102 protein-coding genes, 2 tRNA genes, 1 riboswitch and 1 other annotated feature (1 of these 106 only partly in view) are annotated in these 115,343 nt (G+C 38.0%); of the genes, 58 read left to right on the plus strand and 46 right to left on the minus strand.

The window, feature by feature from the left end:
• Positions 1 to 146 precede the first annotated feature (146 nt).
• The 9 genes from ybgC (at position 147) to JEP71_RS09185 (ending at position 5,864) form a co-directional block, all read left to right on the plus strand.
• The gene (gene ybgC, locus JEP71_RS09145; protein WP_109373956.1) at positions 147 to 542 is read left to right on the plus strand and encodes a tol-pal system-associated acyl-CoA thioesterase; all 396 of its coding nucleotides are present in this window, start codon (positions 147 to 149) and stop codon (positions 540 to 542) included.
• Positions 542 to 1,228: a Tol-Pal system protein TolQ gene (gene tolQ / locus JEP71_RS09150; protein ID WP_198626126.1), complete on the plus strand. Its 687-nt coding sequence runs from the start codon at positions 542 to 544 to the stop codon at positions 1,226 to 1,228. Before ybgC ends, tolQ begins: the two co-directional genes overlap by 1 nt.
• A 22-nt stretch (positions 1,229 to 1,250) precedes the next feature.
• Positions 1,251 to 1,676, plus strand: a complete 426-nt coding sequence (tolR, locus tag JEP71_RS09155) for a colicin uptake protein TolR (protein ID WP_109373958.1) — start codon at positions 1,251 to 1,253, stop codon at positions 1,674 to 1,676.
• A gap of 28 nt (positions 1,677 to 1,704) precedes the next feature.
• Complete coding sequence (gene tolA, locus JEP71_RS09160) at positions 1,705 to 2,772, plus strand: cell envelope integrity protein TolA (RefSeq protein ID WP_198620417.1); 1,068 nt, start codon at positions 1,705 to 1,707, stop codon at positions 2,770 to 2,772.
• Between the two features lie 142 nt (positions 2,773 to 2,914).
• Positions 2,915 to 4,210, plus strand: coding sequence for a Tol-Pal system beta propeller repeat protein TolB (tolB, locus tag JEP71_RS09165; RefSeq protein WP_109373960.1), 1,296 nt, complete (start codon positions 2,915 to 2,917; stop codon positions 4,208 to 4,210).
• 45 nt (positions 4,211 to 4,255) lie between these two features.
• Positions 4,256 to 4,750, plus strand: a complete 495-nt coding sequence (gene pal / locus JEP71_RS09170) for a peptidoglycan-associated lipoprotein Pal (protein ID WP_100159459.1) — start codon at positions 4,256 to 4,258, stop codon at positions 4,748 to 4,750.
• Positions 4,751 to 4,759: 9 nt separating this feature from the next.
• Entirely contained in the window at positions 4,760 to 5,527 is a 768-nt protein-coding gene (gene ybgF / locus JEP71_RS09175; protein WP_100159460.1) for a tol-pal system protein YbgF, read from the plus strand.
• Positions 5,528 to 5,681: 154 nt separating this feature from the next.
• A tRNA-Lys gene (locus tag JEP71_RS09180) sits at positions 5,682 to 5,757 on the plus strand.
• Between the two features lie 31 nt (positions 5,758 to 5,788).
• Positions 5,789 to 5,864: transfer RNA gene (locus JEP71_RS09185), tRNA-Lys, on the plus strand.
• 168 nt (positions 5,865 to 6,032) lie between these two features.
• On the opposite strand, the gene JEP71_RS09190 is transcribed toward JEP71_RS09185, so the two are convergent.
• On the minus strand, positions 6,033 to 6,917 hold the full coding sequence (locus JEP71_RS09190) for an aminoglycoside 6-adenylyltransferase (RefSeq protein ID WP_198620418.1): 885 nt from the start codon (positions 6,915 to 6,917) through the stop codon (positions 6,033 to 6,035).
• A 251-nt stretch (positions 6,918 to 7,168) separates the two neighbouring features.
• On the opposite strand from JEP71_RS09190, the gene pnuC reads away from it, so the two are divergent.
• Positions 7,169 to 7,897: a nicotinamide riboside transporter PnuC gene (gene pnuC / locus JEP71_RS09195; RefSeq protein ID WP_269812636.1), complete on the plus strand. Its 729-nt coding sequence runs from the start codon at positions 7,169 to 7,171 to the stop codon at positions 7,895 to 7,897.
• Positions 7,898 to 8,140: 243 nt separating this feature from the next.
• On the plus strand, positions 8,141 to 9,199 hold the full coding sequence (aroG, locus tag JEP71_RS09200) for a 3-deoxy-7-phosphoheptulonate synthase AroG (protein ID WP_198620419.1): 1,059 nt from the start codon (positions 8,141 to 8,143) through the stop codon (positions 9,197 to 9,199).
• A 67-nt stretch (positions 9,200 to 9,266) separates the two neighbouring features.
• On the opposite strand, the gene gpmA is transcribed toward aroG, so the two are convergent.
• The gene (gene gpmA / locus JEP71_RS09205) at positions 9,267 to 10,019 is read right to left on the minus strand and encodes a 2,3-diphosphoglycerate-dependent phosphoglycerate mutase (protein ID WP_099075932.1); all 753 of its coding nucleotides are present in this window, start codon (positions 10,017 to 10,019) and stop codon (positions 9,267 to 9,269) included.
• A 389-nt stretch (positions 10,020 to 10,408) separates the two neighbouring features.
• A complete protein-coding gene (gene modF / locus JEP71_RS09210) occupies positions 10,409 to 11,875 on the minus strand; it encodes a molybdate ABC transporter ATP-binding protein ModF (RefSeq protein WP_198626127.1) in 1,467 nt (488 codons plus the stop codon).
• 184 nt (positions 11,876 to 12,059) lie between these two features.
• On the opposite strand from modF, the gene JEP71_RS09215 reads away from it, so the two are divergent.
• The 7 genes from JEP71_RS09215 (at position 12,060) to JEP71_RS09245 (ending at position 22,157) form a co-directional block, all read left to right on the plus strand.
• Positions 12,060 to 13,619, plus strand: coding sequence for a ShlB/FhaC/HecB family hemolysin secretion/activation protein (locus JEP71_RS09215; protein ID WP_198626128.1), 1,560 nt, complete (start codon positions 12,060 to 12,062; stop codon positions 13,617 to 13,619).
• Between the two features lie 14 nt (positions 13,620 to 13,633).
• Positions 13,634 to 18,859: a DUF637 domain-containing protein gene (locus JEP71_RS09220; RefSeq protein ID WP_198626129.1), complete on the plus strand. Its 5,226-nt coding sequence runs from the start codon at positions 13,634 to 13,636 to the stop codon at positions 18,857 to 18,859.
• Between the two features lie 6 nt (positions 18,860 to 18,865).
• Positions 18,866 to 19,198: a zinc ABC transporter substrate-binding protein gene (locus tag JEP71_RS09225; RefSeq protein WP_099075108.1), complete on the plus strand. Its 333-nt coding sequence runs from the start codon at positions 18,866 to 18,868 to the stop codon at positions 19,196 to 19,198.
• Positions 19,199 to 19,209: 11 nt separating this feature from the next.
• A complete protein-coding gene (locus JEP71_RS09230; protein ID WP_198620423.1) occupies positions 19,210 to 19,554 on the plus strand; it encodes a hypothetical protein in 345 nt (114 codons plus the stop codon).
• 8 nt (positions 19,555 to 19,562) lie between these two features.
• The gene (locus tag JEP71_RS09235) at positions 19,563 to 19,814 is read left to right on the plus strand and encodes a hypothetical protein (RefSeq protein WP_129040093.1); all 252 of its coding nucleotides are present in this window, start codon (positions 19,563 to 19,565) and stop codon (positions 19,812 to 19,814) included.
• A gap of 306 nt (positions 19,815 to 20,120) precedes the next feature.
• Positions 20,121 to 20,618, plus strand: coding sequence for a contact-dependent growth inhibition system immunity protein (locus tag JEP71_RS09240; protein WP_198620454.1), 498 nt, complete (start codon positions 20,121 to 20,123; stop codon positions 20,616 to 20,618).
• Between the two features lie 273 nt (positions 20,619 to 20,891).
• Positions 20,892 to 22,157 (plus strand): hypothetical protein, encoded by a 1,266-nt coding sequence (locus JEP71_RS09245; RefSeq protein ID WP_141650230.1) that lies wholly within the window; start codon positions 20,892 to 20,894, stop codon positions 22,155 to 22,157.
• Between the two features lie 133 nt (positions 22,158 to 22,290).
• Here JEP71_RS09245 and modE read toward each other — a convergent pair whose 3' ends face one another.
• Positions 22,291 to 23,082, minus strand: coding sequence for a molybdenum-dependent transcriptional regulator (gene modE, locus JEP71_RS09250; RefSeq protein ID WP_100159468.1), 792 nt, complete (start codon positions 23,080 to 23,082; stop codon positions 22,291 to 22,293).
• 158 nt (positions 23,083 to 23,240) lie between these two features.
• On the opposite strand from modE, the gene JEP71_RS09255 reads away from it, so the two are divergent.
• The 4 genes from JEP71_RS09255 to modC all read left to right on the plus strand — a co-directional run bounded on the left by JEP71_RS09255 (position 23,241) and on the right by modC (position 26,259).
• Positions 23,241 to 23,384, plus strand: coding sequence for an AcrZ family multidrug efflux pump-associated protein (locus tag JEP71_RS09255; protein WP_071788544.1), 144 nt, complete (start codon positions 23,241 to 23,243; stop codon positions 23,382 to 23,384).
• A 336-nt stretch (positions 23,385 to 23,720) separates the two neighbouring features.
• Entirely contained in the window at positions 23,721 to 24,491 is a 771-nt protein-coding gene (modA, locus tag JEP71_RS09260; protein WP_198620429.1) for a molybdate ABC transporter substrate-binding protein, read from the plus strand.
• Between the two features lie 17 nt (positions 24,492 to 24,508).
• Entirely contained in the window at positions 24,509 to 25,201 is a 693-nt protein-coding gene (gene modB, locus JEP71_RS09265; RefSeq protein WP_160230862.1) for a molybdate ABC transporter permease subunit, read from the plus strand.
• Positions 25,195 to 26,259, plus strand: coding sequence for a molybdenum ABC transporter ATP-binding protein ModC (modC, locus tag JEP71_RS09270; protein WP_198620430.1), 1,065 nt, complete (start codon positions 25,195 to 25,197; stop codon positions 26,257 to 26,259). Before modB ends, modC begins: the two co-directional genes overlap by 7 nt.
• 69 nt (positions 26,260 to 26,328) lie before the next feature.
• Here modC and JEP71_RS09275 read toward each other — a convergent pair whose 3' ends face one another.
• Positions 26,329 to 27,150: a pyridoxal phosphatase gene (locus JEP71_RS09275; protein WP_109373973.1), complete on the minus strand. Its 822-nt coding sequence runs from the start codon at positions 27,148 to 27,150 to the stop codon at positions 26,329 to 26,331.
• A 149-nt stretch (positions 27,151 to 27,299) separates the two neighbouring features.
• Between JEP71_RS09275 and pgl the strand changes: the two genes are divergently transcribed.
• On the plus strand, positions 27,300 to 28,289 hold the full coding sequence (gene pgl, locus JEP71_RS09280) for a 6-phosphogluconolactonase (RefSeq protein WP_198620432.1): 990 nt from the start codon (positions 27,300 to 27,302) through the stop codon (positions 28,287 to 28,289).
• A gap of 60 nt (positions 28,290 to 28,349) precedes the next feature.
• Here the strand turns inward: pgl and bioA are convergent, their stop codons facing one another.
• Positions 28,350 to 29,624, minus strand: a complete 1,275-nt coding sequence (gene bioA / locus JEP71_RS09285) for an adenosylmethionine--8-amino-7-oxononanoate transaminase (protein WP_198626130.1) — start codon at positions 29,622 to 29,624, stop codon at positions 28,350 to 28,352.
• A 103-nt stretch (positions 29,625 to 29,727) separates the two neighbouring features.
• Here bioA and bioB point away from each other — a divergent pair, with 103 nt between their 5' ends.
• The 6 genes from bioB (at position 29,728) to JEP71_RS09315 (ending at position 36,962) form a co-directional block, all read left to right on the plus strand.
• Positions 29,728 to 30,765: a biotin synthase BioB gene (gene bioB, locus JEP71_RS09290; RefSeq protein WP_160230084.1), complete on the plus strand. Its 1,038-nt coding sequence runs from the start codon at positions 29,728 to 29,730 to the stop codon at positions 30,763 to 30,765.
• A complete protein-coding gene (gene bioF, locus JEP71_RS09295) occupies positions 30,765 to 31,928 on the plus strand; it encodes an 8-amino-7-oxononanoate synthase (protein WP_198626131.1) in 1,164 nt (387 codons plus the stop codon). Before bioB ends, bioF begins: the two co-directional genes overlap by 1 nt.
• Positions 31,903 to 32,667 (plus strand): malonyl-ACP O-methyltransferase BioC, encoded by a 765-nt coding sequence (gene bioC / locus JEP71_RS09300; RefSeq protein ID WP_198620435.1) that lies wholly within the window; start codon positions 31,903 to 31,905, stop codon positions 32,665 to 32,667. The genes bioF and bioC overlap by 26 nt, the downstream gene beginning before the upstream one ends.
• Entirely contained in the window at positions 32,660 to 33,343 is a 684-nt protein-coding gene (gene bioD, locus JEP71_RS09305) for a dethiobiotin synthase (protein WP_198626132.1), read from the plus strand. The genes bioC and bioD overlap by 8 nt, the downstream gene beginning before the upstream one ends.
• A gap of 470 nt (positions 33,344 to 33,813) precedes the next feature.
• Positions 33,814 to 35,823, plus strand: coding sequence for an excinuclease ABC subunit UvrB (gene uvrB, locus JEP71_RS09310; RefSeq protein WP_198626133.1), 2,010 nt, complete (start codon positions 33,814 to 33,816; stop codon positions 35,821 to 35,823).
• Between the two features lie 188 nt (positions 35,824 to 36,011).
• Positions 36,012 to 36,962: a DUF1266 domain-containing protein gene (locus tag JEP71_RS09315; RefSeq protein ID WP_198626134.1), complete on the plus strand. Its 951-nt coding sequence runs from the start codon at positions 36,012 to 36,014 to the stop codon at positions 36,960 to 36,962.
• A gap of 104 nt (positions 36,963 to 37,066) precedes the next feature.
• Here the strand turns inward: JEP71_RS09315 and yvcK are convergent, their stop codons facing one another.
• Entirely contained in the window at positions 37,067 to 38,005 is a 939-nt protein-coding gene (gene yvcK, locus JEP71_RS09320) for a uridine diphosphate-N-acetylglucosamine-binding protein YvcK (protein WP_151434613.1), read from the minus strand.
• Positions 38,006 to 38,284: 279 nt separating this feature from the next.
• Positions 38,285 to 38,427: riboswitch (molybdenum cofactor riboswitch) on the plus strand.
• On the opposite strand from yvcK, the gene moaA reads away from it, so the two are divergent.
• The 5 genes from moaA (at position 38,417) to JEP71_RS09345 (ending at position 41,526) form a co-directional block, all read left to right on the plus strand.
• The gene (gene moaA / locus JEP71_RS09325) at positions 38,417 to 39,397 is read left to right on the plus strand and encodes a GTP 3',8-cyclase MoaA (RefSeq protein ID WP_088493379.1); all 981 of its coding nucleotides are present in this window, start codon (positions 38,417 to 38,419) and stop codon (positions 39,395 to 39,397) included. It overlaps the preceding riboswitch by 11 nt.
• A 39-nt stretch (positions 39,398 to 39,436) precedes the next feature.
• Complete coding sequence (moaC, locus tag JEP71_RS09330) at positions 39,437 to 39,916, plus strand: cyclic pyranopterin monophosphate synthase MoaC (protein WP_023581221.1); 480 nt, start codon at positions 39,437 to 39,439, stop codon at positions 39,914 to 39,916.
• On the plus strand, positions 39,913 to 40,158 hold the full coding sequence (gene moaD, locus JEP71_RS09335) for a molybdopterin synthase sulfur carrier subunit (protein WP_109373984.1): 246 nt from the start codon (positions 39,913 to 39,915) through the stop codon (positions 40,156 to 40,158). Before moaC ends, moaD begins: the two co-directional genes overlap by 4 nt.
• 1 nt (position 40,159) lies before the next feature.
• Positions 40,160 to 40,621, plus strand: coding sequence for a molybdopterin synthase catalytic subunit MoaE (moaE, locus tag JEP71_RS09340; RefSeq protein ID WP_098943826.1), 462 nt, complete (start codon positions 40,160 to 40,162; stop codon positions 40,619 to 40,621).
• A 194-nt stretch (positions 40,622 to 40,815) separates the two neighbouring features.
• A complete protein-coding gene (locus JEP71_RS09345; protein ID WP_109373985.1) occupies positions 40,816 to 41,526 on the plus strand; it encodes a Bax inhibitor-1/YccA family protein in 711 nt (236 codons plus the stop codon).
• A 138-nt stretch (positions 41,527 to 41,664) separates the two neighbouring features.
• Here JEP71_RS09345 and JEP71_RS09350 read toward each other — a convergent pair whose 3' ends face one another.
• From JEP71_RS09350 to cecR, 8 genes are all read right to left on the minus strand, one after another.
• Positions 41,665 to 42,105 carry a glyoxalase gene (locus JEP71_RS09350; RefSeq protein WP_198626135.1) on the minus strand — a complete coding sequence of 147 codons (441 nt, stop codon included), beginning with the start codon at positions 42,103 to 42,105 and terminating at the stop codon, positions 41,665 to 41,667.
• 16 nt (positions 42,106 to 42,121) lie between these two features.
• Positions 42,122 to 42,757, minus strand: coding sequence for a retron system putative HNH endonuclease (locus tag JEP71_RS09355; protein ID WP_198626136.1), 636 nt, complete (start codon positions 42,755 to 42,757; stop codon positions 42,122 to 42,124).
• Complete coding sequence (locus JEP71_RS09360) at positions 42,732 to 44,162, minus strand: AAA family ATPase (protein WP_198626137.1); 1,431 nt, start codon at positions 44,160 to 44,162, stop codon at positions 42,732 to 42,734. Before JEP71_RS09360 ends, JEP71_RS09355 begins: the two co-directional genes overlap by 26 nt.
• Positions 44,163 to 44,227: 65 nt before the next feature.
• Positions 44,228 to 45,337, minus strand: a complete 1,110-nt coding sequence (locus JEP71_RS09365) for an ABC transporter permease (protein WP_198620442.1) — start codon at positions 45,335 to 45,337, stop codon at positions 44,228 to 44,230.
• Positions 45,338 to 45,350: 13 nt separating this feature from the next.
• Entirely contained in the window at positions 45,351 to 46,502 is a 1,152-nt protein-coding gene (locus tag JEP71_RS09370) for an ABC transporter permease (protein ID WP_109373988.1), read from the minus strand.
• Positions 46,495 to 48,264 (minus strand): ATP-binding cassette domain-containing protein, encoded by a 1,770-nt coding sequence (locus tag JEP71_RS09375; RefSeq protein WP_196564399.1) that lies wholly within the window; start codon positions 48,262 to 48,264, stop codon positions 46,495 to 46,497. The genes JEP71_RS09370 and JEP71_RS09375 overlap by 8 nt, the downstream gene beginning before the upstream one ends.
• Before the next feature lie 13 nt (positions 48,265 to 48,277).
• On the minus strand, positions 48,278 to 49,264 hold the full coding sequence (gene hlyD / locus JEP71_RS09380) for a secretion protein HlyD (RefSeq protein ID WP_198626138.1): 987 nt from the start codon (positions 49,262 to 49,264) through the stop codon (positions 48,278 to 48,280).
• 11 nt (positions 49,265 to 49,275) lie between these two features.
• Positions 49,276 to 49,974 (minus strand): transcriptional regulator CecR, encoded by a 699-nt coding sequence (gene cecR / locus JEP71_RS09385; protein ID WP_198620444.1) that lies wholly within the window; start codon positions 49,972 to 49,974, stop codon positions 49,276 to 49,278.
• A gap of 373 nt (positions 49,975 to 50,347) precedes the next feature.
• Between cecR and rhlE the strand changes: the two genes are divergently transcribed.
• From rhlE to JEP71_RS09400, 3 genes are all read left to right on the plus strand, one after another.
• Complete coding sequence (gene rhlE / locus JEP71_RS09390; RefSeq protein WP_196534301.1) at positions 50,348 to 51,763, plus strand: ATP-dependent RNA helicase RhlE; 1,416 nt, start codon at positions 50,348 to 50,350, stop codon at positions 51,761 to 51,763.
• Positions 51,764 to 51,772: 9 nt separating this feature from the next.
• Positions 51,773 to 52,705 (plus strand): tRNA dihydrouridine(16) synthase DusC, encoded by a 933-nt coding sequence (gene dusC, locus JEP71_RS09395; protein WP_198626139.1) that lies wholly within the window; start codon positions 51,773 to 51,775, stop codon positions 52,703 to 52,705.
• A gap of 204 nt (positions 52,706 to 52,909) precedes the next feature.
• Complete coding sequence (locus tag JEP71_RS09400) at positions 52,910 to 53,158, plus strand: GlsB/YeaQ/YmgE family stress response membrane protein (RefSeq protein ID WP_075672760.1); 249 nt, start codon at positions 52,910 to 52,912, stop codon at positions 53,156 to 53,158.
• Positions 53,159 to 53,235: 77 nt separating this feature from the next.
• Here the strand turns inward: JEP71_RS09400 and sseA are convergent, their stop codons facing one another.
• The 4 genes from sseA to metC all read right to left on the minus strand — a co-directional run bounded on the left by sseA (position 53,236) and on the right by metC (position 57,169).
• Positions 53,236 to 54,078 (minus strand): 3-mercaptopyruvate sulfurtransferase, encoded by an 843-nt coding sequence (sseA, locus tag JEP71_RS09405; protein ID WP_198626140.1) that lies wholly within the window; start codon positions 54,076 to 54,078, stop codon positions 53,236 to 53,238.
• Positions 54,079 to 54,091: 13 nt separating this feature from the next.
• A complete protein-coding gene (locus tag JEP71_RS09410) occupies positions 54,092 to 54,277 on the minus strand; it encodes a hypothetical protein (RefSeq protein ID WP_100159496.1) in 186 nt (61 codons plus the stop codon).
• A gap of 312 nt (positions 54,278 to 54,589) precedes the next feature.
• The gene (dcuC, locus tag JEP71_RS09415; protein WP_109373446.1) at positions 54,590 to 55,957 is read right to left on the minus strand and encodes a C4-dicarboxylate transporter DcuC; all 1,368 of its coding nucleotides are present in this window, start codon (positions 55,955 to 55,957) and stop codon (positions 54,590 to 54,592) included.
• 36 nt (positions 55,958 to 55,993) lie between these two features.
• Positions 55,994 to 57,169, minus strand: coding sequence for a cystathionine beta-lyase (metC, locus tag JEP71_RS09420; protein ID WP_198620447.1), 1,176 nt, complete (start codon positions 57,167 to 57,169; stop codon positions 55,994 to 55,996).
• A 408-nt stretch (positions 57,170 to 57,577) separates the two neighbouring features.
• On the opposite strand from metC, the gene purB reads away from it, so the two are divergent.
• Positions 57,578 to 58,945, plus strand: coding sequence for an adenylosuccinate lyase (gene purB / locus JEP71_RS09425; protein WP_160230094.1), 1,368 nt, complete (start codon positions 57,578 to 57,580; stop codon positions 58,943 to 58,945).
• A gap of 81 nt (positions 58,946 to 59,026) precedes the next feature.
• On the plus strand, positions 59,027 to 60,406 hold the full coding sequence (locus JEP71_RS09430; RefSeq protein ID WP_198626141.1) for an MmgE/PrpD family protein: 1,380 nt from the start codon (positions 59,027 to 59,029) through the stop codon (positions 60,404 to 60,406).
• Positions 60,407 to 60,475: 69 nt separating this feature from the next.
• Here the strand turns inward: JEP71_RS09430 and fabZ are convergent, their stop codons facing one another.
• Both fabZ and JEP71_RS09440 read right to left on the minus strand, forming a co-directional pair.
• The gene (fabZ, locus tag JEP71_RS09435; protein ID WP_198620449.1) at positions 60,476 to 60,901 is read right to left on the minus strand and encodes a 3-hydroxyacyl-ACP dehydratase FabZ; all 426 of its coding nucleotides are present in this window, start codon (positions 60,899 to 60,901) and stop codon (positions 60,476 to 60,478) included.
• A 210-nt stretch (positions 60,902 to 61,111) separates the two neighbouring features.
• Complete coding sequence (locus tag JEP71_RS09440; protein ID WP_109373451.1) at positions 61,112 to 62,020, minus strand: LysR family transcriptional regulator; 909 nt, start codon at positions 62,018 to 62,020, stop codon at positions 61,112 to 61,114.
• 242 nt (positions 62,021 to 62,262) lie between these two features.
• Here JEP71_RS09440 and dinG point away from each other — a divergent pair, with 242 nt between their 5' ends.
• The 5 genes from dinG (at position 62,263) to JEP71_RS09465 (ending at position 70,980) form a co-directional block, all read left to right on the plus strand.
• On the plus strand, positions 62,263 to 64,371 hold the full coding sequence (gene dinG, locus JEP71_RS09445; RefSeq protein WP_198626142.1) for an ATP-dependent DNA helicase DinG: 2,109 nt from the start codon (positions 62,263 to 62,265) through the stop codon (positions 64,369 to 64,371).
• A gap of 930 nt (positions 64,372 to 65,301) precedes the next feature.
• The gene (locus JEP71_RS09450) at positions 65,302 to 66,858 is read left to right on the plus strand and encodes a [FeFe] hydrogenase, group A (protein ID WP_109373453.1); all 1,557 of its coding nucleotides are present in this window, start codon (positions 65,302 to 65,304) and stop codon (positions 66,856 to 66,858) included.
• An 18-nt stretch (positions 66,859 to 66,876) separates the two neighbouring features.
• Complete coding sequence (locus tag JEP71_RS09455) at positions 66,877 to 67,707, plus strand: 4Fe-4S dicluster domain-containing protein (RefSeq protein WP_198620457.1); 831 nt, start codon at positions 66,877 to 66,879, stop codon at positions 67,705 to 67,707.
• A complete protein-coding gene (gene nrfD / locus JEP71_RS09460) occupies positions 67,704 to 68,849 on the plus strand; it encodes an NrfD/PsrC family molybdoenzyme membrane anchor subunit (protein WP_109373455.1) in 1,146 nt (381 codons plus the stop codon). Before JEP71_RS09455 ends, nrfD begins: the two co-directional genes overlap by 4 nt.
• Before the next feature lie 97 nt (positions 68,850 to 68,946).
• On the plus strand, positions 68,947 to 70,980 hold the full coding sequence (locus JEP71_RS09465) for a TonB-dependent receptor domain-containing protein (protein ID WP_198626143.1): 2,034 nt from the start codon (positions 68,947 to 68,949) through the stop codon (positions 70,978 to 70,980).
• Positions 70,981 to 71,055: 75 nt separating this feature from the next.
• Here the strand turns inward: JEP71_RS09465 and dps are convergent, their stop codons facing one another.
• Entirely contained in the window at positions 71,056 to 71,562 is a 507-nt protein-coding gene (dps, locus tag JEP71_RS09470; protein ID WP_100159508.1) for a DNA starvation/stationary phase protection protein Dps, read from the minus strand.
• A 274-nt stretch (positions 71,563 to 71,836) separates the two neighbouring features.
• Positions 71,837 to 72,727, minus strand: coding sequence for a threonine/homoserine exporter RhtA (rhtA, locus tag JEP71_RS09475; RefSeq protein WP_100159509.1), 891 nt, complete (start codon positions 72,725 to 72,727; stop codon positions 71,837 to 71,839).
• A gap of 332 nt (positions 72,728 to 73,059) precedes the next feature.
• Here rhtA and JEP71_RS09480 point away from each other — a divergent pair, with 332 nt between their 5' ends.
• Entirely contained in the window at positions 73,060 to 73,638 is a 579-nt protein-coding gene (locus JEP71_RS09480; RefSeq protein WP_196573867.1) for a TIGR00730 family Rossman fold protein, read from the plus strand.
• Positions 73,639 to 73,647: 9 nt separating this feature from the next.
• On the plus strand, positions 73,648 to 74,112 hold the full coding sequence (locus tag JEP71_RS09485) for a GNAT family N-acetyltransferase (RefSeq protein ID WP_198620459.1): 465 nt from the start codon (positions 73,648 to 73,650) through the stop codon (positions 74,110 to 74,112).
• A 92-nt stretch (positions 74,113 to 74,204) separates the two neighbouring features.
• Here JEP71_RS09485 and JEP71_RS09490 read toward each other — a convergent pair whose 3' ends face one another.
• The 3 genes from JEP71_RS09490 to moeA form a co-directional block, all read right to left on the minus strand.
• The gene (locus JEP71_RS09490; RefSeq protein ID WP_198626144.1) at positions 74,205 to 75,905 is read right to left on the minus strand and encodes an amidohydrolase; all 1,701 of its coding nucleotides are present in this window, start codon (positions 75,903 to 75,905) and stop codon (positions 74,205 to 74,207) included.
• Positions 75,906 to 76,138: 233 nt separating this feature from the next.
• Entirely contained in the window at positions 76,139 to 76,906 is a 768-nt protein-coding gene (gene moeB, locus JEP71_RS09495; protein WP_198626145.1) for a molybdopterin-synthase adenylyltransferase MoeB, read from the minus strand.
• A gap of 5 nt (positions 76,907 to 76,911) precedes the next feature.
• Positions 76,912 to 78,153: a molybdopterin molybdotransferase MoeA gene (moeA, locus tag JEP71_RS09500; RefSeq protein WP_196533001.1), complete on the minus strand. Its 1,242-nt coding sequence runs from the start codon at positions 78,151 to 78,153 to the stop codon at positions 76,912 to 76,914.
• A gap of 210 nt (positions 78,154 to 78,363) precedes the next feature.
• Here moeA and JEP71_RS09505 point away from each other — a divergent pair, with 210 nt between their 5' ends.
• The 3 genes from JEP71_RS09505 (at position 78,364) to yeiB (ending at position 81,506) form a co-directional block, all read left to right on the plus strand.
• The gene (locus JEP71_RS09505; RefSeq protein WP_198620462.1) at positions 78,364 to 79,533 is read left to right on the plus strand and encodes a YbfB/YjiJ family MFS transporter; all 1,170 of its coding nucleotides are present in this window, start codon (positions 78,364 to 78,366) and stop codon (positions 79,531 to 79,533) included.
• Between the two features lie 148 nt (positions 79,534 to 79,681).
• Positions 79,682 to 80,341, plus strand: coding sequence for a GTP cyclohydrolase I FolE (gene folE, locus JEP71_RS09510; RefSeq protein WP_023581251.1), 660 nt, complete (start codon positions 79,682 to 79,684; stop codon positions 80,339 to 80,341).
• 13 nt (positions 80,342 to 80,354) lie between these two features.
• Positions 80,355 to 81,506, plus strand: coding sequence for a DUF418 domain-containing protein YeiB (gene yeiB / locus JEP71_RS09515; RefSeq protein WP_198620463.1), 1,152 nt, complete (start codon positions 80,355 to 80,357; stop codon positions 81,504 to 81,506).
• On the opposite strand, the gene sanA is transcribed toward yeiB, so the two are convergent.
• The 6 genes from sanA to metG all read right to left on the minus strand — a co-directional run bounded on the left by sanA (position 81,503) and on the right by metG (position 88,702).
• Positions 81,503 to 82,234 (minus strand): outer membrane permeability protein SanA, encoded by a 732-nt coding sequence (gene sanA, locus JEP71_RS09520; protein WP_198620464.1) that lies wholly within the window; start codon positions 82,232 to 82,234, stop codon positions 81,503 to 81,505. The genes yeiB and sanA overlap by 4 nt on opposite strands.
• A 141-nt stretch (positions 82,235 to 82,375) precedes the next feature.
• A complete protein-coding gene (locus tag JEP71_RS09525) occupies positions 82,376 to 84,073 on the minus strand; it encodes an NAD-dependent malic enzyme (protein WP_196533004.1) in 1,698 nt (565 codons plus the stop codon).
• Between the two features lie 213 nt (positions 84,074 to 84,286).
• Positions 84,287 to 85,171 carry a cytidine deaminase gene (gene cdd, locus JEP71_RS09530; RefSeq protein WP_198626146.1) on the minus strand — a complete coding sequence of 295 codons (885 nt, stop codon included), beginning with the start codon at positions 85,169 to 85,171 and terminating at the stop codon, positions 84,287 to 84,289.
• 200 nt (positions 85,172 to 85,371) lie between these two features.
• The gene (locus JEP71_RS09535; protein ID WP_100159648.1) at positions 85,372 to 86,067 is read right to left on the minus strand and encodes a CidB/LrgB family autolysis modulator; all 696 of its coding nucleotides are present in this window, start codon (positions 86,065 to 86,067) and stop codon (positions 85,372 to 85,374) included.
• Complete coding sequence (locus JEP71_RS09540; RefSeq protein WP_198626147.1) at positions 86,067 to 86,540, minus strand: CidA/LrgA family protein; 474 nt, start codon at positions 86,538 to 86,540, stop codon at positions 86,067 to 86,069. Before JEP71_RS09540 ends, JEP71_RS09535 begins: the two co-directional genes overlap by 1 nt.
• A 134-nt stretch (positions 86,541 to 86,674) precedes the next feature.
• Positions 86,675 to 88,702 (minus strand): methionine--tRNA ligase, encoded by a 2,028-nt coding sequence (gene metG / locus JEP71_RS09545; RefSeq protein WP_198626148.1) that lies wholly within the window; start codon positions 88,700 to 88,702, stop codon positions 86,675 to 86,677.
• 204 nt (positions 88,703 to 88,906) lie between these two features.
• Between metG and apbC the strand changes: the two genes are divergently transcribed.
• From apbC to dcuC (JEP71_RS09570), 5 genes are all read left to right on the plus strand, one after another.
• Positions 88,907 to 90,019, plus strand: a complete 1,113-nt coding sequence (gene apbC, locus JEP71_RS09550; protein WP_036912151.1) for an iron-sulfur cluster carrier protein ApbC — start codon at positions 88,907 to 88,909, stop codon at positions 90,017 to 90,019.
• A gap of 220 nt (positions 90,020 to 90,239) precedes the next feature.
• Positions 90,240 to 90,881 carry a uridine kinase gene (udk, locus tag JEP71_RS09555; protein WP_109373469.1) on the plus strand — a complete coding sequence of 214 codons (642 nt, stop codon included), beginning with the start codon at positions 90,240 to 90,242 and terminating at the stop codon, positions 90,879 to 90,881.
• Between the two features lie 67 nt (positions 90,882 to 90,948).
• On the plus strand, positions 90,949 to 91,530 hold the full coding sequence (dcd, locus tag JEP71_RS09560) for a dCTP deaminase (RefSeq protein WP_006537532.1): 582 nt from the start codon (positions 90,949 to 90,951) through the stop codon (positions 91,528 to 91,530).
• Between the two features lie 46 nt (positions 91,531 to 91,576).
• Positions 91,577 to 93,514, plus strand: coding sequence for an outer membrane assembly protein AsmA (asmA, locus tag JEP71_RS09565; RefSeq protein ID WP_198626149.1), 1,938 nt, complete (start codon positions 91,577 to 91,579; stop codon positions 93,512 to 93,514).
• Between the two features lie 275 nt (positions 93,515 to 93,789).
• The gene (gene dcuC, locus JEP71_RS09570; protein ID WP_198620469.1) at positions 93,790 to 95,151 is read left to right on the plus strand and encodes an anaerobic C4-dicarboxylate transporter DcuC; all 1,362 of its coding nucleotides are present in this window, start codon (positions 93,790 to 93,792) and stop codon (positions 95,149 to 95,151) included.
• A 148-nt stretch (positions 95,152 to 95,299) separates the two neighbouring features.
• Here the strand turns inward: dcuC (JEP71_RS09570) and JEP71_RS09575 are convergent, their stop codons facing one another.
• The gene (locus JEP71_RS09575) at positions 95,300 to 96,880 is read right to left on the minus strand and encodes a TerC family protein (RefSeq protein WP_109373472.1); all 1,581 of its coding nucleotides are present in this window, start codon (positions 96,878 to 96,880) and stop codon (positions 95,300 to 95,302) included.
• 244 nt (positions 96,881 to 97,124) lie between these two features.
• On the opposite strand from JEP71_RS09575, the gene gndA reads away from it, so the two are divergent.
• On the plus strand, positions 97,125 to 98,531 hold the full coding sequence (gene gndA / locus JEP71_RS09580; protein WP_023581264.1) for an NADP-dependent phosphogluconate dehydrogenase: 1,407 nt from the start codon (positions 97,125 to 97,127) through the stop codon (positions 98,529 to 98,531).
• A gap of 114 nt (positions 98,532 to 98,645) precedes the next feature.
• On the opposite strand, the gene JEP71_RS09585 is transcribed toward gndA, so the two are convergent.
• From JEP71_RS09585 to JEP71_RS09595, 3 genes are all read right to left on the minus strand, one after another.
• On the minus strand, positions 98,646 to 99,998 hold the full coding sequence (locus JEP71_RS09585) for a dicarboxylate/amino acid:cation symporter (protein ID WP_198620470.1): 1,353 nt from the start codon (positions 99,996 to 99,998) through the stop codon (positions 98,646 to 98,648).
• Between the two features lie 437 nt (positions 99,999 to 100,435).
• On the minus strand, positions 100,436 to 101,785 hold the full coding sequence (locus tag JEP71_RS09590) for a dicarboxylate/amino acid:cation symporter (protein ID WP_198620471.1): 1,350 nt from the start codon (positions 101,783 to 101,785) through the stop codon (positions 100,436 to 100,438).
• Positions 101,786 to 102,217: 432 nt separating this feature from the next.
• Positions 102,218 to 102,715, minus strand: a complete 498-nt coding sequence (locus JEP71_RS09595) for a YbaK/prolyl-tRNA synthetase associated domain-containing protein (protein ID WP_100159528.1) — start codon at positions 102,713 to 102,715, stop codon at positions 102,218 to 102,220.
• A 314-nt stretch (positions 102,716 to 103,029) separates the two neighbouring features.
• Between JEP71_RS09595 and yiaY the strand changes: the two genes are divergently transcribed.
• The gene (gene yiaY, locus JEP71_RS09600) at positions 103,030 to 104,181 is read left to right on the plus strand and encodes an L-threonine dehydrogenase (protein WP_198620472.1); all 1,152 of its coding nucleotides are present in this window, start codon (positions 103,030 to 103,032) and stop codon (positions 104,179 to 104,181) included.
• A gap of 110 nt (positions 104,182 to 104,291) precedes the next feature.
• Here yiaY and hisIE read toward each other — a convergent pair whose 3' ends face one another.
• From hisIE to hisG, 8 genes are read right to left on the minus strand one after another with little or no spacing between them, the layout of a single operon-like run.
• Positions 104,292 to 104,909 (minus strand): bifunctional phosphoribosyl-AMP cyclohydrolase/phosphoribosyl-ATP diphosphatase HisIE, encoded by a 618-nt coding sequence (gene hisIE / locus JEP71_RS09605; protein ID WP_198620473.1) that lies wholly within the window; start codon positions 104,907 to 104,909, stop codon positions 104,292 to 104,294.
• Positions 104,909 to 105,682 (minus strand): imidazole glycerol phosphate synthase subunit HisF, encoded by a 774-nt coding sequence (gene hisF / locus JEP71_RS09610; RefSeq protein WP_109373478.1) that lies wholly within the window; start codon positions 105,680 to 105,682, stop codon positions 104,909 to 104,911. The genes hisIE and hisF overlap by 1 nt, the downstream gene beginning before the upstream one ends.
• Positions 105,664 to 106,401 (minus strand): 1-(5-phosphoribosyl)-5-[(5-phosphoribosylamino)methylideneamino]imidazole-4-carboxamide isomerase, encoded by a 738-nt coding sequence (hisA, locus tag JEP71_RS09615; RefSeq protein WP_198620474.1) that lies wholly within the window; start codon positions 106,399 to 106,401, stop codon positions 105,664 to 105,666. Before hisA ends, hisF begins: the two co-directional genes overlap by 19 nt.
• Before the next feature lie 6 nt (positions 106,402 to 106,407).
• The gene (gene hisH / locus JEP71_RS09620; protein WP_109373480.1) at positions 106,408 to 106,998 is read right to left on the minus strand and encodes an imidazole glycerol phosphate synthase subunit HisH; all 591 of its coding nucleotides are present in this window, start codon (positions 106,996 to 106,998) and stop codon (positions 106,408 to 106,410) included.
• Entirely contained in the window at positions 106,998 to 108,065 is a 1,068-nt protein-coding gene (gene hisB, locus JEP71_RS09625) for a bifunctional histidinol-phosphatase/imidazoleglycerol-phosphate dehydratase HisB (RefSeq protein ID WP_198620475.1), read from the minus strand. Before hisB ends, hisH begins: the two co-directional genes overlap by 1 nt.
• 49 nt (positions 108,066 to 108,114) lie before the next feature.
• The gene (gene hisC, locus JEP71_RS09630; protein WP_198626150.1) at positions 108,115 to 109,197 is read right to left on the minus strand and encodes a histidinol-phosphate transaminase; all 1,083 of its coding nucleotides are present in this window, start codon (positions 109,195 to 109,197) and stop codon (positions 108,115 to 108,117) included.
• A complete protein-coding gene (hisD, locus tag JEP71_RS09635; RefSeq protein ID WP_109373483.1) occupies positions 109,187 to 110,515 on the minus strand; it encodes a histidinol dehydrogenase in 1,329 nt (442 codons plus the stop codon). Before hisD ends, hisC begins: the two co-directional genes overlap by 11 nt.
• Positions 110,516 to 110,521: 6 nt before the next feature.
• Positions 110,522 to 111,421, minus strand: a complete 900-nt coding sequence (gene hisG / locus JEP71_RS09640) for an ATP phosphoribosyltransferase (protein WP_109373484.1) — start codon at positions 111,419 to 111,421, stop codon at positions 110,522 to 110,524.
• Positions 111,422 to 111,465: 44 nt separating this feature from the next.
• Positions 111,466 to 111,595: a sequence feature (His leader region), on the minus strand.
• Positions 111,596 to 111,966: 371 nt separating this feature from the next.
• On the opposite strand from hisG, the gene JEP71_RS09645 reads away from it, so the two are divergent.
• Complete coding sequence (locus tag JEP71_RS09645; RefSeq protein WP_109373485.1) at positions 111,967 to 112,788, plus strand: SDR family oxidoreductase; 822 nt, start codon at positions 111,967 to 111,969, stop codon at positions 112,786 to 112,788.
• A 1-nt stretch (position 112,789) separates the two neighbouring features.
• Here the strand turns inward: JEP71_RS09645 and JEP71_RS09650 are convergent, their stop codons facing one another.
• Positions 112,790 to 113,410 (minus strand): glutathione S-transferase family protein, encoded by a 621-nt coding sequence (locus JEP71_RS09650; protein ID WP_198620478.1) that lies wholly within the window; start codon positions 113,408 to 113,410, stop codon positions 112,790 to 112,792.
• A 157-nt stretch (positions 113,411 to 113,567) separates the two neighbouring features.
• Here JEP71_RS09650 and JEP71_RS09655 point away from each other — a divergent pair, with 157 nt between their 5' ends.
• Positions 113,568 to 114,770, plus strand: a complete 1,203-nt coding sequence (locus tag JEP71_RS09655) for a serine hydrolase (RefSeq protein WP_109373487.1) — start codon at positions 113,568 to 113,570, stop codon at positions 114,768 to 114,770.
• A 150-nt stretch (positions 114,771 to 114,920) separates the two neighbouring features.
• On the opposite strand, the gene JEP71_RS09660 is transcribed toward JEP71_RS09655, so the two are convergent.
• Positions 114,921 to 115,343: the final stretch of a formate--tetrahydrofolate ligase gene (locus JEP71_RS09660; RefSeq protein ID WP_198626151.1), read on the minus strand. 1,248 nt of this gene lie beyond the right edge of the window; only the last 423 of its 1,671 coding nucleotides appear in the window; the start codon falls outside the window, past its right edge; it ends in the stop codon at positions 114,921 to 114,923.

A 115,343-nucleotide genomic window follows, 5' to 3' on the forward strand; every position in this document is an offset into this window, starting at 1 on the left:
AGAAGAGTTTATGATTGGCGCCTGAAAACTGCGTTTTCTATTCTTTACGTTACTACGATTCCCTTAGAGCGACCGCTTAAGTATAGTTAGGTAACCTATAGCTACATTATTTATGGGCTTAACTCGGGAAATGTAAGGAAGGTACTATGCAGTTTCTTTGGCCTGTTCGTGTTTATTATGAAGATACTGATGCTGGTGGTGTTGTTTATCACGCCAGTTATCTGAAATATTTTGAACGCGCTAGAACTGAACTACTCAGAGAAAAAGGTTTTCATCAACATGATTTACGGGAGTATAATCATGTTGTATTTGTTGTACGTAAATTATCAATAGAATATATTGCGCCAGCTCGACTTGATAATCTTTTGCAAGTAGAAAGTGAAATTACCACATTGCGTGGTGCTTCGATGACATTTTCTCAAAAAATTATTAATGAAGATGGTTGTGTATTGTGCAGCGCAGAAGTGCTCGTTGTCTGCGTAGATTCATCAAAAATGAAGCCAGTAGCGCTTCCTAAGTCCATTATCGCGGAGTTTAAGTAGTGGCTGACATGAATGTTATCGATCTCTTCCTAAAAGCAGGGCTTTTAGTCAAGTTGATCATGTTGCTTTTAATCGGATTTTCTATTGCATCTTGGGCGATTATTATTCAGCGAACTAAAGTTCTGAATGCCGCCGATCGTGAAGTTGCAGATTTTGAAGATAAATTCTGGTCAGGTACTGATTTGGCACGTTTATATAAAGATAGCCAAGCTCGTCGTGATGAATTATCTGGCTCAGAGCAAATTTTTCATTCTGGCTTTAAAGAATTTGCCCGTTTGCATCAAGCAAACGTTCATGCTCCTGATGCGGTTGTTAATGGTGCATCAAGGGCTATGCGTGTTTCTTTCAATCGTGAATTAGAATCTTTAGAGAATAATATTCCTTTCCTTGGTACTGTCGGTTCTATCAGCCCATATATTGGTCTGTTCGGTACAGTCTGGGGGATTATGCACGCATTTATTGCATTAGGTAGTGTTAAACAAGCAACATTACAAATGGTCGCACCCGGCATTGCTGAAGCTCTGATTGCAACAGCTATCGGTTTATTTGCGGCAATCCCCGCAGTTATGGCTTATAACCGGTTTACGCAGCGTGTAAATAAACTGGAACAAAGTTACGATAACTTTATGGAAGAGTTCCTGACGATTTTACATCGCCAAGCTTTTACCTCCGCAGAAAAGAAATAGTTAACGCAGAAGGAGAGAGCTGATGGCACGGGGTCGCAGTAGCCGCCGAGGCGTAAAATCAGAGATTAACATTGTTCCTTTGCTCGACGTATTATTAGTGCTGTTACTTATTTTTATGGCAACAGCACCTATTATCTCGCAAAGTGTTGAGGTTGATCTTCCTGAAGCAACAGAGACACAAACTGTTTCAAGTAACGATAACCCTCCTGTAATTGTTGAAGTTGCAGGTGTTGGGCAATACAACATTCGTGTTGATCAGGAAGTGTTAGAATTATTACCACAAGAACAGATTATGGCTGAAGCTAAACGACAACTGGAAAAAAATCCGAAAGTTGTCTTTCTTATTGGCGGTGCTAAAGATGTTCCTTATGATGAGATAATTAAAGCGCTCAACATGTTACGTCAAGCAGGTGTTAAGTCTGTAGGTTTAATGACTCAGCCTATGTAATTAGGTTGAAATAAGTTTGGATGATAGCGTGGGAAAGAAGACGAAACCAACCCGAAGTAAATTGAGCGGTTCAGTTATCTTGTCTACCGCCTTGCATTTACTCGTTGTCGCATTGCTTATCTGGGGGTCATTAACTCAGAAATGGGATTTAGGTGGTGGCGGTGGATCTGATGGACAAGTTATTGATGCTATTATGGTTGATCCTAATGCGGTGGTACAACAGTATAACCAGCAAAAAGCGCAACAAGCTAACGTCCAAAAAGCCGAGCAAGAGCGAAAAGAGCGTGCTGAGCAACAAGAAGAAGAGTTGCGTCAGCAGCAAATGAAAGAACAAGAACGTTTGAAAACGTTAGAAGTTGAACGTTTACAAGCGAAAGAAGCGGCAGAAGCTCAAAAACGTGAATCTGCATTAGCTGCCGCTAAAGCAAAAGAAGAACAAAAAGTTGCAGAAGAAGCGGCTGCACAAGCGAAAGCAGAGCGCGATCGCATCTTAAAAGAACAAGCTGATGCTAAAAAACAAGCTGAGGCAGAAGCCAAGAAACAAGCAGAATTAGCCGCGAAACAAAAAGCGGAAGAAGCGAAGGCTAAAGCAGAAGCTGATGCTAAAGCCAAAGCTGAAGCGGATGCAAAAGCCAAAGCAGAAGCCGATGCTAAAGCAAAGGCTGCCGCAGAAGCGAAAGCTAAAGCAGCGGCAGAAGCCAAAGCAAAAGCGGCAGCTCAACAGCAAAGTAAAACAGTAAATAATTTACTTGATGGTTTAGTGGCTGATGGTAGCAAACAAAGCGGTGCATCAGCAGCAGGCCAAGGCGGTGGAAATCGTACTGGCGCAAATGGTGAAGGTGTAGATCGCTATAAAGGCCAACTGAAAATTGCAATAGAACAGAAGTTTATTGATCCTGAATTATACAAAGGTAAAACTTGTGAGCTAAGAATTAGCATTGCACCTGATGGGATGCTAATTAATGCGAAGATTGCAGGTGGCGATCCTGCATTATGCCAAGTGGCATTAAGAGCGGCGAATACAGCTACACTACCGAAGCCACCGAAAGATGTTTATGAACAAGTAAAATCATCAGTAATTGAGTTTAAACCATAAAACTGTCTGATTGTAGGAAAACATACACTAATTTATAGCTATTTTAGAATGTTATTGATGCGTTGTATGGTGTTGTTGAAAAGCGTTTGTTACTATTCTGTGCGTTATTGCGTAATAACCGCAATAATAAAAGGGAGACATGATGAAGCAGGCATTAAATGTTATTTTCGGGCTTTTGATTTTATGCGTAACCACTCTGGCTAACGCTGAAGTTCGAATTGAAATTACACAAGGGGTAAATACTGCACGCCCTATTGGTGTTGTTCCTTTTAAATGGGAAGGCACAGGTCAAATGCCAGAAGATGTTGCTGGTATAATTGCGGCTGATTTACGAAATAGCGGAAAATTTAATCCGATTGATGTGTCTCGTATACCTCAACAACCAGTTACTGCTTCTGAAGTCCAACCTGCACTTTGGACGGCATTAGGTATTGACTCTGTTGTCGTAGGACGTGTGCAACCATCAGCGGATGGCCAATATTTAGTGAGCTATCAGTTAGTTGATGTTGCTGGCTCTCCAGGTGCGGTTTTATCTCAAAGCGAGTTTAAAGTTCCATCTAAATGGTTACGTTACTCTGCACATACCGCTAGTGATGAAGTTTTTGAAAAACTGACGGGTATTCGTGGTGCATTCCGTACACGTATTGCTTATGTTGTTGTGACAAATGGTGGCGCATATCCTTATGAATTGCGCGTTTCAGATTATGATGGATTTAACCAAGATCGTGTTTATCGTTCATCACAGCCATTAATGTCACCAGCATGGTCACCAGATGGTGCTAAACTTGCATATGTAACCTTTGAAAGTGGTCAATCTGCTTTAGTGGTACAAACATTAGCAACAGGTGAGATTCGCCAAATTGCATCATTCCCAAGACATAATGGTGCACCTTCGTTTTCACCTGATGGCTCTAAACTTGCATTTGCTCTTTCTAAAAGCGGTAGTTTAAATCTGTATGTTATGGATTTAGCAAGTGGGAATATGACACAGGTAACCAATGGTAGAAGTAATAATACTGAGCCATCTTGGATGCCAGATGGGCAGACTTTGGTCTATACTTCAGATCAAGGTGGAAACCCTCAAATTTATAAGGTTAATATTAACGGAGGAACACCAGAGCGTATTACTTGGGAAGGTAGACAAAACCAAAACCCAGCAGTAAGCCCAGACGGTAGTTTCTTAGTTATGGTAAGTTCTGCAAGCGGTAGGCAACATATCGCTAAGCAGGATCTAGAAACTAATTCTGTACAATATCTAACAGATACGTTTCTGGATGAAACGCCAAGCATCGCTCCTAATGGCACAATGGTTATTTATAGCTCTACACAAGGCTTAGGCACCATTTTGCAGCTAGTATCGACAGATGGACGTTTCAAAGCGCGTCTTCCGGCGACTGACGGTCAGGTTAAATCACCTGCCTGGTCACCGTTTATGTGATGCATAAAAATTATGTATGGCAAACAAATAAAGGAACAAATAGAGATGCAATTAAACAAAGTGTTTAAAGGGTTGATGTTAGCATTACCACTCGTTGCTGTTGCAGCATGTAGCTCAAACAAAAACGACGATCAAACTGATACAAACAATGTACCAGTTGTTGAACAAGGTCCTACTGCTGAAGAATTAGCACGTCAGCAATTAGAACAACTGAAACAACAAAACATCGTTTACTTCGGTTTTGACAAATATGACATTAGCTCAGACTACGCTAACCTGTTAGATGCACACGCAGCATTCCTGCGTTCAAATCCATCAGTACGTATCACTGTAGAAGGTCATGCTGACGAACGCGGTACTCCAGAATACAACATCGCTCTGGGCGAACGTCGTGCAAACGCTGTGAAAATGTACCTGCAAGGTAAAGGCGTATCTGCTGATCAACTGTCAATCGTTTCTTACGGTAAAGAAAAACCAGCTGTACTGGGTCATGACGAAGCCGCTTATGCGAAAAACCGTCGTGCAGTACTGGATTACTAAGAGAACGGCATGAACAACAGTAACTTCAGACCTTTCTTGATGAGTCTGTTGTTACTGGTTGGCGTAGCGGCTCCTGTAGCCGCTATTGCCCAAGCGCCAATCAGTAATATCGGTTCAGGTTCGACCGATGAACGACTCGCCCAACTTGAGCGTTTTTCAAATGCTCACAGCCAGCTTTTGACCCAATTACAGCAACAACTCGCTGATTCTCAGCGTGATATTGATATGTTACGTGGTCAAATTCAGGAAAATCAATATCAGTTAAATCAAGTTGTTGAACGCCAACGCAACATCTATCAACAATTAGATAGCCTTGGTGGCGGAGCTTCAACATCAACAGAAGCCACTCAACCTGATAATACTGCTTCTTCAACACCTCCTGCGGCAACTAATTCAGGACAAGGTGATGAGAAGGCCGATTATAATGCAGCAATTGATATCGTATTGAATTCTAAAGATTACGATAAGGCAATTGTTGAATTAAACAACTTTATCAATAACTATCCGAAGTCTAGCTATCAATCAAATGCACAATTTTGGTTGGGTCAGATGTATTATCTAAAAGGTAATAAGGATCAGGCTGCAAGCACATTTGCTATTGTTGTTAAAAACTATCCAAAATCTCAAAAAGCAAGTGAAGCCTTTTATAAAATAGGTTTGATCATGCAAGAGAAAGGGCAAAAGGATAATGCTAAAGCTGTTTACCAACAAGTGATTAAGCAATATCCAAATAGCGCTGGCGCTAAATTAGCGCAAAAGCAGCTAGGAACACTCTAATTATTGACCCCGTAATGTAAAATGTTGCATTTTCGGGGTTAAATGATTGTTTTTTCAGCGGTTGAATGTTTTTTTGAAAAAAAACATTGCACAAAAACATTAAATCAGTATTATTACCCGCCGTTGCCACAGAGAATGTGGCGAGTTCGAAAAAGGGTCGTTAGCTCAGTCGGTAGAGCAGTTGACTTTTAATCAATTGGTCGGGCGTTCGAATCGCCCACGACCCACCATTTTCGAACATCAATCCGTTTTTATTGAAATGGGTCGTTAGCTCAGTCGGTAGAGCAGTTGACTTTTAATCAATTGGTCGGGCGTTCGAATCGCCCACGACCCACCATTTCAATCCCTTCTCCGTATATCTATCATTCCCTAAACAGAACAGTAAACAAACTCTTAGCTATTTTTCTATTTTTTGATAATGCAGTGCATTGTTTTATTAAACAATGAAGATAGTTTTCTCAAAATTGAAAAAACTACCTCGCTTTAATTAACAATCACATTGAAATCAGTAATGACAAACAATCGATGATGTAATCTGGGTGTATTCATTTTCAGTCAAAAATTCATTGTCAATTAGCCAATTACTGACAAGTTCTTGCGTTTTTATCGCAGTATCAATTGGGTGATTTAGCTGTTTTGAAGCATCAAGAAAAAATGCCATCATCACAGAAAGGGCGGCAGCGGCTTCATAAGGGGTACTCATTGCAAGTGTACTTTCTAATGAACGTAATGAATAAAACTTAGGTAGCCACTCTTTTAGGTTTTTTCCTTGATACCACACATCTTGTGTTGATGTTTGTAATGCAACTTGTTCAAGTAAGGCTATCAACCATTCACGCATATCATTCATGCGATAATTAGCAAACCAAAACTCATGGCGTAGAATGGCTACAGCGACTTGTGTGGCTTCAAACCAGAATTCTTGAGCATTACTGTAAGCTTCCTCTTTTGAAAGCATAGGAGGCGTTATAACGCTAATTTCAGGAAGCCCGTCACATAAACCTGTTTTATCAAGTAGGATTTGATATCCACGCTGGTAAACTGGGCTGAGCCCTTCACTTTTCATGTTAAAAATACGTTCAGGCTCTGCCATCATGATATCCATTTTGCGACCTTGAGCTAAAACATGTAAATAAATAGGCCAAAGCTTACCTTTAGGATCTTCACACTCTAATTGTAAGTTAACAAGGTCATCACCAAATTGTGATAACCAATGTCGGTTTTTTGCGAGTTCAGTCGCACCATGACCGATAAGCTCTATATCAATATCAGAATAACTGTCTATCTTTTTATTGCGGCCTAATGATCCTGTTAGTACTACAGCTTCAATTCTAGGATCAAGGAGGGCAAAAGATAGTATGTGATCGATTAAACGTGTTGTTGGCTCCATATTTCTCTCTAGTAAGTAAAACGTATAAAGTTATTTGTCGTTTTTATTGTTTAAAAAGTGAATCAGAATAATTTGTTTAGTATATAAAACATTTATTTGTTATTTTTATTAACTAGCAACATAATATTTAGTATCAAAAACACAGTACTATTATAAATATGAATTTATAATATATCTTTACTACTTTGCAAAGATGTCGCAATAACCCATATTTTCTTTGTTTTTTTCTATGATTAAGTCGGGGTTGTAAAATGGATGTCATGAGTTGGTTTAGTATTAATAATCTTTTAGTCAATATTCCGTTAGGAGAGGGAGGATATCCACTTTCATGGATTGAAGCTGTCGGTACTATTGCTGGACTATTGTGTATTTGGCTTGCCAGTCAGGAAAAAATTATTAACTATTTATTTGGACTGATTAATGTCACCTTATTTGCCATTATATTTTTCCAAATTCAGCTGTATGCAAGCTTATTACTTCAAATTTTCTTCTTCGCAGCCAATATTTATGGATGGTATGCATGGAGCAGAGTGAATGACTTTGAGCAAGCGGAGTTAAGAATACGTTGGTTAAAATCAAGTCATCGTCTCTTTTTAATTGTTGTTTCAATAGCTGCCATTGCCGCTCTTACTTTCAATATTGATACTGTATTTGGCTATTTAGCCGTTGTTGCTGTTGATATATTAAATGTCTTTGGTGCAAATTTAGCTACGCCAGTTCTTGAACCTGATGCATACCCATTCTGGGACTCAGCAATGACAGTGCTTTCTATTGTCGCGATGATCTTAATGACACGAAAACTAGTTGAAAATTGGCTAGTTTGGTCTGTTATTAACGTGATTAGTATTGTTATATTCTACAAACAAGGTGTTTATGCAATGTCTGTTGAATATATCATCTTACTGGCTATCGCGATTAATGGTTCTCGCTTGTGGATCAAAACAGCAAAACGCTCTAGCAGAAATAATTATCTCTCCTAATAAAAAAGGCTGGTAGAGTTATCTTTCTCTCCAGCCTTACTATTCATTGTTTTTATTCTTATTATTAACGCAATTTTGAATCATTATTTTGCTTAAATGCGCTATTTCCCTTTATGTTGAAATTTTTAGAAAGGTGACTATAGGTGCTTTAGATTGAAAGGGTGTTTACAGATAGAAAACGAATGGTTAGATTGGAAAAGCAATAATAACATTGACTAGATAACATAGAGTGGATACACGGGAATGAATTATCAAAATGATGACCTTAAAATAACACAAATTAATGAACTCTTACCGCCAGTGGCTTTATTGGAAAAGTTTCCAGCGACTGATAATGCGGCTTTTACAGTTCGTCATGCCCGTGAAGCTATTCATCAAATCCTAGCTGGAAAAGATGATCGTCTATTAGTAGTAATTGGACCTTGTTCTATTCATGATCCGAAAGCTGCGCTGGAGTATGCACAACGTTTAAGTCTTATTAGAGAAGAGCTTAAAGACAAACTTGAAATTGTAATGCGTGTTTATTTTGAAAAACCACGCACAACTGTAGGTTGGAAAGGTTTAATCAACGATCCTCATATGGATCATACTTTTGATATTAATGAAGGCTTACGCATTGCTCGTAATCTTTTATTAACGATTAATGATAGTGGCTTGCCAACGGCTGGCGAGTTCTTAGATATGATAACGCCGCAATACGTTGCTGATTTAATGAGTTGGGGCGCAATTGGCGCTCGTACTACAGAATCACAAGTTCATCGTGAGCTTTCATCTGGCTTATCTTGCCCTGTTGGTTTTAAAAATGGTACAGATGGCACCATTAAAGTGGCGATTGATGCGATTAATGCTGCGGGATCGCCACACTGTTTTCTTTCTGTAACCAAATGGGGACATTCTGCCATTGTGCGCACAGCAGGTAATGGTGATTGCCATATTATTTTACGTGGTGGCAAAGAGCCGAATTACAGTGCTGAACATGTTGCCGCTGTAAAAGAAGGGCTTAAAAAAGCCGGTTTACCACAAAACGTCATGGTAGATTTCAGTCACGCAAATAGTTGCAAGAAATTTGAGAAACAAATGGAAGTTGGTGCTGATATTTGCCAACAAATTAGCGCGGGTGAAAAAGCATTAATTGGCGTTATGATCGAAAGTCATTTAGTGGAAGGTAGCCAATCATTAGAAAGCGGTGAGCCTTTAGTTTATGGCAAAAGCATCACGGATGCATGTATTGGTTGGGATGACACCGAAACGCTATTACGCCAATTAGCAGATGCGGTTGTGGCTCGTCGTAATAAAGCGTAATAATTAAATTTAGAGTATAAAAAATGCCACTTTTACGTGGCATTTTTTTATGTAACTCAAAATAAAATTATTTTGCTTTACCTTGGTTAGCAACAGCGGCTGCTTTTGCTGCGATTTCGTCAGCATTACCTAAGTAGTAACGTTTGATTGGTTTCATGTTTTCATCAAATTCGTAAACTAAAGGTACAGCTGTTGGGATATTCAGCTCAAGAATTTCATCTTCGCTCATGTTGTCTAGGTATTTAACCAGAGCACGCAGTGAGTTACCGTGAGCTGCGATGATAACTTTCTCACCAGAAGCAACACGCGGTTTGATAACTTCTTCCCAGTATGGTGTTACACGGTCGATAGTTAATGCTAGGCTTTCAGTTAATGGCAGTTCTGCCGCAGTTAAAGATGCATAACGTGGATCTTTACCTGGGAAACGTTCATCATCTTTAGTTAATTCTGGTGGAGTGATAGCAAAACCACGACGCCATTGTTTAACTTGCTCGTCACCGTATTTTTCAGCGGTTTCAGCTTTGTTTAAGCCTTGCAGAGCGCCGTAATGACGTTCGTTTAATTTCCAGCTTTTTTCAACTGGCAGCCATTGTTGATCAACTTGATCAAGAATGTTCCACAGGGTGTGAATTGCGCGTTTCAGAACAGAAGTATATGCATAGTCAAAAGCAAAACCTTCAGCTTTCAGCAGTTTACCTGCTTCTTGCGCTTCATTACGGCCTTTTTCGGACAACTCAACGTCAGTCCAGCCTGTAAAACGGTTTTCTTTGTTCCATACACTTTCACCGTGTCGAACTAGCACAAGCTTAGTTACTGCCATAGTTTAGACTCCTATAATTACTTTCTTAATATAAGTTTAAAATTAGCACTTCAATCATTATATGGATCATCGACAAGAACGCCAAACATAAGTGACAAAACAAGGGGGATTAAGTCAAAAATGTCGTTTGTTCGATGAATTATTGCACAGTTGTCACACCTTTTGCTTAATCGTTCAAGCTATTAATCTAGCGGGATCGGAGTAAAAAAACAAAATATCCGTTTTGTATAAAAAATAGACGAAGATTGCGTCCATAAAACCGACACATTTTTTATTTATTATTGTTCAAATAATATGCAAAAAATGTCGATTTAAATAAAAAATTCAGACCTAATTTTAGCGTTAATTTCTAAAATCATTGCCCTGATTATGACAGTAAAAATCCATATTTAACAAATTTCTTGCTGATAGCGATAAATTTCGCCGTCTTTAATAAAAGTCAATCGATGAGTAATACATAATGGTGCGTCTTCTTGATGGTGACTCACAAATAAAAGCTGTGTATTACTATGGCTTATCATGATATCAATAAAACGCTGTACTAAGAGTCGATTCGTTGTATCTAATCCTTGCAGTGGTTCATCTAGAATAAGCAAAGTAGGGTGCTTAACTAACGCTCTAACAATTAACACTAAACGTTGTTGTCCCCAAGATAAGGAATGAAATGGATTATTGGCATGGGCTGTTAAACCAATCAATGCTAACCATTCATCAGCGAGTTTAAGCTGTTTATCTGTCATAGCCTGATAAATACCAATGGAGTCATGAAAACCTGAAATAATGACATTTTTTACACTTGAAGAGACGCGATAGCTTTGGTGTAAGGCATTACTGACATAACCGATATGGCGTTTAATTTCCCATACTGTTTCGCCACTTCCTCTTTTACGGCCAAATAACGTTAAGTCATTACTGTAACCTTGAGGGTGATCGCCTGTAATCAAACTTAGCAATGTCGATTTGCCTGCGCCATTAGGGCCTAAGATTTGCCAATGTTGTTGCGGTTTTACTTCCCAAGTTAAATGATAAAGTACAGGTTTGTCGTTATAACTCACTACACCATTTTTTAAAATGATTGGGGAAAGTGTGGGAGATAATTGTGGGATTGCATCTGGCGAGTCTTGTTCAGGTAATGTGAAGCTTTTAAGTGTTTCACTGTGAGATAATTGTGCGATCACTGAATCAGATAAAATCGACTCCTTTTCACCTTTAGCCACTAATTCGCAATGAATAAGTAAACCTGCATGTTGAATAAAATCAGGAATATCATTAAAACGATTTAAAATGAGTACAATCGTCAGATTTTGTTGATGTAATAGTATGAGTAATTCATTTAGTGCACGACGAGAATCAATATCTAGACCATCAAAAGGCTCATCTAAGATTAATAGATCAGGTTCATTCATTAACAGTTGAATAAGCAGTATTTTGCGAGATTCACCAGTAGAAAGATATTTAAAACGTCTTGATAATAAGTATTCAACACCAAATTGTTTTGCTAATAAAAGACACTTATCATTATCTTTTACCTGCATTTGGATAACTTGAGCAACCGTTAAACCTGTGTCGTCTTCACCTTCACTAAGTAAATCTGTGTTATTGCGACGCCACTCTTCTTCGATTATTTTTTGTAATTTTTCAAAAGAGAGGCTTATCGGACGAGTAAAGGTATTAATGAACTCACCTGATAGCAAGACACTTTCTTGACATAATGCGTTTGCTAATGTGCTTTTCCCACTTCCATTACTGCCTACAAATGCCCAACTATCACCTTCATTAATTGTTAAATCATTAATTTGCAAACAGAGTGTATCGCTTAATCGAAATTGTGTTTTTTTGAGTTGCAAGTATTTCATTATTTTTATCCGTCGCTTTTTAGAGCAAGTAGAGTACTTACCAATATCGGGTTAACTAATAATTGTCAATATTTGCTGAATTATTCTTAGGCAAAAAAAGCTTAAGTGTCTTTTAAAAAATGATAACTATTTAGTCAGAAATTTTATGCAATCATATAAAAAATAACTCAAGGATGATTTTTATATGCATAAGTTTAAAAATAAAAAGATTAAACTATTATTATTTCTATTGCTAATATTAGTAAGTAAAATGAGTTTTCCCAATATTAATAATAATGGTGTTGATAAAAATAATTGTTTTTTGATTAATGAAATAAAAATAGAAAATGCTGAGTTATTAAGTGGCAAAAAGCAGAATAAACTAACATCAAAATATCTACATCGATGTTTAACAGTAAATGATATACAGAGTATTGTTAGTGTTATAACAAATGAATATATTAAAAAAGGTTATATCACTTCACAAGCATTTATTTCTCATCAAGATCTCACTAATAGTAAACTTACAATTAAAGTGATAGAGGGAAAAATAAAAGATATTTTTATTGATAATATTTCTTCTCGATTAGTCAATATTATCTTTCCATCGTACAAAGAAAAAAGACTTAATTTACGTGATTTAGAGCATGGGCTTGAACAGCTTAATCGATTAGCAACAGCACAATATACACTAGATATTAAACCTAGCGATAGTGTGGGAGATTCTTCTATTTTTATTGTTCAAAACAATAAAAAATTGCCTTTTAAAAATCAATTAACCTTTGATAATTCAGGTACTAAAACAACAGGTAAAACTCTATTAGCCAATACCACAACAATAGATTCGTTATTTGGATTAGGCGAACAATGGAGTTTCTCACTGAGTACAAATACAGATTTATCTCGTTCGCACTATTCTCGCTCTTATTCTGCAAGTGTGAATATTCCTTATGGATACTGGTTTTATCAGTATCAATTATCTCATAGTCAATCCTCTTATCCTTTCCTCAGTCATAATGTTCAACACGCTTATAAAAACAAAAATAGAGATCAGCAATTTGATATTAGTCGTTTAGTCTATCGTGATAATAAGCAGCGAATAATATTAAAGAGTTCGCTGAAATATAAAAAAGTAAGGACACAATTAGCACAACAAAAACTACGAATAAATAGCCCCACATTAACCTCTTTATCATTTAGTCCTCAATATAGTTTAACTCTCAAACGAGGATATTTAACGATTAATCCAATGGTAGAAATGGGGCTTTCTTTTTTTGGTGCATCACCTGATTATATTGCTGAAAACTCACCTCGTAGTCATTACCGAAAACTAAGCATAAATTTAAGCTATCAACATTTATTTCTTAACAAATTTTCTTATATTACGTCATTTTATGGGCAATATACGCCAGATAATCTTTATAGTATAGAACGAGTAACAATTGATGGAATAAAAGCAGTCCGTGGATATAAAGAAACAAACCTGAATGCAAATAATGGTTTTTATTGGCGTAATGAAATAAACACACCACAGATAAATTATTTTTTAGGTGATGTTAATTTTATTTTTGCACTTGATTATGGTGTTGCTTATTCAGATAAATATGAAACAAAGAAGAATAAAATAATAGGAAGCGCAATAGGTGTTTCTTTTTATCATTCCATTTTCTTTTCTCAGATATTAATGAATAAACCGTTAATTTACCCAAAATCACTAAAACCAGAACACTGGTCATTATTTTGGTCTATTTCTTTGGCTATTTAAAATTTGGAGTTTTTATGGACGAAAAGGATATCTCTCGAAAACAGTGTTTAATTAGTTATAGCATTATTTATTTAACCGCTATTTACCCATTACATCCCGCTTGGAGTTCTATAATTACTCCATCCGATAAAATAATAAAAATAAGTCAGCAAAATACAGTTCCTATTATTAATATTGCAACACCTAATGATATTGGTGTTTCTCATAATCAATTTCATTCTTTTAATGTTGGTAAACAAGGTGTTGTACTTAATAATGCAACAATTCCTGTTAATACACAATTAGCTAAACAAGTAAATCCCAATGCTAATTTAAAAAGTAATGCAGCGCATTTAATTATTAATGAAGTAGTAGGAAATGGATATTCACAGTTATTAGGTAAATTAGAAGTTGCAGGTGAACAGGCGAAAGTGGTTATTGCAAATCCGAATGGTATTACGTGTGATGGTTGTTCGTTTATTAATACCCCTGCAATTACGCTTACGACAGGAAAACCTCAATTTAGCCCTCAAGGTGCCTATTCAGCAATAGAAGTAAAAAAAGGCAGTGTTGTTATTGGTAAACAAGGTATGAATACCGAGCTGCAAAATTATGCTGATATTATTAGTCGTAGTATTGAATTAAATGGAAAAATAAACGCTAAAAATCTTTCTTTAATGCAAGGAAATAACCGTATTGATTTTGAAAAAGGAACGGTAAATAGCCTTAATGAAGAAGGTATAAAACCAACAATATCTATTGATACAAAAGCACTGGGGGGAATGTATGCCAATCAAATACGCCTAGTCAGCACAGAAAAGGGCGTTGGTGTTAATTTAAGTGATATTCAGACAACTCAAAACAGTATGAATTTAACTGTTGATGGAAAAATTACCTTTAATGGCAATATTCAATCTGAACAAGATATTAATGTTAGCAGTAAAGAACTACAAATTAACAGTAATGCAAAGTTAAAAGCAAAAAGGGATATAACTTTAGCAACTCATGCGCTAACTAATCATAGTGAAATTATCTCAGAAAAAGATATGCGTTTATTTGCAGATAAACTCACTAATAAAGGCGAAAAAGCACTTATTCAAGCAAAAGATAATTTATGGATACAAAAAAATGCACAGGGTGATCCTAGTAGTTTAATTGAAAATCAATCCGCCACGATAAAAACAGAAAAGGGTGATTTGATTATTCGGACAAAGAAGTTGGTTAATGAATCTATTACACCTTTATTTAAAGAGATAAAACAAGAGCCTGATTCTAAAAAATTTTACAGTGTTAGAAATCAATTTATTCCACCTTATCCTAGTAGCGGTTTTTTTCAGGGTAATTATGAAGCATATATTATTGCTTACATACCCGAGTTAATAGATGAAAGAAACAAGAAATGGTTTGGTATGGTAAATTTAAATGATGATTATGGTATAAATAGTGAGAGGAAAAAAATAGATTTAATTTCAAGTTATATTGCTTCTAAAATTATCTCTGGTAATAATTTATATATTCAATCCAATAGTATCTCAAATCATCAATCATATATTTTTGAAAATAATAATTCAATTTTAACTGGGAGAGATGCTTATTTTTTAGATTATTCAATAGGGCAATTAGATAAATGGGTGATATATAAAAATAGAGGCGTTTTTCCGGAAATAAATCCACTTTTTGAAATCCCCAATAATCAGGTTGAAAAATCGAAATATAGAAAAGAATATGAATATATACCATATGTTTCCACTGATATTTGTAGTTATGATTTTAAATTTGAAAATAATAATGAACATATCATGGCGAAAGGAAATTTAACTTTAGATTTTAAAAACTCTATAAATATAGAAACTAAAGTACCATTTAAATATTCTAAAATAAAAAGGCTAATAAACAAATTACACTCGGGATATAATATTTTAGCTAGTAATATACTGATTAATTCTGATTCTATTAATATATCATCAAATATAAAATCAAATAATGATCTATCTATTATCTCTAATGATGATATTACAATAAAAGATGCGCAACTCTCATCTGAACATTCGTTAAGTTTAATTTCAAATAAAAATATAGAACTGAATCAAGTAGATTTAACAGCAAAAGATAGTGTTGTTCTTGCCAAAAATGGAAACATTTATTATACATTAAACCCTATTTCTGCATTTAATGAAAATAATATTTTAACTTCCCCTATTATTAATGTTCCTAATTCTATCTTATTTCAGTCGGGAGGAAATATTACTTTTAATAATATTGAGGTTAATAATGCTAACTCTTTCAATTTAATTTCATCTGGTGATATAAAAATTCAGAGGAATGAATCAGAGTTTTTTAAGATATTACCTTATTTCCATTTATATACTCAAGAACCTGCATTATCAAAAACGGAAAGCTGGAAAATGCGAGGTGATATTACATTCACTTTCGGTAAAGATATTATTAGTCAAGGAATAAAATATAATAGTAATAAAGCCATAACCTTTAATGCCGGACAGGATATTTTTCTTTCCTCTAAATCAATAAAAGATGCCGATCCTTTCTTTAGTGATATTCATTATCCTCAATTACAATCTAAATTATTTTCAGACAATAACCTTATTTTAAACGCCGCTCGTGATATTGATTTAACTTCAACCATATTAAATTCAAAAGATAAAGTCATTGTATTAGCCGGTAGAAATATAAAGCTGGGTGCAAACGCTTATTCTGCTATCAAAGATCCCCATGAAGATGCTCAAGATATTCAGTATGCCACAGCAATGATAACTGGCAATAAAGGCATTTCTATTGCGTCATCAGGTACATTAATCACAGAAGGAAGTTCATTTAAATCAGAGGGTGATGTCACTATTTCAAGTGGTGACAATATTCAATTGGGATCAGTAATAACGCATTTTCGTAAAGAGTCGGGTTCTGACTTAGAAGAACTTCGTAAACAAGTCAGTACTGAAATTAATAGTGGTAATAATCTAACATTATTATCTGAAGGCAGTATTTTATTTCAGGCATCAAAATTAACTGCAAATAAAGAGATGGATATCGCCGCTAAAGGAGGATTCCTTTACGCGCAAGCGATGGAAGAATCGAGTTACTACAAAGAAGAAAAGAAAAAATGTAATTGGCGGACTTTGTGTGTTACTAAAAAGAAATATACGAAAACATTTTATGACACCAATAATAAAGTTACCGAGTTTATTGCTAATAGCAATATTAATTTATTTGCTAAAGATGATATCACTTTAGAAGCTACTAAAATTGATACAGAAAAAAATGCCAAGTTAACGAGTAAAACAGGAAAAGTTAATTTTAAAGCAGTAAAAAACACGGCCTTTAAACAAGTTATTACCAATTCAAAAGATATTTATATTACTCAGCGTGATCAGGGATATACCAAAGGAACATGGGTATTACCTGAACTCTATATTGGCGGAAAGCTTACTATTGATGCGCCTAAAGGCATATCTGCGGATATTAAAGCTAAGAAAAAAGAATCACTAGAACAAGCATTAACCGTTTTAAGTAATACACCAGAATATGCTTGGCTTAAAGATCTCCAACGTCAGGAAAATATTAATTGGAATTTAGTTAAAGACACTTATTCCAATTGGGATGATAAAACTCAGCAATTAAATCCTGTTGTCGGTGCCGTTATTGCCATCGCAGTAGGGGTTGCAACTTACGGTACTGCAACGGCGGCAACCATTGGTGGAATGGCAAGTGAAGCAACTATTGCGGCAGGTGCATCAGCCAGTGTGGCTTCAACGGCATCGGTTGCGGCACAAGCGGGTTTTGCCTCTTTAGTATCTCAAGCTGCGGTCTCTTTAGCTGAGAACAAAGGCAGTATTTATAAAACTATTGAATCCCTCGGCCGTAGTGATACCGCTAAATCTATTGTTACAAGCATGGTGGTGGCAGGGGCATTGCAAGGTCTTGACCAATTTATGGGGTGGGATCAGGCAATCCAAGGAGGAACCTTACCTTCAACAGGTAAGTTACTGCTTACTGATAACGCAACATGGAATCAAGTTGCACAGCGTGTCGCCTCGCATTCAGTTGTTAGCTCAACACTGGGTACTGCCATTCAAGGCGGTAGTTTTATTGATAATTTTAAAACCGCGCTATTAAGCAATATTGGTAGTCAATTCCATGCAGAAGGTGCCAACCTAATTGGTGATAACGGTGCGGTATTAGGGCATGCAGGAAAGGTGTTAAGTCATGCAACATTATCTGGTTTATCTGCCCAAATTAGTGGAGGAAATGTTAAAGGTGCAATTGTCGGCAGTTTAGCTGCTGAAATTGCGGCTATTTCGTTGGGTGATAATACTATTAAGGCTGAGGAGTGGCAGAAAAAATCAGAATCACAAGCTCAATTTGTTAGATTATTTGGTGGCATTGCAGGTGGAATTTTTACTGGTGAGCCAGGTGGTGTATATAGTGGCGCTAGAGGGGCTGAAAATAGTTTCCGTTACAATTATCTCTCTCATCATCAGCAAAAATTAATGGAGAAAGAATTATCTGCTGAAACTAATTATTTTAAAAAGACAGCAATTTATCTTAAATGGCTATCAGCAGATATAGGACAAGATACAGGGTTTAATGCAGGCCTTGTAGCAGGTATACCAACAGGATTGTATGAAACGATTGAAGGGCTCGCTTCTCTTGCTACAAATCCATTAGAAACATACCAAGCTATCAAAGCGGTTATTCAAAGTGATAATGCTTTCGATACATTAACTCAAGCGGTTAAGCAATCGTATATCGAGCGTATTGAAAAACTGGAAGCAGAATATCAAAAAGCAGGTGTATCTGGTTCATTTAATGCGGGTGTTGAAAGTGGAAAACTCATTTTTGATCTCGTAGGCTTATTTGCTGGTGGTGCTGGAGTTGCGAAAGGAAGTTCTCAGCTTATAGCTAAGACATCAGCTAAGATTACCACAAGAAATAAATTGGTTTCTTCTATAAAAAGTGGACAAGTAGGATTAAGTGATCCTGATGCAGTTGATTTAATAAAAGCTGATATGCTTAAAAACTTTTATAGCTACAAAGCTCCATCAGGTATTATTGCGGGTTATATAGATAAAAAGGGTGTTTATTATGTAACGGAAGGTAACCATAGGATGGTTGCTGCAGTGGAAATATATAATGAAATAGGAGAAATAAAATATATTAATCAATTGTTAGATAATGGAAGCTGGACTAAAATAGACAATCCTATAGTTGATTCAAAGCCATTACCTGTAAGAAAAATAAAGTGAGAATATATGACTAAAAATGAAATATACATAGATATGATGTATTGGATTTTGCCCCAATTAAGAAATATTCAGTCTAGAGGAATGATAGCAAAAGCAAAAGATAAATCTTGTTATTACGAATTACAGTTAATTCATAATTTACCCAAAAAAATACTTAATCAAGATTTTGATGAAAGTGATATTTCATTTTTAAATTTTCAAGCTAAAACATATACTGAAAAATGCAGTTCAAAAATAAGTATATTATATGATGGTAATATCAAGTATATTAAAATGTTATTTAACTTGGTCCCTAATGAATTACGTCATCAATTACGATGGGATGGACCTATTAATTAAAATAAGGATATATGGCTTTATCTCTAATTTCAGAATGGGTACCAGGTTCATCTTACACATATGCGTGGGTTGCCATGGATAATCAAAGGTATTTAGCAAAAATGTATAATAACAATAGTGGGTGGTTACCTAAAGTACTATTATCGATACCTGATATTAAATTATATTTGGATGACTTATCTGAATATATTGATGGTGAATCAGAAAAATACAACAATAAAATAAATAAGAATGCTAACTATATTGTTGATTTATATTCAAGTTATACTTATAGAAAATATGGTAAATCAAAAATAATAAAAAAATTTGATTTTGAATTGAAAAATGGGATGGGAATCATTCTGATGCGGGAATAGGGGCTAAAATGGGAATGTTTTATTTTGAAGCATTAGAGGGGCAATCTATAGGAGAAGATTATCCCATTGGCTATGAGGGTGAAACAAAAATGGGTGACTATTTTCGTTTTATTGTTCCAACTATTTATGCAACGATAGAAGATATTCCTGAAGAGTTAAGAAAATATATTGTAGTCTCTGATAGTCTTGATTTTACCAAAGATAGATTGCTCGATAACAATAAAATTAGCGATTATTTTACTCGTATGTATTCAGAGTAAATAAACTAGCTACTCATTTTTAATAGAAATATTAATCAAGCCAAAACCATTGCTTAATATTATTTTAAAAATAATAATTAGGTGGTAGTTCTTATTTAAAAACACTTAAATGGATAAATATTATGGAGAAAGAAAGAGAAGCGCTGAGATTTTACCAAGTGATGTTAAATCAAAAACTCTAGAATTAGGTGTTCCTGCAAGAACAACCAAACAACAATGAGATGCTATTAATAATTTTATTAAAAATGCATCTTCAAAAAATATTAAGGTTAATATTACAATAGTTGAGGAGTAAATAGTGTCTATATCAAAAAAAATAACTTAAGAGCAAGTATCTATTTTAATAATGATTATTATATTATAATAACTCTTTCAAAAAGCGGTATTTATTTGATGGATTTTAAAAAAGGTTATAAGGTTTTATCCAAAGATCCATTTGATGCAGATTTGGGTTTCTTTACAAGAAATGCATTAATCCAAAGCGAAATATTAGATGCTAATTCATCTGAATATCATGAAATGCGTAATAACGATGGATTATATTCTGAATGGATAAAAAAAATAATTAAAGAATGTGATTATAAAAATAAAACGACACTATTCAAAAACATGAACTTATGTAATGTGAATGTGACTGATGGTATTATATCTATTATTCCTTATGATCACTTACGATTGGATCATTGGATTGGTAAAAGTATACCTAACAATGCAATTATTACATTAAAAAGCAATTGCAGTGACGAGGTTTTAGGTGCCTCAATAAAAGAAGCTTTTACACGTTGTATTAGTCGTAAAGTTTAAATACTTTATTTCTACTGAGACTACTAAATAATTATTCTAATAAATAGAACTAATTAGTATTAACAATATATAGTGATTTTCTACCATATTAACTATAAAAAACAATCAATCAGTAAAGGAATATATATGTATAGCTTACGTTTTTTTATTATTTTATTTTTATTTCTACCTTATTTGTTATTTTCTTTTGTCTATGCAACGAATAAGCCTTCATTGATAAATAGTAAAATTAATCCATTATCTATAATTAGGATCCATGATCGTGTGAATTACATGGTGTCATTAACGGATAATAATGGAGAAACGGTTCAGCATTGGCATTCTGTTGATTGTAAGCAGAACAAAGCTCAGCTTTTATATAAGGATGTATTGAATGAAGAAGGGCTAACCAAAGCTCGCTATTACGGTAATAATTATCTTCGTTATGCACCAGCTCAAGACAATAAGCTGATGACAACAGAAGATATCCGCATGGTTTGTCAATTTCCAATAAAAGAATCGCGATGGGAAAGATTATCTGACACGTCTATCGGCGGTATGACTAACCTTGTTGATACTAATAGTATTCAGCATATTGGTGACATCTTATCAGTGCGCACAGGATATGATTTTGCAGAAACCATCTGGGAACCACCTTATGATGCACCTCTTGAGCTAAAGATTGAGCACTATTTATATAATTGTAAAACTCATCAGGGCGACGCTGTAGTTGCAATGAACCTAGATCGTGAGGGGTACATTACTGATTCGCTGATCACTGATGATATTATTCGTCGTAAAAATAGTTTCAAAATAGATCTTCAAATGAGACAACTTTTCAATCAATTATGTCAGTTACCAGAAGGAAAAACGTTCACTGCTGAGGGACACTTTGTACCTGCTATTAATAAGCCTGTATCAACATTGATGGGGCCAACAATGCCCAATTTAAGTAATAATAATCCGCAATGGCTTAATAAATATCCACTTTCTACAGGAATTAATAATCAAACTCAATCATTGATAAAACCATGGGCACTTCCTCGCTTTAAACAGATCCGTTATACCATAGTAAGCGAATACGGTAAGGTCAATGTACAGTTGGATGCCCAATCGGATGGTTATATACGTAATCTAGAAGATTATGGTATCTGGACAGTACAACGTTTAATGTTGGCTAATCAGTTACAATTAAAGTTTGTTATGTCTATCAGTCACGATATTTCACTACTCCGTAAGTTGCAGACAGATCTGCAATTTCCATTAGTCGTTGGCCAACAATATCAAGCACAGTGGGAAAGTATTGATTCTAAAAAAGAAGTAATAACTTCATCAATACGTTGTAATGTGTTAAGCGAAGGAGATGCAGGTAGTATAGCATCTGAGTTTAGTGGAAAATATCTGTTAGTTCAGTGTGATGAAACTCATGAAGGACAACAGAAAATCAGTAGCAAACAAGCTTGGTTGCAAGATTTTAACGTTTTTGTTCCAGTTACCATGCAAGTAGGTGATAGACTAGAAAGTTCAGTAAAACTGGAAAATATTAATGTAATACGTTAATCAGAAGTTTATTAGAATAAATTTGATTTATGTAAATATTATTTCCAATTAAAAACCATCACTTAATATTATTTCTAAAATAATAACTAAGTAATGGTTTTATTTTTTTATTGAAAAGCAACCATGCTAATAATTAACACAGTGTGGCGACAATCACCTGATCGGCATTAAATAAAGCCGTTACGCTGTCATTAATATGCAATTTTTGCTCTTTAACATGCTGATTAGAACAGGTGGCACACACTTCTTGCCCACCTTCTAATGTCACCACTAATTCGCTGTTTTCACTACCCGTCTCAATTTGAGTGAGTGTGCCTGAAAGGGCATTATCATATTGTTGCGCTAAGGATGAGCCTTTTTCAATATTAACCCATGGCGCTTTAATTAAGATCAGTACTTCTTTGCCTTTTTTCAGGCCTAAGCGATCTGCACTTTTTTCTGTTAAGGCAGCACGAATAGTCGTTTTTCTATCTGCAAGTTGCACATTAACATGCTGTTGAACTTGAAGATTATCACGCTCAATAATCGTGCCGAAAAACTGGTTTCTGGCACTCGTTTGTAATGAAAAGCGAGAAATCGCCGCTAAAAGGCTATCAAGAGGGAGTGAATCGTCTTTCAATACATCAAAGGCTTTTTGCTGAATTTGACCTAGCAGATCGTAAAGTTGTAGTAAGCGCTCACAATAATGAGTAAGAGTTGCACCACCACCGCCTTTGCCACCTGTTGCTCTATCAACGAGAAGTTCGTCTGCGAGTTGATTCATTTCATTAATGGCATCCCAAGCACTTTTATAGCTAATGCCTGCCATTTTTGCCCCTTGACTAATTGAACCCGTCGCTTTGATCTGTTTTAACAGCGCAACACGGCGAGGATCGGCAAAGAGCTTATCTTGAAGTTTTAGTGTTAATAATATTTCTGCTTGCATAATGATAGGCTTCTTCTTTTTTGTGTGTTTATCGCATTTTTTGTACCGACACAAAGCGATAATTCTCTAGAATATATACAACTATAGCGTTATTATTCGTTATTCGTGAAGAAATGCCAACTCTGGCTTTCCGAATATACCATGATAAAGAGGTTATCATGCTTGAATTATTGAAAAGTTTAGGGTTTGCTCTCTTGATGGTACCCGTTGTAATGGTACTCATTATGGGCATCATTTATGGTTTGGGTGAAGTGTTTAACCTGATTTCACCAAGTCAGCCAAAAGCAGACAAAAAATCATAAAATCTCCCTCCCTGATTTAGAACAGCCCTCTAATTTTTTAGAGGGCTGTTTTTTTATTCGCCATACTCGTCATACTTCAAGCCACAGCGGTGTTGACTACACTCATTCGCACTAGTCACATACTTATGTATGCTCCTAGTGACTCATTCATTTTTCGCCTAGCTGTGACTTAAATTATTTAGAGTATATAACCTTTTCTCTATTTGTTTTTTTATCCTTATTTTTATGGTTATATTTATTGATATATAACTAGTTTCTAACATCTAATTCTTTCATTTTACGCTGTATCTTGGTATATACAGCGGGGTCATCCTTTAATTTAAGTGGAATTAGAACATGAAAAAATTATCAGGTAAGTTACTTGCTGGTGCGGTTATCTCTTTTGCTTTAGTGAGTCAAAGTTTTGCATCGGAAAAAGTAACGGTATTTGCGGCCGCTTCTCTTACCAATGCTCTTAATGAAATTTCGGCACAATATAAGCAAGAAAAGCAAACTGAAGTTGTTGCATCTTATGCATCTTCTTCAACACTAGCTCGCCAAATTGAACAGGGCGCACCTGCAAATCTGTTTATTTCAGCAGATCAGCAGTGGATGGACTATGTCATTGATAAAAATTTAATGGTTGCAGATTCACGTCATACATTATTAGGTAATGATTTAGTACTCATTGCCCCTAAAGATAGTCAATTAAATGACGTTGTTATTAATAAGGAAACCAAATGGAAATCCTTACTTAATGGCGGAAAATTAGCTGTTGGCGATCCGGATCATGTGCCTGTTGGTATCTATGCTAAAGAATCATTAGAATATTTAGGTGCATGGGATACAGTAAGCCCAGAAATGGCTCGTACTAATAACGTGCGTAGCGGTATGGCGCTAGTTGAACGTGATGAAGCACCATTAGGTATCGTATACGGTTCTGATGCGGTTGCGAGTGATAAAGTGAAAGTGGTTGGCGTATTCCCAGCTGATAGCCACAAACCTGTTGAGTATCCAATGGCAGTTGTAAAGGGTCAGGACAATAAAGCAGTTCGTGATTTTTATGACTATCTGAAAACACCTCAAGCCGCAGAAATCTTTAAGAAATACGGCTTTAGCCCACTGTAGGAATTATACTTTTGGAGATGTTAAGTGAATACGAATGGCAAGCCATCATACTAAGCCTTAAGGTATCGACTGTTGCAGTTATAATCAGTCTACCTTTTGGTATTTTTATGGCTTGGCTTTTAGTTAGGGTACGTTTTCCTGGTAAATCATTGCTTGATAGCATTATTCATTTACCTTTAGTTCTGCCACCTGTTGTGGTCGGTTATCTTTTACTGATCAGTATGGGGAGACGTGGATTTATTGGTGAATGGTTGTATAACTGGTTTGGTTTTAGCTTTACCTTTAGTTGGCGAGGCGCAGCACTTGCATCCGCAGTAGTTGCATTTCCACTGATGGTAAGGGCAATTAGACTAGCATTAGAAGCTGTCGATCAACGCATGGAGCAAGCTGCAAGAACCTTAGGGGCTTCGCCGTTGCGAGTCTTTTTTACCATAACGTTACCTTTGTCTATGCCAGGGATCATCGCAGGAATTGTGTTGGCATTTGCGCGCTCATTGGGAGAATTTGGCGCAACAATCACTTTCGTTTCCAATATTCCAGGGGAAACAAGAACCATTCCTCTGGCAATGTATACCTTGATTGAAACACCAGGTGCGGAAATGGATGCCGCCCGTTTATGTGTGATTGCAATTATTTTGGCGCTCGTCTCTTTAATGGCTTCAGAGTGGCTAACTCGTTGGGGTCGTAAAAGATTGGGGGGCGTATGCTAGAGATGAATTTTAAACAGGCGCTAGGATCACTGCGTCTGGAAGTAAATACTGAACTGCCAACAGAAAGTATTACGGCAGTTTTTGGTTTATCTGGTGCGGGTAAAACTTCACTGATTAATGTGATTGGCGGGTTAACCAAACCAGATTCAGGGCGGATTGTATTAAATAATCACACACTGGTTGATACTGAAAAGAAAATTTATCTGCCACCTGAAAAACGTAAAGTGGGTTATGTATTCCAAGATGCACGGCTGTTTCCTCATTACACAGTGAGAGGAAATCTGCTTTACGGTATGTCACCGACAATGAAAGTGCAGTTTGATCGCATTATTTACTTATTAGGCATCGAACATTTACTTTCGCGTTTTCCTATCACCTTATCAGGCGGTGAAAAGCAACGTGTTGCTATTGGACGAGCGTTGCTGACAGCTCCTGATATTATGCTAATGGATGAACCTTTAGCATCGCTTGATTTACCGCGTAAACGTGAGTTACTGCCGTATTTAGAAAAGCTCTCTCAAGATGTACAAATTCCTATTTTGTATGTGAGCCATAGCCTTGATGAAATTATTCGACTTGCAGATAATGTTATTGTGATGGATGCAGGAAAAATTAAGGCGACAGGTAAGCTAGAAGATGTATGGGCAAGTAGTGCATTACGTCCTTGGTTACAAAAAGAGACGTTAAGTAGCATCGCCAATGTCATGGTGGTAGAACACCATAGCCATTACGATATGACGGCAACGGCTTTTGGTAATCAAGTGCTGTGGTTGCCTCAAATAGAGGCGAAAATCGGTCGTGATGTGCGTGTGCGTATTGATGCTTCTGATGTATCACTGACTACCACTCGTCCTTCAAATAGTAGTATTCGTAATATTTTGCATATGAAAGTGGTTGAAACCATAACGAATGATGGTCAAGTTGATGTAAAACTTGTCAATGATGGCAATTATTTATGGGCGAGGATCACACCTTGGGCAAAAGATGAATTAAATATCCAAGAAGGACAATGGCTTTATGCGCAAATAAAAAGTATTTCGCTAAGTCGCCATCTTTGATTTTTTCGTTTTATCAATACATAAAAAAACCTCATCTTAGATGAGGTTTTTGTCTTTTAAAGAGAGTGATCAAGACAAAATATATTTATGGATAGTCTCAGCAATACCTGGCTGTGAATTCACTTTAGTGACCATTTTAGCGCGCGCTTTTACTTCATCTGAAGCATTACCCATTGCAACACCTAAACCAACATGTTCTAACATACTAAGATCATTAAAATTATCACCAAAGGCAATAACATCATTCATACTCATGCCATTTGCTTCAACCCAGCGTTGTAAACGACGGCCTTTGCTGTTGCCTTTTTTGGCGATATCAACTTGATCAATCCAAGACCATTCACACTCTAAGCCTACTTGTTGCTCAATTTTCTCAACTAAAGTACGCAATTCATCGTGATCAGGCGTTGTAGTGGCTATTTTCCAAATTGCATTAACATCATGCATGGCTTTATAGAAATCATCAACTTTAACGAGATTAGGGCGTTGTGCGATAGGTAATGTTTCTGACCATTTTAAAGTGCGTTGAACAGGGGAGGATAATTGGTCATAAAGCATTGCATCGTCGGCATAAACCAAGTGATGGATATCGGTTTGTTTAACGAGATCTAATACAGCTCTGGTTTCTTGTGTAGTTAGTGGATCAGACTCTAATACTTTTTTACCAATATAATCATAAAGGTAAGTTCCATTACAGCAGATTGCAGGGGTATCAAGATCGAGCGCTTGATAGAATGGATGAATAGCAACATGATGACGACCTGTTACAATTAAAACTTTAACGCCTGCTTTTCTTGCAAGATTGAGTGCTTCTAAAGATTCTGGCAGGATACGTTTTTGGTCATCAAGCAGTGTGCCATCAAGATCCAAAGCAATAACGCGATATGACATAAATAAGCCCCTTGATAGTATTAAGATGCAATGGTGTTGATGTTACACGTTAACCAATAAAAGATAAACTAGCTTAATCGTTACAATCAAACGTTAGTTATTCTATTATTCTTTATAAATCAATGGGTAATGGGTTTTAAGGAGAAGGGATGAAACAGGTAGTCTACGTAGCAAGTCCAGAGAGTCAGCAAATTCATGTTTATGCGTTAAACACCGAAGGTGAAATGGATTTATTGCAGGTTGTTGAGGTTGCAGGGCAAGTGCAACCAATGATTGCAAGTGCTGATGGAAAATACCTTTATGTGGGTATTCGTCCTCATTTTAGTGTGGTGACATTTGCGATAGCTTCTGATGGTCAGTTAGAACAAAAGGCGACAACGTCAATTCCAAGCACGCCTGTCCATTTATGCTTAGATAAAACAGGGCGCTTTTTGTTTGTTCCTTCTTATCATCAGGGTAATTTAGCTGTTTTACCTATTAATGCGAAGGGGATCCCTCAATCACCTATTCAAATTATTGAAGGCTTAAATAAGCCTCATTCATCTAACATTGATTGGAATAATAAACAACTGATTGTGCCTTGCTTAGGTGAAGATCATATTCGTTTATTTGATTTATCAGAAGATGGTCGTTTAACAGAAGCGGGTACTGAAGAGCTGACAACAGCACAAAATGCGGGCCCCCGTCATATGGCATTCCATCCTAATGGTGATGTGTTTTATTGCCTTAATGAATTAGATGCGACAATCAATATATATCGTCGTATGGGTGATTTATATCGCTTAATGCAAACGGTCGATATTGTGCCTGAAACATTTAACAGTACCCGTTGGGCGTCAGATATTCATATTACACCAGATGGCCGTTTTCTTTATGCAAGCGAACGCTCTGAAAGTTTTATTTGTGCGATGGCAATTTCAGAGGCGGGCGACTATCTGCAACCTGTGGGTTATTACCCAACACAAACACAGCCTCGTGGTTTTAATCTTGATAACACAGGAAATTATCTGATTTCTTGTGGTCAAAAATCAGATTTTGCGTCGGTTTCTCGTATTGATAAACACACTGGCGTATTAACTGAGTTAGCGTGTTACCCAGTAGGTAAAGGCGCTATGTGGGTTACCGTTGTGACGAAGTAAAGATTACTGTACCTCTAGCAAAATATTTCCTTGCTAGAGGTTTTATTTTTTATAAAAGGTTTATGAGAGATTAACAACTTTCTCAATAGTTTGAGTGAGTTTAGTGAGGTTTTCTGGCGGCATAATAAATGGTGGCATAATATAAATCAGCTTACCAAAAGGTCTTATCCAAACGCCTTCAGCAACAAAGATTTTTTGTAATTTTGCCATATTGACAGGCTCATGCATTTCAACCACACCAATCGCGCCTAAAACACGCACATCTTTCACACTTTTTGCCTGTTTTAACGGTGATAACTCGCATTTTAGTTGTTTTTCAATTTCTGCAACTTGGTTTACCCAATCGCCTTTTGCTAATAGAGATAAACTGGCATCAGCAACTGCACAAGCCAAAGGATTTCCCATGTAGGTAGGACCATGCATAAAGCATCCTGCATCGCCTTGGCTTATGGTTTCTGCAATATGGCGCGTGGTTAAGGTTGCCGATAACGTCATATATCCACCTGTCAATGCTTTACCTACACACATTATATCTGGCGATATTTCAGCATGTTCACAGGCAAACAGCTTACCTGTTCGACCAAAACCAGTGGCTATTTCATCTGCAATTAATAACACATCAAATTCAGTACATAAGGCTCTTGCGTGTTTCAAATATTCGGGATGATAAATTCGCATTCCACCAGCACCTTGAACAATGGGTTCAAGCATAACGGCAGCAATTTCTTGATGATGTTGCTCTAGCGTTGAGCGTAATGAGTGGATATCAGCGGGATCCCATTCTTCATAAAAACCTGTTTTTGGCGCATCCACAAAGAGATGATTAGGCAGATAACCTTTGTAAAGACTGTGCATGGAGTTATCTGGATCACACACTGACATGGCACCAAATGTATCGCCATGATAGCCCTGTTTTAACGCCACAATACGTTGGCGTTTTTCACCTTTAGCCTGCCAATATTGCAAAGCCATTTTAAGCGCAACTTCAACAGCAACCGAGCCAGAATCTGCGAGAAATATGCATTCAAGAGGCTCTGGTGTTATCGCTAATAATTTTCGACAAAGTGATATTGCTGGTGGATGAGTAATGCCACCAAACATCACATGAGACATATTGCTGAGCTGTGTTGTAACGGCATTATTGAGTTCTGGATGATTATATCCATGAATTGCTGCCCACCATGAAGACATTCCATCAATCAATTTTCTACCATCGGCCAAGACTAATTCAACGCCTTTTGCACTGACGATAGGGTAAGCAGGTAACGGATTACTCATCGAAGTGTATGGATGCCAAATGTGGCGTAAATCGAAAGCGATATCTTCAGGTGTCATTATATTTTTCACTTAATCATGTAAACCAATGGTGATCAATTTTAGTTGACATGATAACCCTATTATTTAAACTGGCAATCACTTTTAAAAAGGAGATTGTATTGTGAGCGCACTAAAACGTTGGACATTAAAAGAAGCCAGAGCATTGTTTGATATGCCATTTTTAGATTTGGTTTTTCAAGCACAACAAGTTCATCGTCAACATTTTGACCCTTCACAAATTCAAGTGAGCACTTTGCTTTCTATTAAAACAGGGGCTTGTCCTGAAGATTGTAAGTATTGTGCCCAAAGCGCGCGGTATAAAACGGGATTAGAAAAAGAGCGCTTAATGGAAGTGCAGCAAGTGATTGAATCTGCGAAAAAAGCAAAAGCGGCAGGTTCAACACGTTTTTGTATGGGCGCGGCATGGAAAAATCCGCATGAGCGCGATATGCCTTACCTTGAGCAAATGGTAAAAGAAGTTAAAGCGCTGGGTATGGAAACCTGCATGACACTCGGCAAATTAGATGATTCACAAGCTAACCGATTAGCAGATGCAGGACTGGACTTTTATAACCACAACCTTGATACCTCACCTGAATTTTACGGCAGTATCGTGACAACACGTACCTATCAAGACCGTTTAGATACGCTTGATAAAGTGCGTAATGCGGGTATTAAAGTGTGTTCTGGCGGAATTTTAGGGTTAGGCGAGGAAGTTAAAGATCGCGCGGCAATGCTGGTGCAATTAGCCAATTTGCCACAGCCTCCTGAAAGTGTACCTATTAATATGCTTGCCAAAATAAAAGGGACACCACTTGCAGATAATGAGGATGTCGATCCTTTTGATTTTATTCGTACTATCGCCGTTGCTCGTATCATGATGCCGCGTTCTTATGTGCGTCTTTCTGCTGGGCGAGAGCAAATGAGTGAACAGACACAAGCATTTTGCTTTATGGCTGGGGCTAACTCTATTTTCTACGGTTGCAAATTATTAACGACAACCAATCCGACTGAAGATAAAGATCACCAATTATTCCGCAAGTTAGGCCTAAATCCAGAGCGGTTAGCGGTATCAATGGGCGATAATCAGCAAGAAGAAGCGCTAATGCACGCTGTTGCCAATAAAGACACTGAACAATTTTATAACGCGGCACTGTAATGAGCTGGCAAAACTATTTAGATGAAAAACTTAATGTGCGTAGAAATACGCCATTATGGCGAAAACGCCAAGTGATAAATCATTCTAATGGGCGCTTTCTAACCACGATATCAGGCGAAAAGTATCTTAATTTTTCAGGCAATGATTATTTAGGTATTAGCCAGCATGCCGATGTGATTAACGCGTGGCAACAAGGTGCGAATGAATATGGTGTGGGGAGTGGCGGTTCAGGACATATCACTGGTTTTACACAAGCTCATGCGCAGTTAGAACAACATTTAGCGGATTGGTTAGGTTACGATAATGCGCTGTTATTTTCATCTGGTTACAGTGCCAATCAAGGCGTTATTTCGGCATTACTTGAAAAAGAAGATATCATTATTGCTGATAAACTTTGCCATGCTTCATTAATGGAAGCAGCCACATTATCACCCGCCACGTTGTGGCGCTTTTTGCATAATTCGCCAGATTCTTTATCTCAACGACTCAATAAAACGTCTGCTAATAAAATCCTAGTGGTGACAGAAGGGGTATTTAGCATGGATGGCGATCAAGCGCCATTAAGAGAAACTGCATTAATAAGCCAAAAGCACCATGCTTGGTTAATGGTCGATGATGCGCATGGTATAGGTGTTTTAGGTAAACAAGGTCGAGGCAGTTGTGATGAAGTGGCTATTAAACCTGAATTATTGGTCGTAACTTTTGGTAAAGCTTTTGGTGTGAGTGGGGCGGCTGTGCTTTGCAACAAGCCAACTGCTGAATTTTTTGAACAATATGCTCGCCATCTCATTTACAGTACCTCAATGCCACCGGCACAAGCTGTGGCTTTAAATTCCGCACTGAATGTGATTAAGCAAGCTGATAGTGAGCGGGAATATCTTCAACAATTAATTTATACCTTTCGCCAAGGTGTGGCTTCGCTCCCTATTAAATTATTGCCTTCGCAAACCGCTATTCAGCCAGTAATTATTGGTGATGAACAATTGTGCCAAACACTTTCAGATTATCTGCAATCTAAAGGGCTTTGGATAAAAGCAATCTTTCCACCTACCGTACCTCCTCAAAGTGCACGTTTACGAATAACGTTAACGACTCGCCATCACCTTTCAGATATTAAGCTGTTAATCGAGACGCTTCATGCTTTCTTCAGTCAAAACAGATAAACAACGTATAGCTCAAACATTTGGTAAAGCTGCGATTCATTATGATAATCACGCCAATATTCAGCGCTATAGCGGCAATAAATTAATGGATTTAACACGTCATGATAGTGGCAATATTGTGTTAGATGCAGGATGTGGAACGGGATATTTCAGTCAAAAATGGAAGCAACAAGGCAAGTTTGTTATTGCGCTTGATTTATCACATTCAATGTTACAAGTGGCAAAACAGCAACAGCGAGCTCATGGCTATCTACAAAGTGATATAGAGCACTGTGCGATTACGCCACAAAGTGTGGATATTGTTTTTAGCAATTTAGCGATGCAATGGTGTGATGATTTATCTGTTGCCGTTAAAACGTTAATGAACACCGTAAATGTGAAAGGAGCACTTTATTTTTCAACACTTGCCACGTCGACATTACAAGAAGTCAGAGACGCTTGGCAATCGCTTGATAATCATGAACATGTTAATCCCTTTTTATCCCCTCAAGATATCGAGAACGCCTGTGCTGGTTTCCATTGCCAATTTTCTACCGAAATTGTCACAGAACAATATGATTCATTACATGCGCTCTTTGCTTCTTTGAAGGGCGTTGGTGCCAATTTTGTGCAAGGTGATCGCCAAAAAGGCTTGATGACACGACAAAAACTCCATGCATTAGAAAATGTGTGGAAAACAGACTCAGGAAAATATTTACTCACTTATCAAATTGTTATAGGAAAAATATCACATGGCTAAAATATGGTTTTTAACAGGCACAGATACAGAAGTGGGTAAAACTGTAGTAAGCAGTGCTCTATTACAATGTGCTGCGCACCAAGGGTATCGAACCGTGGGCTATAAACCTGTAGCATCAGGAAGTGAGTGGTTGAATGAAGGTTTACGTAACTCGGATGCGTTAACATTGCAAAAATTCAGCACAGTAAAATTAGATTATCACCGCGTTAACCCTTATTGCTTTGAAACGCCGACATCGCCGCATATTGTCAGCCAAGAAATGAATCAGCCTATTGATTTTGATGTGATGTCAGAAGGCTTGTCTTACTTAAAGCAGCAAGCTGATTGGGTTTTAGTTGAAGGTGCTGGTGGTTGGTTTACTCCACTGTCAGAAAATCAATTTTTCTCTGATTGGGCTATCAATGAAAAGCTACCTGTTATTTTGACTGTAGGTGTTAAATTGGGTTGCATTAATCATGCGTTATTAACGCAACAAGCAATTATTCAGTCTGGTTTAACATTGGCGGGTTGGGTTGCAAATGAAGTTGAACCTGCGGGACGATATCAGAAAGAATATTTGGCAACATTAAAACAGCATATTAAAGCACCATTCTTAGGCAAAATACCCTATTTAAATGAAGTAAAAGAGCATAATTTTACTCCTTACCTTGATCTTTCTTGTTTAAAACTAAGTTGATAGACCGTTATTAAGTAAATTATAAAAGTCTATTTTTTATACCAATAAAAAAATAAAAAAAATAAATTTCGTCAATTTTGAGGGATATTTTAAGGTGGAAAAAAAGACGTAACCTACCGAGAGATAACAACTTTGTGTAGTTATCCACTATTCCTGTGGATAACCTTGTGTATTACCATTATAAAAATACTCTAAATAGAGAGAACACAAGGCATTGCTAAAGATTGGCGTTATTCTCAACTTTTATTTTTAATTCTTATATATCAATTAATTAAATAAAATCAATAGAGAGAGTGGTGTTGGTGTGTCTCTTTGAATAATTCATAAAAAAGGGGGTTGCTTTTTGGAAAAATCCCAGTTCCAAAATTGGGGATAACTTATGCTAATTATTCAGACAAATTTTATCAGATAGAGATTGAAGCTGGATTTTTATCCAGTATTATAGGGAGGGTCAGCGAGGAGAAGAAAATATGAGCAAAGATTTCAAACTGCATTCTGAATTTAAACCAGGTGGTGATCAACCTGCCGCTATTGCCTCACTCTGTGAAGGATTAGATGATGGTCTTGCTCATCAAACTCTTTTAGGGGTAACAGGTTCAGGTAAAACTTTTACGATTGCCAATGTGATTGCCAATCTAAATCGTCCGACTATGGTGTTAGCGCCAAATAAAACATTGGCGGCACAGCTTTATAGTGAGATGAAAGAATTCTTCCCTGAAAATGCAGTGGAATACTTTGTTTCTTATTATGATTATTATCAGCCAGAAGCGTATGTTCCAAGCTCTGATACCTTTATTGAAAAAGATGCTTCTGTTAACGAACATATCGAGCAAATGCGCTTATCTGCTACTAAAGCCTTGCTAGAACGTAAAGACGTCATTGTGGTGTCATCCGTGTCAGCCATTTATGGTTTAGGTGATCCCGATAGCTATTTAAAAATGATGCTTCACCTGACTAACGGCATGATAATCGACCAGCGTGCCATTTTACGCCGTTTAGCTGACTTACAATATACTCGTAATGATCAAGCCTTTCAGCGGGGGACATTTCGTGTCCGTGGTGAAGTGATTGATATCTTCCCTGCTGAATCTGACGATTATGCATTACGTGTTGAGCTATTTGATGAAGAAGTTGAACGCCTTTCACTGTTTGACCCTTTAACGGGGCAAATTCACTACAATGTGCCTCGTTTTACTGTTTATCCTAAAACGCACTATGTCACACCTCGTGAACGTATTCTTGAAGCGATGGAAGAGATCAAAAAAGAACTCGCAGATAGACGCAAAGTACTTTTAGCTAACGATAAACTTGTTGAAGAGCAACGCGTGACACAGCGTACTCAATTTGATCTCGAAATGATGAATGAGTTGGGATATTGCTCCGGTATCGAAAACTATTCACGCTATTTATCAGGTAGAGGCCCCGGTGAGCCACCACCAACCTTATTTGATTATCTTCCTGCTAACGGTTTACTCGTAATTGATGAATCACACGTTACTATTCCTCAAATTGGTGGAATGTATAAAGGCGACCGTTCCCGTAAAGAAACCTTAGTTGAATATGGCTTCCGTTTACCTTCTGCGCTTGATAACCGTCCATTACGTTTTGAAGAGTTTGAGGCGTTAGCACCACAAACGATTTATGTTTCAGCAACACCGGGTAAATATGAACTTGAAAAATCGGGTGATGAAATTGTTGAGCAAGTTGTAAGACCAACAGGTTTACTTGATCCGATTGTTGAAGTGCGGCCTGTGGCAACACAAGTCGATGATTTACTCTCTGAAATTCGTATTCGTGCAGCGAAAAACGAACGTGTATTAGTAACAACACTGACAAAACGGATGGCAGAAGATTTAACGGAATATCTTGAAGAGCATGGTGAACGTGTTCGCTATTTGCACTCTGATATTGATACGGTTGAGCGTGTCGAAATCATTCGTGATTTGCGCTTAGGTGAGTTTGATGTATTAGTGGGTATCAACTTACTTCGAGAAGGTTTGGATATGCCAGAGGTCTCTTTGGTGGCGATCTTAGATGCTGATAAAGAAGGCTTCTTACGTTCAGAGCGTTCATTGATTCAGACAATTGGTCGTGCGGCTCGTAATCTTGAAGGTAAAGCGATTTTATATGGCGATAAAATTACCGATTCAATGGCGAGAGCGATAAGCGAAACTGAACGTCGTCGTGAGAAACAACAACAGTTTAACCTTGAGCACGGCATTGTGCCTAAAGGATTAAATAAGAAAGTTGGTGATATTCTCAAGATTGGTCAGCCTTCTCAGGGACGTAATAAGAAAGGGCACAAAGCAACAGATATCCATGAAAATTATCCGTTGTTATCAACGGCTGAATTGGAAAAAGAGATCCAACGTTTAGAAGCCGAAATGTATCAATATGCAAAAGATCTTGAATTTGAGAAAGCGGCGAGTACTCGTGATAAGTTGCAAGCGTTACGAGCTCAATTTATTGCTAACTCTTAATTAGATAAATTAAGTTCACAAACTAATAAAGGGATATCCGTATTTTTACAGGGATTATCCCTTTTTATCTTCTATCTTCCATTTTTTGCCTTGTTTGATATTCCCTTAATGGCGTTCAACTGTTTAAATACCACCACAAACAAAGCGTCAATTATTTACAAAGATAAAAAAGACATTAAGGATAGTGAATGAGTGGTTATGTTTATGCAGGGTTTCCCAGCTCTGCTGGGGTAATTCTTGGTGTTATTCTTCTTATTATGCTTTTTAAATGGCTACGCAAATTTGCTGTACAAGATAGTGAGTTGCAAAAACCATCAACAGCGGGGCAGGAGCCCATTTTATCTGAAGCAGAAAATACGTCAGGTCAGTTGTTACCCAATGAATGGGGTTTATATGTTGCAGCACCTTATGCCGCAATGAATGAGTGGGCATATAACGAATATGATCAAGGTAAAGATGATGGTGGATTATCAGCAGGTTGGGGAATTAACGACCGTTGGGATTTAGTCTATCAACTATTTTGGTTGCTCACTCAAGGTCACACCAATGATTTTTATCAGCTACGTGACCAAATTTTGGATGGTAAAGAAGACGATGTTCAGTCATTAAAAAATGATATTTTACTTTCTGAGTTAACTGAACACGATAAAAATGAGCGTTTATGGCAAATCGATATGATGAGCACAAATCGCATGAATATCCAAAATGTGAAATACCTTATTTGGGATCTCTGTCGTTTTAACAAGCTCTGTTTAGAAGGTTGCCAACAAGGTTATATTACTCAACAAGAAGCCCAAACATGGTCATTAATGAGCGCATCAATGTTGCGTCGGATTTATGATGGTTGGGAAGATATGTGGAGAAATTTTATTGCTGCTCGTTGGTTTTGGGCAAGTGGCGATCAAGATTGGGTATCTTCTCATCAAGCTTTTACGGATGTTATACAAAATATTCTGAATGCGGAAGATACGTTGGCAACAGAAGAGAATTGGGTCATGGAGTTGCCTCCATTAGATTTAATGTCGTTTTCTCGTACTGTGGCGGGTCTTGGTTTGATGAAAAATGATGTACCAATGACGCTCGACGAAATTGAAGAAGCGATTAGTCAGCGTATTACATTAAAGCAGCTTAATAGCTAATAACACGTTGAAAACCAATAGTGATATTGTGTTTTTGTCGACAAAAAACCGCACTTGCTGTTTATTGCAAATGCGGTTTTTTTATGAAAGTAGGTAATTAAATACTATTTAACGGTCTGAGGTGATGCATTACGTTGCCCTAATTGTTGCAACGTTAACTCAATAGCTTTGCCTAATAGATGACGGTCGTGACGATAAGGAATATCTTTGGCTTCCAATTGAGCTTGCACAATTAATCGACCTTTCATCGATTCATATTGTGTTTCAGGGCTAATAATCACGGCATCTATGGTTTGCAAACCAATATAATTCTCCATCATGGCGATTTTATCAGACATCGTCATACTGGCAGCCGCAGGGCTTAGTTCTTTGCCTAAATTACCAATATAAATGGTTGTTGCACTGCTACGGCGTAATGCTTGTGCAAGTTCTGGTAGTAATAATAAAGGCATTAAACTGGTAAAAAAGCTACCGGGACCAATTAAGATCAAATCTGCTTGTTCAATCGCTTCAATGGCTTCTCGTGTAGTCGGTACTTTAGGGTAGAGATCAAGTTTTTGGGGGATCTTAGGTAAAATATCAACATTGACCTCACCATAAATCTCATTTCCTTGGTCATCTATCGCCATAAGGTCAACGGCTTGTTCAGACATAGGAATAAGGTGAGCATTCACTCTTAATAATCCGCGGATAAGATTAATGGCTTCTAAAGGTCGAACACTTAAGTTATCAAGTGCTTTAAGCATTAGATTACCTAAATTATGTCCTGCCAGTTCGCCTGTACCAGAAAAACGGTATTCAAACATTGCAGAAGCAACGGAAGGCTCAGTAATTAACTGATTAATACAATTGCGCATATCGCCCCACGCAATGCCACCTTCTTCTTGGCGAATACGGCCAGTAGAACCGCCATTGTCTGTTGTTGTAACAATACCAGTGAGACGAGAGCCTAAGTAGGAGAGTGCTGAAAGCACACGTCCAAGGCCATGACCACCACCAAGGGCAACAACACGATCTAAATCACTTAGCGTGCGATTTCGCATATTTGTTCTACTCATCTTTAAAAATTTGCCGCTAATTTATCACAATTAAATTTTAAGCCTATGATCACGACGTGATTTCATCACATTCCTAGTTTAATTTTACTTTTGATAGCCTAATATTTAATCAATGAAAGTGTTTTTACTTATGTTATTAAAGTGATTAAAGTGTCGTAAGTCGTTGTATTATAAATTATATAGCGAAAACATTATTCGCTTTTTGAAAGATTAGCAGGTAGAATCCACAATAAATATATAGGTATTAGAAACCTGTGAAAAACAGGTAAAGATTAACTCCTAGCCTTAACGTCTAAGTCATGTGTTTACAAGATATGATGTTCTGGCCGTGACGAAACAAGTCACCAGGGTGCAAGGTAGAAATGCCCGCATCTCCCGATTTGGAAAGGTGTTACTATGCAACAACTCGTTGATGCGTTTTCCCGCAAATTTTTCTATTTACGTCTTTCAATTACAGACGTGTGTAATTTTCGTTGTACTTATTGCCTACCTAATGGTTATAAGCCTAACGGTCATAAATCATTTCTTTCGTTAGATGAAATCAGCCGACTGACACAATCTTTTGCTGCATTAGGGACAGAAAAAATTCGCCTAACTGGTGGTGAGCCTACAATGCGTCGTGATTTTACTGATATTATCGCAACCATTAAAGACAATGCGGCTATCAAAAAAATTGCAGTTACAACAAATGGTTATCGATTATCTCGTGATGTCGCTCAATGGCGTGATGCCGGTTTAAGTGCAATTAATGTGAGTGTTGATAGCCTCGATCCTCGTCAATTCCATGCTATTACAGGGCAAGATAAATTTAGCCAAGTGATGGAAGGTATTGATGCTGCATTTACCGCAGGTTTCGAAAAAGTCAAAGTCAACGTTGTGTTGATGCGCAATGTAAATGATAAAAACCTCCCTGATTTTCTAAATTGGATCAAAGACAGACCCATTCAGCTGCGCTTTATTGAATTAATGGAAACTGGTGACGGTAGTGATATATTCAACCGCTTTCATTTGTCTGGTGAAGTTATTCGCCAGCGTTTACTCAATGAAGGTTGGTTACAAATTCCTCGCGCTCGTAGTGACGGGCCTGCTCAAGTATTTACCCATCCTGATTATCAAGGTGAAATCGGTCTTATTATGCCTTATGAAAAAGACTTTTGCCTAACCTGTAACCGTTTACGTGTTTCGGCCATTGGTAATCTCCATCTTTGCTTATTTGGTGAAAATGGTATTCCTTTACGCGATCTGCTTGCTGATGATAGTCAACAAGAAGCATTACAACAGCGTATCCAGGGTGGTCTTCTTCATAAACGAGAAACCCATTTTCTTCATCAAGGCGATAGCGGTATTACACCGAACTTATCTGTGATTGGTGGATAGTTTTTCGCTCTGTTATTTCGTTAATTTCAGGAGTTGTGCATGTCTCAACTAACTCATATTAATGCTGCCGGTGAAGCTCACATGGTGGATGTTAGCGCTAAAGCTGAAACAGTGCGAGAAGCGCGTGCTGAAGCCTTTGTTGAAATGTCAGCAGAAACATTAAGCATGATCACCGAAGGCAAACATCATAAAGGTGATGTATTTGCGACCGCAAGAATTGCAGGTATTCAAGCAGCAAAAAGAACATGGGAGTTAATCCCATTATGTCATCCGCTGTTATTAACTAAAGTTGAAGTGCGTTTAGAAGCACTCACAGGATCCAATCGCGTACGTATTGAATCTGTTTGCCGTTTAACGGGTAAAACAGGGGTTGAGATGGAAGCATTAACTGCGGCATCGGTAGCTGCGTTGACGATTTATGATATGTGCAAAGCTGTTCAAAAAGATATGGTGATAGGACCTGTACGTTTATTAGAAAAAACAGGTGGTAAATCAGGTCACTTTAAGGTGGAAGCATGATTAAGGTTCTCTTCTTTGCTCAAGTCCGTGAATTAGTGGGTGTTGATTCGCTTGAATTAGATTGTAAATACCACACAGTAGATGATTTACGTAAGGCATTAATTACTAAAGGTGAACGTTGGTCACTCGCATTAGAAGATGGCAAGTTACTCTCTGCGGTAAACCAATCCTTTGTTCAAGGTTCTCACGTTATTAATGATGGTGATGAAATCGCCTTTTTCCCACCTGTTACAGGAGGATAAGATGAGCGCATCAACTCGTATTTCAGTACAAACCGAAAATTTTAGTGTTGGTGATGAATACCAATGGCTTTCAGAGTGTGACAGCGATGGTGCTGTTGTGACATTTACGGGTAAAGTTCGTAATCATAATCTCGGTGATGAAGTAAGTACGCTCACGCTTGAACACTATCCAGGAATGACTGAAAAAGCACTAACAGATATTGTGAATGAAGCTCGCTCTCGTTGGCCTTTACAGCGTGTAAGTGTTATTCACCGCGTTGGAACTTTGCATATTGGTGAAGAGATAGTGTTTGTCGGTGTCACCAGTTCTCATCGCAATAGTGCATTTGAATCTGCTGAATTTATTATGGATTTCTTAAAAACACGCGCACCATTTTGGAAAAAAGAAGGGCTTTCTGAAAACAACGACAGATGGGTTGATGCACGCCAAAGTGATTATGACTCGGCTGAACGCTGGGAATAAATCATCACACTGAATTAAACGCTACATTACTTTACTTAAATTTATTTTATGGTGACATTTCATACAGTTTAATTCGTGGAAATGTAAAATCAGTGTGATAAAATTAAATTCTAATGAGTTCATAATGGACTTTTTACTGAAATAAACGTTATTGTTAAACCTAACGTTATCACTATGATTAAAGGGTAATCATCATGGATCGATTTTCACGTTCAAATGATTCAATCGTACAGCGCACAGGTTCTGGCCTACAAACCTTTATGGCTCAGGTTTATGGTTGGATGACTGTAGGTCTGTTACTCACTGCGTTTGTTGCACTCTACGTTGCATCAAGCGAAGCATTATTATCAATGATTTTTTCTAGCAAGGTCGTCTTTTTTGGTCTGATCATTGCTCAATTAGGGTTAGTTTTCGTGTTATCTGGTATGGTTCATAAAATGAGTGGCGCAATGGCAACCTCATTGTTTATGCTCTATTCCGTGCTAACTGGTGTGACTATCTCAAGCGTATTACTGGTTTATACCGCATCTTCAATTGCTAGCACTTTCTTTATTTGTGCTGCGATGTTTGGTGCATTAAGTGTTTACGGTTACACGACTAAGCGTAGCTTAACGGGTATGGGTAGCTTCCTGTTTATGGGGCTTATCGGTATCATTATTGCTTCTATCGTGAATATCTTTATGCAAAGCTCAATGATGAGCATGGTTATCTCTTACGCTGGTGTGTTGATTTTCGCAGGTTTAACTGCTTACGACACACAAAAATTAAAAGATATGGGTAATGAAATTAACCAAGAAGATAAAGAAAATATGCGCCGTTACTCAATTATGGGTGCATTAACGCTTTATTTAGATTTCATCAACTTGTTCTTAATGTTACTGCGTATTTTAGGCGACCGTCGTTAATTTTAACGGTATCTACGGATAAACGTAGTTTAAAAACAGCATAAAAAATAAATCCCATAACTTTTATAAGTTGTGGGATTTTTTTGTGCATTTATTAAGAGAATTTTTCTGTCGCACATAATTGAAATAGAATGAAGTTTAATTATCTCGTAACCAAGGCGTAATAGTTAAACCTACTAAAGCTCCTTCAGGGCTTAATAACCGTGTGACAGTTTGTCCCCAAGGTTCAATTCGATTATCAACAAGCAGTTGATAGCCTTTTTGTTTTAAAGTTTGAGTGGCGGTATTAATATCTTCTACTTCAAATTCAACCCAATATTGTGGTATCGGCAGATCATTTGGCCAAACATCATTACCAAAGCAAGATATAGCGGCTTGCTCTAAAGGCCACAGTGCAAAATGTTTAACACCTTTTAATTCACCTTCTGATGTTGATAAATAATCACTATTATCTTCCATTGGTTTTAAAGGCAAATTAAGCGCATCTTTATAAAAAAGCTGGCTTTGTGCATTATTACGAGTAATAGGACCAAAACCGGCAACAAAGAGAATGTTTATACCAGAAATAGCAGGAGTCATAATATTACCCTTATTGTTAAGTTAACCACTGTTTCAATATATTAATAATAATAGGTGAAAAGCTTTCTAGTTTTCCATCATCATTAGGTTTTGTTAGTTCTAGGATTAAATCATTAAGTAAATCATCATCTTCTAGTCCTTCACTAGGATCAATTCCATTAATAAATAAGATTTGTTCAATAGCGTGTTTTCTTTTACTGATTAATAAGTTATTGGGAAAAGTGCTAGAGCCTAAATTCAATATTTCAATTGCCTTTTCAGCACGGGATGTTACACCATTAACTCTACCACTAATTGAAAACTGTAATTCAGTCTCACACTCATCCATAAGTGGAGTAAGGGGAAGTGCGTGATGTTGATGAGAATCGCCGCATTGTTTCTTAGCATTGCAACTGGCGATAAGATTAGAGAACTCAAGCGTTTTATTTTGTGCTAATTGTTGAGGTTCGATATGTTCATTGTGGCAGTCATGAATTGATTTTATTTGCTGACAACAATGACCACATAAATAGAACTGCTCTTCTAGCAATACTTCTCTTATTTCTGTTCGAATTTCTGGGGTTAAATCAGCGTATTTTTTATATTTATTTTGCCTTTTCCATTGAGTTAAACTTGTGGGTTCATAATCATTTCTTTTGCTGATTTTTCTCAAGTTGAACTTCCTTTTTCTTTAGCAATAATCGTGCTTTAACTAGCTCAATATTATTTGTTGAAACATCTTGTTCTAATTCAGCTAATAAATCTTTTGCTGTTGCAATATCGGCATTTTGAATCGCATCAAGAATATCGCCGATTTGGCTTTGCACTTTTTGATTGATAAAGTCAGTATCCATAATTTCTGACAGTACGCTATTGATATCTTGCCCATAAAGTGAAGAGACTTTTTCAACCTGACCTTTTTCAATGCTGTAAACAAGAATATCTTTGTGATCGCTGATCAATAATGGTGAGTGTGTCGTTAATACAAATTGGCAGTTAGGAAAGGTTTTATCCAATAAAGCGATTAATCGTCGTTGCCATTGAGGGTGTAAGTGGATGTCAGGCTCATCAATTAAAATAATGCCTTTGCCCTTTAAGGGATTATCCAAAGTTGGATTTAAAATTGTTAAACGGCGTGCTATATCACCAACCATAGCAAGTAATGATTTTTCGCCATAAGAGAGTTGTTCAATAGAAAAGTGAGTACCGTCTTTCACTACTTTCATGGAAAGATCAGGTGTGCGCTCAATATAGATATTTTCAATCGTAGAACTGTCATCAGATAAGAAAATTTTAATGGCTTCACGTACAGCAGTTAATGCTTTATCTTGCAATTTCTTTTGCTCAGCTAACATACTTTGGTAAATTTCACTATTTACATCAGTATGTTTTTCTAACAATTTCATAATGCTTGTGTGAGGAGCCGTTTCATTTTCGATATCTTCACGGTAACGAAACCAAGCAAAGAAATCGGCATAATCTGTTTTAACTTCTAGAGCATCTTTATACGCGGATAAAATATCAAATTGACGGTTATTATTGGGCTGAATTGCGTTGTTGATTGTTGTGTCATAAGTATGGCGAGTTGCGCCATAATAAGCTGTGATGGGAAAATTTAATTCAATTTTTTCTTTTGATCGTAATGCATGGCGATATGAAGCAGAAAAATGATCTAATTGATTATCGCTAGCATAAGAAGAAAGTTTATTATTATCTGTTAAATAGCGCGCTGTTGTTAAATCAAAATCTAAAGTATTTGTATCTATATTTGAAGAGTGATTAATCAAAGTAATATTTGTTTTTTCTTTTTTATTAAAAGAAATTGTGGCGACTTCAGATAAAAGATTAATTTTAGCTTTAGTAATTAATTTCCCTTCCGCATTTTTATCTTCCAGCTTCGCTACAAACCAACTTAAACCTGTTGCAATCGCATCTAAAATACTGGTTTTCCCTGAACCATTATTACCAATAAATACAGTAATATTTGAGCCATTCTCGTTGCCATCTTTTGTGGCTAACGTGATGTCAGCATCAGTAAAAACACCATAATTTTCAAGTCGTAGTTTGCTGATTTGCATATTGCACGCCTATTGATTTTTTCTTTGGTATCAGTCTATTAGAGTTAGTTATCAAAGTACAGATTTTAAGCTATCTTCCTTTGGAAAAGATAATAGGCAATGCTACCTGTTCCTACAGCAATCACCAATAAAGGCCATAAACTGTGCCATATAACAGTGATGTCGGCATTTTTAAGGTAAATCTGTTTTGTGATATCGGTGAAATGGCGAATTGGGTTTATCCATGTGGCATGTTGTAGCCAAACGGGCATGTTTTCTACGGGGGAAATATAGCCAGATAATAAAACAGCGGGCATCATAAACACAAAGACACCAATAAAAGCCTGTTGCTGTGTCGAGCTTAATGCGGATATTAGCAAACCAAAACCCACCAGCGATAAGCCATAAATCAGCATGGTAAAGTAAAACAGCAATAATGAGCCAGAAAAGGGAATTTGATAACCAAATATACCAATAATTAACACGATAGTGCCTTGAATGGCAGCAACGACCATTGCTGGAACGGCTTTACCGACAAAGATTTGCCATGTTGAGAGAGGCGAAACTAACAGTTGATCTAACGTGCCTTGTTCGCGCTCTCTAGCAACAGAAAGTGAAGTCACAATCATGACGCCAATGGTAATAATTAATGCGACTAAAGAGGGCACAATAAACCATTTGTAATTTAAATTCGGGTTATACCAATTACGAACAACAAGTTCTGTTTTATTCAGTAAAGAAGGTGTATTGCCTGCTAATTCAGTTTGATAGTTTTGTACGATTTGCTGTACATAATTAGCGGCAATTTGCGCACTATTAGAATTTCGACCATCTAGGATTATTTGTAATTTAACAGGAACATGGCTTTCTAAGTCGGCGCTAAAATTCTGTGGAAAACGAACTAATAAAAGCGCTTTACGATTATCAATAGCCTCTTTTATTTCATGTTCATTTTTAAGCAAAAGAGTTTGAGAGAATGCACTTGCTTTGGCGATACGCTGGGTTAACTCAATAGATTGTTTACCATTATCTTCATCAAAAATGGCAATAGAGGCATTGGTAACATCTAATGTTGCGGCAAATGGAAATAAGATCATCTGAAAGATAACTGGCATTATTAAGATAATGCGAGTTTGAGGCTCTTGTAATAATGACTGTAACTCTTTCATTATCAGGGTGAGAAGACGATAAAACATAAATACTCTCCCTTTAATCTAATCGACGTCGTGTTGCTAACGCCGTTAAGCCAATAAAGAATATGGCAGAAACGATCAACAACCACATATCTAACATTAATATCAATGGAATATCGCCAGCTAAAAATAGTGTTTGCAAACTACTCACAAAATAACGTGCAGGAATAAAATAGGTCACCACTTGAATAAAAAATGGCATGCTATCAATTTCAAAAACAAAGCCTGATAACATAATTGCAGGCAAAAATGCAGCATTTAACGAAATCATCGCGGCATTAAATTGATTACGCGTTAGTGTGGAAATAAGTAATCCCATGCCTAAAGCAGTAGCTAAAAAGAGCGACGTAATGCCACCTAAAATCCACAATGATCCCCGATAGGGCACACCAAGCACAAATACAGTGACTACCATACATAGCACCATGACAAAACTCCCTAACACTTGGTAAGGAATAAGTTTTGAAAGAAGAAGCTCAGTGCGTGTAATTTGAGTGGAAAGTAAGGCTTCCATAGTGCCTCTTTCCCATTCACGAGCAATTACCAACGAGGTAAGAATAGCCCCAACTACCGTAATAATAATGGTGACGGCACCTGGAATAATATAGTGCTGACTAATTGCCGCAGGGTTAAACCAATAGCGAGGTTCGATTTCAATTAATGGCGTCGTATCAATACCTTTACTGATAGCTTGTTGTTGTAACCAAATTTGCCAAACCCCTTTTGTGTAAGCTTGTACAAAGTTTGCCGTATTAGGTTCACTGCCATCGGTGATCACTTGAATGGGGGCTTTAGTATCTTGGCGAGCAAGTAATTCAGCAAAATTAACAGGAATAACCACAATGCCGCGGATTTGCCCCGCCTGCATTTTATCGATTAATAATTGTCGATTATCGCTAATAGTTGCATTGATATAGGGTGAATTCGTGAAGGTGTAAACAAGCTCTTGTGCTGGTTGGCTTTGTTGATTAGTTAAAATGCCAATATTTAATTTGCTTGAGTCTAGATTAATGCCATATCCAAAAATAAACAGCAAAGTAAGTGGGATAACAATAGCAATTAGGGCACTGCTGGGATCACGAGTAATTTGCTTTGTTTCTTTTAAACACAGTGCGTATAAACGTCGCCAAGAAAAGCGGGCATGAGATGATTGAGCTGAATTATGCATGTTTTTCGCTCCCTTTATCATTTTCACTTTCAAGTTTTTTATCGTAATCCAGCACTAAACCAATAAAGGCATCTTCCATTGAAGGGGTTGGATTATCTTTGCTGGCAACCATTTTTTTCAGAGAATCAGGCTCGCCAGCTGCAATGATTTTGCCTCGATAAACCAAACCAATGCGATCGCAATACTCTGCTTCATCCATAAAGTGAGTGGTAACCATCACGGTCACTCCTTTATCCACCATGCCATTAATATGTAGCCAAAACTCTCTTCGCGTTAATGGGTCAACACCTGATGTAGGCTCATCTAAAAAGAGAATATCAGGCTCGTGCATTAATGAGCACGCAAGGGCAAGGCGTTGTTTATAACCTAAAGGTAAGGTTTCAGTGATTTGATTCACCATCGGCTGTAAACCAAAGGCAGTTATCATATCGTTGATTTTATCGCGTTGTTGTTTGCCATGTAAGCCATAAACACCTGAGAAGAATTTCAAGTTTTGTCCCACTTTAAGGTTGCCATAAAGTGAGAATTTTTGTGCCATATAACCTAAATGTTGACGCGCTTTTCCAGAGCTCTCTTTCAAGTCCATACCTAGCACAAGGGCTTTACCGCTGGTGGGGACTAATAAACCACACATCATTTTAAAGGTTGTCGATTTACCTGCACCGTTAGGGCCTAATAAACCGAAAATTTCACCACGTTTAACTTGGAAATCGACATGATCAGTCGCTGCAAATTGACCAAACATTTTGGTTAACTGTTGCGCTTCAATCACGGTTTCATTAGGTGCGGGAGGGATCTGAGGCATAATTTCAGCTAATTCAGATTTATGAGAAGGACCGCCTCCTAATAAATCTATAAAAGCATCTTCAAAGCGAGGTGTAGCAGGAATAAGCTTCGTATCAGATTTACCCAAAGCGCTTAGTAATTCAGTTTGATTACTCTGTTTTTTCAGGATCAAACGAACGGATTGCCCTTGAATAACGCCATCCGTAACTTGAGGTTGAATAATGGCCTGTTGTAACACTTTTCTACGCTGATGACCTTCAACATTAAGTAGAAAAGAGCGACCTGCCATTTTTGCTGTTAAATCTTGAGGAATACCACTATAAAGTAGCTCTCCTTTGTTAAGTAAGAGAATGTTTTTACATTGCTCTGCTTCATCAAGATAAGAGGTACTCCATAGTATCAACATGCCATCGCTGGCCAAAGCATGCACCATTTGCCAAAGCTCACGGCGTGCAATGGGATCGACACCCACGCCTGGCTCGTCAAGAAGCAGAACTTTAGGACTACCTAATAAAGTACAAGCCAGCCCAAGCTTTTGTTTCATGCCTCCAGACAGATTACCTGCAAGGCGAGATGTAAAGCGAGTGAGATCAGTAAATGTCAGTAGTTGTTGATAAACTTTTTTACGCTCTTCACCCACGACATTTTTTAAATCGGCATAAAGATTGAGGTTTTCTAATACTGTTAAATCTTCATACAGACCAAATTTTTGTGGCATATAGCCAAGAATAGCTCTGACATCGACACTCTGTTTTTGCGGATCCATTCCTAAAATACGAATATCACCAGCATCAGGCTTTAATAAGCCTGCAAGCATACGAATTAAGGTTGTTTTGCCTGCGCCATCAGGGCCAACTAAACCCGTCACAGAGCCACCTGTAATGGTGGCTGTTAATGACGAAACAGCGGGGCTTTCCAGTCCTGTAAAGTGTTTTTCAACACCGAGAAGTTCGATAGTGTAATCAGCGAGTCCCATTTTTCCCCCACACTTAATGAGAGGAAGCAAATTTTAAGGTGACAGGCATACCTTGGCGTAATGCGTCATCAGCATCCGTCACAACTACTCTGAGGCGATACACTAAATCGGTTCTTAACTCCGGTGTTTCAACACTTTTTGGGGTAAATTCGGCTGTTGGTGAAACAAATCCAATCGTACCGTGATAAGGTTTATCTCTACGTCCATCGGTGTATAGATAAACTTCTCGATTAGGAACAGCTTCGCTTAAGTGAGTTTCACTGATATAAGCTCTGACCCAAACAGGGTTAGTTAATGACACCGTAAATACAGGGCTTCCAGCCGATAATATTGTACCGGGTTCCACCGCTCGAGTTAGCACAGTACCTTGTGATGGAGAGATTAGTTGCGTGTCTTGGAGGTTTAATTCAGCTTGTGCAACAGCGGCTTTAGCTTGCATAACTTGTCCTTTCGCCGCATCAATGTCTTCTTTTCGATAACCATTTTGATACTGATTGAGCTTATCTTGTGCCGCTTTTAAGGCTGCCGCCGCTTGATTGCGATTATTTCTTGCGCTATCTAAATCATTGGCTGAGATGACTTTTCGGTTAGCAAGATCTTGCTGACGTTTATAAAAGTTTTCTGCGTATTGCCAAGCGGCTTGCTTTAATGACACATCAGATTGAGCTTGCGCGATTTCTTCAGTGCGATATCCCGCTTCCATTAAGGCTAATGCGGCGATAGCACTATCTCGTTCGCCATATGCTTTGTTAAGCGCATTACGATAAGGTGCATCGTCGAGCTGACCTAATAATTGTCCTTTTTCAACGGGCGCACCCTCATCAACATGCAATGTATCTAATTTTCCAGCAACACGAAAACTAAGATTGACTGTACGGATATCGACATTGCCATAGAGTACTAATTCAGACTCTTTGTTTTCTTCGTAATAATAGATACCTGCAACAATACTGATAATAATCATTAAGATGATAAAGAAACTGATTTTTTTAGTTTTCATAATAACTCTATTTATGCGTGATGAGTGTTAGTGTAAATCTCTCTTAATCCATTGAGTAATAAAGTAATATGAGTTTTTAACGTGTTGGAGATAATCTGATACTCATTCTTACCAATTCTATCCCATCCCGTTTGTCTTAGAATGGTTTCCCTTACTAAGCGAAATGATAACACTTCTCCTAATATAGCGTGAGTATGTAGCATTGTTGCAGGAAGTGTTTCATCTAAACCGATATAAATAGCTAATAACTTGTTTACTCGCCTTAAAAGTGGCGATAACGCTTGCTGGTGGATAAGAGAATACGCTTCGGTAGGGACAAGCTGTTCCCTTGCCATAATGCGACTAAGATGAATATTTTCTTTATCAAGCACAAGACGAGCATATTGTAAAAAACTATCTGTAATAAGCGTTTGCAGTAATGGGAGGTGTTCTACTGGGTTAGGCCGTTCAAGAAATTCGTCAAGAATGACCACGGTCGGTTCAAAATCAAGGCGAATAAGATCAGCAATATGTTGTGCAACGGCGAGATATAGCCCTTCTTTGGAACCAAAATAATAAGCGATAGCGGCAATATTTTGTTGAGCAGCTTGTGCAATTTGGCGTGTTGTGGCGGCATCTGGCCCATTTTTACCAAAGATCTCACATGCCGCTTCCAATAATTGTCGTTTTGCTAGTTCACCGCGCGTTGTCTTCTGGTGGATGTCTGACATGATAGAAGATACCTTACTTAAGTAAAATGTAACAAAACCAATGATATTAAAAACAGCGATAACAAGGCGTATTATATTAGATGATATTGAACAATAGGGAAAATTTGTGATAAATAATCGAATAAAGCTGATGTGTAATAAAAAAAGTGTAATCTATTATTGAAAATTATTTTTGTATTCTGAATATAGCAAAAACTGTTAGAATAGGTGTTATTAGGTTAACCTAACAAGATTCATTCTCTTTCATCACTGTCTATACCTAGAAATGATAGTACCTATAGAGTAATAATGCCTATAGATTGACAGTATGAAAGCCCGTCATTTTTAATTTCAATCACCGTGTTATACGTTCTGGTTGTAGGAGACTACTGTTTTGACCGATTTTACATCGCTTGGTTTAAGTGAGGCGCTTCTCCGCGCTATTGATGAACAAGGGTATAAAACCCCAACCCCTATTCAACAGCAGGCGATTGAGCCGATTTTGGCGGGTAAAGATGTATTAGCGAGTGCGCAAACAGGCACAGGTAAAACAGCAGCTTTTACATTACCAATACTGGAAAAGTTATCTCAATCAGCAGTAAAAACAAAAGGTCGTCAACCAGTTAAAGCGCTGATTTTGACACCAACGCGCGAGCTTGCGGCTCAAATTGCTGAAAACGTAAAAGCGTATAGCCGTTATATTCCTATTCGCTCGTTAGTCGTTTTTGGTGGTGTGAGCATTAATCCACAAATGATGAAGTTACGTGGTGGTGTTGATGTACTGATTGCAACTCCTGGACGTTTACTCGATCTTGAACATCAAAATGCGGTTGACCTTTCTCGCGTTGAAGTTTTAGTGCTTGATGAAGCTGATCGTATGTTAGACATGGGTTTTATCCACGATATTCGCCGTGTGATCAATAAATTACCGAAAAAACGTCAAAACTTACTGTTTTCAGCGACGTTCTCTAAAGAGATCACGGGGCTTGCTAATTCACTATTAAATAACCCTGTGAGTATTTCAGTTGCGCCAAAAAACTCGGCTGCTGAATCTGTTGATCAATATGTTCATTTAGTGGATAAAAAACGTAAAACAGAGTTGTTATCACACTTAATTGGCTTAGAAAATTGGCCACAAGTGCTTATTTTTACACGTACTAAACACGGGGCGAATAAGCTTGCTGAACATTTAAATGCCGATGGTATTAAATCAGCTGCTATTCATGGCAATAAAAGCCAAGGTGCGAGAACGCGTGCTTTAGCTGACTTTAAAGACGGCAAATTAAAAGCGTTAGTAGCAACAGATATTGCGGCTCGAGGTCTTGATATCGACCAACTGCCTTATGTGGTCAATTTTGAATTACCGCAAGTGGCAGAAGATTATGTTCACCGTATTGGTAGAACGGGTCGTGCTGCTGCAACGGGTAAGGCTATTTCACTTGTTTGTGTTGATGAACATGGTTTATTAGCTGATATTGAACGTCTATTAAAACGCGAAATTCCACGTTTAGCATTAGAAGGTTACGATCCTGATCCTTCAATTAAAGCGGCTCCTTTACATAAAAAACCAAAGAATAATGCACCGCGTAGAAGTGGTGGTCGTGCAGATATTCGCGGTAAAGATAATCGCAACAATAGTCGTAAAGAGGGCGATAGCGAAGGTAAAGAGTCTGGACGTAATAAAAGCAAAGAAAACTACCGTAATAAAGATGGCTCTCGTACCGGAAAATTAGGGCCTCGCCGTTCACGTAAAAGTGATGAAGGTAGTGATAATCAAAGCCCTTGGTCAAAAGCTAGAAAAGAGTTTTGAGGTTAAAAAGTGCGAGTTCTATTAGCGCCAATGGAGGGGGTTTTAGACCCCCTTGTGAGAGAATTACTCACTTCGATTAACGATTACGATCTCTGTATTACAGAGTTTGTACGAGTTGTAGACTCATTACTGCCAACGAAAGCGTTTTATCGCTTATGCCCTGAATTGCAGACAGAAAGCCGTACTAAAAGTGGAACTCTGGTGCGAGTGCAATTATTAGGACAACATCCACAGTGGTTGGCTGAAAATGCTTTTAGAGCTGTTTCTTTAGGCTCTTGGGGCGTTGATTTAAACTGCGGTTGCCCTTCAAAAACGGTTAATGGCAGTGGTGGTGGAGCTTCACTTTTAAAACAGCCAGAAACGATTTATCAAGCTACAAAAGCGATGCGTAATGCTGTACCTTTAGAATTGCCAGTATCTGTTAAAGTGAGACTAGGTTGGGATTCTTCAGCGTATAGCCATGAAATTGCAGATGCCGTGGCACAAGGTGGTGCAACAGAAATCACTGTTCATGGCAGAACAAAAGAAGATGGTTATAGCGCGGAAAAAATCAATTGGCAGGCCATTGGTGAGATCCGTCAAAGACTCTCTATTCCTGTGATTGCTAATGGTGAAATTTGGAACCGTGAAGGCGCATTAGCCTGCTTAGCCACAACAGGTTGCGATGCGATAATGATTGGTCGTGGTGCAATGAATACCCCTAACTTAAGCCGAGTTGTAAAAGGCATAGAAGCTAGAATGCCATGGTCAGAGGTTATCCAACTATTAAAGCGCTATGTTCGTTTAGAAAAGCGCGGTGATACGACGATTTATCATGCATCACGTATTAAGCAGTGGTTTAGCTATTTACGCAAAGAGTATCCAGAAGCCGATGAGTTATTTAGGCAAATTCGAACACTAAAAACCTCGCCAGAAATCGCTGTAGCAATAGAAGCGTTGTAATTTAAAAATCATCTCATTTGATAAAAAAATAGTGCTAATTAATCAGCGCTATTTTTTTGTTTGCTAAGTCATAATCTTTCTGTTTATCTTAAATATAATGTTACTTATCTCCAATAATTGGAAAAAATAACTATTTCGACTTACACTCAATAAGTGACATTTTTAGGTATGTTGTTTATATCATGACTATTTTTAGGGGGAAATATGGGAATTATTGCTTGGATTATCTTTGGTTTGATCGCGGGTATTTTAGCGAAATTCTTAATGCCTGGCTCTTATGATATTGGTCTGATATGGACTTGTATTCTGGGTATTGTCGGTGCCGTTGTGGGTGGTGCAATTAGTAGCTTCTTTGGTAAAGGTAAAGTAGACGGATTTAATTTTGGCAGCTTTGTAGTTGCGGTTATTGGTGCCATTGTTGTGCTCTATCTTGCAAAGATATTTGCAAGTTAATACTTTCACGCCAAACAGAGAGTGATAATAAACCCGCGTAATGCGGGTTTACTTTTTTAAGGCAAAAGCTGATTAAATTAGCATTCACAAGGGAGGGCACTTTCAGCGCCCCATTGCGCCCAAGAGCCGTCATAAAGTGCAATAGATTGGCAACCGAGTACCGTTAACGCTAAAAATAAAATAGCTGCTGTCATGCCTGAGCCACAAGTAACAATGATTGGCTGTGATAAATCCACGCCTGTTTGCTCAAATATTTGCTTCAGTTCCGCATTATCTTTTAATTGCCCATCAGTCACTAATTCATTCCAAGGTACATTTTTACTGCTGGGAATATGTCCACTGCGCAAACCAGGGCGAGGTTCTGGTGCTCTACCATAAAATCTGTCTGCCGAACGAGCATCTATCATCTGTTTTTGCTTGGTATTGAGATTATCAAGAAGCTGTTGTTTATTGGCATAACGTTGAGTATGACGCTCAACCACAAAAGGCGAAGTTGCTGGCGTAGCAATGACTTCACCTTGTTGGATTTCAAATCCAGCATCAATCCAAGCTTGTAATCCACCCGCTAAAATACGCACATTGCGACAACCTAATGTCGTGAATGTCCACCAGCCTCGTGGCGCTGAAAATAAATTACCTTGATCATAAATAATGACAGTAGTGGTATTAGAAATACCTAATTGCGTCAACGTTTCTGAAAATAGTGCATCAGAAGGTAACATATGGGGGAGTGGCGTGGTTTTATCGGCGACTTCATCAAGATCAAAAAAATGCGCATGTGGAATATGACGTTCAAGATAAAGTGCTGAATAGTCAATGTTTTGTGTTGGCATCGGCGCACTGACATCAAGGATCACAAGGTCGCTATTATTTTGATGTTCAAATAGCCATTGGGGCGTGACAAAGTAATCATATTCCATAGGGCAACCTCATTTATTTTGTTGAAGGTGAGCTGTCGGGTATTGCTGGAAATTGTTGTGTTGGCGATGTTTCAGGTTGAGCTTGTTTGTTTTCTATTGGTGTAGTTGAACGGGTATAAATATTTAATCCCGCAAGGAAAACGCCACCGATAGAGCCAAAAGCAAGTAGTGCGATAACAACGATAATTATTTTTTTCATAATGTTCATTTGCAGATGAATGTTGCGCAAAAGTATATCGAGATATGAGGTTGAAACAAGCGCTAAGTCTCCAGATTGAGGAAAAATACAGAATAAAGGAGAGGCGTTCTATCGCGTTAAATAGGGTGAATAGAGATGTAAAAAAGGCTATTTACCTTTATAAATAGCCTTAATTACAGTACAAGTTGTGTTAATGATTTCAATCAAAGGTTACAGTCAATGATAAGAAAAACCCCTTAAACTCAGGAGTAAATGAGTTTAAGGGAAAGGGGTAACGCAACTTAAGACTTCATTTAAAATACAACTTAATTTTTACGAGTAAAGGAACCAGAATGTCATTGCTAAGTTCACAATGGCTGCCACAGCCATAGGAATAGCGGTTCGTTTAACTATTTGGAATGGTGAAACATTCGCAATACCTGCAATGGCGACGATGGCTGCGGTAATCGGTGAAACAGTACGACCAAAGCTTGTCATAATTTGCATAGGTAGAATTAAGGTAATGACATCCACTTTTAAGAAAGCCGCAATTTTCGGTGTTAAGGCTGCAAATGAGAAGAATGCAGCATTACCAGAGCCCATTAAGAATGCCGCTAAGGCAAGAATGGCACTCATCACAAGGATCATGGCGACAACACCGAAACCTGCATCTTGAGCAGAGCTAATAAGTGTATCGACTGCACCACTTTTTAATAAACCATTAGCAAAAAACTCACCCGATACAATTAACGATACCACTAAGACAAATTGCTTACCCATTCCTTCAAAAAACAGCATAAAGCTATTCATTACGGCCTTTGCATCACGTAAACGAACATATTCAAAGAGAAGTGCAATCACTGTACTGATAACCATCGCTGTGGTGACTTCTAATTTAATATAAGGGTGTAATAAAGGACTAAAGCCAATAATGAGTACCAAAGGGATCACGGGTAATAAGGCATAAGACAGTGGAATTTTGTTTCCTTCTTCTTTAACTGCATCAATTGTTGTTGGGTCAAAAACAAATCCTTCACGTTTATCCCACCAGCGTTGAATAAAGAAATGGGTAATCGCAACAGCAATAATAATAGGAATAGTAATAGGCAACTGGTGCTGAACAAAATAAACGGCAGGTTCAATATCCGCAGTTTTTGCTGCCATAATGACGTTACCAGAGCCAGGACCATGGTCGATAAACTGGCAGCATCCAATAACCGCTAAAGCAGAAAGTGGGCTAATGCCAGAACGAATTAATATCGGATACATGGTGACCATTAATAGCATTCCCAAACCAGCATGACTTGGAATAAAAATAACCAAGATTTGGGTAACTAAAAATGAAATAACCAAAAGTAAATAAGGCGATTTAATTGCTTTTAAAGGTTTTTCAAAAATGGCAAATAAAGCACGGCTTGCGCCAACGTGTTCCATATAACGAGAGAAACCCGCAATAGCCATTAATGTTAAGCCCAGTCCCGCTAAGCGAGAACTCATAATATCCGTAAAGATTTGGAAAATATCAAAATACTTAAATTGCGTTGATTTATTTTCTGGTAGTAACGGATTAAGATCGAGAGAAGCAGTTAGGAGCAGTAGCAATAAGCCCCCGAGTAATAATACTGGCTGAGGTTTATAACCTCTAGCCAGTAGATAAACCACCAACGCGGTTACCAGCGCGGCAATGATTAAACCTGTCATAGTAAATTCCCTAGTAGTGACGCAATAATATTGTTGTTATTTATTTAATGCTGAGAACGCTTGTGTAATGTCTGCAATTAAATCCTCAGTTGCTTCAAGCCCGATATGTAAACGAACAAAAGGACCGTGGCCTTCATGCCAATCAGAAGCACTTCTTGCTCCCGCAACATTAGCAGGTAAAGCAAGGCTTTCGAATCCACCCCAAGATGCACCAATACCAAAAAGTGTAAGAGCATCAATAAATTGTTCTGATTGTTTGGCGGTATAACCTTGTTTAAATTCAATGGTTAATAAACCGTTGCTGCCTTTACAATCACGTTTCCATAAATCATGACGAGGGTGATTAGGTAATTCAGGGAACCACACTTTTTCAACTTCAGGACGTGTTTCTAGCCATTGCGCAATAGCAAGAGCAGATTTGCCATGAGCTGCAATACGCTGTCCCAGTGTTCTCATACCACGAAGCACTAATGCCGCATCATCAGGGCTGCTGGCTTGACCTAATGCTTCAGGCAATGCACCAATTTTTTCCCATGCTTTTTCATTCGCAACCATAATTCCCATCATCACATCAGAGTGGCCGCATAAATATTTAGTCGCTGCAATAACTGAGACATCAGCACCTAATTCCAGCGGGTTATAAAGCCATGCAGAGCCCCAAGTATTATCAACACCAACAGGAATATTTCTTTCATGCGCAATACGGCAGATTTCAGGTAAGTCGAGCATTTCATAAAGTAATGAACCCGGTGATTCGACAAAAATAAGCTGTGTATTGTCTTGAATTTTTTGCTCAAAATCTGAACCATCTGTTTTAAAGAAGCTATAAGCAATGTTATTGGGTTCAAGAAAAGCAGAGGCAATTTTACGCACGGGTTCATAAACAGAATCTGCAAATAAAACATGACCACCACTGCGAGCATATCCCATAATGGTCACAGCGATAGCTGCCAATCCAGTAGGGAACAGTTGAGCGCGATGGCCACCTTCTAGCTCAGTTACTAAAGCTTCCAGTGCAAAAGCGGTTTCAGTACCACGAGCGCCGTAACTCAATACGCGCTCTGTTGCACGACGATCACGGACATCACGCCAGCTTTTAATAGAATCAAAAACAATGGTGCTGGCTCTCATAACGGGTGGATTAACTGGACCTGAGGTTTTAATTTCTTGGCGTCCACTGTGTATCAGTTTTGTTTGTTTATTTTGTTTCATTATTAATATCTCCAAATATAGAAATAGAGTTCCCCGGTAATTAAATAAAACCTTTAATTACTTTTTTCTCTGCGCTTATTCTGTTTCTATTATTTATAACAAACTTATTTATTTTTAAAATAGCTCTTTTTAAAAAAAGATGATCTTCATCTAATTTTTTAGCATTAATTATTCTAATTAAATCTTAAATAACATTTAAGATTCAAAAGTTATAACTAATAAATAAAGAGTTATTTATAACATATTGAATTAATGTTATTTTTTGATTGATTAGAAATTTTTTAATTTAGATTAAAATTATCAAAGTGTTTTTTTAGAGATTATATTGCATAAATAAAATAACAATCTAACAAGTCGTTTGATTAAAAAAACGATTTTTTTATTATTCTTTTAACAGGGGAAATAATTATGGGAACCAGCGTTTTTGATTCGGTTTTATTAAAGAATTTATGGTCAACAGAAGAAATGAGAACTATTTTTTCTGATAAAACGAGAATGCAAAATTGGCTTGATTATGAAGCGGCATTAGCCATAGAACAAGCAGAATTAGGGTTGATCCCAAAAGAGGCGGCAAACGTTATTGCAGACACCGCAAAGCTTGAAAAGCTCGATATGGATTATGTATTAGAACAAGTGCGTTTGACTCGCCATCCATTAGTGCCAACTATTCGTGGTTTAGAACATGCTTGCCCTGAACATTATGGTGAATATGTTCACTTTGGGCCAACCACACAAGATGTGATTGATACAGGTCTTGTACTGCAACTTAAAGATGCTCATCATACTTTCCTTCGTGATATCAAAATATTAGGTCGTTCATTATTATCATTAAGTGAAAAACACCGAAATACCCCAATGGTAGGGCGCACATTAGCATTACAAGCACTGCCAATCACTTTTGGTCATAAAACTGCAATTTGGTTAACAGAATTAGCCCGTCATTATCAACGTCTTAAAGAAATTGAACCACGTTTATTTGTGGGAAGTGTCGTCGGAGCGGTGGGCACAAAAGCCTCTTTAAGTGATAAGGCTGATGAATTAGAAGCGCGTGTATTAAAACGTTTAGGTTTAGGTGTGCCTGAAATTTCATGGCAACCTGCACGTGATAGATTTAGCGAATACGGCATGTTGATTGGCTTAATTAGCGGTACATTAGGTAAAATTGCCAATGAAATTTTGATATTAGCACATAACGAAATTGATGAATTATCAGAGCCTTTCAGCAAAGGACAAGTCGGTTCTTCAACGATGCCTCATAAACGCAATCCAGCTATTGTTGAAAATGCCGCTTGTGTCAGCAATACCTTAAAAGCAAACCTTTCTGTTTTAACCGATATGATGAAACATCAACACGAGCGTGATGGTGCAATCTGGAAAATGGAATGGAAAATCATGCCAGAACTGTGTCTGATGCTGTCTGTTATTTTTGATAATATGAAAACAGTATTAGGCGGGTTAAATGTTCATGTTGAAAAAATGCGCAAAAATATGGATATTTTGGGTGGCTTTATGCTGGCTGAACGCGTGATGTTTGCATTATCTGATAAAGCAGGTAAACAAACGGCACATGAAATTGTGTATGAAGCATCAATGTCAGGGCAAGAAGAGGGCATTACCTTCGTAGAAGCAATTAATCGTGATACACGTATTCGTGATCATATTACGCAAGAAGAACTTGATGCTTTGTTAGATCCAACGACTTATGTGGGTAATGCACCAGCTCAGGTTGATCGCGTTGTCGCACAAACCAAAGCCTCTGGCTGGTTAAATGACTAAGTGAATTAATTACCTCCAACCTTCTTATTATCTAAAAGCCGGTGATATTGCTGGCTTTTTCTTATCAATTTCGAGGTGTTTATGACATTGAGTCAGCAGTTAGCCCAATTTATTACCACAACCACATTTTCTGATTTACCTGCTCAAGTTGTTAGCCGAGCTAAAATTCATTTATTAGATACATTAGGTGTCGCTTTGGCTGGCAGTGTGCAGCAAAGTGCAATTCAAGGACGACAAGGCGTTGCTTTTTTACCTGATAGCCAAGGTGATATCCCTATTTGGGGAAGTTCACAAACGGCAAGTACAACCGTGGCAGCTCTTGCCAATGGAATTGCAGCACATGCTTTAGATTTTGATGATACACATACCGATTCCATTACACATGGTAGTGCAGTATTAACACCGATTGCTTTTTCATTGGGTGAATCTATCGGTGCATCATCACAAGATATTTTAACGGCGTGGGTGATTGGCTGGGAAGTCGCGGCAAGAGTAGGCTTAGCAAGCCATAGTGGATTTCATCAGCGTGGTTTTCATGCCACCGCAATTGCTGGTATTTTTGGCGCAACGGCTTGTGCCGCTTCGCTATTAAAATTGACGCCTGAACAAACTGTGAATGCATTAGGGTTAACAGGAAGCCAAGCAGCAGGAGTAGCTGAATATCTTACTAATAGCTCATCTTCTAAATGCTTTCATGCGGGATGGGCTGCACAATCAGGTATTATCGCCGCATCATTAGCAAAAGGTGGAATGACAGGCCCTGAAACAATATTTGAAGGTCGGTATAGCCTTTATCAAACCCATGGTATTCGAGAGCAAGCGCAACCAGAACAAGTTGCATTGGGATTAGGTGAAGTATGGGAATTTTTAAATGTTTCTATTAAGCCTTATCCGGTGTGCCATTTTGCTCATGCAACGGTTGATTGTGGGCGTAATTTGCTGAAAAAAGGGATCACCGCTGATGATATCGAGAGTGTCGAGTGCGTTGTCGATCCAGTAGCTGCTGCTTTGATTTGTGAGCCACCTGAAACAAAATGGGCACCTCAAACAGCTTATGGCGCTAAATTTAGTTTACCGTGGTTATTTGCTGCGGGTTTTTTAGATAATGCATTAACACTATCTTCATTATTACCTGAAAACCTCCAACGGGAAGATATTCAATCGTTAGCGAAGCGTGTAAGTTATCGTTATCCCGAAAAAGGAGAAATTCCATTTCCTACTTATTTTCCCGGGTTAATTTTCGTGACATTAAAAAATGGCGAAAAGATCACGGAGAGATTAGATATTCAGTATGGTAACCCGAAGAATCCAATGACAGATAAAGATGTGATCAGTAAGTTTTACGATAATGCATCTTTGGTGATAGAAGCTGAACAATCGGCACAATTAGTTGAGAAAATACTGCATTTCGACAATGTAACTATTTCAGAAATAACACAATTATTACGTGTTAAAAAATAGAAGGTTAAGCTGAAATAGTATAAACAAGATTATTGTGTGAAGGATTGGTTTTATCTGCCAATCCTTTATCTATTGCCTTGCACACATAAATTCAGATGTACAAACTATCTTTTCCCCAATTTTCACCGTACCTGAAAAGCTAACAATAGTGCGTCGCTGTCGGCGAAATTGGATCTCAATAACTAGCTGATCGCCTGCTTTTACCGCATCATAAAACCGAGCATTCTTTATGCTGGCAAAATAACATTGCTGATCCTCACTCATAGGTGAAAGGTAGTAATGTGCAAGAATGCCCGAAGCTTGAGCCATGCTTTCAAGAAGTAATAAAGGTGGGTAGAACTCGCCAAAAACAACGGTGTCATTGGTTGTGACATTTTTGATGGCGGTTAATTTGCCACTGGCAAGCTCAGTTGGCTCAGAAATAACGCGATCAATTAATAAGAATGGATAACGATGAGGCAATATTTCCATTATTTCACTGATGGAAATGGGCATATATTTTCTCCTCGTTATGATGATAGAACAAATAGGCTTTTTACAATAAAGGTGGCTATTATTCCATTCTTATTCAATATGGTACAGTATTGAGCTATGTTTTAGCTAAGAAATTTGGGTTAAGTGGATAACAAAGACCAGAATAGGAAAAATCCAGTCTTTGTTACTTCTCATTTTTTGATGAGTTATCGAAATAATTTATTTTTTTGGTTATTCTTGTTGTAGCGTGATATCTGCATGATTAATCACTTCATTTTGTTCATTTTTCAATGAATCAAACAGAATTTGTGCCGCTTTCCCTGGGCTATTAGAATTAAAATAAAGGTTATAACGGATCGCAGGTAAAGCAGGTAAACCTTCTTTTTCGCCTAATATACGTAAATCATCACCTGAAAGCTCAATTGAACGCGCCATAATCCCTAAACCAGCTCGTACTGCCGCTCTTGCACCAGAAAGTGTGGTTGCAATATAAGCAATTCGCCAACGAATACCTTGCTGATCAAGATGATTTATCATCATATCGCGGTAAGTGCTTGGCTCATCAAGCACCACGAGAGGTAACGGCTCATCAAGATCAAATCTAAAATGTTTTCCGCAATACCATAATGAAGGTGAAACGCGTAATACGATTTTAGGATAACCCACATGCTCTTCAGTAGAGATGGCTAAATCTAGCTCATTGTTTTCTAACATAGACATTAAAAACGGACTACGTTTAACAATAATTTCCATAATTAAGCGAGGATAAGCGCCTGAAAAACGAGCGAGAAGTTCAGGTAAAATCGTGTTTGCGGTGTCATCGGGAGAACCAATTTTTAAAATGCCGTCAATCTCTTCATGCATTAGTGAAAGGCATGCCTCATCGTTAAGGCGTAAAATACGGCGAGCGTAATTAAGCAGTTGTGTACCCGCTTCTGTCAGTGTTTTATTTCGACCTTGGCGAGCAAATAGCTCTTTTCCAAGTAGAGACTCCAGTCGTTGCATCTGTTGGCTAACGGCGGATTGTGTTCGGCAAACGGATTCCGCCGCTGCAGCAAAGGTATTTCCATCGACAACGGCGACAAAGGTTCGAAGTAAATCAAGTTCTAAGTTAAAAATAGGGCGTTTTGCGGAAGTCATTATAGATATCTCTTAACTGGTGTTGTTGTGCTTAATAAAACAAAAGAAAAATATTTTTATAAGACTATTTTGGATGTTACTCATACTATGAAGAGTTGAATGAATAATCCATAACAAAGAGCAATAATTTCGAGAAGTTATCCATTCTTTGATGAAAAAGAGAGTAAATAAAGGTAACTACTGATTTTTATACAGTGTTATGAGACAATGACGCCTTTCTTAAAATCAGTTACAGAGTGGTTATGTCCCTTTCTCAATCCGTTAAAAATCAAATAAGTCAGTGGTATAAAGCCCTACCAGAGCATATTGAAGGGTTTATTCCGCGTGCCCCACAGCGTGAAATGATTGCTGAGGTAGCTAAGACTTTTTCTGATGAAATGGGGCGCCATCTTGTTATTGAAGCCCCTACTGGGGTGGGTAAAACACTCTCTTATCTTATTCCGGGGATTGCAATTAGTCGTGATGAGAAAAAACCATTGATAATCAGTACGGCGAATGTGGCACTGCAAGATCAAATTTATAGCAAAGATCTGCCATTACTTAAAAAAATCATTCCTGATCTTACGTTCACGGGCGCTTTTGGTCGTGGCCGCTATTTATGCCCTCGCAATTTAGATGCGATTTGTGCCACTGAAGGCGAGCAAATCGACTTAATGTTTTTGCTTGAAGATAAAGTGGATGTGGCGACCAGTGCAGAAAGAGAAATTTGCCAAGAGCTCAAAAATGATTTCACTAGTTTCGGCTGGGACGGATTACGCGATCACCATAAACGAGCATTAACCGATAGTTTATGGCGTAAAATCAGTACGGATAAAATGAATTGTTTAGGGCGTAATTGCCAATATTATCATCGTTGTCCTTTTTTTATTGCGCGCCGTGAAATTGATGAAGTCGATGTGGTTATTACCAATCACGCTTTAGTCATGGCAGCAATGGAAAGTGAATCCGTGTTACCTGATGCTAAAAATCTGCTTTTGGTACTTGATGAAGGGCATCATATTCCTGATGTTGCGCGAGATGCACTTGAAGTCGAAGGGGAAATAACCTTAGTTTCCCTTAATAATCAGCTTGATAATATCACTCGTCATGTTAGTCAGTATTTAGCGCAATTTATTCCTGTAAGACCGCCTAAATTGGCTGATCCTATTCGTTTTGATGCTCATATTGCTAAGTTACGTGAAGCCTATCAAGAGGTTGATACATTCACGCGAGCACTATTACCAGAACGTAGTGAACAAGATGAATATCTCTTCCCGTTAGGTGAATTACCTGAACAACTTCTGTTAAGTTGCCAGACATTATTTAAGCTAACGGATGGTTTAAAAATGCTGGGCGAAGCTATTTTAAACGATTTAACAGAACGGACAGCGAAAGAAGATGTTGTGCGTTTACATCGTGCCATTTTAACTACCAGTAGGATGGTGGGTTATTTAGAAAATATGGCGAAACTTTGGCGCTTAGCCACATTAGAGCAAACCTCAAAAGCACCAGTATCCAAATGGTTAACTCGTCGTTACGATAAAAAACAGTCGCATCTCTATTTTCATTGTGCTGGCATTCGGGTTAGTGAGCAATTGACGCAATTATTATGGAAAAATATTCCTCATGTGGTTATTACGTCTGCAACATTACGTTCATTAAATAGCTATTCTCGTATTCAAGAATTGACGGGATTAAGCGAGCAATTTGATGATCGCTTTATTACGTTGTCTTCGCCTTTTGAGCATCAAAAGCAAGGCAAACTCGTGATCCCCAAAATGCACTATGAGCCAACTATGCACCATGAACGTGAGCATTTAAAAGAGATGGCTCGTTATTTTCGCCAAGAAATGAAAGAGAATAATCATCGAGGGCAATTGGTTTTATTTAGCAGCCAACGTGCAATGGATGGTTTTTTAGAAGAAGTGAAAGATTTGCGTTTATGCTTATTAGTACAAGGGGATCAGCCACGCTATCGATTAGTTGAAACACATTGCAAGCGTATTGATGCGGGTGATAATAGTGTATTAATTGGCTTACAATCTTTTGCTGAAGGTCTAGATTTAAAAGGTGATTACTTAACGCAGGTACATATCCATAAAATTGCCTTTCCTCCGGTGACTGATCCGGTGATTGTAACTGAGGGAGAGTGGTTAAAATCACTCAAACGCTATCCTTTCGAAGTGCAAAGTTTACCCAGTGCATCGTTTAATTTAATTCAGCAAGTTGGGCGCCTTATTCGTAGCCATCACTGTCATGGTGAAATTGTCATTTATGACAGACGTTTATTAACAAAAAACTACGGTTCACGCTTATTAACTGCACTGCCAGTTTTTCCAATTTATCAACCAGATATGCCTAAAGAGAAGTGATTTTCTATTATATTATAGAGATTTTACTTTTGTTAGTGATTTATGCTTCTCTAACTTACATTGATATATTTATTAATGTGTTATTAATAAATATAGGCTATTTACTATAAGTTTTTATTCTTAATAAAAGAAAAATTGTTTTTTTGTTTAAAATAATACAAGTCATCTTATGGTTAAATATATTTAATCATTTCGTTTTATTTTTATTTAAGATTCCATCTGGTATTATTAACTTGTATTTTTTATGAATCTTATTAATAATTAAAAAATAAAAATATCTTATATTTAAAATTAAATAATTATTTTACATAAATTAATATAATTATAACAAAATAAACAATTATATTGTAATGCTCTTATTTTTATTAATTTAGAAAAAGTGAATACTTTATTTAGAAATTATCAGTCTGATGTTTTTTTAAATTATTTATTTTATATTAAATAGTATGCGATAATCTTTTTTTATTTAGTTAAGATAAATGCTCAATAAATTTATAAAAAATAACATCCGTTTTAACTGTATGATTTGTTTTAATTTTTTATATTGATTTTCTCGTTTTTTTATAGAATTATTTTTATTGTTTTATTTCTATTTTGATATGTATCAATAAAATTAAATATATTTAATTAATAAGGTTGTAAGCTGTTTTTTTTTAACTTCTCTTCAGTACAATATATCTCATAAACACCCTATCACTTATTGAATTAAAAAATCTCTCCTGATTTTCTTAAATGAAACGATGATTGCTGATAGGGTGTTTTTTCTCAAATAAACTAGGTTCTTTAAGGTTAATACTTATTTTAAGTATTGATCTTTTTATTAATAAAATCATATAAATATATTTAACAAAAATAAGTTTTAATCCTTTATATATTACTACTTTTAAACGGTAGTTTTATTTATATATTAAAGCAGGAGCATTGTAAAAAATGAAATCTATTCTCCCTACAAAAGAAGAGAGTGACGAGAAATTATTATCTCGACGTTCTTTCTTTTCATTTGCTGGAAAGATGAGTCTTGCGGCAGGGGTAACCGCTGTAACGGCGGGATGTGATGGTAATATTTCTGGAGGTACTGGCTGGGTTCCCGAGCAATACAATGCAAAAGGTACTTTTCCTGTACAAGTCCGAGGCCGAATTCCTATTGATCCTAATAATGTGGCAATTTGTCGTGATGATAAAAAATGCATTTTATGTGGTCAATGTGTTGAGGTGTGTGAAAAAGTACAAACGGTGATGGGAAATTACGATTTACCGTTAATTGATAGCGTTCCTTGTATTGATTGTGGGCAATGTACGCTTTGGTGTCCAACAGGTGCGATAACAGAAGTTGATGATACGGATAAGGTGATTAGGGCGTTATTAGATCCAACACTGCATGTTGTTGTTCAAACTGCGCCCGCTACGCGCGTTGCTTTGGGTGAAGAGTTTGGTATGCAACCGGGTAAGGATATTGAGTTACTGCAAGTTGCTGCACTGAGAAAACTGGGTTTTGATAAAGTTTTTGATACGAACTTTTCTGCTGATCTGACCATTATGGAAGAAGCGACAGAATTACTGCAACGAATTCAAAATAATGGCGTATTACCACAATTTACATCGTGCTCGCCGGGTTGGGTTAAATTCTGTGAAATGTTTTATCCTGAATTAATACCTAATTTATCTTCAGCAAAATCACCCATGACAATGTTGGGAACGATGATAAAAACCTATTATGCCAAAGAGCAAAATATCGATCCTACCAAAATTGTCTCTGTTGCCATTATGCCATGTACCGCTAAAAAATCAGAAGCGGCACGCCCTGAAATGAATGGCGCTAGCGTGTTATGGGAAAAACCTGATCTTCGTGATGTTGATATCGTGCTAACAACAAGAGAGCTCGCCAGATTAATTAAAAGTCACAATATCGATTTAACGTCTCTTCAACCCGCAAATTATGATCGCTTAATGTCTGAATACAGTGGTGCTGGTGCTATTTTCGGCGTGACAGGGGGCGTGATGGAAGCGGCGGTCAGAACCAGTTACTACTTTATTACAGGTGAAAGACCACCAGAGCCTTTATTTAATTTGCAACCTGTACGTGGATTAGAAGGTATTAAAGAAGCCGCTCTGGATATTCCGGGAGTGGGGGAAATTCGCGTGGCAGTTTGCTCTGGTATGGGAAATGCGCGTCCTGTCTTAGAAGCAATTCAAAAAGGGGAAAAACAGTGGCACTTCGTTGAATTTATGGGATGTCCTGGTGGGTGTATTGCGGGAGGAGGACAGCCTCGTTCGGCATTACCGCCTTCTGATGAAATACGTGCTTTACGCATGAAAGCGCTTTATAGCAAAGATGAACGCGCCACAATCCGCTTGAGTTATGAAAACAGTGAAATTCAAAGTATCTATAAACAATTTTTAGGTGAACCTTGTGGTGAACGTGCTCATCAATTGCTTCATACGCATTACCAAGATCGCAGTATTCATTTTAACAAAAAGAAAGCTTAAAGATTGAGGAAACACATTATGTCTAAAGGTGTATTAGTCGATCTTACAAAGTGTATCGGCTGCGGTAGTTGTACAGTTGCATGCAAAATGTACAACGAAAATAAATGGATAGAAGACAGACAACCCACAAGTGGTGAGAATGCCAAACTCGCGGATGAAAACTGGACAGTTATCAAAACAGTCACGGTTGAGAAAGAAGATAAAGCGGTTTGGCGTTATGTTAAAGAGCAATGTTTTCACTGTATTGATCCCGCTTGTGCTTCAGCATGTTTTGCAAAAGCCTTCCAAAAAACACCCGCAGGGCCAGTGGTTTATTATCCTGATCTCTGTGTGGGTTGCCGATATTGCATGGTGGCATGCCCGTTTGATATTCCTAAATATGAGTGGGAAAAGTCACTTCCTTATGTCACTAAATGCATGATGTGCTCATCTCGTGTGGAAGAAGGGCAATCTCCCGCATGTGTTGCAGTATGTCCTACTCAAGCCTTGGTATTTGGTGAGCGACAAACCTTATTAGAAAAAGCCAGAGAAACCATCACGAATAATCCAGAATATGTTCAACATATTTATGGTGAGAAAGAAGTAGGGGGGACTGAATGGCTCTATATTTCTGATGTGCCATTTGAACAGCTTGGCTTTAAAACGGGATTAACGGAAAAACCACTCTCTTCTTATACCTCTGATTTTATGAAATATACGCCGATAGCAGGCGCTACTTGGGCTGTGATTTTGGGTGGTATTGCCATGTTTAATCACAGAAAAGATAAAGTGAGCCGCGATGAGCAATCCCATCAGCATCTAGATCATAACCAGAATAGTACTGATGAAGAAACAAGGAGATCAGAATGAGTGTTATCGATAATTCGACCCACTTTGGTAAGTGGCGTTTTCCTATGACACCAGTGCGCTGGGTGCTTGTTGCTATCAGTTTGATTGCCGTAGGGCTTATCTTATTTCGCTTAGTCACAGGATTGGGATTAGTGACCAATCTTAATGATGAATGGCCTTGGGGGCTTTGGATCTCTTTTGACGTGATGTGCGGTGTGGCGTTAGCTGGGGGCGGGTATGGTACTGCGTTAATTGTTTACGTATTTAAACAAGAACAATTTTCAAGTATTGCTCGAAGTGCAGCATTAACGTCATTAATTGGTTATTTATTGGTGATGGTCGGGCTTTTCCTTGATATCGGGCAGTGGTGGAATTTCTGGCGTCCATTAGTTTCTCAAGGGCATAGCTCAGTACTTTTTGAAGTCTTTATTTGCGTCTCTGTTTATACCAGTGTGCAATTAATTGAATTTGGAGAAGTGGCAACTGAACGAGTTGGACGAAAATACCATAATTTTTTCCGTAAAATATTACCGGTATTGTTAGTCATTGGTATTGCAATTCCATCAATGCATCAATCATCACTTGGGGCGCTTTATTTATTAATGGTCGATAAACTGCATCCATTATGGTGGTCGCCAATTATTTTCTTCCAATTTTTAATTTCGTCGTTTTTTGTTGGCCCTGCAATGATCGCAGTTGAAACTGCATTAGCAGGCCGAGCGTTTAATCACAAAGTGCCAATGTCGGTATTAAGCGGATTAGTTCGAATTTCAGGTTATGCAATGCTGGTTTATTTAGCGTTGAAATTCGGCAGTATTATTGCAGAAGGTAAAGTGCATTACCTTTTCGAAGGCAGCTTTGAATCTTTATTCTTTTGGATTGAAGTTGGTTTTGGCGTTATTGTGCCGTTAATTATCTGCTTCTCACCATTAATAAAACGTCGTGGCTGGCTGGTAACCTTTGGTGCGCTAGTCGCTTCGGGGGTTATTTTAAACCGTTATAACGTTGTGGTGACAGGTATGGTGACATCAACGGGTGTCTCTTATTGGCCATCGCTACCAGAATTAACTATCACTCTTGGTCTAGTTTCAATGGGAGCGCTCGCTTATTTATTTATCTGTGAAAACTTCCGTATTATTGAACATGAAGACGACAAACATTAATTAACTTAATGCCCAATTTAATTGGGCATTTTTTATAAATAAAAACAAGAAAATACTCTTTTTTATTCTTTTATTAATGATAAATAGAACGATAAATATGCCTATTTTAAAAAAATCCTTGTGGTTTATTTCATCCTCTTTGCTTTCGATTACACCAATATTGAGTTATTCCCAAGCGAATGAAAATAAATCAGAACATATTATTGTCAGTGGACAAAAAGAAGGTCATTCGTCAAATCGTATTTATAACATTGAAGCTGAAAAAATAAGCAATATAGCAGGGGGAACTAATTTAATTACGGTTGATCATGAAAATCGCTTATTAACGTTGAATGATGCCTTAAAGGATCAACCTGGTATCGTGATACAAAGTTTATTTGGTGGATTAGATCAACCTCGTTTAAGTATTCGAGGCTCAGGTGTTCAAAGTGCGCCACTTTCTAGAGGGGTATTATTACTCCAAGACGGACTACCTCTTAATGAAGCCGATGGTAGCTTTCACTCAAGTATGATTGATGTACGAGATGCACAATTTATTAGCATTCGCCGCGGTGCAAATAGTACACAATTGCAAAGCAATAACTTAGGGGGAGAGCTTGATTTTATCACCTATACAGGACGAAATAATCAAAATCAATTGCGTTATGAGCAAGGTTCTTTTGGGCGTCAAGGTCTACAAATGGCGTTAGGCGGTTATAGTGATGATCATCCTATTGATGCCAGAATAAGTCTAAGTTATGACCATTATGATGGGTATCGAGAGCACTCTGCTTCTCAACGTAAAACAATGCGCTCAACACTCGGGTATACTTCAGACAACTTTGAAAATAGAACATGGATTAATTGGACTGATCTGCGTTTTGATGTTCCTGGCCCAGCAACCTTACAAATGGTTGAGAATGATCCTAAAGCGGTATTACCTGCAATTAAGAAAAAAGATCCCCATAGAAATGTCGAACAATTACGTATAGCCAATAAATCGACATGGAATAGTGGTGCTCACGATATTCAATTTGGCTGGTGGTATTCACAAACACATGATAATTTCAAAACACCCAGTCATTACCAATTTGTGAATTATTATACTAAAGGCGCTCAATTTAATTATAAATTAGAAACTCAGCATATTAGTTATCGTGCCGCGTTAGCTTGGGATCACTCGATAATGAAAGATGATATCGAGAAAAATCCCAAAGGCTGGCTAGGACGATATGATGGACGAGCTGAAAATATCTATGCGTCTTTAGGGGCGGGTATACATATTAGTAACAGTGTGTTGTTTAATCTGGATGTAAAAGGAACTCATGCGAAAAGAGATGTATTTTCGAGCCATAATTCTCTTGAACAGTCCTTTAATTTCTTAACACCTAAAGTTGGGCTGATTTGGTATCCTAATTACAATGCACGCTTATTTGCTAATGTCAGTATGAGCCAAGAGCCGGCTTCCTTTAATGATATTATTAATCCTAAAGCGCCGTTAAATAAGGTCAATCTGTTAAAACTTTCACCTCAAAAAGCAACCAGTTTTGAAATTGGTAGTGATATTGAATTAACAGATAATATCAGTTTAAGTACGGTGCTTTATCGCAGTTTTATTAAAGATGAATATATTACATCCCACGATCAAAATGGGAATATTGTTGATATTTATAATTATCCTGCAAAAACTCGCCATCAAGGTGTTGAATTCAGTATCAATGCGATTCAACCGCTTCGTGTTGGTGATTTTCTCTATCGCGCAACATGGACGTATAATGATTTTCGTTTTATGGGCGGGGAATATAATCGAAAATATATTGCAGGTATTCCTAGAAACCTTATTTCGGGTGAAATTAACTATCAATTAAATGGATTGAGATTTGGTCCTACACTGTATTGGTCACCCACAAATGTTGCTGTTGATCATGGTAACCATCTTAATATTCAAAAGAGTAAACCTTATGCATTATTAGGATTTAATGCACATTATCAATATGATAATCAGTGGTCTACTTATTTGAATTTAGACAATATTACGAATAAACGCTATGCAGCAAGCACTTTGGCCAATCCAACAGTGAAAAAGAATGATGCCTTACTTTTCCCTGGGAATGGTTTTAGTGTTAATGCGGGTGTGGTGTATACATTTTAATTCAATCAGAAAATAGACAAAGGCTACCTTACATGGCAGCCTTTTTTATATTAATCACGTCTCTTTACACGTAGATTAATTTTCAATATTGGCTTCAATAAACCATAGGAATTTATCAAGATCACGCGATGCAGCAGTAAACATATCGGCGGTATCTTCGTCTTCAACTTCGTCAATGGCTTTACGAATATCATTAGCAACAACAGCATAACGATCAGCCAGTGCTTTTAGGTGATCTTGCACATCATGAATATCCAGTGGATAAGCTTTCAGTGGTGTTTTTTTACCGACAACTTGCGCGGTGCCTAATACTGTGCCACCTAACTGAACAATACGCTCTGCGAACTCATCAGTGTGCTGATTAATGGTATCGCGGAAGCCATCAACCATCTCATGAACAGAAATAAAGTTTCTGCCACGCATATTCCAGTGCGCTTGTTTTGTGATGAGAGATAGGTCGATAAACTGCGTCACCATCTGTTGCAATAATTCAATAGCGTGCAGTTTTACGCTGTCATCGAGGTTATTACGGGTATAAAGCAGAGTTGAAGGTGTGGATTTGACTAATTTAGCAGTACTCATAATCGTTCTCCCTAAATAATTAATAACTCAATATCTTAATTTCTGTTAATGATGATAGTGAATTATTAATGGTTAGTCTTATCGATTGATACTATTAAATTGATAGGTCATCTATTAAAAAAATCTAATCTATCGAAATAGTCTATTTAGGGTAAGACAATGAGCGCAAAATAGCAATGATAGGTCAGTAAAGTTATTATTGAATAAGAAAAAAGGATCATAAGATCCTTTTTAAATAAATATTTATTTCTTATAAGAAAATACGGTTAAGTAATTATTTAACCTCTTCAATTTTGGTTTTATTTTTCATGGTTGCTGTTGAACCTATAGAGGCTAATACAATAAAGGCAAGGGCAATCCATTGAATTAGTGTCAAATGTTCGTGTAAGAAAATAATACCAATAAAGGCACCCATACAAGGCTCTAAGCTCATTAGAGTACCGAACGTTTTAGCGGGTAAACGTGTAAGCGCAATCATTTCTAAGGTGTAAGGAAATGCAGTTGATAAAATTGCAATGGCTAATGCAACTGGTAAAATTGACCAGCTAAACATAATGTCAGGGCTACTTTGTAACATACCAATAGGAACGAAAATAAAGGCAGCCACTAATGAGCCAATTGAAACTGTTGCCGCACCGTAGCCTTTACCTGCACGTTGTCCGAATACAATATATAGCGCCCAACCTACACCAGCACCCAGTGCATAAAGAATACCTAGAGGATCTAATCCATGAATATTATCGCCAATAGGTAGCAATAATCCTAAGCCTGCAATGACTAAAATTATCCATAAAAAGTCGATGGCTCTGCGCGATGAAAACATAGCAACAGCTAAAGGGCCTGTAAATTCAAGGGCAACAGCAATTCCTAAAGGAATAGTTTCAAGAGCAAGGTAGAAAAGGTAATTCATTGCTCCTAAAGATAAACCATATAGAAACAGTGGCATAATTGATTTTCGAGTAAATTTGAGTCGCCACGGTTTAAAAATAAAAAAGAGGATCAAAGTACCCAATAATAGACGTAACGCCGTTACAGCTGGGGCACCAATAACAGGAAATAGGCTTTTAGCAAGGGATGCGCCGCTTTGAATTGAAAGCATGGAGAGAAGCAAAAGAAGCACAGGGTAAAACACCTGTAATTTAGCTGAGTGTCTGGCTGACAACATCCTATAAAACCTCGTCAATAATCAATCGTTATGTGTTCTCTGTTAGCAGATAACAAAGGATCGCATAATATAAAATAAAATCACCGACTTTAATATAGCTATTCATTAATAAATATTTTTTATTTTAATTTAGTTGAGTGCGATTAGCTAAAATATAACTTAATTTATTTTTAATAAAATAAAAAATGACTTCTCATAAATATAAGCATTAATAATGATTAAATATATATGTGAAATAAAAAGCGTAAAAACACTTTTTTTAACCTTTTTTATTAAAAATACCTTCAGTATAATTCCAAGCTCGATTTAACTAGCTAAAAGAGAATAAAGAAATGAGTAAAATAAAATCTATCGCAGTGTATTGTGGTTCTAGTTTAGGCGCTTCACCTATTTATAAAGAACAAGCAATTATTTTTGCCAAAGAGCTAGTTAAACGTAATATTACCTTAGTTTATGGTGGTGCCAGTGTCGGTATTATGGGCACTCTCGCTGATACTGTATTAGCTGAAGGCGGAAAGGTGATAGGGGTTATTCCTACGCTATTAGAAGGGCGTGAAATATCGCATAAAAATCTGACCGAACTGCATGTTGTTGAAACAATGCATCAACGTAAAAATAAAATGATAGAACTGGCTGGTGGTTTTGTCGCTTTACCCGGTGGTTTCGGTACATTAGAGGAGTTTAGTGAAGTCTTTACATGGAGCCAAATTGGTTTGCACCAAAAACCATTGGGCATACTTAATATTAATCAATTTTACGATCCGCTTTTGATGATGATTGATAAAATGGCGGATGAACAATTCCTACATGAAAAATATCGCCATATGGCGATTGTGGAACAATGCCCTATTCAATTATTAGATAAATTTGAAACATATATTGCACCTCCAGTAAAAACCTATAACAAATAAAGGTAAAAAATGGTAATCATAAGAAAAGCAATATTGTCTGATGTAGAAGAAATTAATACTCTTTATATCCATTTATTTGATGAAATGGCAACATTACAGCCAGAAAGATTAAAGCCGGGTAAGCAAGATGAAGCATTTATTATTAATGGAATAAAAAATAATAAGTTTCATCTTTTGGTTGCAGATTTAGATGGCAAAGTGGTTGGATTTAGCATAGCGCAAATTCAAGAAACACCTATGTTTAACTGCTTGGTTCAACGTAAATATGCTTATATTTACGATATCGTTACTGATCCTACGGTACGTAGCCAAGGCGTAGGCCGTTTATTGTTGACCGCAATGAAAGAGTGGGCAAAATCAGAAAAAATGACGCATCTCGAATTGTCTGTATTAGCTGAAAATGGTGCCGCTAAACGTTTTTATGAGCGAGAAGGATTAAAAGAAGTCAGCACAATGATGGGAATTGCTTTATAATTTTATTAAATCTATCTTATTTTTCATAAGATTAAGTGCGATGATAAAAATAAACCCGCTTTTTAAGCGGGTTTATTAATTATATTATTCAGCTAAATTGTGGGTTTCCCCGCAATGATCGTACACAATACCCTGACATTTTCAACATCTTCTGCCGATATTTCAAACAGGTTTCTATCTAATACGATTAAATCGGCAAATTTTCCGACTTCTAATGATCCAATTTGTTTATCCATATCTAATGCTTGAGCGGCATTAATGGTAGCAGCACGTAGGACTTCAATTAACGTAAGGTTACGATCATTATCAAGGCGTGGGCTTGCTGCATCTTTTTGGCGAGTCATCGCAACTTTAAAATCGTACCATTCATTAAGTGGGTCAATTGGCCAATCGCTACCAAAAGCAACAGTAACGCCAGCATCAATAAACTTGCCAGCAGTCTCTAAATAGTCACAGCGAGATTTACCTAGCATTTCAATATCTTTTTCGATATTGCTCTGTTCTGCTGCTGCCCATTGGAAGGAGAGGAAAGGGAAGGCTTTTAGTTGTGTAAAACGGGCATAATCTTTTTCACACATCAATTCATTATGTGCAAGCCCCGGTCTTATGTCTTTTTCAGGTAAGGCTTTGCGCATTGCACTAATAGCATCAAGTGCCGTACTAATTGCACCTTCAGCAACAGTATGAATATGAGGGTGATAACCCGCACGGGCAATTTCTGTGACTAACGGTGTTAAAATTTCAGGTGAGAAATAGAGATCGCCAATATGTTCAGAGTCTTGCCAGTGTGGCGTATCATCAGTGCCAACGTTAATACGATAAGGTGAGTGCAAGCGCGCTGTCATAATCGGCGCTTGTAATACACCATCAAGGAAAAGTTTGATATGGCGGATCGCAACACTGGGTTGAGCACCTTCGCTGATTTGATGCCATTGCGAAAAGCGAGTGACAGCATGGCATACAGCGTTTGAAATATCTTCAATACAAGGTACATCATCTGGCGTGATTTCAACGGCATTCTCTATGCGCAGGGTTAATTCACCTGCTTGTCTTAACGTGTTGAAGGCGCGTAATTGAGGCTCACCCACACGAGCATCCATAATCGTGGTTACGCCTTGTTCATTTAATAATTTTTGAACATGGCGAGCTATTTGTAAATTTTGATCTTCAGTTAATGGGGGCAAGCTATCAATGGCTTGCATTGCTGGCGCATCTTCAAGAATGCCAATCGGTGTTCTATCACCATCACGTTCAATATTTCCATCAGGTGGATCGGGCGTTTCAGTGGTGATATTTAACAGTTCTAAAGCGCGAGAATTAGCAAGAACACTATGACAATCGCTAGAAAAGAGCAAAATAGGGCGAGTCGTATTTAAGGTATCAAGGTGATAACGTGTCATTTGCACACCTTCAGGTTGCATACCTTCACGATACCATGCGGAAACTTTTAACCATTCGGTATCACTATCAATAAAGTTTTCATCAAGGTATTTCTGAATACGTAATAAAATGTCATCGATAGAGAGTGATTGATAATCAAGATGGCAACCCGCTAGTGTTGCGCCTCCCCAGAATGGGTGCATATGTGCATCAATAATGCCTGGCATGACCATTCTTCCCTGTAAATCAATCTGCTCAGTATTTTCATTACAGTAAGAAAGTAACCCCTCTTTTTTACCTGAAGCAATAATCACACCTTGGCTGATCGCGATAGCATCAACAATAGTGTCATTATGATCAGCGGTATAAATAAGTCCGTTGTAATAGAGAGTGTCTGCAATTTGAAATGTCATTCTTCTACCTTGTATTGCTTTTTTAGCACGTAGAATGCGTGCTTAAATGATTATTTTGTTTATAGGGCATCCTGTTGCGTTTTGACGCGGGCGGTCATAGTAGAATTAAATCAGAGTGAATACTACAAGCTTGTTACATCGACTTAATGATGAATATGAATACAACTTAGAGATTGAGTGAAATAAGGTAAGCTTAAAGAATATAGACTTACCTTATTCAAGCATCAGCGTGGTTAATTGTCTGGTAAATTGGTTGAGCACACTTCGCAATGTGGATTTTTAGGTAATTTGAATTCACGAAATTGCATTCGCATTGCGTCAAATATCAACACCTTGCCATGTAAATGTTCACCATACCCTGTAAGCAGTTTGATAGCTTCAACGGCTTGTAAAGTACCAATAGTGCCTACAACAGGCGCCATTACGCCAGCTTCAACACAACTTAAAGCGTTATCACCAAAAAGATGACTTAAACAGCGATAGCAAGGCTCATCATCTCGATAGGTGAATACGCTGATTTGACCTTCCATCCGAATAGCCGCACCAGAAACGAGCGGTTTTTTCTGATGAAAACAGAGGCGATTAAGTTGCTCACGCACTGTCACATTATCAGTGCAATCCATAACAAGGTTATGGTGGCTAATAAGCTCCGCTAAAGCTTCATCTTCAAGTAATGCATCAACGGTTTCTATTGTGACATGAGGATTAATTGCTTCTAGTGTTGCTTTCGCAGATAGTACTTTGGGTTGACCAATCGTGGCGTCGCGATGAAGAATTTGTCGCTGAAGATTAGAAAGGGAAACCGTATCAAAATCTAATAAAGTGAGTTTTCCTACACCTGCTGCTGTAAGATATTGTGAGGCACTACATCCTAAGCCACCTGCACCAACTATCAGTACAGAGGCACTTTTCAGCGCCTCTTGACCATCAAAATCAAAGCCCCTTAATACAATCTGGCGATTGTAACGTAGTGTTTCTTCATCCGTTAATTCAATACTCATAAAGGCTATTCGCTTTTTAATAGAGAATTAAATAGCTCGATAGTAACAGTTTCGCCAGCTGCAACTTTACCGCGTTCACGCTCTAAAACGATAAAGCAATTAGCGGCACTAAAAGAGCTATAAACATGGGAACCTTGATGCCCAGATGTTTCGACTTGCCATACGCCCTCGGCATTAATACTGGCAATACCACGTTGGAAATCAAGACGACCCGCTGATTTTTTCAATGGAGATTGTGCAATAGCTTGGAAACGTTGCGGTGCTTTCCAATGGCTAAAACCAGATAGGCGTGCAATTAACGGTTGAACCAATTGATAGAATGTCACTGTGGCTGACACGGGATTACCCGGTAAACCGCAGAACCATGCATTGTGTAAGCGACCGAAAGCAAAAGGTTTTCCCGGTTTAATGGCTAATTTCCAAAAACCAATTTCGCCAATTTCATCAAGAATTTGTTTCGTATAATCGGCTTCGCCTACAGAAACACCGCCACTGCTGATGACTAAATCTGCTTCTTGATCAGCCTTTTTAAAGGTTTCACGCAGTTTTTCTGGTGAATCAGGAATAACGCCTAAATCTAAAACTTCACATCCTAGTTTTTCAAGCATTAAACGTACCGCAAAGCGGTTGGTATCATAAATTTGTCCCGCTTTTAATGGCTGACCGATAGTTTGTAATTCATCACCCGTTGAGAAAACAGCGACTTTTAAACGACGATAAACTTGTACTGTTGCTACACCTAAAGAGGCAATTAAAGGTAATTGCGCTGTTGAAAGCTTCGTGCCAGCAGGTAATACAATATCGTTTTCTTTAATATCTTCACCAATACGGCGAATATTCTGGCCTTTTTTAGCAGGCTGTGAAAAACGGACACCATGTTCGGTCACTTCGGCTTCTTCTTGCATAATAACAGTATCAACACCAGCAGGAACCATAGCTCCTGTCATAATGCGTACACATTGCCCAGCTGGGAGTTCTCCCTCAAAAGGAATACCCGCGAACGATTTACCAGCAACAGGAAGTGGAGTTTGAGCTTCTAAGTCAGCGTAACGAAGTCCATAACCATCCATTGCCGAATTATCAAACGGTGGCACATTCAGTGGAGAGGTAATATCTTCACTTAGAATATAATCTGCGGCGTTATTTAATGGAATGTTAAGGGTATTGGTAATTGCCAGCGGTTTTTCAAGTAGTTTTTCTAGCGCTTCATCAAGAGATAATAAACCGCTAACGTGACATTGACTCATCATATACTCCAAGATCTATCGAAATGTTCTGTTTTATTTCATGATACTAATCTATCACGATGAACATCATCATGTCAGAGATCATCTTGTGAATAGAAAGAAATGAAACTTTTTATTGCAAAAATGTTAACTGATTGGAGTTAATGTGTTGCTTGTTCTGTTATTAATGAGTAGCACATTTAAAATGATAAAACAAAATAATGGATATCCATGAATACTTCAAATCACCAAAGTCATTCAGCGCAAGCTTTTCATATCGCGTTTAGCGGGTTTCTTGCTTTAGTGGTTGCAATGGGAATAGGGCGCTTTACCTTTACACCGCAAGTGCCGTTGATGATTGCAGAATATCAATTGACGTTAACAAGTGCGGGAATTGTCGCTGCATTTAATTATCTTGGTTATCTTGCAGGCTCCTATGATGCGATGAAAGCTGTTAAAGGTGTGGGGTATCGCTTGTGGGCGGGTCTTTGGGGGGCGGTGATAATCACGCTGTTGTCTGCTTTTTTAAATGATGCTTTTACACATAGTATTGCACGTTTTTTTATTGGTTGGGCAAGTGGTTGGACATTAGTGCTGGTGGCTTCATGGGCTAACGAGTTACTGGCTCGCCTTAATCGACCTGCATTAAGTGTGGCTGTTTATGCAGGAACGGGTGCTGGTATATTTATCAGCGGTATTCTTGCTGTGTTAATTATGAAATGGCAAATGAGTGCAGCGGCAGGGTGGTTAATTTATGGTTCTCTTGCTTTTATTTGTGCCATATATGTGAGCTACCATCTTCCAAAGCCTTGGACAATGAGCAGAGAGGAAGTAAAAGTTACCTCTTTAACGCTTACGCCAGCGATAAAAAGGCTGATTTGGGGTTATACCTTTGCTGGGTTTGGCTATATTTTACCCGCAACTTTTCTTTCTCAAATGGCAGCAGAACGCTTTCCAGGGAGCTTAATTGCGCAATTTGTTTGGCCTGTTTTTGGTGCTTCTGCGGCATTATGTATTGGGATCGCTATTTTCACGCGTAATGTATTAAACACGCAGTTACGTTTAGCCATTACGCTTTGGTTACAAGCGTTAGGCATACTGATTGCGCTGTGGGTTCCTACCATTACTGGGTTGGCGATAGGGGCATTTTTAATTGGTGGTGGCTTAATGTGTGCAGTACAACTGGCGTTTTTACGAGGTCGTGAATTAGCGCCTCAACATGGGCGTTATATGGCGGGTTTACTCACCACTTTTTATGCCATCGGGCAATTAGTTGGCCCCGTAATTTCTTCACTTTCAACAGCATTGACGGGAAAATTAGAACCTGCTCTTTATGTCGCTTTTATTGTATTGATAATCGGTGGTTTTCTGGTGTGTTTAAAAGAAAAAAATCAGGCTTAAACTAAAAATAGCTCATACAAAAATGCAATAATTTCATAACGAAAAATGCGGTATTGCTGGATAATGTGATTGAGGTCATCTAAAGTGTAGGCTGTTGTTGCTAAGAGCGATAACGGCTACTTAATTAATGTGTTTATCGGAGAGTCCAATGTCATCATTAAGTAAAGAGGCGCAATGGGTGCACGCTGCGTTAGTTGAACGCGGTTTGGAAACGCCTCTTCGTGAACCGAAACTCTCTCCAAGTGAGAGCAAACAGCAAATTGAACATCATATGACAGAAGTGATGAAGCTGTTAAATCTAGATTTAAGCGACGATAGTTTAGCTGAAACTCCTCGTCGTATCGCTAAAATGTATGTTGATGAAATTTTCTCAGGGCTGGATTACCACAATTTCCCCAAAATCACACTAATCGAAAATAAAATGCAAGTTGATGAAATGGTGACGGTACGAGATATCACATTAACAAGTACTTGCGAACACCACTTTGTCACCATTGATGGTAAAGCTATTGTGGCTTATATCCCGAAAGATAAAGTGATTGGGTTATCTAAAATTAATCGAATTGTGCAATTCTTTGCTCAGCGTCCTCAAGTTCAAGAGCGCTTAACGCAGCAAATCCTTATCGCATTACAAACGTTACTAGGCACAAAAAATGTGGCTGTTTCTATTGATGCGGTTCACTATTGTGTTAAAGCTCGTGGTATTCGTGATGCAACTAGTGCAACAACAACAACTTCATTAGGCGGGTTATTTAAATCTAGTCAAAATACGCGTCAGGAGTTTCTGCGCGCTGTTCGTCATCTTTGAGATTTAAATAAAAATGAATGAATCGTCTCATCAACGTATTGAAGCCCTCGATGCGTTGAGAGGAATGGCGATCCTTGGCATTTTATTGCTCAATATTTCAGGTTTTGCATTATTAAGAGTGGCTTCATTTAATCCATTACATTCGGGAGAAGCCTCTTTTGGTGATCGTATAACATGGATGGCATTAAATCTGTTTGCTCAAGGAAAATTCCTCTTTATTTTTGCGTTGCTATTTGGTGGTACGCTTTATCTCCTTTTGTATAAAGGAACTCGTTTTAATTTATCGCGATTAGTTGTACTGGCATTAATTGGTGTTATTCACACATTATTTATTTGGGAAGGGGATATTTTATTTCCATATAGTATATGTGGTTTATTTGTTTTTGCGTTTATCAAATCAATCGCAACAAAGCACCAATTTATATTGGGAGTGATACTCTATTTTTGTGGTGCACTGATTTTAGGTGCGCTGTTTTACTATTATCGTGATTTTATTGATACCGTTTGGTATAGCACGCCATATTCTCAATTGTCTGAATCAGATTGGAAAACAGGGCCTTATTTAAATAGTGTTTATTATCGTTTGAATGAACTAAGTCTTTTTGTTTTTAATCTAGTACGTCAATACAGTTGGTTTTTGTTTGGTGCGATGTTGATGGGTTCTGCATTAATGGCATCAGGTTGGTTGCAGCAGAAATTTAGTCGCGCTCATTATGGTCATGTGGCACTTTATTTCCTCACAATTAGTTTAAGCTTACAAACGGTTATTGTGCTGGTGGATTATTATCTTGATTGGGATTACCGCTGGGCGGCTATTTGGGCACAACCTTTAACCATGTTGATCCAAGTGATGCAAAGTTTGGGGTATATTGCGCTGTTTTATTGGAGTTGGAATATTATTCAACACTCTTATTTTGCCTATGCTTTACGTTGTGTTGGCAAAATGGCGTTAACAACCTATTTAATGCAAAGTGTTATCGGTATTTATTTATTTCAGCGTATGGGGCTATTTAATCAATTTACTCTACCTGAACTGATGCCTTTTGTTGCCGTCATTTGGGCAATCAATATTGCTTTTGCTGTGATTTGGTTACGTTATTTTCCACAAGGGCCAATAGAGTGGATTTGGCGTAAATCAGCCTCGAAATTAGCACAATTCTTTTAGCTTTTTTCATGATTATTTTCATTTAGAGGAAGTGATTCGACTTCCTCTGGTGAAACCGCAGGATAACCTTTAATGCCTTCAGGAATAGATTGTATTGCGGGAATAGTTTCTGGCGGCCCTAAAAAGCGTGGTTCGCGGTTTAGAATATAAACATCAATCATGGCACCTGCTCTGGCAAATACTTCACGTACACGTACTTTAAACATGCTTTTAGGCGATGCAACCGCAAAGCATTGTGCATCAATTCCTTTTTCTAATGCGATAAAAACAGCTCGTTCACAGTGAAAACGCTGAGTAATAATGGTAAATCCATCTGTACCAAATACCTCTTTTGTTCGTACTACTGAATCAAGTGTTCTGAAGCCTGCAAAATCCATCACAATACGAGAGGCAGGAATGCCCGCTTTAATGAGATCCTTACGCATCGTATTTGGTTCATTATAACTATGTTTTGCATTATCGCCGCTGAGCAATAAATACTGAATTTTGCCACTATTATAAGCATTTACCGCGCCTTGGATGCGATATTGATAAAACTGATTTATATAACCGCTGGTATAGTACTTTGATGTGCCTAACACCATGCCCACTTTTTTAGCAGGTAATGTATCCACGTCTTCAAATATATAGGGATTGGTTTTCCACCCGATCCAGCGATCGCAGGCAATCAAGGTGACTGCAAGTAGAATAAAAATTGTGAGAAAAAGATAAATGAGGCGTTTTAGCATGTCCTTGCCTTAATGACGCAAATAACGAATGACTTTCATAATAGTTAAGGCTACTTGAGCGGCGATAGGGAAGCAAGAAAAAAGCGCCTCATATTAAGTAATGACGCGCTTTTCGGAATGGTACTTAGTGTTTCAAACTACTTAGAACGAGGTTCTTTTGTAAATACGGTACTCTGGTGACCAATAGTTACGTTCAATTGCTTCTTCTAATGCTGAATCAGAAGTAACAGTAGCAACACCTTGTACTTGTGCTTCTTTTGCAACTTGTTTTGCGATATAGCGCGAAACTTTTTGAATATCAGCCAGTAAAGGTAACAGAGATCCATCACCGTCTTTTGCCATTGGTGAGCAATCTGCTAATGCGCGACTTGCCACCATCAACATGGCATCAGTAACACGTTTTGCACCACATGCGATAACACCTAATCCAATACCTGGGAAGATATAAGAGTTGTTGCACTGTGCAATTGGATATTCTTTATCTTTGTATTTAACTGGTGCAAATGGACTACCTGTTGCTACTAAAGCTTGTCCATCAGTCCAGTTGATAATATCTTCAGGACGCGCCTCTACACGAGACGTCGGGTTAGATAATGGCATTACGATAGGGCGTTCACAGTGTTTGTGCATTTCACGAATAATTTCTTCAGTGAATAAGCCTGCTTGTCCTGAAACACCAATCAAAATAGTTGGTTTTGCATTCTTAACCACTTCTAGTAGTGAAATAGCATCGCTTTCGGTTTGCCAATCAGCAATAGTTTCGCTTTTTTGGATAAGTTTGCTTTGGAAATCAAGTAAATTTGGCAGTTTGTCTGTTAATAAGCCGAAACGGTCAACCATAAAGATACGTTCACGCGCTTGCTCATCACTTAAACCTTCAGATTTCATTTGGGCGATGATTTGCTCGGCAATACCACAACCCGCAGAACCTGCGCCTAAGAAAGTGACAGTTTGATCTTTTAATTGGCGACCCGCAGCACGACTTGCTGCAATTAGGCTACCTAAAGTGACCGACGCTGTACCTTGAATATCGTCATTAAAGCAACATAATTCATCACGATAACGATTTAATAAAGGCATCGCATTTTTTTGTGCGAAATCTTCAAATTGTAGTAAAACATTTGGCCAGCGACGTTTAACAGCTTGGATAAACTCATCGACAAACTCGTTATATTCATCACCTGTAATACGAGGATGACGCCATCCCATATACAGTGGATCGTTTAAGCGTTGTGGATTATTCGTTCCCACATCTAGCACAACAGGCAGGGTGTAAGCTGGGCTAATACCACCACACGCGGTATATAAAGAGAGTTTACCGATAGGAATGCCCATACCACCGATACCTTGATCACCTAAACCAAGAATACGTTCGCCATCAGTCACAACAATCACTTTTACGTTTTGTTTAGTGGCGTTTTGTAGCATATCGTCGATATTGGCGCGGTTAGGGTAAGAGATAAATAAACCGCGAGCGCGACGATAAATATCGGAGAAATGTTCACAGGCTTCACCCACTGTTGGTGTGTAAATGATTGGCATCATTTCAGTGAGGTGAGATTCTAATAAACGGTAAAATAGAGTTTCGTTAGTGTCTTGAATATTTCTTAGGTAAATATGTTTATCGTTATCGTTTTTGAAATCAAGATATTGGCGATAAGCGCGTTCAACCTGTTCTTCAATGGTTTCTACTGCTTCAGGCAGTAAACCATGTAAGTTAAAGGTACTGCGTTCTTCATCGCTAAAAGCACTACCTTTATTTAACAGGGGAAATTCAAGCAGGATTGGGCCTGCATACGGGATGTAGAGAGGGCGTTTACTTTCGTGTTCCAGTTCCATGAAAAATACTCTTGTAAGGCAGTTAGTCACATGACAATTGTAGATCCTACAAAATAATAAAAATATGTACAGCTTATGTTATTTTTTTATGATTTTTATGCTTGGAAATGAGAGATAGATACGGTTGTTACAACTTTTTCTGGTAAGCATCAGCAAAATTTACATGCTGATGCTTTTTTAGGAGAGATTTTTAGAGGAATAAGTTAAAACTTTTTACAAAGTGATGCGTTGCATTTGGTGGCAACCTAAAGCAGTTAATGTTGCTTGTGTTGCATCCCATTGCGTTAAAATTGTCTCTGCTTTTTCAATTAAGACAGCAGATTCAATATCCATCACACACTCACCTGCCATATTTAATAAAATTAATGCCGCTTGTAATGGCGGTAAACTTGGATTAAATGCGGCATTTTCAGCGTAGCTACCTTGGAAAATTTTGCCATTTTTCATTTGAACAGCAATACCACTGTGCGATCCACTATAAGGAGCATGGCTACGATTGGCAGCTTGTAGTGCCTGTTGTGCTAATTCACTAGGGTTATCAATTTTGTAACCGTGATTAACTTTGTCCATTAATAAAGAGGTGATATTGAGATCTTTCGGACCAAAGCTATCAGGTAAATAATCGCCTAATGTTGCCATTTTTCTACCCGGCAACTGAATTTGAATATGGGTGCCACTGTTCAATTCGTTCATAAACTGGCGGCAATGACCACAAGGTGTATAGTTAACGGTGACTGAGATTAAGCGAGATTCACCACGTAACCATGCATGAGTCACGGCGCTTTGTTCAGCATGAACCGTTTGTTGTAGCGGTGCGCCAGCAAATTCCATATTGGCACCGAAATAGAGATTACCACTTTCGCCACGAGCAATCGCACCCACTTTGAAATTAGAGATTGGCGCGACAGCACAAGCTGCGGCAACTGGTAGAAGTGCTAGGGCTAAGGCATCATCATTACATTGTAACTGTGTTTTTATGGCATTGACCTGTTCTGCCGTAAACATTGCAGGGAATTCATCCTGCTCAAGATAAGGAGCAAGTGCTTGTTGTAACTGAGGGGATAAATCTGACCAAATTGCCTGAAAACGAGTATGCATACATGAGTCTCCCATTAATCTTTCTGTATTATAAGATTCTAGGCATCTTTACCCATTCTTATATGTGATGAAAATCATATTTTCAATGAAACAATTGCAACAAATTCATTAATTGAGAGATGTATCTCAAATTTATAGTAAAAATCCCCGAAATAAATTTAATTAAATCGAGGATTTAAGAATGGAGAATAAGAAAGGTATCAACTATAAAGATGCAAAATAATAGGGAAGATAAATGGCGCTGTAAGGGAAGTAATAATCCCACAGGTCATTAATGCCAGTGAGCTATAAGCACCTTCAATATAATCGACTTCAGCCGCTCTTGCTGTTCCCACTGCGTGAGAAACGGTTCCCATTGCTAAACCACGAGATGCGTGAGTAGGAATACGCAGTATTTTAAAGAGTGTGTGACCAAAAATGGCACCTAAAATACCTACTGCAATAACACATGCAGCACTGATTGCAGGAATACCACCTATGGAATCTGCGACAGCCATTGCGATAGGCGTTGTCACTGATTTAGGTAAAATTGATGCAGCAATTTCGGGTGTTGCTCCTGCCCATAAGGCAATTGCAGTACCACTGACCATTGCGGCAATACTACCAATAAAGCAAATACTGATCAGCGATTTCCACTGTGCGCGAATTTGGTGTAATTGCTGGTAAAGCGGTATCGCTAAAGCAACAACAGCAGGTTGCAGTAAGTCATTTAAAATACGACTACCTGCAAAATAATGCTCATAAGGTGTGTGCGTGATTAATAGAATGGGAATAATAACTGCAATACCAATAAGCAACGGGTTTAATATTGGTAATTTATAACGAGCCGCAAGTTTACGTGATAAATAAAAGACGATTATGGTGAGAGGAAGTGACCACCAGATATTCATTAACATTAACATTTTTTCTTCTCACTTAACGCTTTATCGTCGTCTTTTCCTTTTGCTACAACAACATCTTCAACTTGGTCTGGTTTTGCACCAACAATAATGCGTTCACGATGAACGTAGTGTGAACAATAAGCAACCAATGCCATTACACCAAAGGTACTGACTATACAGGCTAAAACAATCGGGAAGAGTTGCTGACTTAATAAATCATAATAGTTCATGACGGCTACCCCGATAGGAATAAAGAGTAATGTCATATTTTTTAATAGAATATTGGCACCCGGTTTTACCCAGCGTAATGGAATAAGCTGGAAAGCAAGTAAACCAAAAAGGATCAGTAAGCCAACAATACTGCCTGGAACCGCAAAGGGCAAAAGGGCTGAAATAAGATTACCTGCAAAAAGACAAAGATAAAGTACCAAAAAAGATCGTAGATAGTGCCAAAGTGTAATCTGCACTCGTGCCCGTTTAGATTTCATAAGTAAGTGTCCCAAATCAACTAACAGATTTATCATACACCGATTTTGAAAGTGTGCTACGGATCACAATAAAAAAAGAGCGGGGCTCTTATAGAACCCCGCCATTTATTTATTTGGCAAATGAATCTTGGTTGTTATTTCACTTGCTGACCCGGTTTTGCACCAGAATCTGGGCTGAGTAAGAAGATATCTTTATCACCAGGGCCTGCTGCCATTACCATGCCTTCCGAAATACCAAAACGCATTTTACGAGGTGCTAAGTTTGCTACCATAACGGTTAGACGACCTTCCAACACTTTTGGATCTGGGTATGCTGTACGAATACCAGAGAATACTTGGCGAGTTTCACCGCCTAAGTCCAAAATTAGTTTCAGCAACTTGTCTGATCCTTCAACAAAATCAGCTTGTTTAATTTCAGCAATACGCATATCGATTTTCGCAAAATCATCAAAGTTGATGGTTTTTTGAATTGGGTCATCTGCTAATGGACCAGTCACTTCTTTTACTGGTGCAATGGTGCTTTTAGATGCTTCAACCATTGCATTAGCTTTATCCATTTCAATGCGGTTAAACAGCGCTTTGAATTTTGTAATATCTTGATTTAGCAGTGGTTGCTCAAGCGCATCCCATGTTAATTCAGTTTGCAAGAAGGCTTCTGTACGTTCTGTTAATGAAGGTAAAACAGGTTTCAGATATGTCATCAGTATACGGAATAAGTTAATACCCATTGTACAGATAGCTTGTAGCTGTGCATCTTGACCTTCTTGTTTTGCTACAACCCACGGCGCTTTTTCATCAATATAGCGGTTGGCTTCATCCGCTAATGCCATGATTTCACGAACTGCTTTACCAAACTCACGATTTTCAAATGACTGTGCGATAGTTTCTTTCATATCAACAAAGTGTTGATAAAGCTTAGCATCATCTAAAGAATCAGCTAATTTGCCATCAAAACGCTTGCTGATAAAACCCGCTGTACGTGATGCAAGGTTAACGACTTTATTAACAATATCGCTGTTAACACGTTGAACAAAGTCTTCTAAGTTTAGGTCAATATCGTCAATGCGTGAGGAAAGTTTTGCCGCATAGTAATAACGCAGGCAATCTGCATCAAAATGATCAAGGTAAGCACGAGCTGTAATAAAGGTGCCACGAGATTTTGACATCTTCGCGCCATTGACAGTGACATAACCGTGAACAAACAGGTTGGTTGGCTTGCGGTATTCGCTGCCTTCTAACATGGCAGGCCAGAATAAGCTGTGGAAATAGACGATATCTTTACCAATAAAGTGATAAAGGTCTGCTTTGCTGTCTTTATTCCAGAACTCATCAAAACTTAAATCACCACGCTTTTCACATAAGTTTAAGAAAGAGCTCATGTAGCCGATTGGTGCATCTAGCCATACATAGAAATATTTACCCGGTGCATCTGGGATTTCAAATCCAAAATAAGGTGCGTCACGAGTGATATCCCACTGTTGTAAACCGCTGTCAAACCACTCTTGCATTTTATTCGCAACTTGCTCTTGCAGAGCACCAGAGCGGATCCACTCTTGTAACATGTTGCTAAATGCAGGTAAATCGAAGAAATAGTGTTCAGTTTCACGCATAACAGGCGTTGAACCTGATACAACAGAGCGTGGATTAATTAATTCTGTTGGGCTGTAAGTTGAGCCACAAACTTCACAGTTATCACCATATTGGTCTTGCGCTTTACATTTAGGGCAAGTGCCTTTTACAAAGCGGTCAGGCAAAAACATGCCTTTTTCTTCATCATAAAGCTGAGAAATAGTTTTGCTTTTGATGTGACCATTTTTTTTCAGTGCAAGATAAATTTTAGTCGATAATTGGCGACTCTCTTCACTGTGTGTAGAGTGATAATTGTCGTAACTGATATTAAAACCAGCAAAATCCTGTTGATGCTCTTTGCTCATTTCTTCAATCATGGCTTCTGGCGTAATACCCAGTTGTTGAGCTTTCAGCATAATTGGAGTGCCGTGAGCGTCATCAGCGCAGATGAAATGAACTTCTTTGCCGCGCATTCGTTGATAACGGACCCAGATATCTGCCTGAATGTGCTCAAGGATATGACCGAGATGAATTGAACCGTTAGCATAAGGTAACGCGCAGGTTACCAATAATTTATTCGCGACGTGAGACATAGTAAGGATCTTACTTCCATAAAATTAATAAAAGGGACTTTGATGTTAACCGATCCGTCATGATGTCGCTAGGGCAATAATCGAGTTTTTGCAAGAGAAATTTCAGTTGGCAAATTGAGGTAAGGCATTAACGTAGTCATCTACTATCTGATATGATAGATGCACTCATATATTTAATAAATAATGAAAACGAGAGGAGCCGGGATGAGTGATAAATCCCCCGAGCAGACCACCCCTGAGATTCTGAACGAAAAAGTTTCAGGTGTCTTGTCTACTTTTGAACACCCGACATTGAAGCGTAATCTGCTTTCTCTAAAAGCATTACATCAATGTGCGATGATTGACGATGTTCTTCATATCGAGTTAGTGATGCCATTTGTTTGGAAAAAACCTTTCCAAGTCCTAATCGAAGAAAAAACAGCTGAACTTCGCAACATCACTGGTGCAAAAGCCATTGAATGGAAACTCAAGCACAATATTTCAACCTTACGCCGTGCAAATGATCTACCAGGCGTTAATGGTGTGCGTAATATTCTTGCTGTGAGCTCTGGTAAAGGTGGCGTTGGTAAATCAAGTACAGCAGTTAACCTTGCATTAGCTCTTGCACAAGAAGGTGCTAAAGTAGGTATTCTTGATGCTGATATTTATGGACCGTCTATTCCGAATATGTTGGGTACCACAATGGAGCGTCCAACGTCTCCTGATGGACAACATATGGCACCGATTATGGCTTATGGTTTAGCATCTAACTCTATCGGTTATTTAGTTACAGATGATAATGCAATGGTATGGCGTGGTCCTATGGCGAGCAAAGCATTAATGCAAATGCTCCAAGATACGCTGTGGCCTGATTTGGATTATCTCGTTATCGATATGCCGCCGGGAACAGGTGATATCCAATTAACCTTATCTCAAAATATCCCTGTAACCGCTGCGGTTGTGGTAACAACACCACAAGATATCGCGCTGGTGGATGCAATGAAAGGGATCGTCATGTTTAAGAAAGTCAATGTACCTGTATTAGGTATTATTGAAAACATGAGCGCGCATATTTGTAGTAACTGTGGTCACCTTGAACCTATCTTTGGTACTGGTGGTGCGGCGAAATTGGCAGAGAAATATCATTGCCAATTATTAGGTCAAGTTCCTCTTCATATCTCTTTACGTGAAGACTTAGACCGCGGGCAACCAACAGTGATGCGTGATCCTGAAGGCGAATTTGCTGATATTTATCGCGAAATCGCATCAACAGTGTCTGCTCAAATGTATTGGGATGGCGATGCAATCCCAACGGAAATTTCTTTCCGCGCAGTGTAATGACAGTAAAATAATACGTTGAGTTATTTGCTGATTTAAATGGAGAGCTATTTGGCTTTCCATTTTTTACATGCGATTTCCGACTGTTTTTGATAAAAAACGAATAGATTTCTGGTTTTACGCTGGAACCAGAGTGATTTCAAAACTATAATCTGCGCTAGCGTAATATTTACATATTATTACGTTATCCCTCTTTTTATTTCAAACCAGGTTTTTGATTATGGCTGACACAGCACATCAGTGCACAATTGTAGGTATCGCTGGAGCTTCTGCTTCGGGTAAAAGTCTTATTGCAAGTACACTTTACCGCGAATTAAGAGCGCAAGTAGGTGATCATAATATCGGGGTGATACCAGAAGATTGTTATTATCGTGACCAAAGTGATTTAACGATGGAAGAACGATATAAGGTCAATTATGACCACCCAAATTCGATGGATCACGCACTTTTATATCAGCATTTGTGTGAACTAAAAGCAGGAAAAACCATCGAACTCCCTCAATACGACTACGTTGCTCACACTCGCAAAACAGAATCCATTCCTTTTCAACCTAAAAAAGTTATTATCATTGAAGGCATCTTGTTATTAACAGATAAACGCCTGCGTGAAGAGATGGATTTCTCTATCTTTGTTGATACGCCATTAGATATTTGCTTAATGCGTAGAATTAAACGTGATGTGAATGAACGTGGACGTAGCTTAGACTCAGTCATTGAACAATATAATAAAACCGTTCGTCCTATGTTCTTCCAGTTTATTGAACCTTCTAAACAATATGCCGATATTATTGTACCTAGAGGGGGTAAAAACCGCGTTGCGATTGATATTCTGAAAGCAAAAATTGGGCAGTTCTGCGAATAATAGGTTCATTTGTGGGCAGCTTTCATGCATGATGAAACTGCCTGTTTAACTTGAAGAAGGAAATAAAATGCGATTATGCGACCGTGATATTATTCAGTGGCTGGATGAAGGTAAATTAGTCATTGAACCCCGCCCGCCCGTCGAGCGAATTAACGGCGCAACAGCAGATGTTTGCTTAGGAAATCAATTTCGTGTTTTCCAAGGTCATACTGCTGCTTATATTGATTTGAGTGGCCCTAAGGCTGAAGTGAACGCTGCGCTAGAACGTGTAATGAGTGATGAAATTGTGTTACCTGAAGGTGAAGCATTTTTCTTACATCCGGGTGAATTAGCGTTAGCGGTGACACTTGAGTCAGTCACTTTGCCTGATAATGTTGTTGGATGGTTAGATGGACGCTCATCATTAGCCCGTTTAGGTTTAATGGTACATGTTACCGCTCATCGTATTGATCCCGGCTGGCATGGACAAATCGTATTAGAATTTTTTAATTCAGGTAAACTTCCTCTCGCATTAAGACCAGGTATGGTTATTGGTGCATTAAGCTTTGAACCTATGTCTGGTTCTGCTGATAGACCTTATAATCGTCGTCAAGATGCAAAATATAAAAATCAACAAGGTGCTGTTGGTAGTCGGATTAGTGAAGATTAACTATCTTTATAATCATCATTATCATGTTCACTAAGCGGGTAATTATATGAAAAGGTTTTTGACAACACTGGCTATCTTGCTTGTGGTTATTTTGGCAGGCTTAACAGCGTTAGTTTTACTCATTAACCCGAATGATTTCCGTGGATACCTTGTTGAAAGGGTCGAAAAACAAAGCGGTTATAAACTCACATTACAAGATGATATGCGTTGGCATGTGTGGCCAAAGTTAAGCATTATCAGTGGTAAAATGTCATTGACAGCACCAGGTGCTGAAATGCCTTTTATTACTGCCGATAATATGCGTCTTGATGTTGAGTTATTACCGCTACTTTCTCATCAACTTGAAGTAAAAGAAGTCATGCTTAAAGGTGCCGTAGTTCGCCAAACACCTGAAAGTAAAGCTATTCCTAAAATATCACCACCTTTTACTCCTCGAGATATTTCTCACCCAGTTGTCGAACCTAGAGCCAATAATTGGCAGTTGAATATCGCCAAAGTAAAAATTTCAGACAGCTTAATTATTTGGCAAATGAAAGACGGTGAGCAACTTAATTTACGTGATATTGATTTATCGTTGAAAACAGACGAGAAAAAACAAGTTAGTCTTGAGATGAGCACGAAAGTGAATCGTGACCGTCGTGAGATCACGCTAAATGTTGCTGCTGATGTGGATATGAACAGCTATCCTTACCAAGTTACGGGTAAGATCACACAGTTAGATTACGCTTTATCAGGAGTCGAGATCCCTGAAAATGGAATTGTAGGAAGTTTAACTTCAGATTTTACGATCCAAAATGAGGGCGTAAGAAAAGTTTCACTTGAGAACTTAAATCTCACAGCTAATGATAGTCAATTGCAAGGTAATATCAGTGCAGAATTTGCAGATGCTACTCGCTATCAAGTTGATTTAAAGAGTGAAATGCTAAATTTAAATACTTTATTGCCAGAATTAGCAACAGCTAACGTATCAGAAAATGCGTTATTAGTGCCAACGACTGATAATCATATACCTCCTTCATTTTCATTATTTAGTACAGCCCATGCGGCACCCGCACCGAATGCCACCATTATGGCAAAACCGGTTATTACTTCAGTTACCATTGAAAATAAAGAATATGATCTAACGAGTTGGGGGGATATTGAATTTACACTGAAATTAGCCCTGAATAAGCTTCTCTATAAAGATTTAGAGATTAATAATTTTAAACTTGATGCATTAAATAACCCTAATTCACTGAATATTCAAACCTTAACAGGGCAAATCCTTCAAGGTGATTTTTCACTGCCAACGGTTATCTCAACAAGCATTGTGCCAGCGCATATCAGCATGGATATCACAATGAACAATATTCCATTAGAGCCACTATTGCGTGTCTTTAATCAACCTGAAAATTTCAGTGGATTAATTTCAGCAAAAGGGAATTTAGAAGGAACGGGATATAACCGAAAAGCTTTTTATCGTTATTGGCAAGGTACACTTAATACCTCTGTTACCCAATTTAAAATGCAGGGATTAAATGTACCACAGGTTATTCAGCAATCAGTCGCTCAAGCGACGGATAAAGTGATTTACCCTGAAGATATTGAAAGTTATACCCAAGCAGATAATGTGATTGCCCAATTTAAGTTAGCGCCAAAAGGAAAAGTAACCATTAATTCACTTGATGCTCAAGCAGAGGCTTATCAAATTAAAGGGCAGGGCAAAGTGGATCTTCAACGCCATGATCTTGATGTGATGTTACTTGTTAATATCAAAAAAGGTTGGGGTAAAGAAAATGAATTTATCCGTCAATTGGCTAAAATTGAAATTCCATTAAGACTCTATGGTGATTGGAATGCTATTCAATATGAACTTAATATTGAAAAATTATTGCGCGATCAATTACAGCAAAAAGCCAAGCAAGCTATCGATAATTGGCTAAATAAACAAGATGCCGAAAGCCCTGAAGTAAAAGCACTTAATCAGCTATTGAAGAAAATCTAGTTTCACGATTTTTAACTTCATCACATTCTTAATAAAAGCACACTATTTTGATAATTGTGTGCTTTTTGCTTTATATCTATCATTTAATTTATGTTTTGAATGAAAAGTAAGCATTCGTGCTATGTATATGTAAAAAAATAGTCGTTTTTTTTGATATATGTCATACACTGCAACGTTGCCTTTGGGCAGAGTGTGTCAATCGCACTAAACGCAAAAATGATGATAAAAATAAAAAACTTCATTTTATAAATGACTATTTTAGACAGGATAAATAAATGATCGAAATTCTTATCGGCGCCTTCGTTGCCGTAGGTGTTGGACGTTATATCGTAAAAGGCTATTCAGCAACAGGTGTCTTAATGACGGGTGGTCTGTTATTACTGATCATCAGCGTAATTATGGGAAGGGCTGTTTTACCTGCGAGTGCGACTGCAACAGGCTATGGCTTAATTGATATTGTCGAGTATGTGAAAAATCTACTAATGAGCCGTGGTGGCGATTTAGGTATGATGATCATGATACTTTGTGGTTTCGCTGCTTATATGACGCACATTGGCGCTAATGATGTTGTTGTAAAATTAGCATCACGCCCACTGAAAATGATTAACTCACCTTATCTGCTGATGGTTGCGGCTTACATTGTTGCATGTTTGATGTCACTGGCTGTTTCATCAGCAACAGGTTTAGGTGTGTTATTAATGGCAACGCTGTTCCCTGTTATGGTGAATATGGGAATTAGCCGCGGAGCTGCTGCTGCAATCTGTGCGTCTCCAGCTTCTATTATCTTAGCGCCAACATCAGGTGATGTTATTTTAGCTGCTGAAGCATCTCAAATGCCGCTGATTGATTTCGCATTTAAAACCACATTGCCTATCTCTATTGCTGCAATTATGGGTATGTGTATCGCTCACTTCTTCTGGCAGCGTTATCTTGACCGTAAAGAGCATATCGAAACAGAAATGTTAGACGTGAATGAGATCAAAACTCACGCACCAAGTTTCTATGCAATTTTGCCTTTCACGCCAATTATCGGTGTTCTCGTTTTTGATGGTAAATGGTTACCAGAACTTCATATTGTTGCCATTATTATTATCTGTATGATTTTAGCGGCTGTTATCGAATTTATTCGTAGTTTCAGTGCAAAACAAGTTTTTGAAGGCTTAGAAGTGGCTTACCGTGGTATGGCAGATGCATTTGCACAAGTTGTGATGTTATTAGTCGCTGCTGGGGTATTCGCTCAAGGTTTAACAACCGTTGGCTTTATCAATGCGTTAATTGAAGGTGCTCAGTCATTAGGCTCAGGTGCCATTGTGATGATGATTGCACTGGTATTAATTACCATGTTAGCGGCAATGACCACAGGCTCTGGTAATGCGCCATTCTATGCATTCGTTGAGTTAATTCCTCGTTTAGCAAGCAATATGGGTGTTAACCCAGCTTATTTAACCATCCCAATGTTACAAGCTTCAAACCTAGGTCGTACATTATCACCAGTTTCTGGTGTTGTCGTTGCCGTATCGGGTATGGCAAAAATTTCACCTTTTGAAGTGATGAAGCGTGTTTCTGTACCCGTATTAGTAGGGCTGGTTATTGTTATTGTTGCAACTGAAATTCTTGTACCAAGTACATTAGGTTAATTATTAACTCATTGAATTAATAATAAATTATTATTTTAAATTTTATTGGCGGGCTTTGTGTGAAAACAAAGCTCGTTTTTTATGGTACATAAAATGCAGATAAAAAATATCCGCCTTAAAGGCGGATATTTTGCTATTTTGACAGGGATTACGCTTCGTCAACGTTTTCTTCGTCTTCTGGTGTAGGTTCAACAATTCGAACTTTATTAATTCGATGGTTGTTCACTTCTAACGGCTCAAATTCAATGCCATCAATAAGGATCTTCTCACCAACAGTTGGAACACGTTGTAAATGCTCCATTAATAAGCCTGCTAAGGTTTCATACTCACGTTTTTCATCCAGTTTGATTGGAATATAAAGCACTAAGTCTTCAAGTGGTGTAAAACCGTTTACAGTCCATGAACCGTCTTCGTTTTGAACCAAATCATGACGTGAATCGTTTTCTTCAGAACTGACAGGTAAGTTACCTGCAATAGTTTCCATAACGTCAGTCAGCGTCACGATCCCTTCTACTGAACCAAATTCATCTACAACAAAAGCGAAGTGAGTGTGAGCACTGCGGAACTGTTCTAACGCTTGCAGTAAAGATAAACCTTCAGGGAAAATCAAAGGTTGAGTGACCAATAAACGTAAGTTTAGAGGTTCATTACGCAACTGTTGATTCAGTAGTTGAATAACATTAACAACACCGACAGGTTCATCACCAGATTGTTCATCTGTGATCACTAGGCGAGAGTGAGGATCCTTTTCCAATAATTGGCGAATATCATCTTGTGTTGCATTTAAGTCTACGTATTCAACATCATGGCGAGACGTCATGATACTGTTAACATTACGTTGGCTTAAACCAAGCACACGTACAATCATTTGGCGTTCTTGAGGATCAAACACTTCTTCTGAACTGGAGACTAAATCAGATGTGTGAGGATCTAATTCAGAAGATTCAGGTTTACCATTAATAATACGTAGAACCGCTTCTGCTGTACGTTCACGCAAAGAGCGAGAAGCCGATAAGAAACGGCGACGGTTAAATTGTGCAAGCTGATTAAAGACTTCTATCATGATAGAGAAGCCAATCGCTGCATATAGGTAACCTTTTGGAATGGCGTAGCCAAAGCCTTCGGCAACTAATGCAAAACCAATCATCAGCAAGAAGCTTAAACACAAGATAACAATAGTTGGGTGGTTATTGACGAAATTTGTTAGAGGCTTACTTGCAAGGATCATCAAGAACATTGCAATAGTAACAGCCGCAATCATAACACCTAAATGATCAACCATACCCACAGCGGTTATCACTGAGTCAAGCGAGAATACCGCATCCAGCACGATAATTTGTGCAACGACAGACCAAAAGCTGGTCGTTTTGCGTTGTTTCCCTTCGTTGTGATCTTTACCTTCTAGCCGTTCATTAAGCTCCATTGTGGCTTTGAACAGCAAGAATATCCCTCCGAGAAGCATGATCAAGTCTCTTGCACTGAAAGGATGATCAAACAGTGTAATAAGAGGTTTTGTCAGAGTGATAAGCCAAGAGAGACTAAATAACAACACAATTCGCATAACAAGGGCACACAATAAGCCTGTTATACGTGCTTTATCTCTTAGTTTTGCTGGGAGTTTATCTGCCAGAATAGCAATGAAAACAAGGTTATCAATACCAAGTACGATTTCGAGAACAATTAAGGTGGAGAGTCCTACCCAGATTGTCGGATCTAAGATCCATTCCATACAGTTTGTTTTACCTTCTATAAAGACGGCATATGCCGACTTGAGAATAATGAGCAATTTGAAGGAATTTTTCAATAAATTATTATCAGTAACAGGGGAATAATTTCATTTTGTCTAAAAGATTGTGATACCAATTACATCAATAACTACCACCAAGTGAGAGAGTGAGTTACTATGTGATCAGGTTAACAAATTGTCAGTACATTGATACTGGCAGGTTTATTTTCAGACGGGAGTTATTTTCATGTCCAAACAGCAAATCGGCGTGGTTGGTATGGCAGTTATGGGACGTAACCTTGCGCTAAATATTGAAAGCCGTGGTTATTCTGTATCTATTTACAACCGCTCAAGCGATAAAACCAACGAAGTTATCGCTGAAAATCCAGGTAAAAAACTGGTTCCGAATTATTCTATTGAAGAGTTTGTTGATTCGTTAGAAAAACCGCGCCGTATTTTATTAATGGTAAAAGCGGGTGAAGCAACGGATAAAACAATTGCTGCATTGACACCGCATTTAGATAAAGGCGATATCCTTATCGATGGCGGAAATACTTTCTTTAAAGATACTATTCGTCGTAACCGTGAATTATCAGCGCAAGGCTTTAACTTCATTGGTACAGGTGTTTCTGGTGGTGAAGAAGGTGCATTAAAAGGCCCTTCAATCATGCCTGGCGGACAAAAAGAAGCTTACGAATTAGTTGCTCCTATCCTTGAAAAAATTGCGGCTGTTGCTGAAGGTGAACCTTGTGTAACTTATATCGGTGCTGATGGTGCGGGTCACTATGTGAAAATGGTTCATAACGGTATCGAATATGGCGATATGCAGCTGATTGCAGAAGCGTATTCAGTATTAAAACACTCACTAGGCCTAACTAATGAAGAATTAGCAGAAACCTTCACCGAGTGGAATAAAGGTGAATTAAGCAGCTATCTAATTGAAATTACAGCTGATATCTTCCGTAAAAAAGATGACGAAGGTAAATATCTTGTAGATGTTATTCTTGATGAAGCGGCAAATAAAGGTACAGGTAAATGGACTAGCCAAAGTTCTTTAGACTTAGGTGTGCCAGTTACTCTTATCACTGAGTCTGTGTTTGCTCGTTATATCTCTTCATTAAAAGATCAACGCGTTGCTGCATCTAAAGTATTATCAGGCCCAACACCTAAAGCATTCTCAGGTGATAAAAAAGCCTTTATTGAAAATGTTCGCCGTGCACTGTATTTAGGTAAAATTGTCTCTTATGCTCAAGGCTTCCAGCAACTGAAAGCAGCATCAGACGAATATAACTGGGATTTAAACTACGGTGAAATCGCGAAGATTTTCCGTGCGGGTTGTATCATCCGTGCTCAATTCCTGCAAAAAATTACAGATGCCTATAACGAAGATGCAAGTATTGCAAATCTGCTGTTAGCACCATACTTTAAACAAATCGCTGACGATTACCAACAAGCTCTGCGTGATGTTGTTTGTTATGGTGTACAAGCAGGTATTCCTACTCCAACATTCTCTGCGGCTATTTCTTACTACGATAGCTATCGTGCAGAAGTGTTACCAGCAAACTTAATCCAAGCTCAACGTGACTACTTTGGTGCGCATACTTATAAACGTACTGATAAAGATGGCGTATTCCATACCGAGTGGATGGAATAAATAAGATTAAATATTCGGTTATTTTAATCGAAATATAACAAATAAAAGGTGCTCAAATAGAGCACCTTTTTTATAGAAGTGACCCACCCTAAATAAGGTCGAGATTTTTCCAATCTATTGCTCAGAGCCTTTCACATAATGAGGTTCTTCATTTACATTATCAGAGACTAAATTATCATTAGCAAAGTCTTCTCTGGATATTTTGCCACTAAAAATATCATTCATTCTCTCTTTGTCTAATGCATTTTCCCAACGAGCGACAACAATGCAAGCACAAGCATTACCGACAATATTGGTCAATGCACGGCATTCTGACATAAAGCGATCTATACCTAAGATAAGCGCCATACCTGCGACTGGAACACTAGGTACAACCGATAGCGTTGCTGCTAAGGTAATAAAGCCCGCGCCAGTGACACCCGCTGCACCTTTTGAGCTGATCATGGCAACAAACAGTAACGTAATTTGTTCTGTTAACGACAAATCAACGCCTGTTGCTTGAGCGATAAATAAAGCTGCCATAGTCATATAGATATTGGTGCCATCTAAATTAAAGGAATAACCTGTAGGAATAACTAAACCCACGACAGATTTTTTACAGCCCAGTTGCTCCATTTTACTCATTAATGTGGGGAGTGCAGCTTCAGATGAAGAGGTACCTAATACTAACCATAACTCGTCTTTAATGTATTTAATTAAAGAGAGAATGGAGAAGCCGTTATATTTGGCAACCGCACCTAATACCACGAGAACAAAAAGTAATGCAGTAAGATAAAAAGTAATCACTAACAACATTAAATTGCCAATAGAAGAAATACCATATTTACCTATGGTAAAAGCCATGGCACCAAAGGCACCAATAGGTGCTAACTTCATTAGCATACCAACCATCTTAAAGATGGGGTCGCAAAGATGCTGTAAGAATTTTAATACAGGTTCACCCTGTGAGCCTATTGATGCTAATGCTAGACCAAAAATCACAGAAACAAACAATACTTGTAAGATATTACCGTTAACTAATGGGCTAACGATAGTATCTGGGATGATATTCATTAGAAAACTAACAAGAGAAGAGCTGTGTGCTTGTGTGACATACATTTCTACTCGACTACTATCTAATGATTCAGGAGAGATATTTAAGCCATCACCAGGGCGAATAATATTAGCGGTTATTAATCCAATAACCAGCGCAATAGTTGAAAAGGTTAAGAAGTAAATCATTGATTTACCTGCTACTTTTCCTACTGTTTTCATATTGTTCATGCCAGCAATACCGGTGACGACGGTTAAGAAAATCACAGGTGCAATAATCATTTTGACGATTTTGATAAAACCATCACCTAGCGGTTTGAAGGATTCACCCACATCAGGATAAAAATGACCAAGCAAAATACCTAGAATGATAGCGATAATCACTTGGACATATAACACACGATAAAAGGGGAGCTTGCGGGATGAAATCTGCATAAAATTTCCCTGTAACTGAAAGATATTGACTAAATAAAAAAGAAATTATGATGTAAATTATTATTTACATTTATTTTGTTGTGACAGGTAACTTAAAGGTATGAGTAAATCAGGTCAATAAAATAAAGTTGATTTTATCAAATATTGTGCTCTTCATCTAAAAAATTAGATTTAATTTCAATTTATTACTATTTATGGAATTTATTTTTCTTAAATCAATAAGTTAATGAAATTATGTTTTGTTTTAATTTATTGTATTTATTTAATGATATGTATATTTGGCTTTATTTTTTGGTGAATAAAATAGTTTAAATGTAAAACAACATGAAAGGGAAGTGGTGAGAAAAGAAATATGAGGCAATGGTTTGTTTTTATTGAATTATTTTGAAAATAAAAGAGCGCATAAGCGCTCTTTTATGGATTGTAGAAAATGATTTTTATTTTACTGGGATCTTAATTGAGTTATCAGACTCAATGTTAATAGGAGTTAATGGAGCATCTTCAACAAATTCGCTTGATGCTCTACCACTAAAGACATCATTCATTCTTTCTTTATCTAAGGCATTTTCCCAGCGAGCAACAACAATACAGGCACAAGCATTACCAACAAGATTGGTCAATGCGCGACACTCTGACATAAAGCGGTCAATCCCTAGAATTAATGCCATACCTGCAACGGGAACACTAGGTACAACGGATAAGGTTGCCGCTAAAGTAATAAAGCCAGCGCCAGTAACACCCGCAGCACCTTTTGAACTTATCATTGCGACTAAGAGTAGAGTGATTTGTTCTGTTAATGAAAGCTCAATACCTGTGGCTTGTGCAATAAATAGAGCAGCCATGGTCATATAGATGTTAGTACCATCTAAGTTAAAGGAGTAACCCGTTGGAATAACTAAGCCGACGACTGATTTTTTACAGCCTACATTTTCCATTTTACGCATTAAGCTAGGTAAAGCTGCTTCTGAAGACGAAGTACCTAATACTAACCAAAGTTCATCTTTAATATATTTAATTAAAGAGAGAATAGAGAAGCCATTATATTTTGCAACAGCGCCTAACACGACAAGAACAAACAATAATGAAGTAATGTAGAAAGTCAGAACAAGCAATACTAAGTTACTGATTGATGAAATACCGTACTTTCCGATGGTAAAGGCCATGGCACCAAAAGCGCCGATAGGTGCTAATTTCATTAGCATACCGACCATTTTGAATACTGGCTCTGAGAAGTTTTGTAAGAACTTAAGAACTGGCTCGCCACGAGCCCCTATAGAGGCTAATGCGATACCAAAGACCACAGAAACAAACAGTACTTGCAGAATATTGCCGTTAACTAATGGGCTGACAACAGTATCAGGGATGATATTCATTAAGAAACCAACAATAGAAGAATCATGGGCTTTTGCGACATAACTTTCTACTTTGCTCGCATCTAATGAAGCAGGAGAGATATTTAAACCATCACCTGGGCGAATAACATTTGCAACGATTAACCCAATAATTAATGCAATCGTAGAGAAAGTCAGGAAGTAAGCCATGGATTTACCCGCAACTGTACCTACCGCTTTCATATTATTCATACCTGCAATACCCGTTACTACTGTTAAGAAGATAACAGGTGCGATGATCATTTTTACAATTTTGATAAATCCATCACCAAGTGGTTTAAAGGATTCACCCAAATCAGGGTAAAAATGCCCGAGCAAGATACCAAGTAAGATGGCAACGATAACTTGCACATAAAGCACTTTATAAAGCGGTTGTTTTTTAGTTGAAGTTTGCATGAAGATTTCCCTGCACCTATTGGTACATTGTTTATATATTTATTTGTATGTTAGAAAATAACTGAGTTGTAAATAGAATTTTACATTATTGTATTTTTATTGATGCTAACTTAAATGTACTACTAAATCAGGTCAATAAAATAAAATCTATTTAGTTAATTATTGAGTGCTGAATCGAAAAAAATAATTTAAATTTTCTGCTTGGTACATTTTATAGTGTTATAGCTAAGGTAATGTGGAATTTATGGGGGTTATTCTGACTTTTTGATTATTTTTGGTGTTAAGTGCTACTTGCGCTTTGGATTAGATTATCTAATATTACTTTTAAGTGTGTAAATATATACATACAGCAAGAATTGTTATCATACTAACAATTACCCTTGGCTAAATTTATCTCTAGGGTAATTGTTAAATATAAGTTAGCTGTTTTTATTATTCGTTTTCTTCATCACGAATAAAAGAGATTAATTCAGGTTGTGCAATGCGTTTGTAATCTTGCGTATTCAGAATAATAGAACGCTCTAATGTGCCCGCATTAAAAGCTAGCTCATCAAAGCGTTCAAAAAGCAAAGGGTCAGCGACAAGCTTCAACGCAGGATGAAAACTAAAAGGGGGAATTGCACCAAATACGCATTGAGTAAGATCATCCACTTCTTTAGGGCTTGCCAGCGATGCTCTTGTTCCACCAATTTGGTGAGCGAGTTTTGACAGATCAGCCTGTTTATCGGCGGGTAATATTGCAAGAACATGTTGTTTAACGCCGTTACCTTTTATATGGCAAACAAGTCCTTTTGCTCCCTGTCCTAATTGTGTTCCTCTGATTTTTGCAACTTCTTCAGAACGACCTGCGGTAGGGTGTTCCATAACACGGTAAGTAGCGTGGTTTTTATCTAATAAAGCAGTAAGTTGCTCAAAAATAGTCAAAGACATCAATGACTCCTGAATTTAATAAGTTATTTCTTTGATGTCATTATACGACTTTAAAAAAAATATTCTGCTGTGATGTTCACGGCTGGTTTTGATTATTTTGATAAGCTTTTCAAATTATTTTGTTACAAATGATAATATGTTAATAGTATTATCCTATTGAATTAATAGGGTAATTGGGCTTCTTTATTTAATTACCTGTAATAAAATGATAAACAAATTGATATTTATTCATTATTTTGATGATGATCAATTTAAGAACAAAAAGAATAGAACATATTAAAACGTAGATTTAATTACTAAAAAGGAAGTCAATAATGGCAGTTTCAACATTCTATATCCCTTCTGTAAATAAAATTGGTGCTGGTTGCCTTGCTGATGCTGTAAATTCAATGAAAGACTTCGGTTTTCATAAAGCGTTGATCGTCACTGATAGCATTTTAAATCAACTAGGTGTTGTCGATAAAGTAAGCAAGTTACTGACAGAGGCTGGTATTTCTAGCGTTACTTATGATGGTACTGCACCGAACCCTACTGTTGAAAACGTAGAAGCGGGTTTAGCTCTGCTGAAAGAACATCAATGTGACTGTGTGATTTCTTTAGGTGGTGGTTCACCACATGATTGTGCTAAAGGTATCGCGTTAGTGGCTTCTAATGGTGGAAAAATTGCAGATTATGAAGGTGTTGACCGTTCAGCTAAACCGCAATTACCACTGATTTCAATTAATACCACAGCAGGTACAGCATCAGAAATGACACGTTTTTGTATCATCACAGATACTGCGCGTCATATCAAAATGGCTATCGTTGATAAAAACGTGACACCAATCTTATCTGTAAATGATTCAGAGTTAATGATTGGTATGCCAAAAGGTTTGACCGCTGCAACAGGTATGGATGCATTAACTCATGCTGTTGAAGCGTATGTTTCAATTGCTGCAAATCCAATCACTGATGCGTGTGCATTAAAAGCAGTTGCTATGATCAGCGAATCTTTACGTAAAGTTGTTGATAATGGTGGTGATGCAACAGCGCGTGAAAACATGGCTTATGCTCAATTTTTAGCAGGTATGGCATTTAATAACGCTTCTTTAGGTTATGTACATGCTATGGCTCACCAATTAGGTGGTTTCTATAACTTACCTCATGGTGTGTGTAATGCGGTTTTATTACCACATGTTCAAGCTTATAACATTCAAGCAGCAGCAGGTCGTTTAAAAGATATCGCACAAGCTATGGGTGTTGATGTTTCTGCAATGAGCGATGAGCAAGGCGCGAAAGCGTGTATCGAAGAAATTCGTAAAATGGCTAAAGATGTTGGTATTCCAGCTGGTCTGAAAGAATTAGGCGTGAAAGAAGAAGATTTCAAAACATTAGCTGAAAATGCGCTGAAAGACGCTTGTGCAATCACTAACCCAGTTCAGGGTTCTGAAAGTGATGTTATCGAGTTATTCCGCCAAGCAATGTAATGCTTAGAAAATAAAAAGCTAATTAAGCTATTACTTTTTATTTTTCTTAAAAATGAAGCCGATACTTTATTTTGTATCGGCTTTTTTCATCTTTATTAAGGTGATATCAATTACTCTGCTTTTTTATGGCGTTCTTGTAGGCAACCGATAACATCAGTGAGTGATAATGATTGGTCTTGCAGTAATACCATTAAGTGATAGAGCAAGTCTGAGGCTTCATTTTTTAGCTCTTCTCTGTCATTAACAGTTGCGGCCAGCGCTGTTTCTACACCTTCTTCGCCCACTTTTTGCGCTATTCGTTTTGTACCACTGGCATAAAGGCGGGCAGTATAAGAGCTATCTGGTGAGGCATTTTTACGTTCACGTAATAAATTTTCAAGCTCGTAGAGGAATCCCCACTGGCTTTGTGCAGGCGCAAAGCAACTCTCAGTGCCATTATGGCAAGTTGGGCCAATCGGATTGGCTAAAATAAGTAAAGTATCGTTATCACAGTCAGGATAAATATTGACTAATTTGAGAAAGTTGCCTGAGGTTTCACCTTTTGTCCATAAACGCTGTTTAGTGCGTGAATAGAAGGTAACATTCCCACTTTCTAGAGTGACATTTAATGCTTCTTTGTTCATGTAACCTAGCATTAATACATCACCTGAAATGGCATTTTGGATAACCACAGGCATGAGATTATCGACTTTTTTCCAATCTAGTTGCGCTAATGTTTCACTATTCATTATATTCTTACCTTAACGTCATTCTTTGCAAGATACTGTTTTAATTCGTTGATATTAATTATTTGTTTATGAAAAACAGAGGCTGCAAGAGCGCCATCAACATTGGCTAATTTAAATGCATCAAGAAAGTGTGACATTTCACCCGCACCGCCAGAGGCAATAAGAGGAACATCTGCAACTTGGCGTACTTGAGCTAATTGTTTCAAGTCATAACCTTGTCTGACACCATCTTGATTCATCATATTTAAAACAATTTCACCTGCACCTAATCGCTGAACTTCACGTACCCAATCAAGGGTTTTCCAGTGTGTTTGCTGAGTACGTTTTTCATCACCTGTGAATTGATAAACTAAATATTCACCTGTTTTTTCATCAAACCAAGTGTCAATACCCACAACAACACATTGCACACCATAACGTTCAGCAAGACGCGAAATAAGAGAGGGATCTGAAAGTGCAGGTGAATTAATTGATATTTTATCTGCACCAAAAGAGAGAATTTTCCCAGCATCTTCAATAGAGCGAATACCACCAGCAACACAAAATGGAATATCAATCACTTCAGCAACGCGTGACACCCAGCTTTTATCAACCACACGGCCATCAGAAGAGGCGGTAATATCGTAAAATACCAGTTCATCAGCGCCTTCTTTGGCATAGCGTTCAGCAAGAGGGACAATATCACCAATGATTTCATGATTACGAAATTGAACACCTTTAACGACTTGCCCATCACGAACATCAAGACAAGGAATTATGCGTTTTGCCAACATGATATCGCCTCTTTTAATGTAAATTTGCCTTCTAATAATGCTCTACCAACAATAATACCGGCAACACCAGATGCTGGAAGATCTGCGATATCTTGTAAATCACCAATACCGCCCGAAGCTTGGAATAAAATATCAGGGAAACGCTGGCTAATTTCTTTATACAGTTCAACGTTAGAACCTGCTAATGTGCCATCACGAGAAATGTCGGTACACAACACATGCTTTAAACCCACACTTTGATAAAGCTTGATGATATCTTCAAGAGTATAGGGGGAGTTCTCTTGCCACCCACTGACAGCTACCCACTTTTTGCCTTGTTTATCAATGCGAACATCAAGGGCTAACACAATGGCATCTGCACCATAGCGCTCAAACCATGTTTTCACCATTTCAGGCTGACTGACTGCGGTAGAGCCAATAACAACACGGCTTGCACCTGCTTCTAATAGTGATTTCACATCATCTTCAGTGCGAATACCTCCACCCACTTGTACGGGCACATTGACACAAGCAACAAGCTTTTTTAACAGTGGAATTTGGCGAGCAGACGGATCTTTTGCACCCGTTAAATCCACTAGGTGAAGTAGCTTTGCGCCATCTTTTTCATATTGTTGGTAGCGTGTCAGCGGATTATCATCATAATCACGCTGTTTTGCATAATCACCCTGATGAAGACGAACCACTTTCCCATCAATTAAATCTAATGCTGGAATAATCATAACGGGTTACATCTCCAAAAAATTCTTGATAAGTTGAGCGCCCGCTTTCCCTGAACGTTCTGGGTGAAATTGCACTCCATAAAAATTATCTTTTTGAATTGCGCTACTAAAGCGAGAGCCGTATTCAGTTTCCGCAATCGTCGATTCATTGAGCGCTAGAGCGTAGCTATGAACAAAATAGAACCAAGCATTGTCATCAAGTGAACGAAAAAGAGGATGTCCTGGTTTTGCTAATACTTGGTTCCAACCCATATGGGGTAATGGTAAACCCGCTGTATCAAGCTTATCTATGGTGCCATCAACTAAACCTAATAAAGGAATATCTTTACCTTCTTCGCTTAGTGAAGCCAATATTTGCATACCTAAACAAATCCCTAAAACAGGTTGTGTTAAGGCTTTAATTAAAGGAATTAACTCACGAGCTTTGAGTTGTTCCATTGCTGCTCTAGCCGTTCCTACTCCGGGTAAAAACAGTTTATCCGCAGATAACACCACGTTTTTTTCATAGGACACAATTGGATCATAACCGAGTCGCTTAACGGCGTAAGCGACAGAGGCTAAATTGGCACAACCCGTATCAAGAATAACCACTTTCATCACAGAACACCTTTTGAACTTGGTAACGTATTTCCTTCAACACGAATAGCTTGGCGCAATGTACGACCAAAGACTTTAAATAAGCTTTCAGCTTTGTGGTGATCGTTTTTACCTTTCGATTTCAGGTGCAACGTGCAACCCATGGTGTAAGAGAGGGAACGGAAAAAGTGTTCAATCATCTCTGTACTTAAATCACCGACGCGTTGATATTTAAATTCGGCTTTGTACTCAAGGTGTGGACGACCAGAAATATCTAACGCACAACTTGCAAGGCACTCATCCATTGGTAATGTAAAACCAAAGCGAGCAATACCTCGCTTATCACCTAATGCTTCACGTAATGCTTCACCCAAAGCAAGACCGGTATCTTCCACGGTGTGGTGATCATCAATAACTAAATCACCTTTTACATTGATATTCATGCGAAAACCGCCGTGTGTGGCAATTTGATCAAGCATGTGATCAAAGAAACCAACACCAGTGCTGATCTGACTATCACCTTCGCGATCTAGCCAGATATCAATGGCGATTTGTGTCTCTTTTGTTTTTCGCTCAACGTGAGCGTAGCGATCTTTTTTCGTCAGTTGTTCTGTAATGCCCGCCCAATTGAGTTTATCGGCATTATAAAGCATGCCTTTGATACCCATATTTTCAGCTAGCTGAATATCAGTTTGTCTATCACCAATGACATAACTGTTATCTTTATCTAGTGCGCCATCAACTAAATACTGAGTAACAAGTCCTGTTTCTGGTTTGCGACAAGGGCAGTTGTCTTCAGGTTTATGAGGACAAATTAAAACATCATCAAATGAGATCCCTTGTGATGAAAAAATCTGCATCATTAAATTATGAGGAGGATCGAAATCTGCTTGAGGAAAACTTTCTGTGCCTAACCCATCCTGATTTGTGATCATAATGAGTTTATAACCTGCTTTTTGTAGCGCAGTCAGTGCGGGGATCACGCCGTTTTCAAAGGCAAGTTTATCGAGTCTATCAACTTGGTAATCTGTGGGTGGTTCCGTGATTAAAGTACCATCACGGTCGATAAAAAGAATTTTTTGGCTCATGGTTGAGATCCCTCAGTTGCGATTTTTTGTTGTTATCGTTTTTAATGTTTTATACGTTTGCAGTTTGAATATTTTTTATGGCATTAATCACGCTATCACATTCTTCTGCTGTACCGATAGAAATACGCAAACAGCCATTAAGCCCATATTGACGCTGTTGATCGCGTAAAATAATCCCTTGTTCCCATAAAGTACGGAAAACCAGATTAGCATCAGTGAATTTCACTAAAATATAGTTGGTTTCACTGTTATAAACCTGTTCTACATTAGGCAATTTTTTTAACCTATCAGATAAAATGCTTCTGTTACGTGTAATTTCTGCCACTCGCTTTTTCATTATCTCAATATTTGCTTCTGTTAATGCTTGCGCAGCAATATCTGCAACAGGTGTTGAAAGTGGGTACGGTGCGATCACCTTTAGTAATAATTCAATGACCGGCGGGTTGGCAAGCGTAAAGCCACAACGAAGCCCTGCTAAAGCAAAAGCTTTCGATAAGGTTCGCAAAATAACTAAATTCGGATAATCTTCAAGCCATGAAACAATTGACGCTTGTGGGCAAAATTCAATATAAGCTTCATCGACTGCAACAATCGCTTTGTCTTTCGCCAACGCTAATACATCCCGAATAAGAGAAGGATTAACAATATTTCCAGTTGGATTATTTGGGCTGCATAGGTAGATAAGTTTTACATTATCAAGCTGTGACGCTATTGCTTTAACATCAGGGCTCCAATCAGCAAGTGTAGGGACAACACGCTGCTCTATACCAAAGGTTTCAGCACTAACGCTATACATACCGTAAGTAGGAGGGCAATAAAGTACAGCATCTTTATCTGGCTCACAAAAAGCGCGAATAAGTAGTTCAATCGCTTCATCTGCACCACGGCTAACTAAGACTTGATTCGCATTCACACCTACGTATGCAGCATAACGATTGATCACATTAACAGGCTGGCATTCAGGGTAACGATTTAAGTTTTTTTCATTAAAAGTAAAGTCAGGCGCGATAGGGTATTCATTGGCATTTAACCACACAGAACCATTTCCGCCTAAGCGTCGAGCAGATTGATAAGGTGTTAATTCTCGTACATTTTTTCTTGCAAGTGTATTGATATCAAATTCAGTTTTCATCACTCTTTTTCCCCTGAGCTAAAGCGTTAACGCGAAGTGTGACAGCATTTTTGTGTGCGGTGAGTTGTTCTGCTTGCGCTAATATTTCAATAGTCTGTGCTAAATCAGATAAACCTTGTGCTGTGAGTTTCTGTACTGTCATACGTTTCATAAAATCAGCTAAGCCTAAGCTTGAGTAGGTTGCTGTATAGCCATAAGTCGGTAGAACGTGATTAGTACCAGAAGCATAATCTCCCGCAGATTCAGGCGACCAAGCACCAAGAAAAACAGATCCAGCGCTGGTAATGCTATCAACACGACTATCAGCATCATTAGTTTGAATAATTAAGTGTTCTGGACCATAGCTGTTACTAATTTCAATACACTGGTCGAGATCACGAGTAATAATGACGCGGCTTTCTGCAAGTGCTTGTTTAGCGATTTCAGCGCGGCTTAATAGCGCCAGTTGTGTTTCTGTTTCAGCAATAACGGCTTTAGCGAGTGTTTCATCAGGTGTTAATAATACAACTTGTGAATCAGGGCCGTGTTCAGCTTGTGAAAGTAAGTCAGCGGCAATAAATGCAGGATTTGCATCCGCATCAGCAATCACTAATACTTCAGAAGGGCCTGCTGGCATATCGATTGCAGCACCTTGTAGTGATTGACTTGCTTGGCGTTTGGCTTCAGTGACATAGGCATTACCAGGGCCAAAAATTTTATCAACCTTAGGAATAGATTCAGTACCAAATGCCATAGCTGCAATCGCCTGTGCACCACCTACTTGGAAAATTTCATCAATACCAATTTGTTGAGCAATATATAAAATTTCATCAGCAATAGGGGGCGGCGAGCAAAGAATAACTTTGCGACAACCCGCAATACGGGCGGGAATACCTAACATCATTACTGTTGAGAGTAATGGTGCCGAACCTCCCGGAATATAAAGCCCTACCGCATCAATGGGTCTGCTTACTTGTTGGCAAAATACACCCGGCTGAGTTTCCACGTTGATAGTGTTAGGAATTTGAGCCTCATGAAAGCGACGAATATTATTCATCGCCTGTGCTATTGCCTGTTTTATTTTGCTATCAAGTCTTGATGAGGCTGCATCAATTTGCGATTTTGACACCAAAACACTTTCTGGCGCTGCCTTATCGAATTTTTGGCTGAGTGCTTTAAGCGCTTTATCTCCATCATTGCGTACCTGTGAAATGATGCTAGCAACTTGTTCTGTAATTGAACCTGATGCAGAAATAGCAGGGCGAGTTAATAGCACTTGTTGCTGTTCTTTAGTGCATTTATTCCAGTAAGTTAATGTATTAAAACCCGTTTTCATCATTTCACCTTATTCCATCATTTTTTCAATTGGTAAAACAAGAATTGAACTTGCACCTAATGCTTTAAGTTTTTCCATTGTTTCCCAGAATAGGGTTTCGCTACTAACCATGTGCATTGCAACGCGATTTTGGTCACCTGCCAGAGGTAAAATAGTCGGTCTTTCAGCTCCCGGAAGTAATGCAATGACATCTTCAAGACAATCACTTGGTGCGTGTAACATAATGTATTTTGATTCTCGAGCTTGAATAACGCCTTGAATACGCGTTAATAAGCGATCGATAAGTGCTTGTTTATCGGTTTCCATGTCACCATCGCGTTGGATCAAACAGGCTTTTGAGCGATAAATCACTTCGACTTCTTTTAAACCGTTGGCTTCTAATGTTGCACCAGTAGAAACTAAGTCGCAGATAGAGTCAGCAAGACCTGCACGAGGGGCGACTTCAACAGAGCCATTTAATAAACAGGATTTAAACTTGATGCCCTTTTGGTCTAAATAGCGTTTGAGCAGATTTGGATAGGAGGTCGCGATACGAGTATTATTTAAGCATTCCACACCTTGATAATCGAAATCAACAGGGGTTGCGAGAGATAAGCGACAGCCACCGAAATCAAGACGACGTAGTGTCAGATAATTTGGGTTTTCACCTTGTGAACGACGCTTTAATAGCTCTTCTTCTAAAACGTTTTCACCAATGATCCCTAAATCAACAACGCCATCCATTACCAATCCTGGAATATCGTCATCTCTAACACGCAAAATATCGATTGGCATATTTTCAGCGTAAGCAATCAGGCGCTGTTGATTTAAGTTAATTTTGATGCCACAACGTGCTAAAAGAGCACGAGAATCATCGCTTAAACGTCCTGATTTTTGCATTGCGATCCTTAATCTTGCTTTATCTAACATATTATTACCCTATCATTGTCCATATTTTTGTTATGAAAATTAGCTATAAAAAAACCCCGGAAGTTGCCTTCCGGGGTTTTAGTTGTTATCTGCATTCAGACCACCGGAAGCGTTTCTTAAACGTCTTCCAGCACTCATCGCCTGAAAGACTAGTCAGGGTGATGGTGATGATGGTGGTTTAGTTGAATGCTATACATAATTATTTTCCTAGCTAATAACACTATTTGTTATTTAATAATGCCCGTTACTGTTAATCAATATTTAGTAACCAATATTGAGTAACCTGCATTTAGAATTTGTCTGCCTTTCAACCTACATGATTTACAAAGCAGAAAGCAACCTATTTTTTAATAATAATTTAATTATTTTGTAACCTTTTGTTTTTAATGTAATTTTAATATTTCTCTTATTTACTTAATGGAACAAGTAGGCGAGTATATAGGGAGATGCTAAACGTTCACGAAATATAAGTAGTATTTATAAGTAATGGCGAAACTAAAATTTTATAGCATACTTTGACTAAGCCATTTAAGTAGGGGAGCAAAATGAAACGAATAACCATCGTAGGATTAGGTTGGTTAGGTTTACCACTTGCCGTTGCGTTGCGTGATGCAGGCTATCAAGTTAAAGGGACTAAAACCACTGAAGATGGTGTAGAAGCAGCAAGAATGAGTGGCATTGACTGCTGTTTAGTGAATTTAACACCCGCAATTGAATGTGATAGAGATGATTTTGATTACTTAATGGAAACTGACGTTCTCATTATCACGTTACCACCCAGTGCTGCTGGTGGAGGTTATGATTATGTTGAAGCCATTCAGACGCTGGTGGATAGCGCAATGTCTCGCCATGTTACGAGAGTCATTTACATTAGCTCTACTTCTGTATATGGCAATCAAACAGGTAATATCACGGAAGAAATGGATATTCGACCAGAAACACAATCAGCAAAAATGTTAGCAGAAGTTGAGAACTGGCTACACCGTTTACCGTTGACTACAGTTGATATTCTTCGATTAGCAGGATTAGTCGGGCCGGGTCGTCATGCAGGACGTTTTTTATCAGGTAAAAAACAGGTAAAAGGCGCTCATCAATGCGTTAACTTAGTCCACTTAGACGATGTGATTTTTGCAGTCGAACAACTTCTTGCGCAGAATGAAGGTGGTCATTTATATAATTTATGTGCTCCAATTCACCCTAAAAAGAAAGAATTTTACTCAAGAGTGTCGAATCAACTCGATCTTATTCCGCCAGAATTTGTTGAAGAAGAGAAGCCTTTAATACGAGAAATTGATGGTCAGGAGATCTGTCGAGATCTTGGATTTCATTACCATTATCCAGATCCCGACAAAATGCCAATGAATTAACTTAATTTACAGGCAATAACACGATATCACGGAAAATAGGTCTTTCACTTAATTGTGCAAACCAGCGCTCAATGTGAGGGAAGTTAGGTCTATCTTTGCAAACTTCAAGCCACGGGTAGACCAATGGTGCGATCGCCATATCGGCAAGAGAGAATGCATCTCCTGCGAAATAAGTTGTTTTTGCAAGTTGGTCGTCAGCTATTTTGATTAATTTATTCAGCTTCTCTTTCAACGCGTTAACAATCTCAGGATTTTGCTGCTCTTTAGGCGTGCGAACAATCATGATCATCATTTGTTGAATGGGAGAAAATAGGCTGCCATTTGACCAATCCATCCATTTTTCTACATTTGCTCGTTGTTTCGGATCAATGGGATAGAGGGTATTATTTTCATATTTTGTACATAAATAACGAATAATGGTATTAGACTCCCATAAAGCAAAGTCATCATCTTGTAAGGTTGGAATAGAAGCGTTGGGATTCATCGCTAAATAATTTGCTTCATTGAGTCCACCAAAAGGGCCACCAACGTCGATTTGTTCATAAGGAACATTTAATTCTTTTAAGCACCAAAGAACTTTTTTAACGTTAGATGAGTTTTTTCTACCCCAGACTTTTAACATAAAGGTCTCCTAAACCACGATAAGTAATAAAATTTCCCTCTATAGGGCGCTAAATATGAATATAAGATAAATCTCTATATATCAATGTTGGCGTCTTATTCCAGAAAGCCATATAGTAGGAAAGCTTTAACAAATTGATATAAAAGGGTGATCGGTAATGAAAAAAAATATTCCATCTGTTCTGGGTAAGGTTACCGCGGGAATGGGTTTACTGCTAATTATTTCTAGTCCTTCATTTGCAGTAAATAATCCGGTACCTCCTCAAATAGAGGCAAAATCTTATGTATTAATGGATTACAACAGCGGAAAAATTCTGGCATCAGAGAAACCTGATGAGCGTTTAGATCCTGCTAGCCTGACAAAAATTATGAGTAGCTACGTTGTTGGGCAAGCTATCAAAGAAGGTCGTATGTCTCCTGACGATATGGTTATTGTTGGGCGTAATGCGTGGGCAACGGGAAATCCGGTATTGAAGGGATCATCATTGATGTTCTTGAAACCGGGTGATCAGGTCAAAGTGATTGATTTAAACCGCGGTATGGTTATTCAATCTGGTAATGATGCCAGTATTGCATTAGCAGAACATGTTGCGGGTAGCCAGGAAACCTTTGTTGATTTAATGAATTCTTATGCTAAGAATCTCGGTTTAAAAAATACACACTTTAAAACCGTTCATGGGTTAGATTCTGATGGACAATATACAACCGCACAAGATATGGCATTACTGACAGCAGCCATGATCCGCGATGTTCCTTCTGAGTATGAAATTCATAAAGAAAAAGAATTTACATTCAACAATATTCGTCAGCCAAACCGTAACCGTTTATTGTGGAATAAAAATATGAATGTCGATGGTGTGAAAACGGGTCACACTAATGGAGCAGGGTACAATCTTGTTTCTTCGGCAACTGAAGGTGATATGCGCTTAATTGCTGTTGTTTTAGGAACACCATCAGATAAAGTGCGTTTTGCTGAAAGTGAAAAATTATTAGGCTGGGGTTTCCGCTTTTTTGAAACGGTAACACCTGTAAAAGCAGATACACCACTGACAACTCAAAAAGTGTGGTATGGCGATAAAGGTGAAGTAGCATTAGGGGTTGCTAACGATGCTTCAATTACCATTCCTAAAGGTGAATTGAAAAATCTGAAAGCCTCTTTTACTTTAACTAATCCTGTATTAGAAGCGCCGTTAACGCAAAATCAGGTTGTAGGTACAGTTAACTTTTTATTAAATGATGAAGTGATTGAACAACGCCCATTAGTTGTAAAAGAAGCGGTTGAGGAAGGCGGTTTCTTTAGTCGTATTTGGGATTTTGTTGTTAAAACAGTATCTGGTTGGTTTAATGCTATTTTTGGTTAATTCACCAATAATGGATCTATCAAAGCGTTACTGAGTTTTTCACCCAAAAAGAAAGACTAGCTGTTATTATTATATAAATAATCCGTAATTTTTTAACGATTACGGATTTTTTTATACTCAATAAAATAGAGAGATATCCTATTTTAGAACTTAAATAAGCCCATCTATTTTGCCTTGATTATCAACATTAACAGCGATAGCAGCAGGTGTTTTCGGTAATCCGGGCATCGTTGTGATAGAGCCTGTTAAGGCGACAACAAAGCCTGCGCCAGCAGAAACATACACTTCACGAACGTTTATTGTAAAGTCAGTCGGTCGGCCTAATAACGAGGGATCATCTGAGAGTGAATATTGAGTTTTTGCCATGCAAACAGGGAAATGAGCAAACCCCATACTTTCTATCTTTTCTAACATCTTACGAGCATGTTGGCTATAAGTCACACCACCTGCACCATAAACTTCTTTGGCAACAATCTCGATTTTTTGACTAAGTGAAGCATCATCAGGATAAATTAATTGAAATTGGCTCTGTTCATTTTCAAGCGTATCAATCACTTGCTTAGCCAATTCAAT

The sequence above is a fragment of the Proteus sp. PR00224 genome, from assembly GCF_016238105.1.
Taxonomy (GTDB): Bacteria; Pseudomonadota; Gammaproteobacteria; order Enterobacterales; family Enterobacteriaceae; genus Proteus.

Bases quoted from the DNA above. Each gene is read 5' to 3' on its own strand.
- JEP71_RS09440 (WP_109373451.1), bottom strand. From the start codon at position 62,020: ATGACTTCCGCAAAACGCCCTATTTTTAACTTAGAACTTGATTTACTT.
- JEP71_RS09220 (WP_198626129.1), top strand. From the start codon at position 13,634: ATGGACGAAAAGGATATCTCTCGAAAACAGTGTTTAATTAGTTATAGC.
- pal (WP_100159459.1), top strand. From the start codon at position 4,256: ATGCAATTAAACAAAGTGTTTAAAGGGTTGATGTTAGCATTACCACTC.
- JEP71_RS09275 (WP_109373973.1), bottom strand. From the start codon at position 27,150: ATGTCATATCGCGTTATTGCTTTGGATCTTGATGGCACACTGCTTGAT.
- cdd (WP_198626146.1), bottom strand. From the start codon at position 85,171: ATGCATACTCGTTTTCAGGCAATTTGGTCAGATTTATCCCCTCAGTTA.
- JEP71_RS09315 (WP_198626134.1), top strand. From the start codon at position 36,012: ATGAGTGGTTATGTTTATGCAGGGTTTCCCAGCTCTGCTGGGGTAATT.
- yvcK (WP_151434613.1), bottom strand. From the start codon at position 38,005: ATGCGAAATCGCACGCTAAGTGATTTAGATCGTGTTGTTGCCCTTGGT.
- JEP71_RS09255 (WP_071788544.1), top strand. From the start codon at position 23,241: ATGCTTGAATTATTGAAAAGTTTAGGGTTTGCTCTCTTGATGGTACCC.
- hisIE (WP_198620473.1), bottom strand. From the start codon at position 104,909: ATGAATAGTGAAACATTAGCGCAACTAGATTGGAAAAAAGTCGATAAT.
- modC (WP_198620430.1), top strand. From the start codon at position 25,195: ATGCTAGAGATGAATTTTAAACAGGCGCTAGGATCACTGCGTCTGGAA.
- bioA (WP_198626130.1), bottom strand. From the start codon at position 29,624: ATGACACCTGAAGATATCGCTTTCGATTTACGCCACATTTGGCATCCA.
- dcd (WP_006537532.1), top strand. From the start codon at position 90,949: ATGCGATTATGCGACCGTGATATTATTCAGTGGCTGGATGAAGGTAAA.
- metG (WP_198626148.1), bottom strand. From the start codon at position 88,702: ATGTCTCACGTCGCGAATAAATTATTGGTAACCTGCGCGTTACCTTAT.
- dcuC (WP_198620469.1), top strand. From the start codon at position 93,790: ATGATCGAAATTCTTATCGGCGCCTTCGTTGCCGTAGGTGTTGGACGT.
- ybgC (WP_109373956.1), top strand. From the start codon at position 147: ATGCAGTTTCTTTGGCCTGTTCGTGTTTATTATGAAGATACTGATGCT.
- JEP71_RS09465 (WP_198626143.1), top strand. From the start codon at position 68,947: ATGCCTATTTTAAAAAAATCCTTGTGGTTTATTTCATCCTCTTTGCTT.
- JEP71_RS09350 (WP_198626135.1), bottom strand. From the start codon at position 42,105: ATGACTCCTGCTATTTCTGGTATAAACATTCTCTTTGTTGCCGGTTTT.
- moeA (WP_196533001.1), bottom strand. From the start codon at position 78,153: ATGAGTCAATGTCACGTTAGCGGTTTATTATCTCTTGATGAAGCGCTA.
- fabZ (WP_198620449.1), bottom strand. From the start codon at position 60,901: ATGCCCATTTCCATCAGTGAAATAATGGAAATATTGCCTCATCGTTAT.
- JEP71_RS09480 (WP_196573867.1), top strand. From the start codon at position 73,060: ATGAGTAAAATAAAATCTATCGCAGTGTATTGTGGTTCTAGTTTAGGC.
- JEP71_RS09525 (WP_196533004.1), bottom strand. From the start codon at position 84,073: ATGGAACTGGAACACGAAAGTAAACGCCCTCTCTACATCCCGTATGCA.
- dps (WP_100159508.1), bottom strand. From the start codon at position 71,562: ATGAGTACTGCTAAATTAGTCAAATCCACACCTTCAACTCTGCTTTAT.
- modE (WP_100159468.1), bottom strand. From the start codon at position 23,082: ATGCAAGCAGAAATATTATTAACACTAAAACTTCAAGATAAGCTCTTT.
- yeiB (WP_198620463.1), top strand. From the start codon at position 80,355: ATGAATGAATCGTCTCATCAACGTATTGAAGCCCTCGATGCGTTGAGA.
- JEP71_RS09225 (WP_099075108.1), top strand. From the start codon at position 18,866: ATGACTAAAAATGAAATATACATAGATATGATGTATTGGATTTTGCCC.
- JEP71_RS09375 (WP_196564399.1), bottom strand. From the start codon at position 48,264: ATGGGACTCGCTGATTACACTATCGAACTTCTCGGTGTTGAAAAACAC.
- pgl (WP_198620432.1), top strand. From the start codon at position 27,300: ATGAAACAGGTAGTCTACGTAGCAAGTCCAGAGAGTCAGCAAATTCAT.
- JEP71_RS09490 (WP_198626144.1), bottom strand. From the start codon at position 75,905: ATGACATTTCAAATTGCAGACACTCTCTATTACAACGGACTTATTTAT.
- hisD (WP_109373483.1), bottom strand. From the start codon at position 110,515: ATGATGAAAACGGGTTTTAATACATTAACTTACTGGAATAAATGCACT.
- nrfD (WP_109373455.1), top strand. From the start codon at position 67,704: ATGAGTGTTATCGATAATTCGACCCACTTTGGTAAGTGGCGTTTTCCT.
- aroG (WP_198620419.1), top strand. From the start codon at position 8,141: ATGAATTATCAAAATGATGACCTTAAAATAACACAAATTAATGAACTC.
- dcuC (WP_109373446.1), bottom strand. From the start codon at position 55,957: ATGACAGGTTTAATCATTGCCGCGCTGGTAACCGCGTTGGTGGTTTAT.
- JEP71_RS09245 (WP_141650230.1), top strand. From the start codon at position 20,892: ATGGTGTCATTAACGGATAATAATGGAGAAACGGTTCAGCATTGGCAT.
- JEP71_RS09345 (WP_109373985.1), top strand. From the start codon at position 40,816: ATGGATCGATTTTCACGTTCAAATGATTCAATCGTACAGCGCACAGGT.
- purB (WP_160230094.1), top strand. From the start codon at position 57,578: ATGGGAACCAGCGTTTTTGATTCGGTTTTATTAAAGAATTTATGGTCA.
- moaA (WP_088493379.1), top strand. From the start codon at position 38,417: ATGCAACAACTCGTTGATGCGTTTTCCCGCAAATTTTTCTATTTACGT.
- moeB (WP_198626145.1), bottom strand. From the start codon at position 76,906: ATGAGTATTGAATTAACGGATGAAGAAACACTACGTTACAATCGCCAG.
- JEP71_RS09485 (WP_198620459.1), top strand. From the start codon at position 73,648: ATGGTAATCATAAGAAAAGCAATATTGTCTGATGTAGAAGAAATTAAT.
- hisB (WP_198620475.1), bottom strand. From the start codon at position 108,065: ATGAGCCAAAAAATTCTTTTTATCGACCGTGATGGTACTTTAATCACG.
- JEP71_RS09505 (WP_198620462.1), top strand. From the start codon at position 78,364: ATGAATACTTCAAATCACCAAAGTCATTCAGCGCAAGCTTTTCATATC.
- bioC (WP_198620435.1), top strand. From the start codon at position 31,903: ATGCTTTCTTCAGTCAAAACAGATAAACAACGTATAGCTCAAACATTT.
- folE (WP_023581251.1), top strand. From the start codon at position 79,682: ATGTCATCATTAAGTAAAGAGGCGCAATGGGTGCACGCTGCGTTAGTT.
- yiaY (WP_198620472.1), top strand. From the start codon at position 103,030: ATGGCAGTTTCAACATTCTATATCCCTTCTGTAAATAAAATTGGTGCT.
- sanA (WP_198620464.1), bottom strand. From the start codon at position 82,234: ATGCTAAAACGCCTCATTTATCTTTTTCTCACAATTTTTATTCTACTT.
- JEP71_RS09575 (WP_109373472.1), bottom strand. From the start codon at position 96,880: ATGGAATGGATCTTAGATCCGACAATCTGGGTAGGACTCTCCACCTTA.
- gndA (WP_023581264.1), top strand. From the start codon at position 97,125: ATGTCCAAACAGCAAATCGGCGTGGTTGGTATGGCAGTTATGGGACGT.
- JEP71_RS09655 (WP_109373487.1), top strand. From the start codon at position 113,568: ATGAAAAAAAATATTCCATCTGTTCTGGGTAAGGTTACCGCGGGAATG.
- ybgF (WP_100159460.1), top strand. From the start codon at position 4,760: ATGAACAACAGTAACTTCAGACCTTTCTTGATGAGTCTGTTGTTACTG.
- JEP71_RS09400 (WP_075672760.1), top strand. From the start codon at position 52,910: ATGGGAATTATTGCTTGGATTATCTTTGGTTTGATCGCGGGTATTTTA.
- modF (WP_198626127.1), bottom strand. From the start codon at position 11,875: ATGAAATACTTGCAACTCAAAAAAACACAATTTCGATTAAGCGATACA.
- JEP71_RS09645 (WP_109373485.1), top strand. From the start codon at position 111,967: ATGAAACGAATAACCATCGTAGGATTAGGTTGGTTAGGTTTACCACTT.
- JEP71_RS09370 (WP_109373988.1), bottom strand. From the start codon at position 46,502: ATGCATAATTCAGCTCAATCATCTCATGCCCGCTTTTCTTGGCGACGT.
- tolB (WP_109373960.1), top strand. From the start codon at position 2,915: ATGAAGCAGGCATTAAATGTTATTTTCGGGCTTTTGATTTTATGCGTA.
- sseA (WP_198626140.1), bottom strand. From the start codon at position 54,078: ATGGAATATGATTACTTTGTCACGCCCCAATGGCTATTTGAACATCAA.
- JEP71_RS09595 (WP_100159528.1), bottom strand. From the start codon at position 102,715: ATGTCTTTGACTATTTTTGAGCAACTTACTGCTTTATTAGATAAAAAC.
- JEP71_RS09360 (WP_198626137.1), bottom strand. From the start codon at position 44,162: ATGCAAATCAGCAAACTACGACTTGAAAATTATGGTGTTTTTACTGAT.
- modA (WP_198620429.1), top strand. From the start codon at position 23,721: ATGAAAAAATTATCAGGTAAGTTACTTGCTGGTGCGGTTATCTCTTTT.
- moaC (WP_023581221.1), top strand. From the start codon at position 39,437: ATGTCTCAACTAACTCATATTAATGCTGCCGGTGAAGCTCACATGGTG.
- udk (WP_109373469.1), top strand. From the start codon at position 90,240: ATGGCTGACACAGCACATCAGTGCACAATTGTAGGTATCGCTGGAGCT.
- JEP71_RS09190 (WP_198620418.1), bottom strand. From the start codon at position 6,917: ATGGAGCCAACAACACGTTTAATCGATCACATACTATCTTTTGCCCTC.
- dinG (WP_198626142.1), top strand. From the start codon at position 62,263: ATGTCCCTTTCTCAATCCGTTAAAAATCAAATAAGTCAGTGGTATAAA.
- moaD (WP_109373984.1), top strand. From the start codon at position 39,913: ATGATTAAGGTTCTCTTCTTTGCTCAAGTCCGTGAATTAGTGGGTGTT.
- JEP71_RS09410 (WP_100159496.1), bottom strand. From the start codon at position 54,277: ATGAAAAAAATAATTATCGTTGTTATCGCACTACTTGCTTTTGGCTCT.
- JEP71_RS09590 (WP_198620471.1), bottom strand. From the start codon at position 101,785: ATGCAAACTTCAACTAAAAAACAACCGCTTTATAAAGTGCTTTATGTG.
- gpmA (WP_099075932.1), bottom strand. From the start codon at position 10,019: ATGGCAGTAACTAAGCTTGTGCTAGTTCGACACGGTGAAAGTGTATGG.
- hisH (WP_109373480.1), bottom strand. From the start codon at position 106,998: ATGAAAGTGGTTATTCTTGATACGGGTTGTGCCAATTTAGCCTCTGTC.
- tolR (WP_109373958.1), top strand. From the start codon at position 1,251: ATGGCACGGGGTCGCAGTAGCCGCCGAGGCGTAAAATCAGAGATTAAC.
- JEP71_RS09365 (WP_198620442.1), bottom strand. From the start codon at position 45,337: ATGTTTTATCGTCTTCTCACCCTGATAATGAAAGAGTTACAGTCATTA.
- hisA (WP_198620474.1), bottom strand. From the start codon at position 106,401: ATGATTATTCCAGCATTAGATTTAATTGATGGGAAAGTGGTTCGTCTT.
- JEP71_RS09650 (WP_198620478.1), bottom strand. From the start codon at position 113,410: ATGTTAAAAGTCTGGGGTAGAAAAAACTCATCTAACGTTAAAAAAGTT.
- metC (WP_198620447.1), bottom strand. From the start codon at position 57,169: ATGAAACAAAATAAACAAACAAAACTGATACACAGTGGACGCCAAGAA.
- uvrB (WP_198626133.1), top strand. From the start codon at position 33,814: ATGAGCAAAGATTTCAAACTGCATTCTGAATTTAAACCAGGTGGTGAT.
- JEP71_RS09535 (WP_100159648.1), bottom strand. From the start codon at position 86,067: ATGTTAATGAATATCTGGTGGTCACTTCCTCTCACCATAATCGTCTTT.
- hisF (WP_109373478.1), bottom strand. From the start codon at position 105,682: ATGTTGGCAAAACGCATAATTCCTTGTCTTGATGTTCGTGATGGGCAA.
- rhtA (WP_100159509.1), bottom strand. From the start codon at position 72,727: ATGTTGTCAGCCAGACACTCAGCTAAATTACAGGTGTTTTACCCTGTG.
- hisC (WP_198626150.1), bottom strand. From the start codon at position 109,197: ATGAAAACTGAATTTGATATCAATACACTTGCAAGAAAAAATGTACGA.
- JEP71_RS09450 (WP_109373453.1), top strand. From the start codon at position 65,302: ATGAAATCTATTCTCCCTACAAAAGAAGAGAGTGACGAGAAATTATTA.
- JEP71_RS09230 (WP_198620423.1), top strand. From the start codon at position 19,210: ATGGCTTTATCTCTAATTTCAGAATGGGTACCAGGTTCATCTTACACA.
- bioD (WP_198626132.1), top strand. From the start codon at position 32,660: ATGGCTAAAATATGGTTTTTAACAGGCACAGATACAGAAGTGGGTAAA.
- apbC (WP_036912151.1), top strand. From the start codon at position 88,907: ATGAGTGATAAATCCCCCGAGCAGACCACCCCTGAGATTCTGAACGAA.
- modB (WP_160230862.1), top strand. From the start codon at position 24,509: ATGTTAAGTGAATACGAATGGCAAGCCATCATACTAAGCCTTAAGGTA.
- hlyD (WP_198626138.1), bottom strand. From the start codon at position 49,264: ATGAAAACTAAAAAAATCAGTTTCTTTATCATCTTAATGATTATTATC.
- cecR (WP_198620444.1), bottom strand. From the start codon at position 49,974: ATGTCAGACATCCACCAGAAGACAACGCGCGGTGAACTAGCAAAACGA.
- JEP71_RS09585 (WP_198620470.1), bottom strand. From the start codon at position 99,998: ATGCAGATTTCATCCCGCAAGCTCCCCTTTTATCGTGTGTTATATGTC.
- JEP71_RS09215 (WP_198626128.1), top strand. From the start codon at position 12,060: ATGCATAAGTTTAAAAATAAAAAGATTAAACTATTATTATTTCTATTG.
- JEP71_RS09455 (WP_198620457.1), top strand. From the start codon at position 66,877: ATGTCTAAAGGTGTATTAGTCGATCTTACAAAGTGTATCGGCTGCGGT.
- moaE (WP_098943826.1), top strand. From the start codon at position 40,160: ATGAGCGCATCAACTCGTATTTCAGTACAAACCGAAAATTTTAGTGTT.
- JEP71_RS09430 (WP_198626141.1), top strand. From the start codon at position 59,027: ATGACATTGAGTCAGCAGTTAGCCCAATTTATTACCACAACCACATTT.
- JEP71_RS09235 (WP_129040093.1), top strand. From the start codon at position 19,563: ATGGGAATGTTTTATTTTGAAGCATTAGAGGGGCAATCTATAGGAGAA.
- JEP71_RS09540 (WP_198626147.1), bottom strand. From the start codon at position 86,540: ATGAAATCTAAACGGGCACGAGTGCAGATTACACTTTGGCACTATCTA.
- asmA (WP_198626149.1), top strand. From the start codon at position 91,577: ATGAAAAGGTTTTTGACAACACTGGCTATCTTGCTTGTGGTTATTTTG.
- bioF (WP_198626131.1), top strand. From the start codon at position 30,765: ATGAGCTGGCAAAACTATTTAGATGAAAAACTTAATGTGCGTAGAAAT.
- pnuC (WP_269812636.1), top strand. From the start codon at position 7,169: ATGGATGTCATGAGTTGGTTTAGTATTAATAATCTTTTAGTCAATATT.
- hisG (WP_109373484.1), bottom strand. From the start codon at position 111,421: ATGTTAGATAAAGCAAGATTAAGGATCGCAATGCAAAAATCAGGACGT.